Consider the following 115,343-nt stretch of genomic DNA (forward strand, 5'->3'; position numbering starts at 1 on the left):
CAGTCGGTAGAGCAGTTGGCTTTTAACCAATTGGTCGAAGGTTCGAATCCTTCACGACCCACCACTTTTTTGAATCGTGGTTAAAGAATTTAAACGTAATACTAGATGGGTCGTTAGATCAGCGGGTCTTGAAACATAGACAGTTGGCTTTTGCTCCAGTAAGCGATAAAGCTTATAAAACCAGAATGGGTCGTTAGTTCAGTCGGTCTTGAAACGTAGACAGTTGGCTTTTGCTCCAGTAAGCGATAAAGCTTATAAAACCAGATGGGTCGTTAGCTCAGCGGGTCTTGAAACATAGACAGTTGGCTTTTGTTCCAGTAAGTGATGAAGCTTATAAAACCAGAATGGGTCGTTAGCTCAGTCGGTAGAGCAGTTGGCTTTTAACCAATTGGTCGAAGGTTCGAATCCTTCACGACCCACCACTTTTTTAAATCGTGGTTAAAGAATTTAAAGGTTGTATCAGATGGGTCATTAGCTCAGCGGGTCTTGAAACATAGACAGTTTGCTTTTTCTCCAGTAAGCGATAAAGCTTATAAAACCAGAATGGGTCGTTAGCTCAGTCGGTCTTGAAACATAGACAGTTGGCTTTTGCTCCAGTAAGCGATAAAGCTTATAAAACTAAAATGGGTCGTTAGCTCAGTCGGTCTTGAAACATAGACAGTTGGCTTTTGATCCAGTAAGCGATAAAGCTTATAAAACTAAAATGGGTCGTTAGCTCAGTCGGTCTTGAAACATAGACAGTTGGCTTTTGATCCAGTAAGCGATAAAGCTTATAAAACCAGAATGGGTCGTTAGCTCAGTCGGTAGAGCAGTTGGCTTTTAACCAATTGGTCGAAGGTTCGAATCCTTCACGACCCACCACTTCTTGATATCCCTTCTTCAATATTCATGAAATACCTACTTAATAGTTTAAAATAAAATCAGACCTGTTCTGCGTCAGCTAATATTTTAAAATACATATAATTTGTATTATTCAACGTTTAATTTATACCTAAAAATCCAAATGGGTCGTTAGCTCAGTGGTTTTGGTTTACTGTTATTTGGATTTAAATCAACAACTGCATTTGGCTTTTTATCCATTGATCTAAGATTTTTATTTTAGTCTCTTCATCGTTTTGCAACGTGTATCTTCACTGACCTAGGCAGTTTGCCTCCACTGGTATTTTCTCCTTAATGGCAGGCATTCACTTTTGCTTGTCTACTTTTGTCTCATAGACTTATTGCTAATGTTACTTGATTGTTAATTCAACGATATTGCATAGGATTAGAATAAAATCAACAAGGGAGAAAATAATGAAACAAGCAAAATTAAGTTTGTATATTGCAAGCGCGTTATTGGTTATGAGTGGGGGAGCTCAAGCTGAAACCGATATGACATTTGGTGGGTATATTAAAGCTGATGTGATGTTCAGTGATTATGGCAATGGGGCGCCAGAGTCGGGAGCACTTTCACGTCAATTTTATGTACCTGGTACGATTTATGGCACAGAAGGAAATGGCGAACAGGTAGTCGATTTTCATGCGAGAGAGTCTCGTTTTAACTTTAAAACGGTTACTGATGTAGATGGTCATAAATTAACTGGTTTTATTGAGTTAGATTTTATGACCCATACCGACGGTAATGAACGTGTGTCGAACAGTTATTCGCCTAGAATACGACATGCATTTGTGAGCTATGATGAGTGGACAGTTGGCCAAACTTGGACAACGTTTCAAAACCCTGGTGCATTACCCGAAAATTTAGATTTTGTCGGTGCAGCAGATGGAACGCCTTTTGTGAGGCAATCGCTGATCCGTTATAGCAGTGGAAATTGGCAGTTTGCAGTTGAAAATCCAGAAACGACAGTCACTCCGTTTGGCGGCGGGGCTCGTATTACCAGTGGTAGTGGCGTCGTCCCTGATGTTATTGGACGTTATAATTTCAGCACGTCTAATGGCTCATCATTTTCAGCAGCAGCCATCCTTAGGCAGCTCAATGTTGAGCAAGTCATAGGTGGAACTACTTATGATTCGTCTGAGATGGGATATGGTGTCAGTTTTGCCGGTGTGATACCCGTCGGAAAAGATGATTTTAGATTTACTGCAACATACGGTGAAGGGCTAGGCCGATATATGGCGTTAAATTATGTCAATGCAGGTGTGATTGATGCCGACGGTGATATTCAGGCGATTAAGTCATTTGGGGGATTTGTCTCTTATCGTCATTGGTGGAATGATCAATGGCGGTCAAGTGTGACTTTCTCTGGTTTTTCAGCTGACAACGATGTTGCGTTGACCGGTGAAGCGGTGAACAAGTCAGCCTATTCAGCTTACGTTAATTTGTTGTACTCTCCCTCTAAACCCGTCACTTTTGGTGTGGAATTTATGCATGCACTTAATGAGCTTGAAAATGGCTTTGAAGGTGACTTAAATCGAATCATTTTCTCAGCTAAATACGTTTTGTAGATACTGTAATAAAGCAAAAGGCAACCTAGTTGCCTTTTGCTTATCGTATGGGTTCTAGTTTAGTAAGTTGTTCTGACGAACATAAGCTTCAAAATCAGTGCAACCACCAATTGGCTTCTCGTCAATAAAGATTTGCGGCACAGTTTCTACTGTTTTACCTACACTTTTTGACAGGTCAGCTTTAGTAATTCCTTCCGCATGAATATCAACGTATTTAAACTTAAAGTCTTCTCTTTGAGCTGCAAGTTTTTCAGACAGTTCAACAGCACGAACACAATATGGGCAGCCTGGACGGCCAAAAATAACTACAAACATGGTAACTCCTGTTTAGTGATATGAGCATTTTATACCACATGAGCTTTTTAATTCATAATCCGTAGCAATTAATTTTGTTTAACTCATGTCGATTTTATATTTGCCTTGATAGTCAAAAAAGGACTCAATTAAATCCCAGCGCTGTTTATTTTTTTTTAGCAATAATAGGTCTGGTTTTCTAAAACGGGCTTTATCGGCTAATACATCGTTGGCATGATTATATTGTGGATGTACTAAGCCTGGGGTGCGAGTGTGATTTAACACAAACACAGCATAAAATGCGCGGCGTTGCGCTGGCGTGGAAAATTGAAATACTTGCTTGAAGTCGTTACCTTCAATGTCAATGTATTGAATAACTAGCTTTTCATCTTGGCAAAGTAACAACATCTCTTGGCATTTAAATAAATGATGATGTTGGGCGTTTAATACTTGTTTGAGGCGTTTGTCAGGGTCAATCAATGTTGACTGACAAGTTTGGCAAATACGCGCAGCTATGTCATTGTCAGCGCCGCAGTCAGGGCAAGATTTTGAACGAAAGCGAAAGTCACATTGTACTGCGTCATCAATCAGTCCTTGGCAGCGTCTTCCAAAGTGTTCGATGATGTCGCCATCTGCATCAACGAGCCCCCAAAATGTATTGGCAAAGTGACAAACCGGGCAATGCACTTGTACCGGGACTGATTTGCTATTGGGCTTAGCTTGGCCTACTTCGGGGTAAAATAAATCATAACCATTGGCAGCATAATCGATAATGAGGCAATCAGCTTTGTTATTAGCTAATCGCAAGCCACGCCCCACCATTTGTTGGAATAAACTTATTGATGCGGTGGGCCTAAGAATCGCTATCAGGTCAATATGTGGGGCATCAAACCCCGTTGTGAGTACTGCAACATTGACTATAAATTTAAGTTGCTTGTGTTTAAATCGTTCAATAATGTCATCACGCTCTGCATGGGGGGTATTTGCGGTGATGAGTGCTGCATCGTCATCCATTAGTGCCATGATTTCATCAGCATGACGCACGGTTGCTGCAAAAATAAGTACTCCTTGGCGTTGTTGGGCTAACTGTTTTACTTGCTTAATAATGGCGGTGGTGGCTCGTCCCTGGTAGTTCAGTAAGTTGTCAATTTCTGTTGGCGGATATTCATGGGTTTCTGGTGCTGTTAAGCGACTAAAATCGTATTGAGCGCTGAGACCATCAAAGACGATTGGTTGTGTTAAATACCCTTTTTTTATCAATGGCCGCATTGGTAACTCAAAAATGCATTTTTCAAATACTGGTTTATCTGTGTTACCGACTTTACCGTGATAATGGTGTCGGTATATCCATCCTAGCCCCAATCGATAAGGTGTTGCTGTTAGCCCCAATAGTTTTATTTGTGGGTTTGTTGTTCGTAAATGAGTGAGGATCTGTTGATACTGACTGCTTGTATCTGTGCTGACTCGGTGGCATTCATCAATAATGACTAGAGAGAATGCTTGGTTAAATTGTTCCAGTGCTCGGGACGCCGACTGGACACTGGCAACAACCGTTTTGCCATTGGCTTTTTTTTGTTTAAGACCTGCGGAATAAATATTGGCATCTTGTGTCAATAAGCCTACTTTTTCAGCATTTTGTGCAACTAACTCTTTTACATGAGTGAGCACTAATACATTACCATTTGCGATCCTTGCTAGTTCAGCGATGACAATGCTCTTTCCTGCGCCTGTTGGTAAAACTAATACCGCAGATAAGCTACTTTGCTTAAAGTGCGTGACAGCGGCATCTACAGCTTGCTGTTGATATTCTCGCAACTGGATTGTCGTTGTTGTTTGGGCTTGGTCTTTCAAAATGAGTATTAAGCTTAAATTGAGTTGTTAATTGAGAAACAAAGAGCTTAAGAGGATAAAGCCGACTTGGCAATCTTTAACCACGTGACGGTTGAAAATGCCGTTTGCTTTGACGAGTAAATCACTTTTATTTTTCTAGGGTTAGTGTAGATTTATGATTAGTGTTCAAGCGTAATTATTATAATAACAATAACTTCTCAAGGGGGCTTTATGCGCTATGTATTAGCATTCACATTGTTGATAATGAGTCATGTTGTTATGGCAGAGCAGGGGCTAGTTGTTGAAATATCAATTGAAGAAAGTGCAAAGCATTCACTGGATGTGACAGCCTCAATGTCAAAAATTTTAATGGGATTAAACGAAACCGTATCGGTGGATGTTGAAGGTGATTATGGTGTCACTATCGTTTCTAAACAGCTGCAAGGTAAGAGAGTGAATTTACTTGTGAGTTTGCACGATCAATCCAATGGCGCCCCACAACTTATCGGTGATAAAACGTTGAAATTAACTGTAGGTCGTTCAAGCCATTACAAGTTAACGTCTAATGATCATGTATATCGAGTCAATGTTGATACTCGTTATGGTGAATTAGAGACAGATAACGCAGAAAAGTGATGGAGAATGATTATCTTTGAGGGCTATTTGTCCGAGTTAATCATGGGTCACGCTATATTTAGCGTTTTTACGGCGTTATCGACTTTTATAGCAATAACAACATTTCAATATCGTGAGTTATGTAGCTGACTCGAGGCCGGTTTGTAACAACATGCCGTTAGCATAAGTCAGATCTTAAATTAACCTCAACTCTGGATAATAGATGTATTGATAACGATATAAATCAATAGATTGACTAAAATCCACTGTCAAGCTTGTGATTTGTTTTGCTAACAAGGCGAATTAACGCGTCAATAGCTAGCCTATTGCAAGTTAATTCAACGCAGTGAGGAAGGCAAAGGACTGCTTGAAAGGCGTTTGTTATCCAGAGCTGAGGTTAAATTAGGCTGTCGCGAGATAAAAAAGGCCCCTCATTGAGGGGCCAAGAGAGAAATTGGTCAAGATTTCTCAGGGTGGAATGGTTATTCGGTTTTGTTTAAACGCGTTTCAATAAGGCTGTCAATAACGGCTGGATCTGCCAGTGTTGAAGAGTCCCCTAAATTAGTCACTTCGTTTGCGGCTATTTTACGTAAGAAACGACGCATGATTTTTCCAGAGCGTGTTTTAGGTAGACCACTTGCCCATTGAATTAAATCTGGAGTCGCCAATGCGCCAATTTCTTTTCGTACCCATTGGCGTAACTCTTGACGAAGTTCTTCAGTTGGCTCTATACCACGAGTCAAGGTCACGTAAGCATAGATACCTTGGCCTTTAATATCATGTGGGTAGCCTACAACAGCGGCCTCAGCAACTAGCTCATGGGCAACTAACGCGCTTTCGACTTCTGCAGTACCTAGGCGGTGGCCCGACACGTTAATGACGTCATCAACACGACCAGTAATCCAGTAATAACCGTCTTCGTCACGACGTGCGCCATCACCTGTAAAGTACATTCCGCGGAACGTTTTAAAGTAGGTTAGGGCGAATCTGTCATGGTCTCCGTATACTGTGCGCATTTGGCCTGGCCATGAGTCAAGAATCACTAGGTTACCTTCTGTTGCGCCTTCAACAATATTGCCCATATTGTCCACTAGCGCTGGTTGAACGCCAAAAAATGGTCGAGTAGCTGAGCCAGGTTTCGTGTCTGTTGCGCCAGGCAGCGGACTAATTAAAATACCGCCGGTTTCGGTTTGCCACCATGTGTCGACGATAGGGCAATTTTCATGACCGATCACCTCATGGTACCAACGCCAAGCTTCTGGGTTAATGGGTTCGCCAACTGAACCCATTATGCGTAATGAGTCACCTTTATAATTGCTAAATTGTTCTTTACCTTCAGCCATTAATGCACGGATTAACGTCGGTGCAGTGTATAAAATATTCACTTTATGGCGGTCAATCATTTCACCAAGGCGCGCAGGAGTTGGGTGGTTGGGTACGCCTTCATGAATTAGCACGGTCGCAGCGTTGGCAAGCGGGCCATAGACCATATAAGAGTGGCCGGTAATCCATCCTACATCGGCAGTACACCAGTAGACTTCATCTGCCTTGTAATCAAATACATATTCGTGTGTCATTGAGGCATAAACCATGTAACCGCCAGTGGTGTGTAATACACCTTTGGGATTACCTGTTGAGCCTGAGGTATACAGTAAAAATAGTGGATCTTCTGCGTTCATTTCAACGGGGGTGCAATACTCTGATGCTACTTCCATTAATGAATGCCACCACACATCGCGACCTTCAACCCAGTCAATGTCGCCACCGGTACGTTTTAATACAATGACTTTTTCGACACAATCGACATCAGGGTGTGAAAGTGCTTCATCAATGCTGCGTTTTAGTGGAATTTTACGCCCGCCGCGTACACCTTCGTCTGCTGTAATTAACACTCTTGATTTACCATCAATGACACGTGAGGCAATAGAATCAGGAGAGAATCCGCCAAACACGACAGAATGAATGGCACCGATACGAGCACAGGCTAACATTGCAACAGCTGCTTCTGGCACCATAGGCATGTAGATAGTGACGACATCACCTTTACCAACACCTTGACTGCGAAGGGCATTGGCAAATTTACAGACGTCGGCATGCAATTGAGCATACGTGATTTTACGCTGCTCATTGGCGTTATCGCCTTCCCAAATAATCGCTATTTTGTCTGCGTGTACTTCAAGATGGCGGTCTAGACAATTGGCTGACGCATTCAGCGTGCCGTCATAAAACCAGTTAATCGATAAATTGTGATCATCAAATGAGGTCTTTTTGATCTTAGTATAAGGTTTAATCCAATCGATACGTTTGCCGTGTTCTCTCCAAAAACCTTCTGGATTAACGATGGACTCCTGGTACATTTTCTTATATTGATCATTATTAACCAGTGCGTTATCTGCAATGTCACTAGGAACTTTGTAAAGAGACTGCGAGCTCATAGGGGCTTCCCTTTCTAAAAATGGCGTGGGTAAAGTATCATCTGCAACTGACTACTAACACTATTAGACCTTGGTCTAGTTTTAAAATGTCCTTTATATTTAGTCTGTTGCACGTGTTACAGTGCTAAGGTTTAGGGGCGAATTATGAGCAAATAACGCCGTTTTACCTTGTTTGGCTTGTTTTATGCTAATTGCACGAGATGTTGATTGAAATAAAATGGCTTGTTAATCGCCTTACTTTTATCGCCCAGATAATAATAAAATGATAGCGGATGTCTGATGAATTTAACTCTTATCGTTGCCGTAATTGCGGTGTGTTATGTGTCGTTGCTGTTTATTCTAGCATGGGGCGCAGAGCGCTGGTTTAGTAAAATAAGCCAAAAAATTCAGGTGTGGATTTACGGCCTTAGCCTTGCTGTATATTGTTCATCGTGGAGTTTTTTAGGTACCGTTGGCCAGTCAGCCCAAGATTTATGGTCATTTTTACCCATTTTTATCGGCCCTATTTTAATATTTACCCTTGGTTTTGGCATGCTACGTAAAATGGTGGTGGTGTCTAAAGCGCAAAATATCACCTCAGTGGCCGATTTTATTGCCGCCCGTTATGGTAAATCACAATTACTCGCCGCAATTGTCACGCTCATCGCACTGTTTGGCATTATGCCGTATATCGCGTTGCAACTTAAAGCAATGGTATTCAGTCTTAATTTGTTTCAACCTGACGACAATCCTCTCAGCCCTGTTGTGGTGCCGTTGTTGATCACCTTGTTGTTGGCCGTTTTTGCCATTTTATTCGGTACTCGAAAATTAGATGCTACAGAGCATAACCCGGGGATGATGGTTGCGATTGCATTTGAGTCTTTAGTGAAATTGGCAGCCTTTATTATTGTTGGAGGGGTGATAAGTTTTGGTTTTTTTGATGGCTTTGGCGATATTTGGCGACAAGCATCGGCAAAAGGATTGATTGAGAGCAGCCACTTGCGTCTTGAATCATTTTTGCCTGAGTTATTTGTTGGTATGGCAGCATTTTTATGCATGCCACGCCAGTTTCACGTGATGGTGGTTGAATGCGGCGGAGAACATATTTTACAAAAGTCCCGCTGGATTTTTCCTATTTATTTGGTTTTGTTTGGGCTATTTGTCGCACCATTGGCCTTGGCTGGTAAGGTTTTATTGGGAGATGCGGTTGCGGCAGACACTTATGTTATTAATTTGCCTCTCGCCCTTGAACATCCTTTTTTAGCCGTCATAGCCCTGCTGGGAACGCTCTCAGCCGCGACGGGGATGGTCATTGTGGCCGTAGTGACTATCAGTGTTATGGTCAGTAATGAGTGGTTAGTGCCATTTTTGTTACGCACAGGGCAAATTAGAGAAAAGAATTTTAGTCAGTTTTCACAGTTGTTACTCAATGTGCGTCGTCTTGCCATTGTGCTGATTTTGGGTTTGGGATACTTAAGTTATCTTACTTTAGTTGACAGTGATTCGTTGTCGCATCTGGGCATGTTGTCATTTGGCGCGTTTTCTCAACTTGCCCCTGCGTTGGTTGGGGGGCTGTACTGGAAACATGGCAATAGAGCAGGGGTTTATTTCGGGCTTGCCGTTGGTTTTGGGTTGTGGTGTTTTATTTTATTACAGAGTGCAATTAGCTCACATTTGCTTGATGGTGAGCTCAATTTACTCAATTCGATTACCCCAGATGTCAGTGATACTTTGGTTGCGCTGGTGGCAAATGTTATTTGTTACATATTGGGATCTATTTGGTTTCGAGCCGGCGTAGCTGAACGTATTCAAGCCAGTCATTTTGTTAAGCCATGGTCGTTAAAGCAAGATGCAAATAAGCGCCAAGGCCCAATATCTCAACAAGATTTGTTGATTTTGGCGAGTCGATTTGTCAGTCCCACCCGTGCCTATGAAAGTTTTAGCCGTTTTTCACCTGATGCGGTAAAAACGGACAGCTGGTATAAAGCTGCGCCAGAAGAGTTGATTGCACATACCGAGCACATGCTATCTGGTGTGTTAGGGGCTTCGAGTGCGTCTCTTGTAATGGACTCTGTTCTGCAAGGACGCGATTTAGCATTAGATGAAGTGTTTAGTTTGGTTGATGAAGCATCATCTAAAATCATGCTAAGTCAGGACATGTTGCGCGGCGCAATTGAACATGCCTATGAAGGAATGAGCGTGGTCGATAAAGACCTGAATTTAGTTGCATGGAATTATCGATATGCTGATTTATACCAATATCCAGACGGATTTTTACAGCAAGGCATGCCAATTGCTGATGTGATCCGCTTCAATGCGTCACGTGGATTTTGTGGTAAAGGTGATATAGAAGAGCAAGTTGCGGTGAGAGTGCAACACATGCGTAACGGTACTCCCCATACTTCTGAGCGAGAACGCCGTGACGGAAAAGTGATTAAAATTCAGGGTAATCCTATGCCCGATGGCGGTTTTGTGATGACATTTACTGACATTACCCAATACCGATTACAAGAAAAAGCTTTGCTTGAGGCAAATGAAACCCTGGAGAGCCGAGTTCAAGAACGTACTTACGAATTGGCGATGCTCAACAGCGAATTACTTGAAGCCAAAGCGCAAGAAGAGCTTGCTAATGCATCTAAAACCCGTTTTTTAGCGGCGGTAGGGCACGATTTAATGCAACCCCTTAATGCCGCGAGGTTGTTTACCGCCTCTTTATCACAATATCCTAACTTGGATCTTGAGGCACAGACGACGTTAACCCACGTAAATAGTTCTTTAAAAACAGCAGGTGAACTACTCACTGACTTACTTGATATTTCAAAGCTTGATTCTGGCTTGGTTGATGTTAATCGGCGTGATTTTGCGATCTCAGAAATTATTAACGGACTGTCTGTTGAGTTTGATGCAATGGCTGCAGATAACCAAATTTCATTTTCGATGGTGCCATGCTCAGCCACAGTAAACTCTGATCCCTCTTTATTGAGGCGTATTTTACAAAACTTTTTAACCAATGCTTATCGTTATGCCCGTGGGGGCAGGGTGTTATTGGGATGTCGCCATCGTGGTGATTTTATCGAAATTCAAGTACTTGATACTGGGTGCGGTATTGATGAACACGAAACCCAAGAAATATTTAAAGAATTTAAACGCTTAAATCATCCAAGTAGTCGTAATGTGAGTGGTTTGGGGCTTGGCTTAGCCATTGCTGATAGGATCAGCAAAGTGCTCGACCATCCTATTCAAGTCCGCTCATCACTTGGTGAAGGTTCCATGTTTTCTATTGTTGTGCCGTTAGGGCAAACGGTGAGTCAAGTCGTGACAAAACCTATCCCGTCATTAATGCAGCCTTTAGCAGGCGTTAAAGTACTATGTATTGACAACGAAGAGGCGATTTTAGCGGGGCTGGATTCCCTTTTAAGCCGCTGGCAATGCGAGGTGATTTGTGCAACTGATATTGCGGATGCGCGAATCAAGTTAGGCCTTAAAGGTGTCGCTCCAGACATTATTTTGGCCGACTACCATTTAGATGACGATCAAAATGGCGTTGATGCCATGGATGATATTCGTTCACGTTATGGTGCGCATGTCCCCGGTATTTTAATTACCGCTAATACCAATAAAGACCTTGTTGATGATATTGAACGACGTGGGTATCACTATATGGCAAAAATGGTTAAACCTGCTGCATTACGGGCATTAATCTCAAGTTTAGTTAAAAAATAATTGTCGAAATAGGAGCTGAAATAACATGATAAAAGCTTATGGTGACAGCGTGTCGGGCAACTGCTACAAAGTGCAATTGGTGCTTAATCTCCTGAAGATTGAGCATCAATGGATAGAAATGAGCATCATCGATGGTGATACACAGACCGCGGCTTATTTAGCTAAAAACCCGACAGGAAAAATACCGCTAATAGAACTTGATGATGGCCGCATGTTATCTGAATCAAATGCCATTATGGGCTATCTTGCGGCTAATTCTGTGCTTATTCCTGACGATGACTTTTGTATAGCAAAAATGTATCAATGGCTGTTTTTTGAACAATACAGTCATGAGCCTTATATTGCCGTGGCCCGTTATATTCAACTGTATTTAGGTTTACCAGATGAACGTTTAGCCGAGTATCATTCTTTACATGCTAAAGGCTATAAAGCACTGAGTGTTATGGAGTCTACACTGTCACAGCAGCCGTTTTTGTGTGGCGATCAATTTACCTTAGCCGATATTGCGCTTTATGCTTATACCCATGTGGCGCATGAAGGTGGTTTTGATTTAAAAAATTATCCTTTTATTTTACAGTGGCTTGAAAGAGTAAGTTTGCAACCAGGTTATGTTTCTATGTTGTTATAAGGTTGTCCGTTTACTCAGGTGTATCTGTATAAAATCACTGAAACCATTAAATATTAACCGCCCCAAATATAACAAGGGAATGAAGATTTTACATCAACGTCATTAAAAGAGCGTAAGCGACTAATAGCATAATCGCGCCGACTAAAGCATCGACTACTCGTTGTATTTGAGGCTTTCCTAACAAGGGGGACAATTTGGCGGCACCAAAAGCAAGGCTGTAAAACCATAACACTGATGCTAAGACTGTGCCTATGGCAAAGGCCAGTTTTTCGTTACCGGCAAATGTGCCGCCGACACTGCCTAAAATCATCACGGTATCGAGGTAAACGTGGGGGTTTAATAAGGTAACGGCAAAGGTGGTACCGATAATTTTTTTACGGCTATTGGCAGTAGCAACATGTGTGGTAACAGTATATTGATTTGCGTATACACTTTTAAATGACATCAGAGCGTACACGACTAAAAAAGAGACGCCGCCCCAACCGATAAATAACATTAGCCATTCACTGCTGGCAATTAATTTCCCGCCACCAAAAATGCCAATACCTATCAATAAAACATCACATAGCATACAAATAGTGGCCGCTAAAAAATGATGATTGCGTTTTATGCCCTGGCTTAAAAGGTATGAGTTTTGTGCGCCGATAGGAATAATCATCCCTAAACCAAGGACCAGCCCTTGAAATAATGCCGAAGTTGTCATGAGGTTGTCAGTTACCTGTAATGTTAAGTATTGCTAAAGTAGCAGGGATATATTTATAAGTTAAATTAATAAACTTTCTATGGCATAAGAAAAATTAATGAAGCAGTGGCCTTTTCCCATTAGTATTAGAGTCAACATGGCCAAAAGGCAGGAGGTTGCAGTGAGTCAACTCGATTATAAATTATTGCACGCACTGAGTTGTGTGATTAAAGAGCAAAGCTTTGAACGTGCAGCAGATGTGTTGTGTTTATCGCAATCGGCAGTATCGCAACGGATTAAACAGTTAGAACAACAGTTTGCCCAGCCTGTTTTGATAAGAAGCCAGCCGATCCAGGCTACCGATTTAGGCAAGCAGTTATTAAAACATTATTACCAGGTCGTGCAGCTAGAGGCCGATTTACTCCCCAGCGCTATGCCGCATTCGCCTCAAATTCCTTTAACCTTACACATTGCCAGCAATGCAGATACTTTAGCGACTTGGCTTATACCGGCTATAGCACCAGTGGTTAAGTCACATTTAGTCGAGGTCAACCTACTGATTGATGGTGAGGAACATACCATTAATCGATTGAAAGATGGACAAGCCTTTGGGGCAATTTCATTGCAGTCAACAGCCATAAAGGGCTGCCAACTTACTCGATTAGGCAATGTAGACTATCTGCTTGTGGCATCCCCAGCCTTTAGCCGCCATTATTTTTCCGACGGAATTAGTGCCCAAAGTCTTAAAAAGGCACCCGGTATTGCCTTTGATCATAAGGACAACATGCACACTAGGTACATACAGCAGCATTTTGGTTTAAGCCAGGGTGAATACCCATTACATACCGTGCGCTCATCTGAAGCTTTTGTGACTATGGCGAAACATGGTGCGGCGTATTGTTTAGTGCCTAGGACGCAAATTATATCAGAGTTGGCATCTGGTGAATTAGTACACATCTGCAAACAACATATCATTACTGAAACGCTTTACTGGCACCATTGGATATTACTTAAAGGTGTCTATAAAGCTGTTTCAGACGCCATTATAGCCCATGCTCAATCAGTATTAGATTAGGCCAATGGGCTGTTATGGACTATCCGTGGCTTATCATGGTGTTGTCGCTTTGCGAAGAGGCGATAGTGTCCGCAACCATTAACATTGCAGAGGTTAACTGGGTTAACTGTTGTGCGCTAATAGTGTAAGGCGGCATGATGTAGATATAACGGCTAAAAGGCCTGACCCACACACCTAATTCAACAAAGGCTTTTTGTAAGGCAGAAGTGTTTACTGGAGAATGCATTTCAATGATGCCGACACTGCCAAGTACTCGAACATCTTTGACTTGTTTTGACTTGATTGCAGCCGGTAAGGTCTGTAACAGGTGCGTTTCAATATCTTTGACTTGTTGTAACCAATCGCCAGTGAGTAATAAATCTAAGCTGGCGGTTGCTGCTGCACAGGCCAAAGGGTTACCCATAAACGTTGGGCCATGCATAAACACGCCTGCAGGTGAGTCGCTAATACCATTGGCTACTTCATCACTGCACAGGGTTGCGGCTAAACTAATGTAACCGCCAGTCAGCGCCTTACCCACACATAAAATATCAGCCTCAATATTGGCATGCTCATAAGCGAAGAGGGTGCCAGTACGACCAAATCCAGTCGCAATTTCATCTAATATCAATAGCACATTGTATTGGTCGCAAAGTTGGCGCAGTTTGACTAAATAAGCTGGCGAGTAAAAACGCATGGCACCAGCACCTTGCATGATGGGTTCAATAATCACCGCGGCAATATTGTGGTGATGTTGGCTAAATGCATTTTCTAAAGCAGTGATATCTGTCTGATTGAGCGGTTCATCAAATTTTGATGTGGGGGCGGGGATAAACACTTGTTTAGTGACATTATTGCCAAACATAGTGTGCATGCCGCCGTCTGGGTCACACACGCTCATAGCGGCAAAAGTATCGCCGTGGTAACCACTTTTTACCGTCATAATCCGCTGTTTCTGTGGTTTATTGCGTCCTTGCCAATACTGCAACGCCATTTTTAGGGCCACCTCAACGGCAATCGATCCTGAGTCGGCTAAAAATACTTTGGTTAAATTGGCGCTGGTCATTTGCACTAAGCGTTTTGAAACCTCAATGGCTGGCTGGTGGGTAATACCACCAAACATCACATGGCTCAGTTGGGTTAACTGCTTTTGCATGGCCGTTAAAATGGTCGGATGACTGTAACCATGAACACATGACCACCAAGAACTGGTGCCATCGACCAACACTTTTCCATTATCTAACGTCAGTTCACACCCCTGGGCAGAAACCACACCATACACAGGCAGGGCCTGGGTCATAGAGGTGTAAGGGTGCCAAATATGCTGTGCATCAAATGCATAATCGATAGGGGCATTTGTGTTTAAAAGTGCCATAATTATAGTTGCTCTTTTTTTGACCGCTTGTAAAGCGTGAAATAGTCGCTGCGTTGACAGTTTACGGGCTCAGGGTATCCTAGCCAACAGAAAATCAAAATAAAGGAAAGATCCATGTCGTTAGCTGAAATTCGTCACGATTGGCAAAAAGCAGAAATCGAAGCGTTGTTTGCATTGCCGATGAATGATTTATTGTTTAAAGCCCACAGTATTCATCGTGAAACGTTTGATCCTAACGAAGTACAGATCAGTCGTCTTTTATCGATTAAAACCGGCGCATGCCCAGAAGATTGTAAATATTGTCCGCAAAGCGCGCGTTATGACACCGGGCTTGAGAAAGAACGTTTACTTGAAATTGAAAAAGTATTAACAGAGGCCAAAAGTGCCAAAGCTGCTGGCGCATCGCGTTTTTGCATGGGGGCCGCTTGGCGCAACCCGCGCGATAAAGACATGCCGTATTTAACCCAAATGGTCAAAGATGTGCGTGCTTTAGGCATGGAGACCTGCATGACATTAGGGATGTTGTCATCTGAGCAAGCAGAGCAACTCGCTGATGCAGGCTTAGACTATTACAACCACAACCTAGATACCTCGCCTGAATACTATGGCGATGTCATTACCACCCGCACTTATCAAAACCGTTTAGATACATTATCAAACGTTCGTGCCTCTGGCATGAAAGTCTGTTCTGGTGGGATTGTCGGTATGGGCGAAAAAGCCACAGACCGCGCCGGTTTACTGCAACAGTTAGCCAATTTAGAGCATCACCCAGATTCAGTGCCTATCAACATGTTAGTGAAAGTGGCAGGCACACCGTTTGAAAAGTTAGATGATCTCGACCCACTTGAATTTGTGCGCACCATTGCGGTTGCGCGTATTTTAATGCCTAAGTCGCGGGTGCGTTTATCTGCGGGGCGTGAAAACATGAGCGATGAATTGCAATCTATGTGTTTCTTTGCAGGTGCTAATTCGATTTTCTACGGCTGTAAGCTACTGACGACGCCAAATCCTGAAGAAAATGATGACATGAGCCTGTTCCGTCGTTTGGGCTTACATCCAGAGCAAGGACCTCAAGCTAATATTGAGTCCGACAGTGCATTACTTGCCAAAGCGAGCGCCAAGCAAGATAAGTCGACCAAGCAGTTTTACGATGCTGCGGCACTGTAATTAGTTATGGCAACATCAGAGCCGTCAGTAACGGATAACCATCCTCTCGCTCAGCGGATAAAAACTACCCTTGAGCAATTACACACGACGGGTCTTTTACGTCAAAGGCGGGTTAACGGGCTTGTATCGCCAAGCAAGGTTATTGATTTTAGCCACAATGATTACTTAGGGTTATCTCAAGAACCGGCCTTAGCTCAAGCCCTTTTCCAAGGGGCGCAAGCCTACGGCGTAGGCAGTAGAGCATCGCCGTTAGTCAGTGGTTACAGTATTGCACATCAACAGCTTGAACAGCGCTTGTGTGAATTAACAGGCCATGAAGCGTGTATGCTATTCAGTTCTGGCTTTAGCGCCAATAGCGCGCTAATGAAAACCTTATTTAATGCGACTGACACAGTGATTGCAGACAAACTCGTCCATGCGTCAGTAATTGATGGCTTAAAAGACAGCCAATGCAAAATTAGCCGTTTTTTACATAATGATCTTACCAGTGCCGCGCGTATTATTGAGCGCCATCCTGGCTGTGCTGTGGTCACTGAAAGTGTGTTTAGTATGGATGGCGATACCGCCCCCATCACTGAGCTGGCACGTTTATGTCGCGAGCATCAATGTTGGTTGATTGTTGATGATGCCCACGGCTTTGGTGTGTTACCAAACGGGTTTGTTAATGCAGACAAGGTCGATATTCAAGTTGTCACCTTTGGCAAAGCATTAGGTTGCCAAGGCGCGGCGATTTTAGCTTCCCAAGACGTGATTGATTTTTTAGTGGCGACAACGCGGGAATACATATACTCAACTGCGTTATCTCCTGCTAATGCTCATTTGGCGTTAGCAGCGATTAATTGGCAGCATTCGCATCCGCAACTGTTAACCCAGCTGCTGGCCAATATCGCGTTGTTTAGGCAGGTCGCAACACAACATCAATTAACGCTAACCGAATCGAAAACGGCGATTCAACCCATCATGATTGGTGATAATCAACGTGTAATGGATATTGCTAAGCAGTTAACTCAACAAGGTTTTTTGGTGGGTGCAATACGCTCACCTACAGTGCCTAAGGGGCAAGCTCGCTTGCGGATCACCCTCAATGCTCAGCATCAGGCTGACGATATTCGCGCTCTGGTTGCTGCGGTTGCATCATTGCTGAATAATTCGGGCACAAACACATCAGTAGCTTTACAGACATTGTAATGACATCAATTTGGATCAATGAGAAACCTCATGACGTTAGATAATCCACTGGCCAATAAGTTTTCATGTGCTGCAAGCCATTACAAACAGCATGATGTATTGCAACGTTTAAGTGCTCATCAGTTATTACAACACGCAAATTTATACGGCACCTTATTAGACGTAGGGGCTGGGCCAGGCACCGATTTTGGTGCGTTTAACGCTGTTAATCAGGTTGTTGCTGTCGATATCGCTCAGGGTATGCTTACTGAGTTAACGCAACAATTTACAGATTATTTGCCATTGTGCACTGATGCCCAAGCTTTAGGGTTACAGACTGCATCAGTTGACAGTATTTATTCTAATTTAGCATTACAGTGGTGCCCCCAATTGCCTCAAGCATTTTGCGAATTTCAGCGCGTGTTACGCCCTAATGGCGAGTGTCACGTGAGTATTGTGGCAGATGGCAGTTTAGCGGAACTGAAAACACTCGGTTTTCATGTCAATCAATTTCATTCTGTTTCGGCGTTAAAACAAGCATTTATGTCATCTCAACTCCAGGGTGATACATGGGAAAGTATTGATATCAAACTTGAAAGCATTCAAGTGTATTTTGATGATTTACGAAGCTTGCTGTATTCCATTAAAGGGGTTGGGGCGTCATTTGCTCAGCATCAGCATAACTCAAACCGGCCGTTGCTAAAAAAGCAGCAATGGCAACAACGAGTTGAATTAGCCAACACGCTGCGCACAGAAAAAGGCATTCCCTTAACGTATCAAATCGCGTTTATCCGCGCTAAACGGGGCTAACACTATGTTGTATTTTGTCACTGGAACCGACACTGATAGCGGTAAAACCTTAATATCCTCAGCATTATTGGCGAAAGCACAAGGGCAAAAATGCGGTTTTAAACCTATTGCCTCAGGTTGTGAGATGAGTGAAAGTGGGTTGCGCAACAGTGATGCATTGATGTTAATGGCGCAATCGAACATGGGCTTAGCTTATCAAAACGTCAACCCTATTAGTTTTCAGCCGGCAATTGCGCCTCATATTGCAGCCTCGCAGGTTCATATCGCGTTAAGCGCACAAGGGGTGCTTGATGCAATGTTCCATCCGGCAATGGTCAATGCCGATTTTGCTTTAATTGAAGGTGCTGGTGGTTGGCGTTTACCGTTAGGCAATGGCGAGTATTTATCTGATACGGTTAAGTTATTGCAAGCAAAGCTTCAGCAGTATACCTCTTCTAAAAGCCTGGGCTATGATGAAACGAAAAGGGCTAATTACAATGGGACAATTGACGTTATTCTTGTTGTTGGGATGAAACTGGGGTGCTTAAATCATGCGTTGTTAACGCAAGAAGCGCTACTAGCCGATGGTTTGAGTATTGCAGGTTGGGTGGCCAATCAGGTTGATGCCGACATGGCCTTTATTGAAGACAATTTGCAAAGTTTACAACAGATGATGCAAGCGCCTTTTTTAGGCTATGTGCCGCATCTTGCCAATCCAAGTGCTGAAAATGCGGCAGCTTATGTGCAATTACCATAGTTATCATCATTAACCAATTAAAACTCAACCGGCTGAAGGCTTAGGTTGAGTTTTATGGTTTGTTGATTAGAAAAATTATCCGGAGATAGGCATCACTCGGTTACGTCCGAGGCGCTTTGCCTCGTACAAGAGCTTGTCTGTAGCTTCAATGAGTTGCCCCACATTTTGTTTAGGTTTCCACTCTGCCACACCAAATGATGCAGTAATAGAATCAATGACTTTATCACTGCGACGATCTTTAACACTGAGTTTTTCCAGTGCTCTTCGGATCCCTTCAGCCAGTTGCCGTGCGACACGTAATTGGCTATTAGGAACAATAATGGCAAATTCTTCGCCTCCAAAACGATATAGCTTTATGCCATCACGACAGGCTTCTTGAATGCGTTTAGCAACGGTTTTTAATACTAAGTCCCCTAGCTGGTGGCCAAAAGTGTCGTTGAAGTTTTTAAAGTGATCAATATCAATTAAAATCAGGCAAGTGCCCGCAGGCGATAAGTCAATTTGTGCATCAATATCATCATTAAAAGCACGTCGGTTTAGCACATTGGTTAGCGCATCAAATAACATGTCTTTTTCAGACTCAGCCAATTTCGATTTTAAGGTATCAATTTCAGACTGGGCTTTTTGTAATTGCTCGGTAAAGCTAACGGTGCTTGAACGAATACTGGTTGATTCTTTTACAATACTTCTAACAACACCGATGACTTGTTCAAGTGAAAATCCTTTAGTTTCTAATTCACTTAATTTTTTAAAGTCTTTGTCTATTTGCGCCTGAAACGTTTCTGTGTCTAAGTTGGTATCTCGTAACGACTGTGACAACTCGCAAACCATTGCATCAAGGTTTTTTCGCATTTCGCGCACATCTAGCTCGACAGGATCGGCCACATGTTTTCGGTATAACAATTCACTGGTAACCGGAGAGCATGTTTGATTTTGTTTTATTGCGGTATCAAGTTCTTGATTTAATGCTGGGTTTTGCTCTCCGACATAGGCATACCATAAGGCATAATTAGTCGGAGTTGTGGGTATTTTGTACTTAAGCATTAACGGTACCGCTTTTTTTAAGTTAGCAGCAGCGGTTTGTAATAAAGTGTTAGACATTAAGTACCTCAAGAATAGGACGATAAAAAAACATTAAGGCGATTAATAATGATAGAAATTATTGTAGGACATTATCATTTTCCCGATCACAAAAAAAGCATCCTAAGATGCTTAATGCTAAGATAATTTGGGTGGTTAGAAGGCGTAAGATACGGCAAACATCGGGCCGGTAAAGCTGTAACTAATATTATGGTCGAAAGTTCTTAATTGATTGTTGTTCATTTTACGTTGCTTTTCTATCGTGATATCAACATCGTAATAATTATAAGCCAATTTTAACGACCAGTTGTCGCAGATTTTTGTTTCGACACCTAAGCGGATATCAATTAATGATCCATCAACATCGTCATAATTGATGGCAAAATATTGCCCGTGAGCCGAAAAATTCCAACCATGGTAAAACTCATAAGCGGCATAAATGCCGAGATTAGGTAATGGGGCAGTAAAGGTATCATCAACGACTTCTGGGGTGGCAACCACATTGTTACATAAGCTGGTCAGAGAGGAGTCGGGTATGCAAGTGCCTATCGTGCCTTTAAATACGGTTTCAACAAACATGGTGTGCACACCAAGAGAGAAACCAACGGCATAATTGGTACCTTGCCAAACATCGTATCCATAACCAATACGTAAAATGTCGATATTTAATTCGGTATTGAGTTTAGCACCCACTTCAATTAGGTAATCTTTTCCGTCGATGTCTTCTAAAATGAAATCTTGGCTTACCGCATTATTATCGGCTTTACGGTCGAGTGACTTCCAGTCGATGAAGATATTATGACGTTGATTAAAAGCGTAAGTCAGTTCGAAATAGGGGAGATATTGTTCATCAGCGAGTAAAAATTCATCTTCAAAATCAATAGGAAACAAGCCTCCCGTTTTGGGGCTTGTTACTGCGATATTGGAATCTGAGTTAGCATAAAACACGCCGATATCGAGGGCGAATTTGTCTGTGACTGACGATGGATTGCTATTATGGTGACTCGCTGCGAAGGCAGTTTGAGTGCTAAATAGCATCACGACAATATAAAAAAGCTGCCTAATCATTGAAACTCCGCATTTATTATTATTTATAGTGTTACAAGATATGCGTCTTCATATGATGCTGTTGTCGTATTTGAGATTGAGTATATTGAGCGTCGAGTATAATTAACACGGGTTGTTAACAACGTCGATTAACACGTTCAAGCAAAAAACAAGACAAACTGTTCAGCAAGCACATTAGCAGTTTGTAACTAAATGTGAAGTATTTGTATGTAAAAGTTGCGCAAAATCAAGTTTTCGCCGTTAGTTTGAACTTAATGGCTTAGAATTAACATTTTTCAGCTGCAAAGCTGATGTCGTAAAGAGAGTAGAGCCGTGGGTAGACGTATGGGGGGATAACTTTTTTTTAAAAATACCATAAAGTAGAGCGGTAAAAGCACTCTACTTTATGTGGTATGTTGCTAAGATGTTAATTTTTTATGCGTCCGAAATTTAGGTTATTCAGACTCATCGGTGTCAGTACTATCATCTTCAACATCATCAAATTCGATTTCCACTTTGGTACTCGCGGGAGTATGAATTGTGCCGACAACGGCGTAAAAAGGTTTCCCTTTTGCTAAGCGGCAATACTTAGCCCAAAGTAATTCCATTGCCGTGGTGGCTGGCAATATACCTTGAGCAACTTTAACAAATTGGTCTTCGTCAACATTGCACGGCAGTTGGCTACCGTCAGCTAAATTTTTCATTGCCTGGCCATGTTGTTCAAGCAAGTCCGCTTCCTTGCTGGTAAAATCACCACAGCGCTTAAAACCTTTTGGAAAGTTAGCGTCATCATAGAAGCGTTTAGTTGAGCGAAAACTGTCATTTGAGCCATTGGCGTGAGATTCAATACCTTGTGTCGCATTGACAAATGATTGCTGAGACATAACAAATACCTTCTAGATTATGAGATATAAAGATTTTCAATTGGAGTATTGGCTAGTATTATCTTTTTTTAAATCAAAATATTTTGTCCTTTATGGTAAAGAATTTTTATGGATACAGATTTATTAAAAACGTTTTTAGAAGTTTCGCGAACACGTCACTTTGGTAAAGCGGCTGAAAATCTTTACTTAACTCGCAGCGCTGTGAGTTTTAGAATTAAGCAACTGGAAGGCATTCTAGGGATCGAGCTGTTTGAACGTTTACGTAATAATATCCAACCCACTCCTGCGGGAGAACGAATGCTTGGCCATGCCGAAGCAGTATTAAATGCTTGGGAAAGGGCAAAGCAAGATATTATTTTAAATCAGAAACACAGCATTCAATTAACTGTGTCTGCCGGACATAACATTTGGGATGCTTATCTACAACCACTGTTACAGCCATTGCACCATGGGCTTGAAGGCGTGTCATTGCGAACAGATGTGTTGTCGGGCTCCGTGATGACACGCCAACTAATAGAGCGTAGTTTAGACATCGCCATCACTTTTGACCCGCCTAAATTGGATGAGCTTGAGTTGGTTAAGCTGGCACAAATTAATTTAGTATTGGTGACAAAACAACCGGCAATAACGCTTGAGCAAGCAACGACAATTCCTTACATTAAAGTCGATTGGGGCACAGCATTTAACATTACTCATGCACAAGATTACACTATGCTGCCATTGCCGATTCTGCATACCAGCTCGGCTAGAATGGCATTAGATTTTGTGCTTAATAATGGGGGCTGTGCATTTTTACCAGAAGTGCTAATCAAACCCTACTTAGCGAATTCGACGTTATTTGTTGTCGAAGATGCCCGTTGTATTACCCGTAATGTATACGGTGCTTACTGGGTAGATAATGAAAGGCTTGCCTATATTCAACAAGCGATAAGCATATTGTCTGGCCCTAGCACATTAACCGATGACGTAAAATGAAGATAAATCTCCCTTGTTATAGCCGAGCTGAGTAACATACAACATCACGCCACGGTTTTATATCAGGGGGATAAGTACAATCGCCCAAGTGATTGCACACAATGCTAAGCTGATAAACACTGCTGCTGACGCAATGTCTTTTGCCTGACCACTTAACGGGTGTATTTCATCACCGACACGGTCGACAACGGCTTCTATCGCAGAATTAAGCAGTTCAACAATTAGCACTATTAATAGTGTCATAACCATTAAAATACGTTCAGTTGTGCTGACATCCACAATAAGGGCAATTGGTAGCATGATTATTGCTAATATGGCTTCTTGTCTGAATGCCGCTTCATTTTGCCATGCGGATTTTAAGCCTTTTATTGAAAACCCAGTTGCTCTAAATACGCGTTTAAGGCCATGATTATTTGCTGGTTTCATTTGTTATGTCTTTTTCTGCACTATGGCTCGATTGTAACATTCATGCTCATCACTGCCAGTTGTTTTAGTTAAATATGCATAATTAATGGTGTTGTACTAGGCTTTGTTTTTGATGAAATCCAGCCACATTGCAAGGATCGCTTATGTTTCGTGCCGCTAATTTGATGATTTTTATCCTATGCACCATAACCTGTACATCTAGTTATAGTGACGTTTTACCTAAACCCAAGATTCAGCTTGCCAGTCATTTTGATGCAAACCTTGAGGTGAGCGATTATCTTGTAAGTGAAAAACTTGACGGCGTAAGAGGCTACTGGACAGGAAAACAAATGTTAACTCGTAGTGGCCGCTTAGTGAGCCTGCCAACCTCTTTCACACAAGGTTTTCCAGATTATCCTATCGATGGCGAGCTATGGTTGGGGCGGGGGCAATTTGAACAAATATCCGCTTTAGTTAGGCGCCAGCAAACCTTGGCGCAAGAATGGCAAACCGTCCGGTTTATGATGTTTGATTTGCCAGAGCATCCCGGCACCTTTGAGCAAAGGTATCAGGCGATGCAACAATTGGCGCAAAGTGTGGATTCGTTTCATCTGCAAGTGATACCTCAATTACAGTTTGCTGATAATAGCGCACTTTTTACTGAGCTTGATAATGTCGTGGCAGCGGGCGGTGAAGGGTTAATGTTGCATTATCGACAAGCTGTTTATACTGTCGGGCGTAGTCAGTTTATTTTAAAACTTAAACCCAAATACGATGCCGAGGCAGTTGTGATTGGCCACACTGCGGGTAAAGGTAAATACACTGGAATGCTTGGGGCGCTGACGGTAAAAACACCTCAAGGCGTGGTATTTAATATTGGCAGTGGTTTTACAGATAAACAAAGGCAGCATCCTCCTGCAATTGGAACCATCATTACTTATCAATATTTAGGTTTCACTCAAAAGGGCACGCCTCGGTTTGCGACATTTTTACGACAACGTCCAGCCCAATAGCAATAAGATAGCCAATGAGAAATCGCTTGTATTGATATACATTACAATTCTTTTTTATGATGAACAGAGGTAGGTTGTTTAATGAACCCTAAACAGAAGTTAGCTCAGGTATCGTCGGTGTTATTTGTGTGCATGGGCAATATATGCCGCTCGCCAACCGCTGAAGCGGTATTTAGAAAACAAGCTCAATTACAGGGGTTATCGTTACGAATTGATTCTGCTGGTACGATTGCCTACCACCAAGGCAACCAGCCAGATAGCCGCAGTATGGCCGCTGGGTATCTGCGTGGTTTAGATTTATCGGCGATAAGGGCCAGACAAGTGACTGAAGATGATTTTACCGAGTTTGATTTGATCCTTGCCGCGGATAACGCAAATTTAAGTGACTTATACGCTCGTTGTCCTGTGCAATATCGGCATAAACTGGATTTAATTTTAGCATTTGCCAAAAACGATCATGGCGTGCGCGAAGTCCCAGATCCTTATTACGGCGGTCAAGATGGATTTGAGTTGGTGATTGATTTACTTGAAAACAGTTTGACTGAGTTAGCAAGGCAAATAGCAGATGCAAAACAGGGGTAAACACTTACCCCTGTGTTAATTGTGCTACAACAGGCAATAAACGGTTAATCGTTATACCTTTTTCCCGAACGTTTTAATTTTTCTTGCTCAATTTTTTGTTGTTTGAGCGCTTCTTTTTCTGCTAACACACGTGCGACTTCGATTTTTTCAGCTTCAGCCATTTCAGGTGTTTCTAAACTTAACAATCCAATGCGACCAGAGCGGTAATCGTGTAGCAACAACTCTGAAACTTTGTGGTAATCAATACGTCCGCCAGGACGAAGTGCTCCGCGAGAACCTGCAATGGCTTCTAGCAATTCGATATCAGAACCAGGTAGTGAACTCAGTTTATAACGCTCACAGATAGCCTCAGGGTAAGCCTGTAAAAAGTATTCTGCTGCAAACATGGCAACATCTTCGTATTCCATGGCGGTGTCTTTTATTGCACCGGTAACGGCAAGACGATAACTGCTGGCTTCGTTATCGACCTTTGGCCATAAAATGCCTGGAGTGTCAGAAAGTACAATGCCGTTGCGTAAATTAATGCGTTGTTGAGTTTTGGTGACCGCAGGTTCGTTGCCGGTTTTGGCGATTGTACGTCCCGCCAAGGTATTGATGATGGTGGATTTTCCTACGTTAGGAATACCCATAATCATGGTGCGAATGTCTTTTTCAATGACATCACGATGGGGCACCAATTTACGACAAATATCGGGAATACTTTTTACCATACCCGGTTGCAAGGTGGTTATTGCTGAGGCCTTAACACCTTGTTCACGTTCAAGGTATTCGATCCAACGCTCTGTAACGGCTGGGTCGGCTAAATCCGATTTATTAAGCAATTTAATGCAAGGTTTGTCACCACGAAGTTGTGACACCATCGGGTTTTCACTGCTGTAGGGAATGCGCGCATCGAGCACTTCAATAACAAGATCCACTTGAGGCATTGCCTCTTCGATCTCTTTACGTGCTTTGTGCATGTGTCCTGGATACCACTGAATTGCCATGATGTTGCCTTATAACCGAATGCTAAAACGAAGAAATATAAAAGCGCTATTGTACCTTGTTAGCTTACTAAAAGCATAAAAAAAGCGCCCTAAGGCGCTTAGTCACTACGATAATGGGTTTAAATAACCCCTAATTCGCGTAGTCTTTCCATTAGGTAGCTGTCGGCTGTATAACGCTCTGACAGCACGACATCAGGATTTGGGTGTAAAAATAAGGGCAATGAAATTCTAGATTTCGTTTTGTCTAACCCTTCTGGATTGATCACACGATGAGAAGTCGATGGGAAATAGCCCCCAGACGCCTCTTGAAGCATATCACCGATATTAATAATGATGCTGCCAAAATCACTTGGTACATCAATCCATTCGCCGGTTTTGGCTTTAACTTGTAAACCAGGTTCATTTGCTGCAGGTAACAAGGTGATTAAGTTAATATCTTCGTGAGCGGCTGCGCGGATGGCGCCCATCTCTTCATCGCCTTTCATTGGGGGGTAGTGCAAAATACGCAATAATGTTTTTTGACTTTCGGCAATCATATCGGGTAGCGGAATTGAAAACTTAGCAGCAACCTCTGGCGGTGTGTATTGTTCAATCCAACCCAATAATTCTGATGCTAATGCATTGGCATTTTCATAGTAGGCAAGGATGTTTTTTCTGAGCGAGTCAGGAATACGGCCCCAAGGATACACATGATAATATTCTTTGATATCTTTTACTGTGTTGCCCTTGGCTGTTTCTGACACTGAAGATGGAAAGAAACCATCGTGGGTTTCTGGTTTAAACAAGTAGTCATGTTTTTGTTCAGACTGAAAAAACGCGTACCATTCTTGGTAAATTTCTTCGACAAGTTGTTTTTGTATTGGGTGATTAGATAATACTCCAAATCCCGTTTCTCGCAGAGACTCTACAAAACGCTCGGCACTGTCAGGTGCTAAATAATCAATTGTTTTAAGTTTCATTATATATTTCTTATTAGTGTGTTGACCCACGCTAATGGTAACCTTAGTCTCACTTTGTCGCAATTCTTTGCGTGTTTTCACACAGTTTTGGTTGAACTGATACTTAAAAACACGCGTACTTATTGTCAATGGGCAATCATCTGTGAGAGCAACCAATGAATAACTTAACCGAATTTGAAAAATACGTGATTGAACAAAAGGGCACAGAGCGTCCTTTTAGTGGTAAATTCGTCGATCATAATGCTCGTGGCGTTTATTGTTGTAAAAAATGTGGCGCGGCCCTATACAAAAGCGAAGATAAATTTAATGCACATTGTGGCTGGCCGGCATTTGATGATGAAATTGCTGGTGCTGTAGCACGATCAATTGATGCTGATGGGCGCCGTGTTGAAATTACCTGTCAGCAATGTGGCGGGCATTTAGGTCATGTATTTGAAGGTGAGATGCTGACAGATAAAAACGTTCGCCATTGTGTTAACTCTGTGTCTATGGTGTTTAAACCCGTGGATGAGCTAAACCAAGTTGCTAGTCAGACCCGCACCCAGAAAGCGACTTTTGGTGCAGGTTGCTTTTGGTGTGTCGAAGCTATTTTTGCACAACTTGAAGGCGTGTTGAGTGTTAAGTCAGGTTATTGTGGTGGCGAGGCTAAGGATGCAAATTATGATGCAGTTTGCTCAGGTCGTACTGGTCATGCTGAAGTGGTCCACATTGAATTTGACCCGGCAGTGATAGATTTTGAGACATTATTAACGGTGTTATTTGAAAGCCATGATCCAACAACACTAAACCAGCAAGGTAATGATAAAGGCCCGCAATATCGCTCGGTCATATTTGCCCACAACAGTGATCAGGTTGATTTAGCCAATGCCTACATTAATCGGCTAACTGAACAAGGTGTTTGGCAACACCCTATCGTGACTCAGATCTGTGCTTTTGATACTTTTTATCCAGCTGAAAATTATCACGATGACTATTTTGCTAAACATGGTGAACAACCGTATTGCCAGTTAGTGGTGAAACCTAAATTTGATAAAGTGATGAGCAAATTTGCGGATAAACGCAAAAAAGACTAATCCAGAATGGGAGGGAGGTTGACAATCAACCTCCTTTTTTATTGTGTTGAATTAACCTTTTAAACGGCCTTGATAACCTAGCTGACCTTGACACAAGCTTGTTATGGGGCAATAACGCTGACAGTGACAGTGTTGGCTATAGTGATGTTATGCTAGGCATAATCCATTTGGCCGTCAGTATTGAACTGGTGTCAGGTATTTGGGTATAACCAATTAACTCTAGCCCAATAAAAAAGCCATGCTTAGCATGGCTTTTTGGGTTAAGAGATGATGGCCTCACTTGCGGTATTAATTACCAGGGCGCGCCATATCAGATGATGCACTATTACCCACAGCCACTTTAGGTGCGCTGGTTTCTGCCTGTGCTTCATAAGCTCGACCTTGTGGTACGGCTTGTTGTTCACGTACTTCAACGGTTGGCTTAGTCATCGCTGAAGACACCATTGAGCCAAAACGACTGCCTTTTACTGGCGCTTTTGCTGTAACTTCTGCGGGTGTAACAACCACTTCGGTTTTTGTTTCAGTGGCCACGTCGGTTTTAGCTTGACGCACAATCGCAGCAGGTTTTGCCATTGGCGCTGAAGCATTAGATGTCAAGGCTTTGTCGCGAGTGGTACTTGCAACAGTGTTAACCTGTTGAGTTGCTATTTCAGTTTTTTCAGCGACTTCAGGTTTAACCGTTTCAGTTTTAACTGCTTCCGGTTCAACGGCTTCAGGTTTTACAAGAGCAGCACTGACGGCTTCTGCCGTTGTGGCTGAAACAGGGGCAGCAACCTCGACTTGTTCAGCTTTTGACTCTTCCGCTTTGGCAGTATCTACGCTAGTGTGTGTATCGCTTGCAACAGTCTGTGTGGTTTGAGTGTCAACCACCGCCTCAAGGTTAGGTGTATCAACAGCTGCAGGCGTCACACTTGGTGTGTCGACTGATGTTGCTACGACGGGTGTATCAGCTGCCGGCTTTTCTGCTGTTTCAACGTTTGCAGCAACTGTGTCACTGGCTTGCGTTGCTGCGATTTTGTCTTGAGATTGTTCGGCATCTAATTGCTTTTCTAACTCATCGACAGGAGTAAATACAGCCTGCTGTGCAGTATCGCTGTCATCGCGACGACGACGTTGGCCTGCGGCTCTAAGATGACGTGGACTGCGGCGACTACGACGTTGTCCATCGCGGCCTTCTGTCTTGCTATCTTCAGAACCGTCAGCATCTTTGTTGTCAGTTACCGCTTCATTTGACACGCTGTTAGCTTCAACATTGGTTTGATTACCTGAGTCTTCAGCAACGTTGTTATCAGTAACAGCGATTGATTGAGCACTATCAGCAACAGCTTGTTTAACGTCTTCGCTCACCACTTCTTTTACTGAAGGTTGCACTGTTTCAGCTGCGGCTTCTTCAGGCTTGTCAGTCACAACATTGGTGTCGTTTTTAGCTTGTGCGTCTGATGACTCACTTCTTTCTTTACGCGGTTGACGACGGCTGCGAGGTGCTTTTGCATCGGCTTTATTCTCGCTTGCTTTAGGCTCAGAGGCTTTAGCATCTGTGGCTAGGTTAGCGTCTGCCACTTTGTCGTTAGCAGTCTCTGCCACTTTTGCTACTACTTCTTCGTTTTGTTCGTTTTCAATGCGAACTTTACGGCGCATATTACGGCGTTGACGACGCTCACGTGCAGCTTCTTGCTTAGGTGATTTCTCTGTATTGCTTTGAGCCGTTACAGATTTGTTGTCGTTTGATTGCGCTTGTGGCTTGTCGACTTTCTCGTTGCGTTGTTTATTTTTTGCGTTATCGTCTTGCGCATTATTTTTGCTATTACGATCATTGCGCTTGTTACGAGTACGCGGTTCTGCGGCCTCTTTGGGTTTATCGCTGTCATTGCGCTGACGACGGTTGTCGTTACGGCTAGTATTGCGATTACCATTTTCGTTGCGATTGTCATTACGACGTGGGCGACGATTATTCGTTTGCGCAGTATCTTTTGCAGGAGTGGCAGCTTTTGTTTCTTTGTTTTCGTCATCGTTAGTTGAAAACAGTGCGCTAATTGCAGACACAATACGGCTGAAGAAACCTTGTTGAGGTGCAGACGAGGTTGCCGGTGCATGTTGAGCTGGGGCTGTTGCCTCTGCTGTGGCTGCTTTTTGTGGTGCTGCAAAGCCTTTTAAAGCTGGTTCTGCAGAGGCTGCTCGTTCAAGTTTACGAGGCTCATACAACTGCGATGCTGGTTTTTCAACACGTTTGTAGCTAGATTCACTGACTTCATCATCACTTTTACGACGAACGACACGGTAGTCTGGCGTTTGCATGTGCGCATCAGGGATGACATACACTTCAACTTCATGACGCTCTTCAGTAATGCGGATGGCTTTACGTTTTTCGTTTAATAAAAATGCCGCTACATCAACCGGTACAATCGCTTCGATTTGGGTGGTGTTTTCTTTAATGGCTTCTTCTTCCATTAAACGTAATATCGATAGTGCGAGTGACTCAGTGCTACGAATAGTACCTTGGCCATGACAACGTGGGCACAAATGTGCTGCAGATTCTTCTAGAGAAGGGCGTAAACGTTGGCGTGACATTTCCATTAAACCAAATCGAGAAATACGGCCTAATTGAACACGTGCACGGTCATGATGTACGGCATCACGTAAGCGATTTTCAACTTCACGTTGATGACGTACTGGCGTCATGTCAATAAAGTCGATAACCACTAAACCGCCTAAATCGCGAAGACGTAATTGACGCGCAATTTCATCAGCAGCTTCTAGGTTAGTATTGAGGGCGGTTTCTTCAATGTCACCGCCTTTTGTGGCGCGTGCCGAGTTGATATCAATTGATGTTAGCGCTTCAGTTGGGTCAATAACAATTGAACCACCAGAAGGTAAGCGTACTTCACGTTGGAATGCAGATTCAATTTGCGATTCTATTTGGAAGTGAGTAAATAAGGGTACTTCCGACTCGTACAGTTTTACACGCTCAACAAAATCAGGGCGCACTAAGCCAATGTGCAGTTTCGCTTCTTCATAAATACGTGGATGGTCGATAAGAATTTCACCTACATCACGACGTAAGTAGTCTCGAATTGCACGGACAATGACGTTACTTTCTTGATGAATTAAGAATGGCGCAGCTTTGCTTTGAGCGGCTTCTTGAATGGCATCCCAGTGGTGTTGAAGAACTTTTAAGTCCCATTTTAATTCGGTTGATTCTTTACCTACACCCGCAGTACGCACGATTAAGCCCATGCCGTTTGGCACTTCAAGCTCTGACATTGCTTCTTTTAATTCTGTACGTTCATCGCCTTCAATACGACGAGAAATACCGCCAGCACGAGGGTTATTTGGCATCAGTACAAGGTAAGAACCGGCTAAACTAATAAAGGTTGTCAGTGCAGCCCCTTTGTTGCCGCGCTCTTCTTTATCAATTTGTACTATGACTTCTTGGCCTTCTTGCACCACTTCTTTGATGTTAGGACGACCTTGGAAAGAATAACCTTTCGGGAAGTATTCGCGGGCAATTTCTTTGAGCGGTAAGAAACCATGGCGATCGGCGCCATAATCCACAAACGCGGCTTCGAGTGAAGGTTCTACGCGGGTAATTTTACCTTTGTAAATATTTGATTTTTTTTGTTCGTGACCAGGACTTTCAATGTCTAGATCATACAGTTGTTGCCCGTCTACAAGGGCAACACGCAACTCTTCTGATTGAGTTGCATTAATTAACATACGTTTCATGATGACGTGATTCTTCTAAATGAGGTCATCAAACAACACGATTTTCTGCATTACGGGCCTGAATTAATCGGTATAACCTCACGGTTAGTTTCAGGCAATTAGGTGCTCATCACTGTAAAACGCAGTCGCTGCGTGTCGCATCCTATTTATGGCTTATTTTCTAATGTTTACAAAAACAAGGAATTCGTTGACTAACAACCAACCCCATAAATTATGGTAATTTAATCCGTTAATGCCCAAGTCGAATCGGTTTGTTTGATAACAAGCTAAAATTTTGTTCGAATTTGGGGGCGATTTACTGCAGCTAAATTGAAATATTAACTGAATACTTACGGTTTAATTGTCGAAACGTTTTTTGTCGTTTTTTATTTATATACAATTTGCAAATCAATGACTTGCTACCGATAAAGCTCATTTTCTTAATTGCAGTTCTTTCGCATTTGGTGAAAGTTGTGAACACTTTATCCACTGTTTACTCTCAACCTGAGCGCAAATATAGCAACAAACACTATTTTCATCAATCAAAAGCCCATAATCTTTCGTGTATTTATTTCAAGTCGGCCATGGTCATAGCCAATCATTTGCAAGATAAGGTACACTATTGCGGTTACTACTATATGGCGCATCATGAATACTGAAATTACCCCCCAAGTTGAATACGTGACTATCGATGACGATAATGTTGAACAACGAATCGATAATTTTCTACTGACTAAATTAAAAGGCGTACCTAAAAGCATGATCTATCGGATTGTGCGAAAGGGTGAAGTGCGCGTGAACAAAAAGCGCATCAAGCCTGAATATAAATTACAACACGGTGACATCGTTCGAGTTCCACCTGTGCGCGTAGCCGAAAAAGATAATCGTACAGCACCGTCGGCGAATTTATCTCGAGTATCACAGCTTGAGGACCGAATTATCCACGAAGATAATCATTTAATCGTGATGAACAAACCCGCGGGTATTGCCGTGCATGGTGGTAGTGGGGTGGATTATGGTGTCATTGAGGGATTACGCTCACTGCGACCACAACAAAAGTTTTTAGAGTTGGTTCATCGTTTAGATAAAGACACCTCAGGTGTGTTACTGGTTGCTAAAAAGCGCAGTGCGTTAAAGCATTTGCACGAGCAGTTGCGCAGTAAAACCATGCAAAAAGATTATTTGGCATTAGTGCGTGGCGAATGGCAGGCAAGTGACAAGGTGGTTAAAGCCCCATTGTTAAAAATCACCTTAAAATCTGGCGAACGAATTGTACGCGTCAATAAAGAAGGTAAAGAGTCAGAAACGCGCTATAAAATTATGCAACGGTATCAGGGTTGTACATTAGTTAAAGCCAGTCCTGTCACCGGGCGTACCCATCAAATTCGTGTACATTGTCAATATGCTGGCCATGCGATCGCATGCGATGATAAATACAGTGAGCAGCAATTTGACGACAGTATGCGAGCCCTCGGGTTAGACCGTTTGTTTTTACACGCTGCGGAACTTAAATTTACCCATCCTGAAAACAACGAAATCATGCAGGTCAAAGCGCCACTGGACGAAGTATTACTCAATACATTGGAAAAGCTTAAACGCACTTAAGCAAGGTTGTTGCTGTGTTAAATCAATAAAGTAAGGCATAACGTGAAGAGTCAAGACAGAGCATTTGATTTAGTCATTTTTGATTGGGATGGTACCTTGATGGACACTGTGGGTAAGATAGTGTCTTGCATGCAAAGCGTAGCGCAAGAGCTGGCGTTAACTGTACCGACTGAACAACAAGTGAGAGATGTGATTGGATTGTCTTTGCCTACCATCATGCCGATTTTGTTTAGCGAGCATCAAAATCACCAACAGATTATTGATTGCTATCGTCGCCATCATTTTGCGAGCGATTACCCAACGCCGTTATTTGATGGCGTTGAAGTCTTGATTAAACAGTTGCATGAAGCTGGTTATCAACTGGCTATCGCTACAGGTAAAGCGCGGGAAGGCTTAGACAGAGTGCTCGAGCTAACGGGTCTTGGGCAGTACTTTCATGCATCGCGTTGTGCCAGCGACTCGCAAAGTAAGCCGCATCCAGAAATGCTTCATGCTTTGTTAAGTCATTTTGCGGTGAGTGCCGATAAGGCGATAATGATTGGTGATTCTGTCCATGATTTAACCATGGCCAACAATGCTAATATGGCCAGCATTGGGGTAAGTTATGGTGCCCATGATGAGGCTCGGCTTAAAGGGCTTGCTCCTTTGGCCATTGTGAATACTCCTGCTGCAATCCGTCAATATTTATAATACGCAACGCTATAAAACGATGGGCTTGTAGACGATTGTGTACAAACCCTTCATTTTATAGCCTGCTTTTATCATCAATGTTGACTCAGTACATCCATACCCTGTTGTTCTAATAGCTCAATAAGCTTAATCAATGGCAACCCAATTAATGTATTGGGATCATCTCCTTCTAATTTGCTAAATAGGGCAATTCCGAGTCCTTCGCTTTTAAAACTGCCGGCACACCATAATGGTTGTTCTGTTTCGACGTAATAACGGATCTGTGCGTGTGTTAATGTTTTAAAATGAACGGTAAAAGGTTCGATGCACGATAACATCTGCTGAGTTGTGTTGTGGTAGACGGCAAGCCCGGTATAAAAGGTGATGGCTTGTCCTGATGCCGCAGAAAGCTGTGCGATAGCATTATCTATGGTATGAGGTTTACCAATAATCTGGCCATTAATAACCGCCACTTGATCTGAACCTATCACCAATTGTGGTTTATCGGTTTTTGATGCCAGTTGCGCTCCAGCGAGGGCTTTTTGTTCTGCTAAGCGTTGGACTAATGCTGGTGCGGTTTCATTTTGCAGAGGTGTTTCGTCTATATCTGGACTAACACAATCAAATGGCAACATGAGTTTTTGCAGTAAGTGTTGACGAAACGGCGAGGTTGATGCGAGTACAAGTTTGAAATTCATCGATTAATTGCCAGTAATTTTTAGTTGGTCATCATTTATCTGTGAGTTTACTGTATTCATTGGGTCAAATGGAGTATTTTTCACCGAGTAATGCTTGTGTGAGAGGGCTTGGTTCGGTAAAATTTGGCAACTTTCAAATTCAATGCCAGATAAAAGAATACCTAATTAGTCAGTGTTAGGTGAGGTTACCGTATTTTTACGGAAATTTTCTTTGACTCTAGCGTTTTCAAACTATAATATGCGCGCCTTATGCAAACAGTAAAGATACCGGTTTCAATTGATCCTATACGCGCTGCCTCTAGTGGTCTTCGTTATGAAGGTTACGTACCAGGTAAGCAACTAAAGCGATTAAGCGAGTTATGTACCGGCGACTGTTCCGACGTAGTTGTGTCGTTGGAATGTGGCGTCGACTTACAGGGGATAGTCTACCTTCGCGGGAAGGCTGTGACGGAGCTCACTCTGCTATGTCAACGTTGCATGACACAATATACTACTGAGGTTACGGTCGACTTTTGTTTTAGTCCTTGTCGGACTGAGGCAGAAATCGATGAGCTCCCGGATGCGTATGACCCAATTGAGTGTAATGAGATTGGTGAAATACGTCTGCATCAATTGATTGAAGATGAATTGATAGTCGCTATGCCTATCATCCCAATGCATGAAGACACTGATTGTAATTTGGGATCGAAAGATATAGTTGTAGGCGAGATCGAACCCGCTCATGAGGAGCGTCCAAATCCGTTTGCAGTGTTAGAAAAACTGAAGAGCAAGTAATCTAGGAGACAGGTCAAATGGCTGTACAACAGAATAAAAAATCACGTTCAAAGCGCGGCATGCGTCGTTCACATGATTCATTGGGCACTGCTCAATTATCAGTAGACGCAACTAGCGGTGAATTACATCTACGTCACAACGTGACTGCTGATGGTTTCTACCGCGGTAAAAAGGTAATCAACAAGTAATTTGTTGATTATCTGATGACAAATCTGACGCTTGCGTTAGATGCGATGGGGGGCGATCACGGTCCCCACGTGACAGTGCCTGCAGCGATGCAGGCATTGAAATTTCATACAAACCTAAAAATTATTTTGGTTGGTAATCAAACCGAAATTCAACAGTATTTACCCTCAGCACCTTCTGCCGATTTAGACCGCATCGAAATCATTCATACCACTGAAGTTGTCACCATGTGTGATAGGCCCGTTCATGCTTTGCGTTCACGTAAAAATAGCTCAATGAGAGTTGCGCTTGAATTAGTACGTGACGGAAAAGCGGCCGCTTGCGTTAGTGCGGGTAACACGGGTGCGTTGATGGCCATGGCTAAAGTGTTATTAAAAACCTTACCTGGTATTGATAGGCCAGCATTAGTGTCTTGTTTACCTGCAGTGACAGGTAAGCCGGTTTATTTGCTGGACTTAGGCGCAAATGTGTCTTGTGATTCAGAAGCGTTATTTCAATTTGCCATTATGGGCTCAGTATTATGTGAGGCAGTCCATAAAAAAGCCCGCCCTAAAGTGGCATTATTAAACGTGGGTATTGAAGAAGTAAAAGGTAACGACCAAGTCCAACAAGCTGGGCAATTATTACAGCACACTGACCAAGTCAATTACATCGGCTTTGTCGAAGGCGATGAAATCTATACCGGTAACGTAGATGTCATAGTTTGTGACGGTTTTGTGGGTAATATTACCCTTAAAGCCTCAGAAGGTATTGCCAAGCTCTTAGTACATCAATTAAAGCGTGGTTTAAAAGACGGCTTTTTTGTACGTTTACTCTCCAAACTCATCGCTCCACACATACAAGCAGTACTCAGCAAGATGAACCCCGACCACTATAATGGTGCAAGTCTGATAGGATTGCGCGGAATAGTAGTAAAGAGTCATGGTAACGCTGATGAAGCTGCATTTTTACAAGCATTAAATTTAGCAGCAACAGAAGCAAAACGTCGTCTTCCTGAAATGATTAAAGATCGTTTGGAGTCGATTCTTTTAGACATCAATAGCTGATCTCATATATGCACACAAAAATTCTCGGAACAGGCAGCTATCTGCCTGTGCAAGTACGCAGCAATCAAGATCTCGAAAAAATGGTTGAAACCAGTGACCAATGGATTGTTGATAGAACCGGTATTTCTGAGCGGCGCATTGCTGCAACAGATGAGTCGGTGTCAACAATGGGCTATCAGGCTGCATTAAAAGCGCTTGAAATGGCCGGCATTGAAGCCAGCGAGCTCGATATGATTGTTTGCGGTACAACCAGTGCAACGAATGCATTCCCCGCAGCAGCCTGCGAAATTCAAGCTCTACTCGGTGTGAGTAATATTCCTGCGTTTGATATTGCCGCTGCCTGCTCAGGCTTTGTCTATGCCTTATCAGTTGCAGACCAATTTGTTAAAACCGGTGCAGCCAAAAAAGTATTGGTCATCGGTGCTGATGTGCTGTCACGTCTATGTGATCCAAGCGACCGTACAACAGTAATTTTGTTTGGTGACGGTGCAGGCGCTGCAGTAATAGGTGCCAGCGATACCCCAGGTATTATTGCGACTCATATTTATGCCGATGGCAGCCAAGGTGATTTACTTAAATGCGCTTTTCCTCCGCGCTCAGGTGAAAGCTCTGAAGCCGTCAGCTTTATGACCATGAAGGGCAATGACGTATTTAAAGTGGCGGTGACTCAATTATCTAATGTGGTCACTGAAACACTAAGGTTAAATAATGTCGATAAGTCTGAAATTGATTGGTTAGTGCCGCATCAAGCCAACTTCCGCATTATTAATGCTACCGCGAAAAAACTCAGCATGAGTTTAGATAAAGTGGTGCTTACCCTTGCCAAGCATGGTAATACCTCTGCCGCGTCAGTGCCTATTGCGCTCGATGAAGCGGTGCGTGATGGCCGCATTCAACGAGGCCAATTGTTATTACTCGAAGCCTTTGGTGGTGGTTTTGCCTGGGGCAGTGCATTAATTCGTTTTTAATTTTTACAATATTTATACAGGTAAGCGTTTATGGAAAATGTTGCTTTTGTATTTCCTGGTCAAGGTTCTCAGGCCGTAGGAATGTTAGCTGAACTGGCACAATCTCATGAAATTATTGGCCAAACTTTTGCCGAGGCGAGTGAGGCTTTAGGCTACGATTTATGGGATCTGGTGGCAAATGGGCCTGCCGAAACCTTAAACGAAACAGATAAAACCCAGCCAGCACTGCTTGCAGCAAGTGTGGCTATTTGGCGTGCTTATCAAGCGTCTAACAAACCAATGCCTTCATTACTCGCAGGCCACAGCCTAGGCGAATATTCGGCATTAGTATGTGCGGGTGTGATTGAGTTTACTGATGCGGTTAAATTAGTTGAACTACGTGGTAAATTAATGCAACAAGCGGTACCGGCAGGCTCAGGCGCGATGTTTGCTATTATTGGTCTTGATGATGATGCCATAGCCAAAGCCTGTGCAGAATCAGCACAAGGGGATGTTGTCAGTCCGGTTAATTACAACAGTCCTGGGCAGGTTGTGATAGCAGGCGAGAAAGCGGCTGTTGAACGTGCCGCTGCTGCATGTAAAGCCGCTGGCGCTAAAATGGCTGTTGCCTTGCCTGTTAGCGTGCCATCTCATTGCGCTTTAATGAAACCCGCTGCCGATGAATTAGCCAAAGCATTAGTTAACGTTACTTTTTCTGCACCAAACATTAATGTGGTTAATAACGTTGATGTGGCAATGCCAACAGATGCCGATGCAATTAAAGATGCATTAGTGCGTCAATTATATTGCCCAGTGCGTTGGAGTGAGACAGTTGAGTTTATGGCGACACAAGGTGTTACAAATTTAGTTGAGTGTGGTCCTGGTAAAGTGTTAACCGGTTTAACTAAAAGAATTAATAAATCGATATCCGCTCAAGCGGTAAATGATGTTGCTTCATTTGCAGCATTAACCGAATAAAGGAGTTTTTATGAGCTTTAACATCAGTCTAGACGGCAAGGTAGCACTCGTTACCGGCGCCAGTCGTGGCATTGGCCGTGCAATTGCTGAGTCGCTACAACAAGCGGGAGCGCTTGTGATTGGTACCGCAACAAGCGAAAAGGGTGCGGCAGCAATTCAACAATACCTAGGTGACAAAGGCTTTGGGATGGTGTTAAATGTCACTGATACTCAGTCTGTTACAGATTTATATAGCCAGATCAAAGAAAAGGCTGGCGATGTAGATATACTTGTGAACAATGCTGGTATCACTCGCGACAATTTATTGATGCGTATGAAAGACGATGAATGGCAAGATATTATTGACACTAATCTGACGTCATTATTTAAATTGTCTAAACCTGTAATGCGATCTATGATGAAAAAACGTTTCGGACGTATTATCAGTATCGGTTCAGTAGTAGGTACAATGGGCAATGCTGGTCAAGTAAATTACTCGGCAGCAAAAGCTGGTTTGATAGGATTTACAAAATCTCTTGCAAGAGAGGTTGCATCTCGTCAAATAACAGTGAATGCTATTGCACCTGGATTTATTCAGACAGACATGACAGATGAGCTGACACCTGAGCAGCAACAAGCTATTATGTCGCAAGTTCCGATGGAACGTTTAGGGCAAGCACAAGAAATTGCCAATGCAGTATTGTTTTTGGCCTCAGATTCAGCCGCTTACATCACAGGTGAGACATTGCATGTGAATGGCGGTATGTACATGGTTTAAGGGCGATAGGTAGGAAACTACCTTCATTTGAGTCAGTGTTAGTGACAATTCAATGTTAATTTTTGTGGTTAGACCACAAAATCTAAGCTTGCATTGTTATCTAATTCGAATAAACTACTCGCAATCTTACGCAAGTGCGTAATTTGAATAGGAAAGAAAACTAATGAGCAACATCGAAGAACGTGTAAAGAAAATCATCATCGAGCAACTTGGCGTTAAAGAAGAAGACGTTAAATCAGCTGCTTCTTTTGTAGACGATTTAGGCGCAGATTCTCTAGACACTGTTGAATTGGTTATGGCTCTAGAAGAAGAGTTTGATACCGAGATCCCTGACGAAGAAGCTGAAAAGATCACTACTGTTCAAGCAGCGATCGATTACGTTTCTAAGAATCAGTAATCAAGAATTCACAAAAACAGGCGGCATTTATGCCGCCTGTTTTTGTTTAAAGCATTTGTAAACGCTCGTTCCATTTAATTGCATGACAACACTCCTCCTGATCCTGCTTACGTTATATCGCAATAATGGCATCGTAGCTGACTGTATTAAAAGGTGAATAGCATGTCTAAACGTCGTGTCGTCATCACAGGCCTTGGCCTTGTGACTCCTGTAGGTAATGATGTCGAGTCTTCTTGGAATGCCTTATTGGCAGGTAAGAGCGGTATTGCCCCTATTACTAAGTTTGATGCCAGTGAATTTGGGACTCGCTTTAGTGGTTCGGTAAAAGATTTTGACATCGAACAATATTTATCAAAAAAAGATGCCCGTAAAATGGACTTATTTATCCAATACGGTATGGCAGCGGGCATTCAAGCCTTAACAGATTCTGGCTTAGATATGAGCCAAGAGAACCCCGCTAGAGTCGGAACCGCAATTGGTGCGGGTATGGGCGGTATGTGGTTAATTGAGCAAGGCCATTCAGCGTTACTGAATGGTGGGCCGCGTAAAGTATCACCATTTTTTGTACCGAGCACGATTATTAACATGATTGCCGGACATTTATCGATTATGTATGGCATGACAGGTCCTAATTTTGCGGTGACAACAGCCTGTACCACAGGCGTGCACAATATTGGTTTTGCTGCTCGTACAATTGCTTACGGTGATGCAGATGTCATGGTGGCCGGTGGTGCAGAAGATGTGACCTGTCCGTTAGGCGTTGCAGGTTTTAGTGCTGCAAAAGCATTGTCGACACGAAATGATGATCCAACAGCCGCAAGCCGTCCTTGGGACAAAGACCGCGACGGATTTGTTATTGGTGATGGTGCGGGTGTGATTGTGATGGAAGAATATGAGCATGCCAAAGCCCGTGGTGCTAAAATTTATGGTGAGCTCGTTGGTTTTGGCATGAGTGGTGACGCATTTCACATGACATCACCACCAAGCGATGGTGCGGGTGCCGCTGCAGCGATGCTTAACGCCATCAATGATGCACAAATTCAAAAAGAGCAAGTGGGTTACATTAACGCTCACGGCACCTCAACCCATGCGGGCGATAAAGCAGAAGCCGCTGCAGTTAAAGCCGTGTTTGGGCCTCATGCTTATGATTTGTTAGTCAGCTCAACTAAATCAATGACAGGCCATTTGCTTGGCGCCGCGGGTGCTATTGAAGCCATTATTACTTTGCTTGCACTGCGCGACCAACATGTGCCGCCAACGATTAACCTAGATAACCCAGATGAAGGTTGCGACTTAGATTTTGTTGCTCACACTTCACGTCGTCATCAGTTTGATTATGCCTTATGTAATTCATTTGGTTTTGGTGGTACAAACGGTTCGTTATTGTTTAAAAAAGTAGTTTAATATTGTTCACTATAAAAAGCGCCTAGTGCGCTTTTTTTGTATTGGTACAAGGTGTATCGTTGGAACATCATCGAATGACTTGGAGGCTTTATGGCCGGTAAAGATAGACAGCTTACATTACGTTTTTTAGCCGAACCTGCAGATGTTAATTTTGGCGGTAAGGTGCACGGTGGTGCGGTAATGAAATGGATCGATTTGGCCGCTTATGCCGCAGCAGCAGGCTGGAGCGGTAAATATTGTATTACTGTTTATGCTGGCGGTATTCGTTTTGTTAAACCCATTCATGTGGGCAATATTGTCGAGGTTACAGGTAAAGTCATTTATACCGGCACAACGTCAATGCATATCGCAATAGATGTAAAAGCTGGCGATCCTAAAGAATCTGAACGCCATTTGACGACACATTGTATTGTGATCATGGTTGCTGTGGACGATGAGGGCAAACCTGCATCAGTACCAGAGTGGATCCCAACAACTGCTGATGATATTCGCTTACGCGATAGTGCATTAAGGTTAATGGATATGCGCAAACGTATTGGTGCTGAAATGGAAGCACACGTAAAACCTTCTGTAGAATAAAATAAGGAAAAATCATGGCCAAGGTCGCATTTATTGGTTTAGGTGTAATGGGATACCCGATGGCCGGGCACTTAGTTAAGCATGGCCATGAGGTCACTGTTTATAATCGTACTGGTACTAAATCCGCTCAATGGGTTGAACAATTTGGTGGTCAATCTGCTTTAACACCAAAAGATGCCGCTCAAGGTCAAGATATTGTGTTTACCTGTGTAGGTAATGATGATGATTTGCGCCAAGTGGTATTAGGCGAGCACGGTGTGGTGCATGGCATGCATTCAGGTGCAACCTTGGTTGACCATACTACGGCTTCTGCAGATGTCGCCCGTGACATTGCCGCGTATTTAGCCCCATTAAATATTGCATTTCTCGACGCACCTGTGTCGGGTGGTCAAGCGGGTGCCGAAAATGGTGTGTTAACCGTGATGATGGGTGGCGAGCAGGCTCATTTTGATGCTGTTAAACCTGTTATAGCAGCTTACAGTCGCTGTGCTGAGTTGTTAGGGCCTGTGGGGGCGGGGCAGTTAACCAAAATGGTCAATCAGATCTGTATCGCTGGTGTGGTTCAAGGATTAGCGGAAGGGCTTCACTTTGCTAAAAGTGCTGGTTTAGACGGTTTGAAAGTGATTGAGGTGATTAGTAAAGGCGCTGCACAAAGTTGGCAAATGGAAAATCGTTATCAAACCATGTGGCAAGGTAAGTATGACTTTGGTTTTGCAATCGATTGGATGCGTAAAGATTTAGGCATTGCATTAGATGAGGCTCGTCGCAATGGCAGTCATCTGCCGGTCGCCGCTTTGGTTGATCAATTTTATTCAGAAGTGCAAGCCATGAAAGGTAACCGTTGGGATACCTCGAGTTTACTTGCGCGATTAGAAAAAACACGCAGTTAATGCGTCATTAATAAAAAAAGCCCCCTAATAGTTGGACACCAATTATTGGGGGGCTTTTTTATAGGTGATTAAATTTCAATATCAACGGAAAACCATCGAGTTACATGATGTAGCGCACATATTGAAACAACTAACACTGCTATTATTTGTTCATCTAAATTAATTTTGCTTAAACTGAATAGGTTAACTTTTAGGTTGTGTATCAATTTGAATGGTTGTGGATTTCACATTTAAATGATTGCCAATGTAAATAGTTTATTAATGGTTGAGTAAAGTGTCGTGCTTCGGTGTAGGACCCGCATCAGATAAAAAAGAATGCGGGCATACACTAAATTGGAGGAATGAATAATGAGCAACAAACTAGTAAGTGCACTGTTTGCGGCAGGTTTTGCGGTAATGATGATGTCTTCTACATCATTTGCAGCAGATGAAACCCTCGCAGAGTTTCACGTAGAAATGGGTGGCTGTGAAAATTGCCATGCTAATGAAGAGCCATCTGCAGATGGCGCATACGAATTTGAACAATGTCAAAGTTGCCATGGTTCACTAGCAGAAATGGATGATAACCATAAGCCGCATGATGGCGTGTTAACATGCGCTGACTGCCACTCACCCCATGAAGCAAAAGTGGGTGAAAAACCAACTTGCGACACATGCCATGATGATGGTCGTGTAGCAAAATAAGTTGCTCATCTTTGTGAAAATACCGACATTATTGTCGGTATTTTTGTTTTTAACCATTCACTCAACGCAAGAGGTATACCTCTTTTTAGGTATTTAATTTCTTTTGTTTTCAAGTAGATGCGCACTTTAACTGTGCTGCCTTGCACTTATGTTGCGCAATTGTAATGTAGTTTTAGCGTCTAAATTTTCGATTTATTCATTAAATCAGTAAGTTAATTTTTTGGCACAGCTTTCGCAGTATTCATTTCATGAAATGATTAACACGAAAGGGTCAATGTATGTCAACAATCCAATCTAGTTGTGCTTATTGTGGTGTAGGATGCGGCGTTAGTGTGTCCTCAACTCAAGCTGATTGGGATCATACTGACGTGTCTTCATTAACCTTAGTTGGCGATAATCAACATCCTGCTAATCATGGTCATTTATGCGCAAAAGGCGAGCGGCTGCTCGACAGCTTAGTTCAGCCCAATGTATTACGTTATCCTGTTTTGCGCTCAGGTAAACCGATTAATTGGGACGAAGCCAGCTCGTTTATTGCAGATAAATTTGCACAAACTATTGCCCAGCACGGTCCTAATTCTGTTGCCTTGTATCTTTCTGGGCAATTACTTACCGAAGATTATTATGTCGCGAATAAATTTGCTAAAGGCTATCTGAAAACGGCGAATGTCGACACTAACTCGCGTCTATGTATGTCATCGGCAGTGAGTGCGATGCAACGTGCTTTTGGTGAAGATGTCGTGCCAGGTTGTTATGACGATATTGAACAAGCCGAGGTCATCGTTTTAATCGGCGCCAATACTGCCTGGACTCACCCGGTATTATTTCAACGCATGTTAGCTGCAAAAAGAGCCAACAACACAAAAATCGTGGTGGTCGATCCTGTGGCAACCGCAACAGCAAAACAAGCGGATATGCATATCGCTATTACGCCTGGCGCTGATTTAGCGTTGTTTCATGGTTTATTAGGCTATCTGGCGCACAATAACCATGTCGATAAGGACTATATTGCCGCTCATACAGAAGGTTTTGTTGAAACTGTCGTCCATGCTAAGCAGTTAAGTGAAGATATAAATCAGCTGGCTAAGCAAGTGGGGGTTTCTGCAACAACACTCAATCAATTTTACCAACTATTTATACAGCATAAACATGTGCTTACAGCATCATGTCAGGGCGTTAATCAGTCTGTTATTGGCACAGACACAACGAATGCCATCATTAATTGTCATTTAGCCTTAGGTCATGTGGGTAAAACAGGGAGTGGATTTTTTTCCTTAACAGGTCAGCCAAATGCGATGGGGGGCCGTGAAGTGGGTGGCTTAGCCACTCAGCTTGCTTGCCATATGGGATTTGCCGATGGCGAGCGTGAGCTGTTAGCAAACTTTTGGTGTGTTGATTCGGTTGCGGATAAAAAAGGGCTTGCTGCGGTCGATATGTTTGATGCTGTTGCCGACGGACGAATAAAAGCCATTTGGATAATGGGCACCAATCCTGTGGTGTCGTTGCCAAACAGTAGTAAAGTTGCCAAAGCTCTGGCTGATTGCCCCTTTGTGGTGGTGTCAGAAATCACCCCAGATTCAGATACCGCAAAACTTGCTGATGTTTTATTGCCTGCACAAGGCTGGTCGGAAAAATGTGGCACAGTAACCAATAGTGAACGGACCATCACTCGTCAGCGCGGTTTTATCGCCGCGAAGGGGCAAAGTAAAGCCGATTGGTGGGCGATAAGCCAGGTGGCACAAAAAATGGGATTTGCTGGTTTTGATTTTGCTAACAGTGCCAGTGTGTTTCGTGAGTTTGCTGCGTTATCGGCAAAGGTGAAGCAGGCTTTTCCGCATAAAGTATTTGATTTGAGTGGCTTACAACATTTAAGCGACAGCGAGTACGACCATCTCGCCCCGACTCAGTGGCCCATTGCAACTGCTGAGCAAATTGGCCAGCGAGGAGGGCGGCAGTTTACCCGTGGGGTGTTTGCAACGCCAACAGGTAAGGCGCAGTTTATCAGGCCCGCATTGGCAAAAACAAATGAAGCCTCATCACCCCACGTTCAGGTCATCGTGAACAGTGGTCGCAGTCGAGATCAATGGCATACCATGACGCGTACAGGCCATATTGCCAGTTTACGTGCGAGCATTCCTGAGCCAGTGATTCGCTTACACCCCAACATGCTTGCCACCTTTTCGGTGTCTGATGGTGATCTTGTTACCCTTGAGTCAGATGTTCACACTGCAGCAAGCCCCGTTGCACTTGCCCGTGTGGTAACCGATCCTGATTTACTACCGCACATGGCATTTATGTCGATGCATTGGTCGAAGCAATTTTCGTTAGGCATGGGGGTAAACCAGTTCCTTGATAACCGAGTTGATCCTGTGTCGTTACAACCAGGATTTAAATTTCAAACGGCAGTCATTAAGCCTATTCATTTGGCGTTGCAAGGTGTTGTGTTTGGCCATCACGATCCTGCGGCTCAAGGGTTATGTTGGCAAGTTGCGCAAACATTAACAAGCGGGATCTGTCATCACATTGGTTTTCGGTCCGCACAGGATGGCTTTGCGTTTCAGGCCTCTGCTCATTCGCTTTTATGGTCTGCTAACGTTAATGGCCAGCGAGTTCATGTGCAATGCAACATGGAAAAAGGCATCGCCATTGCCATTAAAATATTGTCTAGCGCGAGGGTAGATCTGGCGCTAGAGCCAATGAATGCGTTTATTGGTCAGTCAGTCGATAAGTCATTTATAAAAAAGCTACATCAGCAAATTAATGCCGGCAATAGTCCATTGATTTGTGCTTGTACTGGTGTGACAGATGCACAAATTGCCGACGAGATGAATGCACAATTTGATCAACAAAGTTTTCATGATGGCAAGCAACATGTGCAGTTTGATAAAGCATTAGATGCCATGCAATCAAGCCTTGGTTGTGGTCGTCAATGCGGCAGTTGCCATAGTGAAGTTACCCAATGTGCGCAACAACATTGGCAGCAAGCGTTAACCTATATCGATGCAGAATACTCAACAGAAGAGGATGTCGCCTAATGCAAACGCTAAATGAATTTATTCAAGGTGTTAATTTAACTCATGCAGGTCATGATGCTGCCTTGCAAGCTGGTGAGGTCGCGATTGTCGGTGCGGGGTGTGGCCAATTAGAGTTAATGACCATCAAAGCTGCTCGTATTGTGGCTCAGGCTGACGCTCTTGTGTTTGACAGTCTTGTCAGTAGTGACATTTTAACCTTGGTGTCATCAGCTTGTCAGCGTCATTTTGTTGGTAAGCGTTGTGGTCAACCCAGCACAAAACAAGAGGATATCAACCAGTTATTGTTAACCTTGGCGCAGCAAGGTTTAAAAGTTGTACGTTTAAAAGGTGGTGATCCGCATATTTTTGGCCGTGGTTCAGAAGAGGCGCTTTATCTTGCCCAGCATGGTATCCGTTCACAGTTTATTGCCGGTGTTACCGCGGCGTTAGGGTGTGCGTCCAGTACTGGAATTCCGCTTACTTTTAGAGGTATGGCCCGCAGTGTCACTTTGATTACCGGCACAAAAATGTCTAATGCTGATAGTGCCGTTGCACCGGCACAATGGCAAGCATTGTTAGCAGCTCAGTCGACATTGGTGTTTTATATGGGTAAGGAGCAAGCAAATCGTATTGCTCTTGGCTTACTTGACGCGCAATGCGCGGCAGATTTACCTGTCGCATTTGTTACCAATGGTGGCAGACCAAACCAAATTGTGACTTATGCCACCGTCATGACCATGTCTGATGCCGCCTTAACAATTAAAGACTCTGGACCGACATTGATTATCATTGGGGAAGTGGTTGGCGTTGGACAGCAATTGGCCTCTTTGCTCGCCGATATCGATATTGCTGCAACTATGCCTCATAACCAATATGAGGCTCTGTATGCCTAATATCGGTGAGTTAACGTTGGCGCCAGCACAGGAGTTTGACTTTAGGCTGTTAATCAAAGCTTTAGGCAAGGGCGAAAAGGGCTCGCGTTCGTTAACATTTGCAGAGGCTCGCCTACTTCTTGAAGGGTTTGCATCAGGACACGCGACTCGTGTGCAAATGGCTAGCGCAATGATGTTAATGCGAGTTCGTGGTGAAACCCTTGAGGAGGTCGCAGGCATGGTCTCAGGTTTACGCCGCAGTGTAGCAAAAGGCTGGCAATCATTAACAGTCGACATTGATTGGCCAGTTTATGCCGGTAAACGTGAGCAGCTTCCTTGGTTATTACTGGTGGCAAAATTGCTTGCCAGCCAGGGCGTTCGAGTGATGTTGCACGGTGATAGTAAAGCCTTACCTCACCGTCGCCATGTTGAGTCATGTATTGCTGCATTAAATATTCGTTGTTGTTCTACACCGCAAAGTGCTCAAGAGGCATTGAATGTTGACCACATAGTGTATGTGTGTGCCGGTGACTTAGCCCCTGTGCTAGATGAGTGCCGTCAATTGCACCAAGAACTTGGTTTGCGCAGCTTAATTCAAACGGCGGCAAGGTGCATTAATCCCTGTAATGCGCCGTTAAGTTTGCGCAGTTACTTTCATCCCGGTCTAGATAATTTGCATCAGCAATTATGCGAAACCTTATTGGCAAACGGTGATTATCCAGCAGGGCATGTTGCTATTTTTAAAGGTTTACAAGGCGAGACAGAGTTTAATCCTCGCGTGGCTACAAACGTGACGGTTGTCGGCAACCCACTTGGATATGTTGAGGTGTCAAGTTTTACTTTACCGACATTATTAGAAGGCTTTTCTGGTGCAAAAGTTGGCCAGGCTGAACTCTCTAGTGAGATCCTTGCGCTGTTATGGCGCGAACCGCAGCCATTTTTATCAACAGAGCTGAATCGGCTTATGTCACGCACCATGATTGAGCAAGCCCTTAGTAGCGTCAATGCCACTTTAGCAGCGGTACTACTGTTACTGGATCAACATGCCAAAATGGCCACCAATGTAGCGCAAGCACTGAATGTAGAGCGAGCGATTCAACTAGGCCAAGAATGTTGGCAACATCGTTTTTGTACATCAAATCATCCATTAGTCCGTTGGCACAATAAGGAGAGGTTATGCGTAGTTTAATTTTTTGCGACCCAAGTTTTGCAGCTGTGCCAGTGGTTGATTGTGACATAGTGCAATATCAGGCTTGTTTAGCCGCATTTGGTCATGTCAGTGTATTAACCTCTATTAGTCAGGTTGAACAACGCTTACATCAGCAGCAGTTTGACACCTTGCTAGTGTTAACCGACCGATTACATTGTCATATTCAGGGGTTAATTCAACGGACATTATCGAGTAAACCTATGGTGATTATTGTGAACGCTAAAACATGGGAGCAGAGTGTGTTATCACAATTACTTGATTGTGGCCGAATCACTTTTATCCCCGATATGTTAACGGTTAATCGCTTAACGAGTGTGATCAGCTTGGCTCAAATTCGCTTTAATGCAGCCAGCAAAACCCTTGCAGAATTTAAAAAGTTAGACGATGAAATTCGCAGTATTAAATTACTCAGTCAGGCCAAACTTATCGTGATGCAGCAAGGTTTTGATGAAGCGAAAGCCCACCAAATTATTCAACAACAAGCTATGCAAAAAGGCGTGTCCTTAGCACAAATGTCAGCGCAAATTATTGCTGTAATGAGCCAGTCTAAACAGCCTGCTCAGGCTAATAATGTGTGTTGAGCCGTAACGGTGCGCCTCATCTTGGTGCGCCTGTGCCTAAGTTGAGCAAGGGGTGATGATAATACAAAAGCTTTTTAGATTTAAATAGATGTATATCAAATAGTTATGGTTTTAATTTTGTTGGCATAGAGTCTGCAACAACATATAACACTGAACAAAATTAACGGTGTTAAACCGTTAGGTTTGAAGCAGTAAAAATTAAAAATTCGGGATGGTAACTGGCAATGGCGCCCACTCTTTAAATGGAGTTGGCGCCTTTTTGTTTTTTTACGGTCTGTGGCATGAAGGAGTAGGATATGACAATCTCAAAACCCACATTAGTGGTGGTCGGTAATGGCATGGTAGGTCATCACTTTATTGAGCAGCTATGTAGTTTAGGGCTTAATAAAACGTATGACGTGCACGTATTTGGTGAAGAGCCTCGTCCTGCTTATGACCGAGTGCAATTGTCTAAATACTTTGAAACAGGTAGTGCTGACCCCTTGATGCTAACCAGTGCACAGGATTATCAAGATTGGGGAATTACACTTCATTTAAACACGCCTATCACTGCAATTGATATTGCAGCCAAAACGGTGACCAGTGCCCAAGGTGAGTGTTACAGCTACAGCCGTTTAGTATTGGCAACGGGCTCGTTTCCCTTTGTGCCGCCGATACAAGGCAATGATCGTTCTCAATGTTTAGTTTACCGTACCATTGAAGATCTTGAAGCCATTCAACTTGCGGCCAAAAACAGCCAAGTGGGAGTGGTCGTCGGTGGTGGTTTATTAGGGTTAGAAGCCGCCAATGCCATGATGCAATTGGGGGTTAAAACCCATGTGGTTGAATTTGCGCCACAACTGATGCCTGTTCAGTTAAATGACAAAGCAGGTGAATTACTTTGCAGTAAAATTGAGCAACTTGGGGTGAGTGTTCACACTTCAAAAGCGACCACTGCCATTATTGATGGCGAATCAGCGCTTCACCGTATGACCTTTAAAGATGAGTCTTATCTTGAAACGGACATGATTGTTTTTTCGGCGGGTATTCGGCCACAAGACACGTTAGCTCGTGTGTCTAACATTCGTATTGGTGAGCGTGGCGGTATTGAAATTAATGATGATTGTTTAACATCTGCGCCCGATGTTTATGCCATTGGTGAATGTGCACTGTGGCAACAAAAAATATTTGGCTTAGTCGCACCTGGTTATCAAATGGCGCGAGTTGCTGCATCTCATATTGCCTCTTTATCGTCAAACGTGCCCAGCCTATCATTTACTGGTGCAGATATGAGTACCAAGCTTAAGCTTTTAGGCGTCGATGTGGCAGCAATTGGTGCCAGCAGGGGCTTTGATAATGCCCAATTTGTCGAGTTATCTGATAACCAAGCGGGTATATATAAAAAACTATGGCTTGATGACAGCGGCAAGTTTTTAAAGGGTGCTGTGCTTATCGGTGACAATGGCGACTATAGCCGTTTGCTTGATATGTATTTGTCACAAGATGAAATACAGGGCTCTGCTGTTGAGTTGTTACTTGCTGGTGCAGAGAACGAAGCGGATTTAAAAGACACTTCTATTGTGTGTTCGTGTCATCAGGTCACCAAAGGTGACATTGTCGCGGCCGTCACCGCAGGCAACCATAAAATGGCCGAGATCAAGTCATGCACTCGTGCAGCTTCTGGTTGTGGTGGTTGTGCTCCCTTGGTACAAAAAATCATTGATCAAACTTTGCAAGCCGCTGGGTTGGACTTTAATGCGGGTATTTGTGCGCATTTTGACCATGACAGACAAGCCCTTTATCACATTTGCCAAGTTGAAGGCATTAGTGACTTTACAACCTTAATCACTCAGCATGGTAAACCGTCTGCAAATGGTCTTCATTATGGCTGTGATATCTGTAAACCCGCGGCGGCCTCTATTTTTGCTAGCTTAAAAAACCAATATGTACTTAATCAAGACAATGGTCATGTGCAACTGCAAGACACCAATGACGCGTACTTAGGCAATATTCAAAAAGACGGTACTTACTCGATTGTACCTCGTGTCGCTGGCGGTGAAATTACGCCTACCAAATTGATTGCGATGGGGCAAATTGCCCAAGAATATGACCTTTATACCAAAATTACAGGCGGACAGCGTATTGATATGTTTGGCGCGAAGTTGTCGCAACTACCTGAAATTTGGAAAAAACTCATCGATGCAGGTTTTGAGACCGGTCATGCTTATGGCAAGTCTTTACGCACGGTTAAATCTTGTGTGGGCAGTACCTGGTGTCGTTATGGGGTGCAAGACTCTGTGGGTTTTGCCATCGATTTAGAAAACCGCTACAAAGGCTTACGCAGTCCGCATAAATTAAAATTTGCCGTTTCTGGCTGTACCCGCGAGTGTGCCGAAGCGCAAAGTAAAGACATTGGCGTCATTGCAACAGATAAAGGTTGGAACTTATATGTTGCCGGTAATGGCGGCATGCGACCTCGTCATGGCGACTTATTTGCCACCGACCTATCGACAGATGAGTTGTATCAATACATCGATCGCATTTTAATGTTTTACGTTAAAACCGCAGACAAGCTACAGCGGACTTCAACCTGGATGGAGTCGTTAGACGGTGGTCTAGCATACTTAAAATCTGTGGTGATTGATGATGCACTTGGCATTAATGCCGCACTAGAGCAGCAAATGAACCACATCGTGGCCACCTATCAATGTGAGTGGAAAACCAGCCTAGAAAAACCAGAATTTTTGGCACGATTTAATGAATTTGTGAATCCAAATGAGGCACCTATGTCAGATGCCAACGCATATCAGCGTGTGCGTGAACAGCGCTTCCCTAACATAAAAGATGCAGGGGCGGGCACCATTGCGATTAAAGATATCACTGAGCAACAAACAACTGCAGATGAGGTAGTAGCATGAGTTGGATAAATGTATGTGAAGAAACACGTTTACCAATAGGCACTGGGGTGGCTGCTTGGGTCGCGGGTAAAGCGGTGGCAATTTTTAATTTAGGTCAAGATGGTTTATATGCGATTGATAATGTCGATCCTGCTACCGGTGTTAGTGTGTTAGCCCGGGGGTTAATTTGTGAAATGGACGGTGAGTTGTGTGTCGCATCGCCATTATATAAACAACACTATCGATTAAAAACAGGTGTGTGCATTGAGGATACAAGCTTGATTGCCAGTCCTTTTGATATTAAAACCGAGCAGGGACAAGTCCTTGTATTAGCTAAGGTATAAGGAATATCACTATGAGTGCAGAAAAATTTAATCTGTTTTCATTTAGCGGCAAAATGAAAATTATGCATTTAAGCTGGATGGCTTTTTTTATCACTTTTGTCGTGTGGTTTAACGCCGCCCCGTTAGTGAGTGTGATTGCCGACAGTTTAGGCCTGACCACAGCACAAATTAAAACCCTATTGATTCTCAACGTGGCGCTAACCATTCCTGCTCGGATTATTATCGGCATGGTGACTGATAAATATGGCCCGCGGATCACCTATTCTGCTTTGTTGGGCATATGTTCTATTCCGTGTTTTATGTTCGCGGTTGCTGACAGCTTTGAACAATTAGCATTAGCGCGTTTTTTGATTGGCTTTATTGGTGCTGGTTTTGTGATTGGTATACGTATGGTCAGTGAATGGTTTCCGGCAAAAGAGTTAGGCACTGCTGAGGGCATTTACGGTGGTTGGGGTAACTTTGGCTCAGCTGCAGCAGCCTTTACCTTGCCTGCCGTCGCACTGGCATTTGGTGGTGCTGATGGCTGGCGCTATGCGATTGGTATTACGGGCTTAATGAGCTTGTTGTTTGCATTTGTGTATTATTTTAATGTCACCGACACACCAAAAGGCTCAACCTACTTTAAGCCAAAAAAAGGCGGCGGATTAGAAGTCACCAGCAAAAATGATTTGATTTTACTGCTGGTCATGAAAGTGCCAATGTATGCCACATTAGCCTTACTCGCCTGGAAGCTTTCGCCAGCGGGCGTCAGTATGTTTACCCAAGATGTGACAAATTTGATTTATGCAGGCTTGGTTGTTGTTTTTTTAGTCGACCTGTACCAAACCTATCAGGTCAATAAGCATTTGTTTTCTGTTGAAGTACCTGAGTTTGAACGTTATGAGTTCAAGCAGGTGGCCGTGTTAAACGTGTTGTATTTTACAACCTTTGGTTCAGAACTGGCGGTTGTGTCTATGTTGCCATTGTTTTTTGCCGAAACCTTTGCATTAGGTATGGCGCAAGCGGGTATGGTGGCCTCAAGTTACGCCTTCATGAATTTAATGTCTCGTCCTGGCGGTGGTTGGTTAAGTGACAAGTTTGGGCGTAAAACCACGTTATTAATTTTAACGGCAGGCTTGGCGATAGGGTATTTGTCTGTTGCGCAAATAGACTCAAGTTGGTCATTACCCCTTGCTGTCGTTGTTGTGATGGCATGTTCTTTCTTTGTTCAGGGCGGTGAAGGCGCCGTGTTTGCTGCTGTACCACTGATTAAACGTCGTTTAACAGGCCAAATAGCGGGCATGACAGGGGCTTATGGTAACGTTGGCGCGGTATTTTTCTTGACCGTATATTCGATGGTGTCTACGCAAACTTTCTTCTATGTTATTGCTGTGAGTGCAGTGTTTGGTTTTGTGACTTTATTTTTTATGAATGAACCTAAAGGTCATATTGCCGAAGTTAATGAAGATGGCGAAGTGACGTTAATTAGCGTGAGTTAACTAGAGGGCCTGTTGAACTTTTCTGGTTGAATTTTACTCGAGTTAAAAACCTGTCAATCGAGGCGAATGGATTGTTGCCTTGTAAAAATGGCCAACAATTTGCAGTAAAAACAACGTTGAAAGATTAACAGGCGCTTGCATTTATAACAGGAAATCTATGCCAGCTAAGTTGGATACACAGTTAAACCCGATAGTCGACGATGCATTGCCATTTGCTGCCAGTTTGCAATTGGCTGTTGGGCAAGCGTCAGACAAAGGGCATAAATCGCAAAATGAAGATGCGATAGGGATCCGTATTCCAAGTGGCGTGGCATTGATGACCAAAGGGATTGTGAGTGTTATCAGTGATGGTGTCAGTACGGCAGAGGGAGGAGCACAAGCTTCGGCTATTAGTGTGAGTAATTTTTTGGCTGATTATTATTCCACTCCAGAAAGTTGGAGCGTACAAACCTCAAGTGCCAAAGTGTTGTCGGCATTAAATCGCTGGTTATATGGTTTAGGTCAAGACTATCGCGATGCACGGCGAGGTTTTGTGTGTACCTTCAGCGCGTTGGTGTTTAAATCGTGTACCGTGCACATGTTACACGTGGGGGACTCACGTATTTATCGTTTTCGTCGTGGAGAGTTAACGCAATTAACCTATGACCACAGCACAAAAATCAATGCCTCACATCAGTATCTTACTCGCGCTTTAGGCATGGATGTGAAATTAGATGTCGATTATAAAGCCTTAACCCTTGAGCAAGATGATCTGTATTTACTGACCACTGACGGTATTCATGATCAATTTACTGAGTATGAATTGCTGAAAAAAATAACGCATTTTTACCAGCAGCATTCACAATTAAATGATGACTTATGTGAGCAGTTTTGTCAGTTACTCATAAAAAAAGCGCTTGCACTAGGCAGCAAAGACAATTTGAGTGCTCAATTATTGTGTGTCACTCAGTTACCCAAACAAGCAATAGATGATGTGTATCACAGTTTGTCTCAGCGACCATTTCCACCGCCGATGAGTGTCGCAATGAAACTTGATGGGTATCAAGTGACTCATATTATTCATCAATCGCAGCGCAGCCAGGTTTATCGAGTAGTTAACGAGCAAGGGCAAGCTTTTTGTATGAAAACCCCGTCAGTAAACTACATCGACGATGCGGCATACATAGAACGATTTATGCTAGAAAGTTGGATTGGGCAACGCATTAACAGTGCTCATGTTGTTAAAGTGGTTGAGCAACATAAAATAAAATCAGCATTGTATTACCTAACTGAATTTTTATCGGGAATGAGCCTTGCTCAATGGTTAAGCCAGCATAAAAAAGCCCCCGTTGAAGATGTGTTACAACTGGTAAAGCAAATTGAATTAGGCATTAGAGCATTTCATCGGCGTGAGACACTGCACCAAGATCTTAAACCAGACAATATTTTTATTACTCGCGAAGGCGTGGTGAAAATTATCGATTTTGGTTCTTGTTATATTAAAGGGGTGGCAGAAATTAGCAGTCCGTTAACCCGGGATAATATTTTAGGCACGGCGGATTACACCGCACCTGAAGTCATTTTGGGGTATCAAGCAGACAGTCGAGCTGATTTGTTTTCATTAGCAGTCATCGCCTATGAAATGTTGGCAGGTGAATTGCCTTTTAAAGGCAAGCTTGCAAAATGCAATACTCGACAAGCTTTTTCGCGTTTAGAGTATGTAAATGTTCATCACCTCAACCCTATGGTACCGACTTGGATAGACCAAGCACTTAAAAAAGCGTTGTCCATAGAACCCAATCTGCGCCAGGCTGATACCTGTGAGCTTATTCACCAATTAACGACCGCAAGTGCTAAGCAAGGCCCACAGCATTTTGTTCCCCTTATTAGCCGTAACCCGGTGAGGTTTTGGCAAATCACTTCAATCGTGTTGTTTTTAGCATTAATGACAAGCTTATTGATGTAATCGCGAAGGGTCTGTTGCTCTTTGCTGGGTGCATGTTGTTCCAGTTAAAAACCTGTCAACCAAGACGTTGGATGATACCTAATCGCCTAAGCAAACTCTTTATTTACAAAGTGGATTCAGTCAAGAGGAAAACGTTGTTAGCCAAGCGCTACGGGCAGCGTTTGTTATCCACTTTTACTGCGTTCTCGACTTTCTATGCACAATAACAACACCTCAACGTCTCTGCAGCGCAGTTGTAGATAGCAGTTGTATATGTGAGCAATGGCCAAGCATTTGCTGCAAAAACAAGCTTGAAAGATCAACAAGCACTAAAATGATCTACTATTAATACCATTGCGCGTGAGTAAATGATCTCTTCGCGAGAATTTAACAGGAAACAAGCATTACTGCATAGCGACACCTTATCAAAAACCGCTAAACGCATTCAAAGTGGTCACTTATGCATGCGCAATGGTATAGGTTATTAGTTTGTATTAATACTAAAGTGTTGGTTTGTTGTGGCCATTGCTCTTTTGGCTTATTTGCACCAGTAGCGTAGATTGATAATATTGACGTGTTTTATTATTGATTGGCATTGAAGTCGTTTAGTTAGTTCACATGGAGTGTTTGGGATGTTTAAAGTTGTAAATTGGATGATTGTTTCACGATCTCAATTACTAGTTGATTTACTTGATTGCCGTTGGCCTCAGGAGTTTTTAGTTAAGTTAACTAAAGCCCAACCAAACAATATGGCCAAAATGCTCATTGAAGATCCTATTTCTATCGTATTTTTTGACTTGTCGACGATTGATATTCAACAGGCATACCAATTACAACGCCTTATAGAACGTGAATATTGCGCCATTCATACTGTGTTTATTAATTTTCCTAAGCAGCTTGATACCCGCTTTCTTATTCACCCTGCGACTACTCTAGGGGTGTTTTACGCTGAAACCAGTTTGACCGATATTAGCCTTGGATTGAATGACATCATGAAAGGGCGCAGCGTCATGCCGCCAGAGCTATTAGATTCGATGATGAATGATGATAACGAGGCTGAAAGTGATCAACTCACTATTCGTGAACGCGAAGTGTTACATGCGTTACTGTCTGGTAGTACCAATCTTGATATTGCCAATCAATTGTTTGTGAGTGAATCGACGATTAAAACTCATTTGTACCGAGCATTTAGAAAGATAGGCGTTTCCAGTAGAGGCCAAGCGATTGCTTGGGCACAAACTCATATGCACGAGGTTAGAGTATAAATCGGCTAATGTTTGCAGGTATTGACAAAAATGGGTATCAGTTGATACCCATTTTTGTGTCTGTTTGCCGTGGTTATTCAATAAACCACGGCGAATTAACCTAACGTTAATTCAACCACAGTGCCGTTTTACTGGTGTCGCTAATGGTTAATGAAACAGTGTCGGCTTCTGCTTCACAAATCGGTAATTGCCCTTGCATAAGCTCGTCACGTCTAAACCAATGTAGATTGAGTTTTTGTCCTAGGTTGTAGCTTTGCAGTTGTTGTTCAAACTGCGCATTCACCTGTAAATTATCTGCGGCAATCAGTAAATCTCCCGCGCTTAATCCCGCTTGATGTGCAGGGCTGTTTTGGCTAACCGTTAACACTTTTAACCCCAAGGATTCAGGTTTTGTTTTTGCACCAAAGGCAATTTTATAGCCTTTAGCCTCTCCACCACCTAGATCATTGGCTCCTTCACTTGATCGCACAGTCATGTTTACGCCGACCTGTTCAAGTAAGCTGCTTAATGGCAAGTCTTGGGTGTTGTCTAAATAAGCAAAAATATCATCGCAGGGGCGATTTAGCAGGTTTTCAACAATCTGTTGGTGACTCATGTTATGAGTGCCAATGTCTTGCAGGCCATATTGTTGCCATAACGCGCGCATCACGTCATCAAGGCTGTGCTTGCCCTGGGTTTCTATACGTATGGTTAAGTCTAGGTACAAGGCAAACAGTGCACCTTTGGTGTAATAGCTGACAATGGCATTCGCGGCATTTTCATCTTGTTTATAAAACTTAGTCCAAGCATTAAAACTTGACTGTTTTAAGGTTTGTTTAAAGCGCCCCTCGCCGCGATACACACGCGTCATGATTTGGCTCAGCAGAGTTAAATAGCCTTTTTCATCAATACATTTTGACTTAAAGGTAATTAAATCATCGTAGTACGAGGTAATCCCCTCATAAGCCCATAACTGCTCCGTGTACGACTCTTTTGATAAATCAAATGGGGTAAACTCGGCTGGTTTAATGCGTTTGACGTTCCATGAATGGAAGTATTCGTGGCTGCAAAGTGACAAATAGGTGCGATAGCCTTTATCAACCGGCGCATCGAGCGACAATGGGAGGTCAGTGCGCGAACACATTAACGCCGTTGAGGCTTTGTGTTCTAACCCGCCAAAACCGTTATCTAAAACCGTGGTCATAAACACATAACGCTCAAACGGTGCTGGTGTGCCAAATAAGTTAATTTGATATTCGCAAATGGCGGTTAAATCCTTAGCCAGGCGAGCCATATTGGCGCGGTGTTTACCACTGAGTACGATGTCATGTGGCACGCCTGCGGCGTAAAATGTTTCAATGCTCAGCTCGCCCATTTCAACGGGATGATCGATTAAGTCGTCGTAGTTTGGGGCGTTAAAATCGCCAAAGCCAAATGGCTCACCTGCGGTTCTGTGCATGCTGGTGGCTAATGTCCAGTGGCTTAACTCGGCTAAAGCGGGTTTGGCAATGGTCACTTGGTGCGGTTGTGACTCAAGCCCTTTGGCGGCTAAAAACACGCTACTGCCATTAAAGAAACCGTGGTTGGTATCAAGGTGGGCGGTACGTACCGATAAATCCCAGGCATATATTTGATAGCATAATACGACATGGCTACCCTGGTTATTTAGCTGCCAGGTTTGCTTGTCCAGTTGGGTGACCGTTAACGCTTGCTGATTTTCTTTGGCGTCGATTTCGATAATGTTTTTCGCAAAGTCACGGATCATGTAGCTGCCAGGTAACCAAGCCGGTAAATAAAAAATGTGTGATGGTGAGGCTTGGGTAACGGTGAGGGTGACTTCAAATAAGTGGGCTTTAGGATCGATCGCATGGATATGATAATGCATAAAGAATTCCAAATAGTAGGGACGTAGCAATCAAAAGGATTGAGCTATAATCGACAATGCTGCCAAAAATGACTCAGTTAAGCAAACGAATCCCATTTTCTGCAAAAGATAGCTGATTAATTGCGTTTTTTCTGGAGTCGGAGATCAAAGGCTTGATACTATATCATTCACAAAATGCTGTTATTCATTAAGGATCCTAAAATGGCCGAAGAAACCATATTCAGTAAAATCATTCGTCGTGAAATTCCAGCCGATATCTTATATCAAGATGAACTTGTCACTGCATTTCGTGATATTGCTCCACAAGCGCCAACGCACATACTGATTATTCCTAACCATTTAATTGCGACGGCAAATGATGTCAAAGCATCAGATGAAAAAGCATTAGGCCGTATGATGACTGTTGCGGCTAAATTAGCTGATGAAGCAGGCATTGCAGACGATGGTTATCGGTTAATTATGAATTGCAATAAACACGGCGGCCAAGAGGTTTACCATATTCATTTGCACCTTGTAGGCGGTAAGCCTTTAGGCCCTATGTTGAGCCGCGACTCATGAAAATAAACAGTGATTTTTTCCCATTAACTGAAGTGGCCACTCGTTTTGTTAACCAATTAGCTCAGTGTCGCCGCCTAGGGTTAAGTGTTAAAGAAGCCAGTGAGCATCACGTACTCATTGAGCTGCCTTACAGCCAAAATATTATTGGTTACCCCGACACGGGGGTGATCCATGGCGGGGTGATTACCACCCTAATAGACACGGCTTGTGGCACTGCGGTGGTTTGTGCCATTTTAAAAAAATATCAATCGCTTGAGTTATCACCCACATTAGATTTACGAGTCGATTACATGAAGCCTGCTGAGCCGCACAAGCCGGTCTATGCCTTTGCCGAGTGTTATCGGTTATCGTCAAGTGTCGCCTTTACCCGTGCGATTGCTTATCAAGACAGTATCGACGAGCCTATTGCCCATGCCGTTGGCTCGTTTATGCGTATTAGCCCTGAAATGGTTGGCGAAGCGTTTCGTCAGGCGTTAATGGGAAACTTGCCGGAGAGTCAGCATGACTGAGCAAACAACCCCAGTAGCATCAAGTGAGTTGGATGTTCAAGATGTGGTAAAACGTGCCATTGAGTTAAATGACTACAGTTATTTACTCGAAAAAGTGCCGTATTCACAATTTATAGGCATGTCGGTTGCCCGTTTTGGCGACGAGATGGTGTTTAAGTTGCCAGCAAAAGATGACAATATCGGTAATCCGATTTTGCCGGCAATTCATGGCGGCGTGATTGCTGGTTTTATGGAAATGTCGGCCATTGTGCAATTAATGGTGTTCATGCAAGCCAAAAAGGTGCCTAAAATCGTCGATTTTTCAATTGACTATTTACGTGCTGGGTTACATCAAGACAGCTTTGCAGAATGTAAAATTACTCGCCAGGGGCGTCGTGTGGCCAATGTCAGTATCAATTGCTGGCAAACAAATCGTAAGCAATTAATTGCCACCGCGAGGGCGCATTTTTTGTTAGATTAATAACCCAATACCGCCAGTAACATTTAAGGAAAGATTATGAAACTTGCATCACTTTTTGTACTCGCATCAGCATTGTTACTCGGTGCTTGCGCCCACAATACTGCGGGTATTGCCGTTGACTCTAACGGACAGGTAAGGGTAGACAGCTCATCATTTGCAAGTGACATTAATGTAACGGATATTAGCTCAATGATGGTGGCTGACTTAGTTAAAGCGTCGGCGCTCATTCAGAGTAAATCGAGCTCAGACTTACGGGTACAATACAAATTTACCTGGTTTGACGCCAACGGCGACACCATTGAAGATGAAGCTACAAGTTGGAAGTCGGTTAAATTACATGGCATGCAACAACGGCAAGTCAGCGCGGTTGCACCAAATACTCAAGCCACTGGTTTTGAAATATACGTGCGCGAAACCTATTCTCATTAAGATTTTGTCGCCCTTTTAGACGATGCGTTATATGGCTCATTTGCAAGTACTCGCTCATTAATAAAGCCCAGGTGTTGGCAAAATGAGTTTTGTGTTATCAAATTGTATGACGGATCGTGTAATCATTTTTTAGATAGTTTATACTCGTGGCCGCCAAGGGGTGTTCAGCAATACTGAACTGAGATGTCTTAAGACGAACCCTTAGAACCTGATCCGGCTTATACCGGCGTAGGAATGGGCCACACTATCTATAAGTGCACCTCTTATTCGCTACTCTTGCCGGATCTCAAAATCACTATTTGAGGTCCTATGTTCACGAAAAAATCTATCGGGTTATCCCACTCGCCAATTGCTTTAGCGGTTATCGCAGCATTCAGTTCACCTATCGTTATGGCTAAAACTGCAGATGTTGAGCGCGTGACGCCAGAATATGAAAAAATGGAAGTCATCGTTGTTAACGCTGACTTTAGTAATATCAGCCTAGATAAAATGCCATCAAGCGTTACGGTAATTGATGCACAGCAATTAGAAGATGAAGGTGCACAGCATTTTGAAGATGTGCTGAACTCCATCGCTAACTTTAACTGGTCTGGTGGTAGTTCACGGCCTAAATATTTCCAAATTCGTGGTGTTGGTGAACAAGAGCAATACCAGGGTGCACCCAATTCATCAGTTGGTTTTGTGGTCGATGATATTGACTTGTCAGGGCTTGGCATGGTGTCGAGCATGTATGACATGCAGCAAGTTGAAGTGCTGCGTGGACCACAAGGGACCCAATATGGCGCTAATGCATTAGCTGGGTTAATTTACCTAAAAAGTAATGACCCAACCGAGTCATTTGAGCACGGCGCCAAAGTGAGTGTAGGTGACGATGATTTGCGTACTTTTTCTGGCTTTAGTTCAGGGCCATTAAATGACTCAGGTAAATTACTGTACCGGGTGTCTGTAGAGCAACATAATCAAAATGGTTACCGTGATAATTTATACTTAAACCGCGACGACACCAACGAGCGTGACGAGCTAAGCGCTCGCGCTAAATTACGTTGGTATGCCACAGACGACTTGCAAATTGATTTGACCTTATTACATGCCAATTTTGATAACGGCTATGACGCCTGGACACTCGACAATAACACCAGTAATACCTTAACGGATAAACCCGGCATGGATGCACAAGAAACCACAGGTGCAGGGCTTAAATTTATTTACACTGGTGCAAGCGCATTTGACTTTACCTCGCTCTCATCTATTGCCAAAACCGATCACCGCCACGCGTATGATGGTGACTGGGCAAATCCAGATTACTGGGCAAGCAAACAATGCACCGCCTATGACGATGATTACAATGTTATCGGCAGCGAACCCTGTGTGTACGACTACATCTGGGATAAAAAAGGCGATAGGCAAACGCTCACCCAGGAGTTTCGTTTATCGTCTAAAGAGGCGGGGCGAATTTTTGCAGGCAGCACAGATTGGTTAGTGGGCGTATACACCATGAACCTCAACGAAGATAACGACTTATATTCTGAATACAACACATGGCCTGATGAAGTGTTGCAATCTAGCTACGAAGCCACCAATTATGCGGTGTTTGCTCAATTAGACACTCACCTTGGCCAAGATTATTTATTGTCTAGCGGTTTACGTATAGAGCGTCGTGACAGCGAGTACCGCGACAGTAATAATGATAATTTTGACCCGTCAGAAAACATGTGGGGCGGTCATATTGCACTTTCTAAAGCCATTAGTCGCAACCATAACGCATACGCTCGCATAGCCCGCGGCTATAAAGCGGGTGGCTTTAACATGACGTTGCCCACTGAATTAGCCAACAAAAAAGAGTTTGATACCGAGATTTTATATAACTATGAAATGGGTATGAAATCCACATGGTTAGATGGCAAGGTTGACTCTACCTTAGCAATATTCTTTATGGACCGCGACGATCAGCAGGTTGCTGCGTCTTTACAAGATCCCGACAACCCTCAACGATTTGTGCTATTTACCGAAAATGCCGGTAGTTCGCAAAATTACGGCGCAGAGTTAGATGCTAAATGGTACTTAACCGAAAACATCGAGTTTTATGGTAGCGTCGGTTGGCTTGAGACTGAATATGGCCAATATGAATACAGTGACAAGTACGGCTCGATTATTGACTTGTCTGGTCGTGATCTTGCCCATTCACCTCAATTTACCTACAGTGCCGGTATGACTTATGTCGCCGATTCGGGCTGGTTTGCTAATATTAATGCCAGTGGCAAAAGCGATTTTTATTACTCAGACAGCAACGAGTCAACATCAGACGCTTACACCATTTATAACGCACGCCTAGGTTATGAAACCGCAACCTGGTCTGCCTATTTATGGGGCCGTAATTTATTTGATAAAGAATACGGTGTGCGCGGTTTCTATTTTGGCAATGAGCCAGATTTAGATTGGGCCGACAAACAGTACATTCGCTATGGCGATCCACGTCAAGTGGGTGTGACATTCGACTATAAATTTATGTAACGACTCTCAACTCGGATAATAAAGGCAACGACACACTTAGTTGCCTTGCTAAATCCTAATATTCATCCGAGTTGATGCTGTTAATGCTACTGGCAAAAGGCAGTTAAGATTTGCCCTTTTACCAGAACACATTAACAGCACCATAGATTATGGCATCCTAGGTGCTGCAACTTTTAAGGATATTCGTAATGAAATTAACGGCAGAAATCAGTATGTATCCACTACACGAAAACTATCTTGATCCCATTAAGTGGTTTATTGATCGTGTTGACCGTTATGACAATATTGAACGTGTTACCAATGCCATGGCCACACAAGTGTGTGGCGAGTACAGCGATGTGATGTCAATGTTAGCCACCGAAATGCAAGCCGCACATGAAAAGTGGGGCAAAGCCGTATTTGTGTGTAAGTTTATTGGCGGCGAACTTAACCTAAGCCATAGCGAATAACCGCCATGAATGAAGTGATGTTAGCCATTCAACAAGCGTTTACCGAGGCGTCGGTGATGACATTTTGGGAAGCTATCGCGGTCATGCTTGCGCTGGCTTACCTAATTTTGGCAATGCGCACTAATATTTGGTGTTGGTCGGCTGCTTTTTTAAGCACCGCAATTTATACCATATTGTTTTGGAATGTATCGCTACTCATGGAGTCGGTACTCAATATTTATTATATGGGGATGGCCGTTTATGGTTATTGGTTGTGGCTGCAGGTACCGCCGGAGCAGCAATCGCAGCAACATGACGTCAGCTCTCAGCTGAGTATCACCAGTTGGACATGGCATACCCACGCCATTTTGATTACTGTCACTGCGTTGGTGTCAGTTGCGGTGGGTTACGCTATGGCAACTTACACTTCTGCAGCCTTTCCCTATATTGATGCGGCAACCACCTGTTTTGCGGTTGTGACCACCTATTTAGTGGCAAAAAAAGTGCTCGAGAATTGGCTGTATTGGGTGATCATTGACTTGGTTTCCATTTACCTTTACTTCCAAAAAGGGCTTATGTTGACCTCTGGGTTGTTTATTTTATACGTGGCAATGGCGGTGGCTGGTTATCTAATGTGGCGTAAAAAATATCAACATAATGTTGTAGATCAAGATAAGATTTCTCAGCAAATAATTAGTGTATAATCGCCACATTATCATACTGTTAATGCGGTAAAACTATGTCTTCACCCTTTCTCAATTTGCCCTTATCGTTAACTAATGCGTTGCAGCAGGCTATGCCTGCTGCACTGTATCAAACCTTATTAACACAATGCACCGCAGTTACCTTATTAAATCAGGGATTAAGTAATCAAAATTACCTATTGTCTTGCGTTGCTGGGGATAAAGTTCTTAGGGTTAACCATCATAATGATTGGTGCGATAGGGCGCTTGAGGTTGAGTGTTGGCGCTGTGCAATAGCAGCCAATATAGCGCCTAAGCTCGAATGGGTAAGTCAAGACAAACAATTTTATCTAAGTGATTTTATTGACCAACCACAAGGCGAGTGGGGCCTGCTTGCATCAATGTTTGGTCACTTAACCGCTCGGTCACCTTTAGCAGCAACACATATCAATGCAGATAAAGTCTCTTTGTTAGTGCATTTGTTTACCTCACTGAGTCAGTTACCCGTGCCGTCTAAAACTATTACTATAACCGAGCAGTGGCAGCAATATGCCAAGCAATTGCATGGTTTAAGTCATCAACAACATTCGGCGAGCTGGCAACAAGGTTGGCAAACATTGCAAAATATGAATGTTCGTATTAGGCATTGGTTATCACAATTAGAGTCGTGTGTGCTTTTACCTATTTTTTGTCATCGCGATTTGAGCCCGCATAACCTACTATTGCATACTCAACCCCATTGCGAAGGTGATGCACAAGCTAAACTGTATTGTATTGATTACGAATATGCTGTTGCAAGTCACCCATTATTTGATTTGGCCAGTGCAATAGCGACTCATCAACTAACGCAGCAACAAGTCGATACATTAACTCACAAGGTGATTGTGCAATATTGCCAAAGCGCGAGTCTAACAGATGTGGCGGCCGCAAAAGCGGCAATGCCTGCCGCGATTAACTGTTTTTGGTTATTTTCAGCTATGTGGGCATTGCTTATGGCCGCGACAGCGCCAGATGAGGACACATTAACCATGTCTAAATACATTAAGTTTTACAATCAATACTTGGCTTTGATCCATTAATCGACGTATAGATAAGTTCACTTAATTTTGAGGGATCAATCGTGACCAAAAAACTGCTGTTATTACTGTGCTGTACCATTTTCTTTGTTGGTTGTTCAACCAAGGTGAGTTATTTTTTTCTTGATTGGGCCATAGAGTGGGAAGTTGAAGAATACGTTGATTTAAACCGTGATCAGCAAAACAAGTTTGATCAAGTGGTTGAACGGTTTTTAGTATGGCATCGGCAGGAAGAGCTACCCCGTTATCGTGACCAGTTGAGCCTATTATCAACCCAGGCCAATGACTTTTCATTAACGCCTGAATTGTGGCAACAACAAGTGACTATGGCCAAAGCGCACTGGTATCGTATTTTTAACTTTGTCATGCCAGATCTGTTGCCCATTATTGCCAGTTTTGATGATAAGCAAGTACAACAAGTGTTAGCTCAATTAAAAAAAGAACAAAAAGAGCTCATTGAAGAATACGCCGGTAAAGACCAAGCTGAGTTAATAAAAGACTCAGATAAACGCATCGAAAAACAATTAACAGAATGGACTGGCAGTGTGAGCGATGCGCAAAAACACATCATTCATCAAGCAAACACAGAGCGGCTAGCCACATTGGATATGTGGCTTGAATATCGTCATGAATGGTTAAGGCAATTTGAGCAAGCCTTGTTACGCCGACACGAGGCCGATTACTTCTCGGCACAAATGACCCGTTTGCTTACCGCGCCAGATGAGCTCAAATCGTCAATTTACCGAGACAATGTTGACATAAATACCCACAAATTTGGCGTAATGTTAATTGCCTTAAACCAAACCTTTAGTGATAAACAGCGTAAACATTTTAATGATAAATTAACTCAATTAGTCAACGACTTAACTGAGCTGCATTTAGATAAATAACCTTACAAGTACAGCTTGTTCTATATTAAGCTGTGTAAATTGAAACTTTTTGCCGCCAGAGCAGGTCTTTTTATTGACTACACATTGAGGACTTATTATTTATGCAAAGGTTAATCCGGTTATATCAAACATTTTTACAAGGGCTTACACATTCAGAAGGCCTTGCTGCTTTAGCGTTAAGGCTTTATCTGGCGCCGGTATTAATGCAAGCCGGATATAATAAGTTGTCTCATTTTGACGACACAGCTGCCTGGTTTGGTAACCCAGATTGGGGCTTGGGCTTACCTATGCCTGAGCTGATGACGGCATTGGCCGCTGGCACCGAGCTGTTTGGTGGGGCACTATTATTAATTGGTCTTGCGACAAGATTAGTGGCTTTACCTATGATGATCACCATGCTGGTGGCTGCGTTTGCGGTGCATTTACCTAATGGATGGCTTGCTATTGCAGACGCCAGCTCATGGCTTGCTAACGAAAACGTGATGGCATCTGCAGAAAAGTTAGCCGCGGCAAAATCTATATTACAACAACATGGTAATTACGAATGGTTGACCAGCTCAGGCAATTTTGTGATTTTAAATAACGGTATCGAATTTGCCATAACTTACTTATTTATGTTGCTAGCATTACTGGTGATTGGCGGTGGTCGCTATACCAGTGTTGACTATTTTATTAGCCGTCGCTTATTAAAGTAGTGTTGTTCACTCGGTAGATGAAACCCATTTAATTAATCCCACCAAATTGGTGGGATTTTTGTTAATATCATCTGCAAAATATTTCTTGAAAGGATTGCATCTTGGACGCTAAACAACTGTTATTGACTCGCCAATCAACACCCCGTCTTGTGGCCCCAGCGCCTAACGATGAACAATTGACCTTTTTACTCGACGCCGCAGCCAGAGTACCCGATCATGGTGCCTTAACACCGTGGGAATTTATTATTGCCGTTGACGATGGCCTAGCTAAGTTAGCTGACATTTTTGTTGCAGCGGCAAAAGCACAAGGAGCCGATGACGCCATGATAACCAAGGCCGGCAACATGCCGTATCGTGCTCCCATGGTCATAACCGTTGTTGCCAAAACACAACAGCATGACAAAGTGCCAGCCATAGAACAGCATATCGCAGCCGGTTGCGCCACTATGGCCATGCAACAAGCCGCATTTGCAATAGGGTTAGGTGCAGTTTGGCGCAGTGGTGATTTCGCCTTCAACGCCGATGTCAATAACGCATTAGGGTTAGCCGCAGACGATCAAATTGTGGGCTTTTTATATGTCGGCACCCCAGCTGTCGTCGCACCCATAAAACCGCTTAAAAGTGGCCAACAATTTGCGCGTTATTTGTAAGCAATGTAAGGTCATTACCGCTCGACGTTAGGAGCCTTGGCCATCTTCATGTTGATGGCCTGCGGCCAATAACGTCGTGGCGCTTCGTCTCGGTTCAAACAGCATCTTAACTGGCTATAAATGTCGAGTAGATATCCTGTTGCGGCTAGGTCTCCCACTTTTACGCAGTTATAAATCCTTTGTGTAAAAAAGCCAGTCTTGGTCTCGTTATGTCATCACCAAAATTCTCGCTTTTATCCCAAGAACAAACTTAGTTTATTGAATTGGTTTATTTTTGTTCGAAAGTCATCTTTACATAAAAAGACCCAATCGTTCTCGGTTATTAAAATTCTCGGTTTTACCTAGCCAAAAGGGTGATTGATTCATGAAGGGTAAACTGATAAGTTGCTAAAATTATTAATAATTAAAGTCGTATGGATGTAGGGTTTTGTTGAACACCTCAGGATGTTTATCTGGATTCTCGCTAATACGCTTTATACATCCTAGGGACGTGGTTGTGCTAATTCGAGCGATAAATAGTCAAAGAAAATTAAAACCTTACTTTTACTCGCAGTCTGCAAAGATTGGTGGCGTTGGTTGTCTGGTTGGGTTTTCGGTTGCATACCCATTGTTCTTTGTCATAGCTTCAAGCTTTGGGGTTCAGTCAGATGTACCAATTCGTAGCTATGATGGTGGTACAGTATTGATGATGTTCACTGTGTGTTTATTAGTTCTTTGCTTTTTTTATATGTATTTTGTGCTCTATTTGCTTTCATTTTCTATGGCATAAAATTCAAAAAAGGACATATCGATAAGCAAGAACTTATCAATATCGCTTTTAAAGGCATCTATCCAAAGCGATGGCAGCGCGGACTTTAATTCGGATGTATAACAATGCCATATGGGACGCAAAATGCTTGGCAGCGCTCCTTCGTCGCAAAGTATAGCCAAGCATTATCGCGCCCCATATGGCGGCGTTGGCAACGGAAATTATGCGTAAGAATCTAATTAAGTCGATCATTTCAGGTTCAATTTTAGGAATAGCCATTGGGCTATCAAGTATTAATACTTCTATTGTAGGCTTAATTTTTTCTCTTTTTCTTTGTGCCTTATTTGGTTTATTTACTGTTCTTCATTTTACTAATAAAGCTAATCTTTATTCCTTGGTAGTCACTGTGACATCCAGTTTTTATATCTGCTTTAGTTACGGTATTGATGATGGTTTAATTTATACAGCAGGTGTTGCTATAGTTTATTGCATTATTTCTGTGCAGTTAATTCAAGCTGGTATAAATGCATCTAGTAAACTACTTAATAAAGAGGCTGAATAACATGGCCACCCATTCAAGCTGGCTAAATATTCAACACTGAACTAGGCTTTATTTACCCTTTCCAAATGGTACTTGAAGATGGCCAGACCAAGACAGACAATCGTTAGCCTGGAAGATACGCCTGCTCTTGTAAATAGAAAGTTATCACTGCTGTTCTCGTGTGGTGCGTAAGGCATTTCTTGTGCGGAATTGATAATTCAACAGGTGAGAACTTTGAGCATCGACGCGAGTGGGTCGATTCACGCATTCTTGAATTAGCGACCATCTTTGCTATTGATATTTGTGCTTATGCATTCTTTGTAATGAACAGGGAGTAACCACTTGCATGTGGTGTTAAAAGTCGATGCTGACAAAGCGAAGCAGTGGTCAGATAAAGAAGTGCTCATTCAATGGCACAAGGGCTTTAAAGGTACGTTACTCACGCACAAGTACCTTAAAGAGGAAGACCTTAACTCATTTGAGCTACAAACGGTTAATGAGTGCATTACCGAATACCGTAAACGCTTAATTGATATCAGTTGGTTTATGCGCTCACTCAGTGAGCCCATCGCCAGAATGGCCAACAAAGAAGATAAGTGCACTGGTCGTTTCTATTCGCTGCCATCCATGGCGCTCACCCTTCGGGCCAGCTAAAGCTGTTCAAATTGATTCCCAATAAATTTGTGGGAAGGCAGGTTTAAATCCCAGGCACTACTCGATGAAGCTGCAGTATTAGCCTGTATGGCCTATGTAGATTACTCTTTATTTAATAGAAAGTCCTATCCGCGCCAAGATGGCCACAACCCCTGAAACCTCAGATTACACCAGTATTCAGCGCCGAATAAATTCAGCGATAAAAGGCGAGCAACCACGAGAGCTGTTACCGTTTGTGGGAAATGAAAGACTCAATATTCCTAACGGACTCATGTTCAGCGTAAAAGATTACATTGTACTGGTTGAAGATACCGGTCGAATTATTCGAGAAGATAAGCGTGGTGCCATTAGCTCAAGCAGTCAGGACATACTGAATAGGCTAAACATCCCCGCAGAGAATTGGCTTAAAATCACTACAGAGTTTGGTGCATTATTTAAAGGTGCAGTCGGAGCATTACCTGCCTTAACTGAATACTGTGAGCATTTAGAGCGAAAACGACGACAAGGCGCGGCAAATTGTCAGCGTTGGCTGTGCGCGTAAGTCATCATCCCCAATCAAATTACAATTCTTCTTATGCTTGATAGCTATCAATGTTCTCTGCTGTGCTAAATTTCTTAGATGACACATAAATCACTCATTTAACGATAATATTTTAGTCATATCGATAAAAATTGATGAGCTGAGCACATCGTTCGTAACCCACGCCAAAGCCATGAAAACGAGTTATGTTATTTGTTCAAGAAATGGGTGGCTTAATTTTCAACAAAAGGGCATGTTAAGTAATAATCTAAAAACGACTAAACGATTGCATCAAAATATAAGCTCAGATATGGTTTATTCATTAATCAACATGAGTTAAAACGAGTGTTTCTACAGGCTCGTTAGCTGGTAAATCATAAACATGGATATTAGGGTCACCTAAGCACAAAGGATGCGTAAAATGAGCAAAGTGATTAAGTCAACACATGCGACCATACAAAATGGTGCGGCAAAATCAGATGGGAAGCTAACTCTTTCAGAGACGCATATCAGCTTCGAGCCATACAATAAACAACTTGGTCTCGGCCCATACTGCTATGAGCGCTCTCAAATCTTGAGTGTTAAAAAGTCTAAGGCGAAGGGGGCGGGGATCTTACCTTTGTCTTCTGACGCTATTGAGATTCAATACAAAGATAACCAAAGCCAAACGTTTATTTTGGCAAGTAAGGATGAGTGGTTGGCTCTATTGAGCGTAGCCAGCTAACAAGCGTATCAAGTCGCTACCCTGAAAAGCGGGGCGCTGGGACATAAAATACGCGTTGATTAGTTTTGGTGCTTCGCCAAGTTTAAACCAATCGCCGCTACGATTTGCTGCCCCTGATGCGGGCGTTGGTATGTATGTATAAATAATGGGTGGCAAATATTTCCTTGTTATGCGCTCCAATAAGGTGTCATTGTTGGTAAAATCAAGTGCAGGCGATGTAGCTTAAATAGTATTTGTCATACTGATGATGGTGATAAGTCATTGCTTCATTAGCTATATCATTCACGGTCATGCTCGCTTCTCTTTTTAATAAGCATCTGGTTAGACGTTCAACTCACCTAATTACGCGACTTATCCTTTTAAGAAACGTTGTTCATCAAACACCGTTTTGTTCTTCAGCATGAAATAGACTCAGCGACCAAGCTTATGGGCCAGTGCAGACAATTATTCTTTTTTGTAATCGATTAAGGTAGTTACGTGCTTTTTAATATAATGGTTGGTCAGGTCTCCTTTAAGATTTTTCTGGATAGATGAAAGGGGCAGTGTTCAGTTGCACTGGCTCAGACTTATGTTTGGCGCTTAATACGCTGCCTGTACTGGCTTGGGGTCATCCCGTACCATTTAATGTAGCTTCGGGTGAAAGCACTTTGGTTACTGTAGCCAAGTAATGCAGATATGTCGTTTAAACTGTAGTGGGTGCTGTGTAAATATTGATTTGCATGATGCAGTTTAATGGCTTCAAGTGTGTCACTAAATGATATAGAAGCGTGTTTTAAGCGTCGACGAAATGTTGCAGTGGAGTACCCCATAGCCTTCGCAATTGTACTCAAGTTAGTGGTGCTACTGGCCAAATATAACGGCAAGATTGCCTCTAATTGTGCTTTTAAAGAGGGTTCAGGCTTGCGCTCTATCATCAGGTTTGGTGCTTCAACCTGCACATCTTTTATGTTGACCTTGAGAATATCACTGCTAAATACTAAGCGTATGGAATCTGAACCAAATGCCACGGGGCAGCCAAAAAACTCGATGTGTTTCTTTTGTAACTTGGCATCATGTTCTTCTCGGGTAAAGTAACAACCTCGTATGGGAAATCTACCAACCATTAAGTTTCTGATTATCGATACGCAACTGGCGAGCAAGTAATTTTGAAATTGTTGCCTATGTATTAATTGCGGCATTTCAACGTGAAAAATCAGCTCTAATAGCGCCGAACTCGTTCTCACTTCAATATGTAAACCAGAGGTAATGATGTCGAAATAGTTAAGTATTCGATGCAGGGCTTCGCCAAAGGTGTTACATCCTTCTAAAAGCATAAATACCGGCCCGAGTGTATCAATTGACTGTCTCGCCGCGAGCTCAAAGGCAATTTCAGGGTAATTAAATTGGTTTGCTGCTTCTTCTAACAAACGGATGAATTTGTCGAATGCGATTAATTTGTTTTTTTGTGTGACGTCCTCAACGGGCAGTTCAACTGCTTGACAAAGCGCAGTGAGATCACCTCCATGTAACTGAACTAATTTAGGAAACTCGTGCAGAAAGCTGTTTAACAAATACGGACTGTTATGAAGTTTACGCATACTTTACTCACTAAGCTGTCGTGCATGTGGCTAACACGATGAGTGAACACAAATGGTAAAAGTGTGAACACAAATGGTAAATATAGCAGGTTATTTATTGTTAGTCTTACTGTCACTCGACTTATTAACCACTTGTTAACATTGAGGGCAGCCTAATGACGGAAACCAAACATGTATTATGCGCAACCTGTGATATCTCTTGCCAACTTGTTGCCACAAGAAAAGCGGGCGAGGCTAACTTTAAGTTAACTGGAGACTACGACAATCCTATGGCTCCGGGGGCTATTTGTGCAAAAGGCAGTTTGGCACAGACAACGTTTGAGCATCCTAACCGTCTGCTTAAGCCCCTTAAACGTGTAGGCCAAAGAGGTGAAGGTAAATGGCAAGAAGTGAGCTGGGACCAAGCGCTTGATGAGATAGCGGATAAACTGAAAAAAGTGATTGCACAATATGGCCCAGAAGCCTTTGTGGTAACCAGTGGCCCTTGGAATAGTTCAACCGAATCGGGCATGACACGAAGGTTTATGAACTTGTTGGGTACACCTAATTATCTTTCTCCTGTTGCACTTTGCCTTGGTAATACCGCCGCGGTCAACAGGCTCACCTATGGTTGGATGCCGCTTCCTGATTTTGAAAACACTCAGTGTGTGGTGGTTATGGGCCATAATACCAACAGCCAAAGTTGGGTATGGGAATACATTAGGCTGAAATTGGCAGAAAAACGCGGTGCAAAATTGATTGTTTTTGATCCCAGACTCAGTGCTCAAGCACAAAGGGCTGATATTCATTTGCCCGTGAAACCCGGCACAGATGTGGCAATGTGCATGGGGTGGATTAACGTGATTATTTCTGAAAAGCTTTACGATAAACAATTTGTTGAACAGTGGTGCATCGGCTTTGATGCACTAGAAAAAAGAGTGAAGCAAGATTTTTCACTGGAGACTGTTTCGCAAATCACTGGAGTCTCTGTCGCGCTTATTCGCGAGTCCGCACGCATGTATGCTCAAGCAAATGGTGCCATTATTCCTTGGTCACCTATTACTGATCAACATGTCAGTAGCACTTCTGCCATTCGTGCGATTTCAATATTGCGAGCGATTACAGGCAATCTTGATAAACCAGGCGGTGAAATGTTGATGGGGTCACATTCTGACGTGATCCCAGAATCTCAGCTTGAGCTCACAGAGCTATTGCCAGAAGCACAAAAGAAAAAGCAGTTAGGGTATGACAAGCATCCGGTGTTTACATTTAAGGCTGCTGATTTACTCAAACAATACAGTGAAAAAGTTTTTGGCGAGGCGTACCCAAACTTGGTAAAAGGCACGCATATGGCTGTACCATCGCCAACGTTTAGTGCAATGGCCTACGGCGACCCGTACCCGGTAAAAGCATTTTTTGCGATCGCCAATAACGCCTTGATGGGATATGGCAACCAACATTTAATAAAAAAAGCGATGCTCAACCAAGATATAAACGTGTGTTTTGAGCAATTTATGACGCCGACAGCCAATTTATGTGACTACGTATTACCTGGCGACTCGTGGATGGAGCGCCCTAATTTGATGGATACCTACAACTGGGCCACGATGATGATGACCTCTAATCAATTGTATAAGCCGCCAGGAGAGTGCCGTAATGTCTATGATTTTTGGCATGGTTTGGCGCATAGAATGGGCTTGGGTGAGTATTTCCCTTGGCAGTCGATTAATGAGTTATTTGATTACCGATTAACCCCGATGGGGATGGATTTTGAGTCGTTCAAAAACAAGTATAAGCTCAAACTTGAGGGCTATAAATACTATCGCTATCGTGACACAGGCTTTGCAACACCCAGTGGCAAAGTAGAGCTTTATTCGTCGGTTTTAGAAACACTAGGATGCGATCCTTTGCCTTACTACCGAAATATTGAGGTGTGTGATGAGTACCCACTGAAACTGTTTGTTGGGCTGCGTGAGCCACAGTTTTTTCAATCTGGGCAGCGTCATAATCGAGTGCTAAGAAGGCGAAATAAGTTTCCTAGAACATTTATGCACCCTAATGATGCCAAAAAGTATGGGCTAAAAGAAAATGACTGGGCAACCATTGAAACAATTGTGGGTAAAATCCACATGTTAGTGACCTTTAGAGACGAATTTCCCGAAGGTCTGATCCGTGTGCCCCATGGCTGGTGGCTGCCAGAAGAAAAGGATCTTGGCGCATTTGAGCATAACGATGCCATTATTATCCCTGATTCCGATGATTATCTCGACAAGGAGCAGGGCATTCCGCATCTCAAAGGTGTCCCCTGCAAGATTTACTTACGTAAAGATAAGCGTGAATACATTAATCTGGAGGGCGTGCAATGAAGCAGAGGTTGAATGTCTTTAAGGCTGAGATGATGATGAAAGTGGCTGGTTTTATTTGCCAAAATCACACAAACCCCGTCATGAATAGGATTGCTAAAACGCTAGGCTGGTTTAACAGAAAAAGATATGGGGCTCATGCCCTAGACTTTCTGGTCAGCGAGGATTCAATTGACCTGATAAGTGACGATAAATATGAGTAAAAGTGTTATCTCGTTGACTCATTACATGGCCATATATCGTTTGATTTGATCTTAAAAAATGCTGACCAGCAAAAATCGCCCTTTGTTCCCATGCCTGTGTTTTTTATGTTCAGTTGCAGAACGTAACGAAACTCAGGCAAATCAGGCTAAGCCGTGTACTCATCAGCATAATGGGCTTGTTGACATCGTTGTGCTTATGAAAACGGGTTAAAGACCATACCAATGAGTTAATGGTATAAGAGTCGGATTGGTATAATACCAATTCGACTAACTATCTGATCACTCAGCGGGAATTCTGTGCCTTCTAGGCAAGTAATAGTATTGTAGGCATAGTTGCTCTCGACAACTGCTCCTGCGTTGTTCTACCTCCTGCGTCCATGCAGTCGTACGTCAAAATGCTATTAAGCAGCATAGAGGGCATAGAAACCCGCCTTGCAGGAGAGACTCAGACTGTCCAGTTCTTTGTTGCATTGCCTTAAAAGGGAATAACCATTATTTCAACAATGCGCCTCAAACTGAACAATCTGAGTCGCTCTGATTGACCACATAATTAGTGGAATTGGTATTAAACCTGAATGCTTTGTTGCAAGCTATTCGTAAAACTCAAGTGGAATAAGGTTTTGGTAAATATAATAACCTAGTGGGCCCATTAATAAACTGAGCATTGACCAGACGATTCGTTGGGAGTTTTTGATGTGTGCTTTTGAGGTAAAAGCGCGATAGCAAAAGTGAATATGCAACATCAATAATGCGATAAGCATAAAGACTAAGGTAATATCCATATTGTTCATGTCATGTTCCTTTGCATGCTAGCAATGACGTTAATTAAGCGTACAGGTCAATTTTGCAGAATAAACAACCATTGTTACGTGTTTACATCTCTTCTTCATCCTATCGGTATAATTTACTGTAAAACTAAACAGAATAATAGTCAGTAAATCATTAAATATTCATAATTTTTTCATTTTTACACAAAGGTATGATTTTTACATTTTGTTGTTGCGATTGTTTGAGCTGCATCATACTTCTTTCGGGTAACCACAATGAGTACTTATGCATGACGGCTTGAAATAGCGAACTGTTGACTAAAAGAGTTAACCAGCGATAGACATGGGGGTAGGGTAAAGCGTTAAACCAAACGGGTTCGACATTCGCAAACTGACGAATAAACGGAAAAATTGCAAAATCCGCCATGGTTGGGCTATCTGCACATAAAAATGCTTGTTGGGCTAATTTATCTTCTAATAATTGCAAAAATATTTCTGCCTGTTGGCGATACCAATTTTGGCTCTGTTCGGGAAACCTATCTGCGTATTTGTATTTATCTAACCAGGGTTTAAAGTCATTGTCATTGGCATTTATCCAGATCATCGTTTGTGGTTTTGACAGCCAATCGAGCAGTGTTTGGTATGCATCGGGTGTTAGCCAGGGAGAACTCAGGTCTGGGTATTGAGCCAATGAAAACTGCATTATTTCAATACTTTCAGCAATCACCTGTTGCTCAGAGGTGATTAACACTGGCACGGTTCCTTTTGCTGATACATTGAGCATCTCTTGCGGTTTATTTTTAAGTTCAATCTCACGCACGGTAGGGTTTAACTGGCTTAAGTGCAAACCAATACGGGCACGCATGGCATAGGGGCATCGACGAAACGTGTACAAAATTGCTGAATTCATAAAGCTGACTTCTTTTGGGCGTGTTGAAATACTGACTAAAACCTTGAGGTAACAGAGTATGTGGTTACACAGTCTAAAGCTAATTTGAGTAGAAATCGAATTTATGAGTGTGTTTTCACTATGATTTGGGTATACTTTCGGCCGTTTTTTTGACTTAGCGCATGGTGCGCAGTCTTTATATATGCACTGGAAATTAAGTTCCAGCCAGCGGAGTTGTAATAGTATGCAAGACATTAATGTAGACCCAACATCCCCAGTTCAAGTCGTTGTATGTGCCCTTTATAAGTTTGTTGCTTTGCCTCATTTTGAGTCTATTCGTCAGCCGTTATTGGCTGTAATGGAGCAAAACGAGGTGAAAGGCACATTGTTACTGGCACAAGAAGGTATTAACGGTACCGTTGCCAGCTCACAGCAGGGGATCGATAACCTACTTAGTTGGTTAGACCAGCAACCGGGCCTGGATAATATTGTGACTAAGCTGTCTTTTGACGATGAAATGCCGTTTTATCGCACCAAAGTAAAGCTGAAAAAAGAAATTGTGACCATGGGCGTTGAAGGAATTGACCCGCGTAAAGTGGTGGGGACATACGTTAAGCCTAAAGACTGGAATGCACTGATTTCAGATCCTGATGTGGTCTTGGTTGATACCCGTAACGATTACGAAGTGAAAATCGGCACCTTTAAAAATGCGGTTAACCCCGTTACCGAAACCTTTCGTGAGTTTCCTCAGTACGTAAAACAAAATCTTGATCCTGCTAAACATAAAAAAGTGGCAATGTTTTGTACGGGTGGTATTCGCTGTGAAAAATCAACCGCATACCTAAAAGAACAGGGCTTTGAAGAGGTGTATCACCTTGAAGGCGGTATTTTAAAGTATCTTGAAGAAGTAGACCAAGAGCAAAGCATGTGGGAAGGCGAGTGTTTTGTGTTTGATAATCGCGTAGCCGTTAATCACAGCCTAGAAAAAGGCCAATACGATCAATGTAATGCTTGCCGTATGCCGATAACCGAAGAAGAAAAGCTGACCGAAGCGTATGTACAAGGTGTGAGTTGTCCGCATTGTATTGACAAAATTCCTGCTGAGCAGCGCCAACGTTTTATTGAGCGTGAACGCCAAGTGCAACTGGCTAAACAACGTGGTGAAGCGCATATCGGCAGCGATGTAAACCAAGTGATTGAAGCGCGCCGTAAGCAAAAAGAAGCGCTGCGTAAAGCGCAAGAAGCGTCAACGAGTAAATAGATTTAGTTTACCTTGCTAACGCGTTAATGTTATCAGCCCAGTGCACACTGGGCTGAGTTAAAAACGCAAACTGATGCCTAATAACGCCAGCTTTTTTTGCTCCTGGGCTAAATCTCGGCAAAGCAAATGATTTTGTAAACGTTGATCATCAACTAGTGATACCGTCACGGTTTGCTCATCTACTGTAATGGTAATCGGTTCAATACTGTTACTTATTCTCCCCAAGTTCATCACCATTGCCAGTCTAAAAATCACTAACAAACGTATCAATAGCGTTTGTTCGTCGTCGTTGAGTTCATTAATTGCGTCAATATTGATCCGCTTGCGTTGGTTTGCGACCAACAGTGCCAGCAAGTGTTGTTGTAATTGGTTAAATCCAGGTAAATCACTGTTTTGAATAATATAGCCGCCATGCCTTTGGTGAGCACGAGAATTAATTTGAATACCGATTTCATGCAGCATTGCGGCGTCGTGCAGTAGCCATTGATAGTGGCTAATGTTCCACTGAGTGGCCACTTGTGAAAATAAGTGGTCGATGGTGGATGTTACATTGGCAGCCTGAACAGGGTCGATATGATAAAGTTGTGCCAGGCTGCTCACTGTGCGTTGTTTAACCCCGTCAAGTTGCTCTATTTGCGACAGTTCATAGAGCACGCCCTCACGTAATGCACCCTGGGCGACTTGCATTTCTTTGATGGATAATCGCTTAAAAAAGCTTATCAAAATGCTCAGACCAGGTGCCAATAGTGGGATTCGTTTAGGGTCGAGATTGTCGAGCTTAATATTATTGGTATGACCCACATCGATAAGATAGTGCTTTAAGGTTTTTAAATTTTCCAAGGTTAAGATGTTTCCCGAACCTGTTAAGCACTGTAAGGCTTCTGATATGGCCTTAACTGTGCCAGAACTGCCTAATACCAGTTGCCATGAAGCTTTAAAATAGGCATTGCTGAGTTGAGAAAACTGCTTGTCAGCGGCACTTTGAGCCGCTTTAAAATTGTCTTTGCTTAGGGTGCCGTCGTCAAAAAAGCGTTGTTGATAACTCACACAACCACATTTTAAACTGGCTAAATGAGAGGTTGATGCCGCTTGACCAACAATGACTTCTGTTGAACCACCGCCAATATCAATAACAAGGTTTTGTTCAGTTAAGGTTTGGCTGTGCATAATGCCATTGTATATTAAGCGTGCTTCTTCGTGCCCTGAAACTATCTCGATAGGATAAGGAATGATATTAAGCGCCGCTTTAATAAATTTATGCCGATTTGTTGCCACACGCAAAGTGTGGGTGGCCACCAACCTAACTCGGGTTTGTTCTAAATCTGAAAAGCGCTGACTAAACTCGGTTAAGCAAGCCAGACCACGATCGATAGCATCATCATCTAAGGTGCCGTCAGGCTGTAAACCCTTAGCTAATTGAACTTGACGTTTTTCTTTGTGCAGTATTTGAATGCTACCATGTTGCTCACGCGCAATAACCAAATGAAAGCTATTTGATCCCATATCAATGGCGACAAAATGTAATGATTGTTCAGGAGTGGTCACGTGATATTAAGCCTTTTTCTGTAAAGGTTGCTCAAGCCATTCAGGTTCAACGTCTGCTAAGTTATCAGCAACTTTCTGGCTAATGCGTTGCGCTTGTTTGATTTCATATTGGGTCAAATAATGATGAATAGCAATCTGGCTTCGCACTTTTCGTTTATTGCCTCTGGGTTTATAGTGGTTTTGTTGCAAAGGTTCAATAATGCGGGCCTTGGTATTGTCATTAAATTGGATGTGCAAAATATCAGTGATCATTTGTTTCAGTTCAATATCATAAATCGGTGTGCACACTTCAATACGTTCATCGAGGTTTCGTGTCATCCAATCTGAAGAACCGATATAGAGTTTTTCTGCGCCGTTGGCATAAAATTGCATAACGCGGGAATGCTCTAAAAAGCGGTCAACAATACTTAATACTTCAATGTTGTCGCTCATGCCTTTCACTTGTGGCAATAAACTGCACATACCGCGGATCAGCAGTTTTATTTTTACACCTGCTTGTGATGCCTCATAGAGCTTATTAACCATGTTATCGTCAACAAGGTTGTTAATTTTTAGCGTGATTGCGGCGGGTTTATTTTGCCTTGCTGCGCTGATTTCATCATCGATGAGCGTTAACCAACGCTGACGAGAGTTAAATGGCGACACAATAAGGTGTTCAAAGTTGTCTTTGTGGTAAGGGCGTTTTAATAGGTCAAATACCTGTTTTACTTCTTGGGTTATTTTTTGATCGGCAGTGAATAATGAGAAGTCTGTGTAAAAACGTGCAGTGCCTTCGTTAAAGTTACCAGAACCGATATGGGCATACAGTACCGTTTCATTGCCTTCTTTGCGGCTGATAAGGCAAAGCTTTGAGTGGACTTTTAAGCTAGGTATTCCATGATGCACTTTAACCCCCGCCTCGGTTAGGCGTACGGTCCAGTCGATATTGGATTGCTCATCAAAGCGCGCAAGCAGTTCGATAACGGCTGTGACACGTTTACCGTTTTTAACCGCATCGATTAACGATTGCATAATGTGACTATTTTTAGCAACACGGTATAAATTGATTTTTATTGCAGTGACTGCTGGATCATAGGCCGCTTGACGGACTAACTCTGTAAAATGTGAAAACTTATGATACGGATAATTCAATAAAATATCGTGCTCACCAATAGCTTCAAAACTGTTGGCGCCCGCGTTAAATTTTGCACTGCTCAATGCGGGGATTTTATCGTTTTGCAGCTTCTTTCGCCCAAGATTAGGGAAGTTAATAAAGTCTTTAAAGCTATGGTAGCGCCCACCAGGAATGAGGCATTCTGTGGAGCTTATGTTTAATTGTTTCTTTAACGTATTGAGCATATGCTCTGGCATTTCACGGTCAAATACTAGCCTAACTGGTTGTGCTCTTAAGCGTTTTTTCAGGCCGTTAGACATTTGTTCTAATTGGGTTTTGTCTAACTCAACTGAAATATCAAATTCAGCATCACGAGTCATTTTCATTGAAAACACTTCAAGTTCAGTATATTCAAAAAACGGCTTAAATAACTGGTCAATACAATGACGGATAATATTGTCCAGTAAAATGAGGTATTTAACCTTGGTTTTGTGTTGTGATGGCAGCTCAATAAAACGAGGGATGTTTGCTGTTGGAACTTCAACAAAGGCATATTGCTTGTCATCCCCTTGATGTAAGCACACACATAAATACGTGGCATCGTCGTTGATGTTTTTGATTAATTCACTGTGTTTTGTTAGCACAAAAGGAGCAATATGACGCATGAGGTTGTCATTAAAATATTTATGTAACCAATGCCGATGAAAGTCATTAAGCTGTAACTCATTGACTAAAAATATATTGCAACGCACCAGCTCTTTCATCAGCTCTAGGTAGATGGCATCAAAGCGTTCTTGTAAATCAATCACTTTTTGCTGGATCTGTTCTAATAATTCGCGGCTAGTGCAGGGCGTGTCAGACAAACTAGACAGTAGGGTTGCTCGGCGTACCGAGGCCACCCTGACTTTAAAAAATTCATCCATATTGCTAGAAAAAATACCCAAAAAGCGTACTCGTTCAATTAATGGCACATGTTTGTCATAGGCTTCTTGCAGCACTCGCTCATTAAAAGATAACCATGACAATTCTTTTGGGATAAATAGCGCATTCTTAGCAGGTGACATTGCTTGTCCTATCAACGTACTAGGCTGTAACAGATCCAGGTTCAGCCCCGTTTAAGTATTATCTCGTTTGAGACACATGTAAGTTACAGATCATGTTATGTGATTTTTATGACAGATTTATTTACAGGCATGAGCAAAGCTGCAATAAAACGCGTATAAATGGTTTAGCAAGTGCCATAAGTATGTTATTTTGAGCGCTTTTTTCGATTAGACGACTGAAGGTAAGCCAATGTTTATTGGATTTGATTATGGCAGTGCCAACTGTGCAGTAGGGGTAATGATTGACGGTGCGGTAACCTTACTGCCATTATCCGCCAATTCTGATTTTATGCCTTCAACCTTATATGCCATGGACCGCGAGCTCATTGCTGAAGCGGTGTACCAAGGATTACCAGAAAGCTTTAAAGCTGAATATTCTCACCTTCGCAGCTCGCAATTAATGCGTGCTAAGCAAATGCGCCACGAGCTAGATTTGCTGCCTAATGAGCAAGCTGTGTTTGTGGGGCAAGCGGCTATTGATGCATACCTTGAAATGCCCGAAGAGGGATTTTATGTCCGTTCGCCAAAATCATTTTTAGGCGCTAATGGTCTGCGCCCAGATCAAATAGGCTTGTTTGAAGACATTGTCACCTTAATGATGCAACACGTGAAAACCCTGACCGATAAGGCACTGCAGCAAAAGTCGTTGCCAGTGGCAACTCATGCGGTGATTGGCCGGCCGGTAAACTTTCAAGGCATAGGTGGTGAAGACAGTAACCAACAAGCTGAAACCATTTTACGTCTAGCGGCCTCGCGCGCAGGCTTTACTGAAGTGACATTTTTGTTTGAGCCATTAGCCGCAGGGATGGACTTTGAGTCAACCCTAGATAGCGATAATACGGTATTGGTGGTCGACGTTGGCGGCGGTACAACGGATTGTTCAGTAGTCACGATGGGACCTTCGCACAGTAACAATACCGATCGTACTCAAGATTGTTTAGGCCATTCTGGCCAACGTATTGGTGGCAACGATTTAGACATCGCGCTAGCGATGACAGGCTTAATGCCGAGTTTTGGCGCAGATAGCGTAATGACTAACGGTAAACCTATGCCAAGAGCGCCATTTTGGAATGCTGTGTCGGTGAACGACATTAGCGCCCAGCGCGATTTTGTCAGTTTAGCGTCGCGTAAATTGGTCGAGTCAATAATAAAAGAGGCGGAGCAGCCACAACTACTCAAACGCTTACAAACGGTGCAAAAAAATCAAATGAGTTACCAAGTGGTACGCCAGGCTGAAACGGCTAAAATCAGTTTGTCTGATGTTGACACAACTGAGTGTTCACTTGATTTTATTGAAAAAGACTTGTTTGTCACTCTCACTGCCGCTCAGTTTCAACAAGCGATTAGCGATCCATTAGCTAAAGTTGAAGCCTTAATGAAGCAAGCCATGCAAACGGCAATGACAGTTGCTCAACAACAAGATTGCGCGATGCCAAGCTGTCCTGATATTGTTTATGTAACTGGTGGTACGGCGCGTAGCCCTGCGATATACCAAAAAATTGCCAGTGTTTATCCATCTGCAAAAGTGGTGGTTGGCGATCACTTTGGTTCGGTGACAGCAGGGTTAACCCGTTGTGCACAAAATGCGTTTAACTAAAAGAGTCAATAATATGTCGACGACAAAAAACAAGTACAGTGCCATACAAAGTAAAAGGGTTTCGTTTATGGTGGCTGCGTGCCTTAGCGCGGGGTTACTAGCCGGTTGTGGTGACGATGTGGGCAAAGTCAGCTTAGGTTTGTTTACCACCAAAGATGTGATTATTGACGCAAAACACGATCCTAAAATACCTGGTGTGACTTGCCATATTAGCCGTATTGAGGCCAATTTGGATTTAGCTGACCCGTCTGATATGAGCATCAGTTGCCGTCAAACCGGCCCGATTAGCCAGGCCGATCTCGCCAGCATTGACATGGGTAAAAATGGTGAAGTGGTGTTTAAGGAGTCTTTGAGCATTTTATTTAAAAGCCTAAAAGTGCGTCGTATTTTTGATGCTGAAAATCAAACCTTATTATATTTGTCGTATTCAACCAAAGAAACCAATGGCAGCCATAAACATGCCTTGTCTACCGTGCCGCTATATGGCACTGCAGCTTGGCAAAAACCATTAACCACAAAATAAACGCATAATAAAAAAGGCAATCAAAATAGATTGCCTTTTTAATGATGAGCTGGCGGTTATACCCGTGCCGCACGTTTTAATATCCATAACCACACTACGGGTAATAGGGTGATATAGAAAAACATGGCAGTAGCGCCGATATCGCCCGACAACAAAGTGCTAAAAATAAACCTGACAATGCCCATCGGGTCCCACGGCATGTAATGCAGATTACCGTGTAATAACATGGTTGCTAATATTACAATGGTCACCGCTAACCATTGTTTGCTTGGCTCATAACTTTTAATCACAAATGCCGGAATAAACGCCACTAAACCTATCCCTACAACGTTTTGAGCTAAATGGGTGATGGTGGGGTAGCCACTTAGGTTAAACCACCAAAGTACATTGCCCGCAGCAGACTGTCCTATCGCTGCGATGCTTAACGCGAAATAAGTGACCCCAATACATAAGCTGAGTATGATTAATCGGATAAAGTTCATTTGTGTCCTTTTAAATGATTGATAAAAAGCTTATACCAATTCCACTAACTATCTGATCACTCAGCGGGAATTCTGTGCCTTCTAGGCAAGTAATAGTATTGTAGGCATAGTTGCTCTACGTCAAAATGCTATTAAGCAGCATAGAGGGCACAGAAACCCGCCTTGCAGGAGAGACTCAGACTGTCCATTTCTTTGTTGCATTGCCTTAAAAGGGAATAACCATTATTTCAACAATGCGCCTCAAACTGAACAATCTGAGTCGCTCTGATTGACCACATAATTAGTGGAATTGGTATTACTTATTTAACACGGCATTGTAACGTTCAAAAGCCGCATCAAGATCGGCAATTAAGTCATCGGTATCTTCTAATCCTATGTGTAATCGAATCAACGGTTTGCTGCTATCCCATTGGGTTGCTGTGCGGATATTATTAATGCCAAATACGCCTAAAATTAAGCTTTCAAAGCCGCCCCATGAAAAACCCATTTTAAAATGTGCCATGTTTTCAACAAATGCGGTAACAGAGGCTAAGTCACCTTGTTTTAATACAAAAGAAAATAGACCATTGCCACTCGTAAAGTCGCGTTTAAAGAACTCGTGGCCTGGGCAGGTTTCAAACGCTGGGTGGCGAACGTGATCAACTTCTGGGCGGCTTGCTAACCAGTTTGCCACAATAAGGGCATTTTTATTATGTTGCGCCATACGCACACCTAAAGTACGTAAACCTCGGGCTGCTAAATATACGTCGTCTGGTGAGGTGGTTTGCCCCATTAAATAACTGTTTTCGCGCAGTTGTTCCCAGCATTTTTCATTGGCGGTTGCGGTGCCCATCATGACATCTGAATGGCCAACAATGTACTTGGTTGCGGCTTGAATCGATACATCAACACCCATGTCAAATGGGCGCGAGTTAATCGGTGATGCCCAGGTATTATCGAGCATGACAATCATGTCGTGCTCGTGAGCGATGCGGCTTAACGTTGGTACATCTTGCACTTCCATGGTGATGGAACCAGGAGATTCTAAAAACAGCACCTTGGTATTGGGGCGAATCAGTTCTCGAATGCCTTCACCTATCATTGGGTCGTAGTAGGTGGTTTCGATACCAAATCCGGCGAGCATTTTATTACATAAATCGCGCGTGGGTTCATAGGCTGTGTCGACCATGAGTAAATGGTCGCCACTTTTTAAAAACGATAATAATGCACTACTGATTGCCCCTGCGCCTGATGGGTATAACGCCGTGCCCACACCGCCTTCAAGTTCACTGATGGCTTGTTGAAATGAAAAGTGGGTTGGGGTGCCGCGGCGGCCGTAAAACATTTCGCCGTTGGTTTTGTTTTTAATCGCAAACCGCATGTCATCCATGGTGTCGAATACCACGGTAGAGGCTCTAAATACGGGGGGATTAATCACACCTTTGGTGAATTTTTTCTCGCGGCCGACACTGACAATTTGGGTGGCGAGTTTGTCGTTTTTGCTCATGTGTTCACTTCCATATTCAGCCGTTTAGCGCTGACTTTGCATATCAAAAAATAAAATCTGGGTGTCATCCTAGCACCTACAAGCGTAAATAAAAGCGCCTAAGTGCTGTGGTTGACTATTTTTCATCAATTAAAGGCAGTGTCAGACAGATTTCGACACCTTCGATGTTATCTTCTAAAAGGTTAGTGGCTTTAATTTTGCCATGATGAAAATCGGTCACTAGGCGAGCAATATATAAGCCTAGCCCTAAGTGGGGTTTACCATTAACACCTTGTGGACGAATAGACACCATGGACTCAAAAATTTGGCTGTCCATGTCTTTAGGCAGTAAAGGGCCAATATTACTGACCTTTAAAATGGCTTGCTTGTGAAGTTGTGTCAGGCTAACCGTAATAGCGCTGCCTTTATCGCTGAACTCAATGGCGTTATTAATCAGTTTATCCATTAGTTGGGCGATGTATTCGGGCACGCCCTGACATGGCATGGCTTTGTCTTCAATGTGCACATTAAAGGACTGCTCTGGGTAGGTTATTTGGTATCCCTGCATGCAGCCGCTAATGACTTTTTTAAGCGAAAACCGACAGCTTTCTGCTTGGGTTAAGCTGGCTTCTAATCGTGTTGCTTCACTCAAATTATTTAAGATTAGGTGCAGACGATTAACGCCTTCTTGAGCGCGATTAACGTATTTTTGCGATGGCTCGTCAAGTTGCTGTAAGCCTAAATGTTCAAGCGAGCTGCGCACAACCGCGACTGGGGTGCGTAACTCGTGAGACAAGCGTGAAGACATGTTTTCTAGGTAATGAGTGTATTGCCCTAAACGACTGACAATACTTGAAAAACTGCGTGATAAGTCGCCAATTTCATCCCGATTTTTAGACGCCACAATTTGTTGGCGAACCCGGCCCTGACTGTCGATGGCCAATTCGGCTTGGTCGCGCAAACGGCGGATACGGCTCGAGATGCTCGAGGCAAAAATAAACAGCGCCAGTGTGCCCATGCTCATAATGGTTAAAATCACGTTGAACAGCTTTTCGAGCGCGCGGTTACGTAAACTGCGAATACCATGGGTGGTTTCTTCGGCAATCACTACTCCCATCACTTTATCGTCAATCCAAATGGGGCTGGCTGCGGCCAATACAACGGCTTTATTGTCTGGGGTTAAGCGCCAGGTGGAACCTTGCTTGCCGCTTAAGGCTTTTTCTATGTGGCTGCCAGTCAGTTCGGTTGAGTCTTGCAAAGAGTCAATAAAATCTTGTGGGGGCCGGGTGAGTATTTTGTAGTACATGGGTAATAAATATTGTTGCTGAAAACGTTGCCAAAATGAATTGGGTTGACTCACATTCAAGTCGTCAGCCCAGGTATTGGACGAGGTGCGAATATCGCCCGACTTAGCTAACACGCGGCCATGATTATCGACCACCCAAATGCGTGAGCTGTTGTGGCTCATGCCTTTAATAATGCTTTCGATTTCAGGCGAGGGCACTAATACCGTGCCTAAACTGGCAACGGAGTCGGTGGCTGAGGTGCCAATCACATTAACCAATTGACGATTATTGGTATCGTTAACGTTATGAATGGCAAATCCCAATTTGCTGCCCACCATGGTGAGTGGCAGCCTAAACTCGATATTATACCCCTGATCTGTTTTGAGCCACTGTCCCTGTATACGCGATTCAGGCTCAACAGGTGTCGATTGAGTGGGGTCGGCGGGCAGTTCAAATGCACTTAACCAACCGCTTTTGGTATTGGCAATAATATAACGCCTAAATTGACCATCTGGCGACTGGGTGGCCATCACTAAATGATCGTTTCTGTCGACCCGTAAACTTTTACGGCTACGAAACACCACTTGTGGATCGTTTACCTCGAAATAGCCATATAAGTAACCGCCATATTTACCCACCATGTGGGTGAAGCTGATATTGGTGGGTTCGGATTCATTACGTCGATAAATGAGATGGTTATCGGCATAATTTAACGTGCGGTGTTGGTATAGGTCCCAGTCAGCTAATTTGCCGTCTAATTGAATTGGGCCAGCAATGGGATAGGCGTATAAATCGCGACCTTTTTCTACCTGATTTAAAAAACTGGCCTGATTATCAAACAGTTTTGGCCGCTCGTGTAATGCAGTGGCTAATGCTTGGGTGGTGCCCTCAAGGGTTTTTTCTTGACCATGACGCAGGTATTTTTCCATCTCCCATACGTACTCGTACCCAAGCCAAGGCAGGCAGAGTAAAAATAATGACAAGATAACGACTTTGGCTCGCAGCCCTAACGGTAAATACATAAATTAAATATTGTCCCAGCGGTAGCCCATGCCATAAACCGTGTCGATACAATCAAATTCATTATCGATGGCAATAAACTTTTTACGAATGCGTTTTACGTGGGAGGTAATGGTACTGTCGTCGACGTAGATTTTGGCTTCTTGCATTAAATCTTGACGGCTGCGCACATGCCCCGGGTGTTTGGCCATCGCATGGACCATCCAAAACTCAGTAACGGTAAGCTCAATAGGCTGGCTTTTCCAGTACACCTGAATACGGTTGCCGTCGATGGTTAAATGGCCGCGATCGAGTAGATTGTCTTCAATTGGGCTTGAGCCAATCAGCTCTGAGCGGCGAAACAATGCGGCAATCCGTGCGAGTAAATGCGGAAAACTCACATCTTTAGTTAAATAATCATCTGCGCCTAAACGCAAGCCGCAAACCGTGTCGAAATCACTGTCACGGGCGGTTAAAAAGATAATCGGCAAGCTGCTCGACATGGCCCGAAGAGCTTGGCACAGGGTAAATCCACCGTCTATTTCATGTTCAAGACCAATATCAATAATGGCTAAGTCGGGCAGGCGTGCATTAAAGGCCAACATCGCAGCTGGGCGATTCGGATAAGCTTGGACACTGTAACCTTGTTGTTGCAGTACATCTTTGTAGTTTTCGCGGATAGCCGCTTCGTCTTCAACAATGGCAATTCGTTTCATGGTATGACTTCAATTCATCGGGATATAAATGGATACCCTGCTGACTATACAGGATTTTATCCACCAAAAAAGCCGTCACAGCCAATTGCCATATTGTTGCCACATTTGATCGCAACATTGCCATTTTTGCTCCCCAATAAAGCCATTTATATTTTGTTTAATAACGGCATAAAGTTATTTGGTTGCACGTTAACTCAATGACTTTCACTTTACACATTATTGCTAAAAGGGACTCATTATGAAAAAGCAACTTATCGCCGCCACTGTTATTAGCGCAATCTTATTACCACACACCGCATGGGCAACTGCCGTTGAGCCACAACATGAACGTGAACATACTGAAGAGTTGGTTGGTTTAAGCTCGGGGATATTACTTGGTGCCGTTATTGCTGGTCCTGTTGGCGCAATCATTGGCGCCTTTACAGGCACTATGATAGGGAAATCTGTAGGCGATGAAGCTGAGATTGCTAATAAAAATCAACAGTTAGTAAAGCAAGAGCACGCATTGGTTGAAACCCAGCAGCAACTCATTGCCATGGATCTGCAACAACAAGAGTTAGTGCAGGTGTCTGAGAAGTATTATGAGTTACAAACGAACCTTGCTGAACTCAATGCCAATCAACAACAAACGCTTAATGAACTCACCATAGGCATGAATGTGCAATTTAAAACTGGTTCAAGCCAAATAGAGCCTTTATTTAAGCAGCAATTAGACAATGTGGCGTACATGATGACCTTATCGCCAGAATTGACAATAGATTTAACCGGTTATGCTGACCGCCGTGGGGATGACCAATATAACCAGGCGTTGTCGGAGCAACGCTTGGCTGAGGTGATCAAATACCTTGTCTTGCAGGGGATAGACAGCCAGCGTCTACAAGGTAGAGCTTACGGTGCCTCATCGCCCCTGCATACTGAGCAAAACCATGAGAATGACTTTTTCGATCGTAGGGTGACGCTGACATTAATGACTCCTGGTGCAGCGCTAGCATCAAACTAATTTATTGTAATTATTATATTTTTTAAATTGACTCTATTACCCAATGTCTAGGGGCTGCGGGTAATGGGGTAAGGAGCTGTTATGTATTGGTTAGGTCGAGAGTCAGGTTTAGTGATGCAATTAGGTTATTACAAATGGGTTATAAGCCTGTTGTTGGTAATTTTCACCGCGACAGTACAAGCGTCACCGTCGGGTGCAACAGACGATGACATTACTCAAGGTACGTTGGTTTACTTTGCTAAAGATCAAGTAATACAAGCGTTAGCGATGGACACGCAAGTGAGTATGGATGTGTCTGGCTTACTTAATCGTGTCACGGTTAAGCAAGTGTTTATTAATGATTCAGACCAGTGGCTTAATGGTCGTTATGTGTTTCCGTTACCTGAAAATGCCGCGGTAGATAGTATGCAACTGCGTATTGGTGACAAGATAATTGCAGGGCAAATTCAACCTAAAAAGCAAGCAGAGCAGACGTTTGAAACGGCGAAAAAACAGGGTAAGCAAGCCAGTTTATTACAACAGCAGCGCCGCAATATTTTTACCTCTGAAGTGGCCAACTTAGGCCCACATGATAAATTAGTGGTGGAGTTAAGTTACCAGCAAACGGTTGAGTTTAATGATGGCCTGTTTAGTCTGCGCTTTCCCATGGCTATTACTCCGCGTTATCACCCTGAGCAAAGCAGTGACAAAGATAAACAAGCGTTGGAGGTGGCGTATATCGATCCGACTATTATCCCCAATCAACTGAGTGAAATCAGCAGTGCTCAAGGGATTAAGGTCAGCATGAAAGTGAATATCGATGCGGGCTTTGCTCTCAATTCACTTGACAGTTTATATCACCCCATTAAGCAAAGTGTGAATGGCCAGCGGTACACCGTAAGCTTTGACGGTAAGCAAATCGCCGACCGCGACTTTGTATTGCAATGGCAGGCAGATGTAGGCGCATTGCCACAAGCGGCGACCTTTTATCAAACCGGTAAAACCCATAGTGTAGCGGGTCATTCAGATGACAATATCGCCACCAACGCGGTTGATCAAAGCGTGTACTCATTAGTGATGTTAATGCCGCCTAGTGTTGAAGTGAGCGAGCAGCATTTAATTGGCCGTGAGTTGATTTTAGTGATTGATACCTCAGGCTCTATGTCTGGCCAATCGATTGTGCAAGCCAAGCAAGCATTGCAATTTGCCATTGCCGGGCTTCGTGATATCGACACGTTTAATATTATTGAATTTAACCAACATACAAGCATGTTATCGCCAGTGCCATTAACTGCCACCAGTCGTAACCTGGGCTTAGCGAATCGTTATATTGCCTCACTTGAGGCAAATGGTGGCACCGAAATGGCGCCAGCGATCACCGCCGCTTTGGTTGATACCCTTCAACCAGATGCAGTTAATGTGCGTGGTGAGTCTATGTTACGCCAGGTGATATTTATGACCGATGGCGCGGTAGGCAATGAGCAACAATTGTATCAATTAATTAGCGATCAACTAGGCGATAGCAGATTATTTACGGTAGGGATTGGCTCTGCGCCTAATTCAGACTTTATGCGCCGAGCCGCGACCATGGGCCGTGGCACTTTTACCTATATCGGTAAACAAACAGAGGTGAAACAAAAGATAACGCAGTTGCTGACTAAAATAGAGCAACCTGTACTGACCAATATTGGCTTGTACTATCTCGATGGCAGTGTGCCTGATTACTGGCCATCAACCATTAGTGATTTATACCAAAACGAGCCGTTATGGGTCAGCATTAAATCGCCTAGCCAGCTGTTACAACCTATCATAGTGTCTGGCAATATTAATGGTCAGTATTGGCAGCAACAACTTGATTTTACTGATAACCAACCCGCTAGAGGCATCGATTTATTGTGGGCAAATGCGCAAATTACTGCACTGGAGCTATATAAAAATGCGGCGAGTGGTCCAAGAGTCAATAAACAAGTTGAAGCATTAGGCATGCAATACCATTTGGTCACCAGCCAAACCAGTTTAGTTGCCGTTGATGTGACTCCCGTAAACCCAATGAGCGACACCACCATTGATGCCAAAGTGCAATCGCATTTACCCCATGGCTTGCAGGTGGGCAATCAGGCACAAGTGTTACCACAAACCGCAACGTCAAGTCGCTTGTGGTTATTGATTGGATTTAGCTTACTGGGCTTGGGTATCTTGCACTATTTATGGTTACGCCAACGTTTACCTGGGCAAGTATTGGTGCTTGAAACCAATGCCTAAGGAGCGAAGTAATGAAGCCATCTAATACCACAACCCATTTATGGATTATGGCACTGATAATATTGCTGGGCCTTGGGCTCATTGTTCAAGGAGGATATATGCAAGCTAAAGCCCATTTTGCTCAGTTTTTAATTGAGCGCGCTTTTGAACAAACGCTGGTGGATAATCAGCCTCACAAGCCTTGGTCGTGGGCCGATACGCACCCGGTCGCCAAAATGCGTTTGTTGCAACACAATGCCCAAGGCACACAAGCATTAGGCCCCGATTTATATGTATTGGCTGGCGCATCGGGTCGTAATTTAGCCTTTGGGCCGAGCTTGATGTTAGCTGGTGCAGGTGTCGGCGAGCAGGGGAATACGATTATTGCAGGACACCGCGACAGCCATTTTATGCGCTTGCAATACGTTAATGTTGGCGACATGATTGAGCTATACAGTGCTACAGGAGAGTTACAGGTATATCAAATCACTGCCACGCAAGTGGTGCATGAAACGGCAACCGAGGTGCTCGATCAAACCGAAAACAGCCAACTCACCTTAATTACCTGCTATCCATTTGATCAGCTTAGTGGTAATGCCGAATACCGATATATCGTTGAGGCCAAGCCCATGGTGTAACAGCCAATCCGTATCTTTTATGGCAAGCGTTAAAGGACTTGTAACGGGTTGCATGACTGCAAAGGATAACCACTATTCATCTAGCCATGCGTGTTATTTAAGTTCCTGTAAACTTTTACTCAGTCATCATTTACTCAGTCATGACTGATTTAACCCACAATAGTAAAAGGTTCAAAACAAAAAACGCCCGATACGTTCGGGCGCTTTAATCAGATTAGGGCTTGTTGATTTTTGCTGGCCCTTACTGTCTTGTTGCTTATGTTTAGGTCATGGCCAAAAATTAATGCAACAATAACCTTAAAACATTAGCAGGCCCTAGTGAATATTAATTTTACTGATGTCAGTTTCATCATGAACTTGGCGCTGCAGTAAAATGTGTGCCCTAGAGGAAACACTAAAAACAGGCGCGTCTGCAATTTTAAAATAATAAATAGCGTGTGAGTCACCAGTTAGCAGGTCCAGTTTCTCAATATGCAACTTCTCTTGGCTTATTGGAACGTAATACAGTGCCCCCTGTTTAACTTGCCACATCCCGATATTAGTATTGGCTTCGACGCCTAAAAAATCTAGCTGTTGAGTACGTAAGTTATAACGAGCAAAGTCTTGGCTGTTGTTTTGGGTAAAATAGACTAAATCATCTACGACATCAAAACTGGTGGCCGCTAATGGCAGATTTATGCTGCTTTGAGCGCCACTCATTACGTCAATAATCACTAGTTCGTCAGTGTTAGTGTGACTTAAAATGGCTAGTTCATGGTTATTCAACCAGCGTATTTGATGAACCTGATTAATATTAATTGTTTGCACATTATCATTTGCAAAAGAATAAACCCAAATTGCATTTAAGGTGGCGATGGCTAGTTTTGAGTCGTCTGGCGACCATTGTAATGGCTTAATTTGCAAATCTTGTTTTGGTAATGGAATTCTTTTTACATCGCCACTAGCATGGTTGAGCCATATTTCGTCACGACCAGTTCGGTTACTAAAAAACACAAACTGCTCTGAATGATGAGAATAAGTGGGCATGTATTCATCTTTTGATGACGGAGCAATGAGTGTCTCTTTACCTTCAGAATTGAGATTAACTAAATTTTCCCGAGTTAATCCATGGCTAACAAATACATTACCACTGTTAATACTGGTTAACTGAGTAATATTGGTTAAATCAGACATGAGTTCTGTATGTTTATTCCCCGCGTTGTCGGTGATAAATAATTTACCAGCAGATAGCCACATCAAATCGCCGTTGTCGAGGTACTGCACTGCAGAAATATTGATACCCGGCATAACTATTGTGTGTTGAGTGACTAAGGTTGATGCATCTAAAAAGTGTAAGTGAGTTTGATTATTAAGGGTGTTGCGACTTAATAACGCAATTTGTTGTCCATTAGGGGAAAACTGCACGCTAATAAAACGTAATCGCTCATCTGTAAAAGCAACGCTCATCGTTGGTGAAGGGTGTTGTTTGTGTAAATCGAGCTCAAAGGTTGTTAAGCCTTGCCCTTCAGTGGCTGTGACAATTTGTATTTTTGTATTTGTTTTCCAACGTTGATTCACCACATTTGCGATGCCGCAAGCGTATTGTTTAAGTTGTTCAGTAGTCTGTAGTCGGTAGATATTTAATTGGCATTTACGCAGCCCTAATGCTTCATTTTTACGTAAAAAAACACTCATTAAGTCAACGTTAGGAGATAATTTGGGATGCCTTATTGTATCGGATGTATGGTAAATATTACGCTGCTTATCACTGTCTAAGTGCCGTGCAACAACATTAAATACAGTCTCTTTTTTATTGATATACACTAACCAATCTCGTGTTGAGCTTGCATCAAACTCAGCGCCTGGGTCATAGGTGACTGTTTCACTTTCAACATTTTTTAATCGTGGTTCTGCCTTTGACAATAAAGGCGACGATTGAAACATTAATAATCCAAACGTGATGACAGACAACAGCAATAGTGAAAGTTGTAATGCTCTTGATTGATATTTATGGGCTGTTATCGATGTTGGTTTTTCATCGTTTATAGGATTTTTTGTTTGTAAATTAACTGGATTACTAACAGGGTCTTTTACAGCTTGATTAACCTCAAGAGATGACGCAGTAGTAAGGCTATTGAGTGTCGGCGCTATGCTGGTTGTATCTGTTTGAGGTATTGCATTTATGGTGTCTAAAGCTATCACGGCTACAGATAAGCGATAACCAGCCCGAGGTAAAGTTTGGATATATTCCTTTTCGGGATCTAATTGTGCAATGACTGCGCGTAGTTGAGATACCGCACGATTAATGGCATTGTCACTGACAATTCTATTTTGCCAAACATGGGTGATTAACTCTTCTCTGTTTACAATTCTGTGTTGGTTTGTACAAAAATAGTACAGAAGCTGGAATGATTGGGGCTTTAGTTGAACAATTTGTTCAGTGTTTAATGCTAAGGTCTGTGTTGCAAAATCTAATGTTAATGCACTTATTTTATAGTTTTTATGTGTGAGTAGCATATCCAATCCGTTGCTATTTTTTAATATCAATCCGTTGAGAAATAGAACAATATCAGCAATAAATCACTTTTTGCTCATTTCATCACTCGAAAAGTTTGTTAATCTTGTTACATCAACAATAGATAAACAAAATAATCGAACTGTTCCATCTTTATTGTTGTACCTGGATTTTTTAAGCGAGCCTTGTGCTCGCTTTTTTTTATTACCACTTAACAACATCAGTTTGCGCGATAATACTAAATTTATAACAAAAGTCACCTAATATCACATCACAATCACTAACAAATCACCAACAAATCACTTGTCAATTGTTGTTTGTTACATGTCATTAACAGATGCTCTGCACTAACCAATCATTACCGATTGGAACAAAAACAATTAAAATAGAAACGGCTTTTAGGGAGCAGTGATTAGATGAAAAAAACACAAATGGTGCTAGCGATTAATGCAGCATTACTGGGTGTCTCGGTTGTGTCTTCAGGCATAGTTTTTGCTGCAGATACAGAAGAAGGTGCCAACAAAGTGGAGCGTATTGCGGTAACGGGTTCTCGTATTAAACGTACCGATTTAGAAACGGCGCAACCACTATTAAATATCAGCCGTGATGATATTGACCGTTCAGGTTTAAGCAGTTTATCTAATTTATTAAAAGAAATAGCCACCAATGGTGCGTCTCTGGGTTTACAAACTAACAATGGTAATACTGGCGGTTCAGCTACTGTTAGCTTACGTAACTGTGGTTCTGCCAGAACATTAGTGTTAATCAATGGCCGTCGTTGGATCCCTCAACTTGGTGGCAACGTTGACGTTTCAACGATTCCTTTAGCCGCAGTAGAGCGCATTGAAGTACTTAAAGATGGTGCTTCAACTATTTATGGTACAGATGCAATTTGTGGTGTTGTAAACGTTATTACACGTAATGATTTTGAAGGCGCTGAATTTTCAGGCTCAATGGGTGGATATGAGCAAGGTGATGGCGAGCAAGAAACCGCGTCGATCACTTTTGGCAGTGCAGGAGAGAAAACCTCACTATTAATGAACGTTGCTTATACTAAGCAAGAATCAATTTTAGGTGGTGATCGCGATATTTCATCTGTTCCTATTTACAACTTACCCGCTAACATTTCTGGCTCTGGTGGTCGTGCAAGTCCAACAACCCCATACGGTCAATACACTGCAACGGTAGACGGTGTAAAAGGTTCGTACACATTAGATCAATCGAAAACAGGTTGTGTTGCTAATCAAGAGTGTACAAGTGTTGGTGACTTTAAGTTATATGATCGCTTAACTGACGGTTATAACTTTGCGCCAGTAAACTACATTCAGCAACCTTCTGAAACGACGAGTTTATACTTACAAGTAGCCCATCAACTAAATGATTCGATTACCGCTAAATCAGATGTGATGTATTCACAAAGAACTTCTGAAGCGCAATTAGCGGCTCAACCAATGGGCGGATTAGCAATCTCTAAAGATTCGGTTTATAACCCATTTAATCAAGACATCACAGGTGGTTCGTTCCGTCCTATCGTGGCTCCACGTTCATTTGCTGCCGACGTTGATACCTGGCGCGTCAGTGGTAGTCTTGAAGGTGATTTTGAATTAGCAAAACGCTCATTCTATTGGGACGCATTTGCGGCTTTCTCTGAAACAAATTCGGTGTTCTTAAAAAATGGTTTCTTTGATTCTAACAAGGTAAAAGCAGCCTTAGGTGCGTCTAGTATTACCAATGGCGTAGCAACCTGTGACGGCAACGCAACATGTGTACCATTAAACATTTTTGGTGGACCAGATGGCGTTACTCAAGAAATGTTAGATTACATTTCAGTATCGCCACGTAATTTAGCATCGCAAACATTACATAACTACGGCGCTAGTATTGGGGGTGATGTTGTTGAATTACCAGCAGGGATGTTAGCGTTTGTTGCAGGTGTTGAATATCAACGCCATGCGGGTTACGACTCGCCTGATCCATTAACCGTTGCTGGCCAGGTATTAGGTGATAACGCTTCACAACCGACAGAAGGTAGTTTCTCGGTATCTGAAGCATTTGCTGAAACAGTCATTCCATTACTCGCTGATTTACCTTATGTTAAAAAAGTTGAGTTCAATGCCGCTGTGCGCGTGTCTGACTATTCAAACTTTGGTAATACAACCAACCCAAGTTTTAAGTTAACTTACGCGCCAGTTGATGACGTGATGTTCCGTGCAAGTATTAGTGATGGTTTCCGCGCGCCATCGTTAACAGAACTATACAGTGGCCAAAACGATGCTCGCCCTGCGGCGACAGATCCATGTGATATTAAATCGGTTGCTTATACCAGTTCAGCACAAACACGTGCTAATTGTTTAGCAGCGGGTGTGAGCACATCGTTTGAACAAAAAGATCCACAGTTCCGTTCAAAAATTGGTGGTAATCCAGATTTACAACCAGAAACATCAACATCAAAAATTGTTGGTGTTGTATACAACCCAAGCCAAATCGAAGGATTGGGGTTAACACTAGACTGGTTTAATGTACAAATTGAAAACTTGATTGGTACCAATACCGCTCAAACAATTGCTAACCGTTGTTATATTCAAGGGATCTCTCAATACTGTAGTTTGATTACCCGTGATATGACCGGCGCATTAAACAGTAACCCTGGTGAGATTTCTAACTTATTGGCATTGTCACAAAACTTTGTTGGTGGTTATGAAACCCAAGGATATGACTTAAATGTGACGTATAATTTCACCACATCAGTGGGCGATTGGCAGGTTAACTGGGACTCAACTTACGTTGATTATGCCGGTGACATAGGTCAGCCTGATCGTGGTGATGTAAACGTGGACGGTAATATTTCTGGCGGTAACAGCGTAGGCAAACTTACCCCTGGTGCGTCAGGCGGTGGTAGCGAGTTTAGATTGAAATCTAATCTAACCGTTGGCTGGAGTAATGATGAGTATTTTGCATCTGTTACCGCTCAGTTCTTATCTAAGCAGATTGAGAATTGTTCTAACGTGATTACAGTCGCAACCGGTGTGGGTCAACCTGAACTACGTGATTTATGTAGTAACCCTGACAATATGGCTATGAGCTATGCATTTACACCTGGTACAACCGAGGTGGTAGCAACTGAAGTCTCTGCACCTGAAAACAAATTGTCTCCAACAGTGTATTTTGATGCGCAAGCAGGTTGGAATACGTCATGGGACAGCACTGTATCAGTCGGCATACGTAACTTGTTTGATAAAGAGCCTCCGATTGCTTACTCTGCGTTTGCTAACAGTTATGATCCTGCGTACCGTATTCCAGGTCGTTACTTATATGCATCGTTTAAACAACGTTTCTAATCATTAGCATTCTGTACAAAAAAGACCCTATTTAGGGTCTTTTTTTATCAGTATTATTTATCCCAATAGGGCGGGTTGCCATAATAATTGGAAAAGTAATCGATAAATGCTCTCACTTTGGGGGCTAACAACCGCGAGCTTGGGTAAACCGCCCAAATGGCAGCTTCGTCAATTAATGGGTAATCCTCAAGCACTTGCACCATTTCACCACGTTTTAAATGCTCGTAAGCTATCCATGTGGCACATTTTGCAATGCCCATTCCATTGGCACAGGCATCGCGCACTGCTTCTCCGTGGTCAATACGAATTGAGCCTTTTATTTTCATGCTTAAGGGGCCATCAGGTGTGCTAAATACCCAGTTTTCAAGCCCTGCTTGATTAATACATTGATGATGATGTAAATCTTGCGGGGTTTCGGGTTTGCCATATTGGGCAACATATTCAGCTGAGGCACACATTATGCGTTTATCAACGGCCAACTTTTTGGCAATTAAGCTTGAATCTTGTAATTGTGCGTTACGAATAGCCACATCAAAGCCACCTTCAACGAGGTCGACAATAGAATCGGTTAAGCGAATATCGATATACAGCGCAGGATATTGGGCGACAAATGCCTTAAACGCCGGCATTAAATGCATACGGCCAAAAGACGCCGGTGCCGTGATCCTTAATGTCCCCTGAGGCTGGGCATCGCCACTACCGACTGCCGCTCGGGCAACCACAACGCTTTGAATGATTTCTTCTGCATGGGGTAAAAAAGCCATGCCTTCTTCGGTTAATGAGACCTTGCGCGTGGTACGGTGAATTAGGCGCACCCCTAGGCTTTCTTCTAAGCGATTGATGTGCATGCTGGCAACCGGAGGCGACAAGCCTAATTCTTCTCCTGCTTGGCTGATGTTGTGGGTTGACGCGACTCGGACAAACAGTTTTAGGTGTTCAAAATTCATCTTATTAGCCTGTATTAAGATAACGTCATGGCATATTAGGCGTTTGCAACACAAGGCTGCGCATGATCTAGGGTGCTTTTTAGGTAATTTTTAAGCTTAAACCATGCAAAGGTGCCTGCCAACATATTCGCGATTGTGGCGCCAATGAGGGTGTAAAACATATCACCTGTTGCAGTGCCAATCGCAATGGCAGGAATATACAAAACAAACAGTCTTGCAAATGACACCATTAATGCTGTTTTTGGGGTGCCTAACGCATTTAATACCGATACCACCACCATGCATACTCCCAATGGCCCGTAACTGATGGGCATTATCCACAGTGCGGCGGTTAACCAATTATTTAATGGCGGCTCTAGGGGAATAAGTGTCAATATTAAATCTGTGCTCAAGGCAAATAACACTGCACTTATGGCGGTAAAACCAAGCAACAGTTTTGCCGCAGCGCTTAATAATGTGTCGATGGCATGATATTGCTGCGCACCAAAATACTGGCCAATCATAGGTGGCATCGACATGGTTAGCGCTAAAGTAAATACCAGTAAAAAACTTTCAATACGCGCCAATAAGCTCCAAAACGCAATAGCATCTGTGCCCAGTTTTGCAATGAACATCATGGCTAAAAATGCGCTAGCAGCGGGTAAAAATTGGTTGGTAATGGTCGCTGAGGTCATTTTTATCAGTTCTAAACAATAGTTAAGGGTGCCGACATGTCGCGATAATCTAATAAACCACCGTCTTGGTTTGAGATCAAACAGTACATAGATGGTGGCAATACCATAACCCAGGGTTGAGGCAATGGCGGCCCCTTTGATGCCCATATCAAAATAGAAAATCAGCAAAGGATCGAATATTAGGTTGATAATGCTGGCTGTGACAAACATCAAACCAGTGGTTTTGGTGTCGCCATGGGCTCGGTAAACACTGGTGAGTAGGTAAAGTACCGCCACGCTTAAGGCGCTAAATAACCAATATGGCCAGTAAGTGATAAATAAATTAACTAACAGAACATAATGCGGGTTATCGGCATTGGGGTGGATAAATACTCGCAATATCTGCGTGTCGAGTTGCCATAAAAGTAAACAAACCAATGACATCAATATGATGCCACCGTTAACCGATAACGTGGCAATCGCGCGGGCTTTGTACAGGGTTTGAGCGCCAATTGCCTGAGACATAATTGCTGTTGCGCCTACGCCAATACCCACCTGAATACCAATTAACAATGTTTGAAAGGGTAATGTCATGCCGTGCACGGCAAGTTGGTTAACGCCTAATAAACCGATAAAAACGGAATCAACTAATTGCACCGACATGATGGCAAACAAACCAATGCATACAGGCAGTGTTTTATTGATAAGGCTACGAAGAGGCGAAGATACCGCAAGCATATACTTTTCCGTGCAAATATGAGGGATAAATTAGCGGGTTACGCCATCGTACACATGGCTTAATCTCGGCTGAAAAAGGAAATATGTTGTAAAGTCAGGGCTCACATAAGCAATGTGAGCCCTAAAGTGGTTTAGTTAATATCAATAACCACTTTACCAATGACCTTGCCGCTAGCTAAATGTTGATGTGCGGCAGTCACTTGCTCTAGGCTAAAGCGCTGTTCATCAACAACAGGCACTAATGCGCCAGCTTCAACAATCTTAGCCAGTTCAGCTAAAATGTTGCCATGTACTTCACGGCCTATGTTGTGCATCATTGGGATTAACATAAAGACCACATGCAATGATAAGCCTTTCATGTGTACCATTGATAAATCTAATTCAATGAACGATAAGGTTGTGGCGATTTGACCGTTTAGTTTAGCGGCTTCAATAGAATTGGTGAGGTTTGCACCGCCAACAGTATCTAAAATAATGTCAAAGCCAGCACCGTCAGTGTGTTTGGTAACGTAATCGGCAACCGTTTCTGTTTTAAAGTTAATGGCTTTTGCGCCTAACTGTTCAATTAACGCTGCTTGAGACCCATCTGCACCGGTTGCAAAAACTTCAGCACCAAAATGTTTTGCAAGTTGTACCGCAACGTGGCCCACACCACCGGCGCCACCATGCACAAGTACGCTTTTACCTTCAGTAATGCCTGCGCGAGTTAAGCCCTCGTATGCGGTAATCCCCACCAATGGTAATGCTGCGGCTTCACGCATAGAGAGGTTTTTAGGCTTGTGGGCAATAAGCTTAGCGTCAGCTAACATGTACTGAGCAAGTGTGCCTGGTAAATCACCTAAACCGCCTGCACAGCCATAAATTTCATCGCCAACGCTAAAACCAGTCACACCTTCACCGACCGCTTCAATGGTACCCGCAAAGTCCATGCCTAATACTGCAGGGGCTTTAGGCGAGAAAGGCAATGCTTCGCCCATTTCACGGATCATCATGTCAATGGTATTAACACTGGTTGCTGCTAGGCGAACCAAAACATTACCGGCGCTTACTGTTGGCTTAAGAATGTCTGCCGACTCGAAAACATCTGCAGCACCAAATTCGCGAATAATCATAGCTTTCATTGTGTAAAACCTCGTTGTGTTTGTGTGAGGCTAGTATAGGCGCTTGAGTGTTAATGATAATGGCCTTTGCACAACAATGTGTTTTAAGTTTTTATTAATAATCGGTATTGTTTTGAATGAAAAATAGCCAAATTAAGTTGGGATTATTAATAAGAAATTAGCTTAAGAACATTTAATACCATGTATTATTAATAATTAGTTAAAACTATTTATGCTGTAACGACAATTATCAAATGAAAGAGTCCTTGTTAATCTGATTAACGAAATGTACACATTTGCTCATCGCCAAGAAGTAATAACGAATAAATAACAAGGAACAATCCAATGAAATATCAAGGTTATACAACATTTAAAGCAAGCCAAGAGGGCGCTATTTTAACGGTTACATTTGATTTTGGGACTGTTAATGTACAAGGCCAAGAGATGCTAGCGGATTTAAATGGCTTAGCCATGTGACTTGAACGTGATCGCGACGTTAAAGTGGTAGTGTTTCAATCTGCCAACCCTGAGATTTGGGTTGCGCACTACGACACTAATCTTTTAAAAGACATGTCAACAGAAGCTGTGTCTCGTGAAGATGTAAAGCTACTTGATTTACAGGTTGTGCTAGAACGAATTAGTAAGTTACCACAGGCGACCATTGCTAAATTAGAAGGTTTTGCGCGTGGCGGCGGGCATGAGTTTGCTTTAGCGTGTGACATGCGTTTTGCTGCTCGCGGTAAATATAAGTTTATGCAAATGGAAGTAGGCATGGGCATTTTACCTTGTGGTGGCGGAGCATCACGTATGGCACGTCAAACTGGGTTAGGCCGTGCATTAGAAATTATTTTAAGTGCACGTGACTTTACAGCCGATGAAGCTGAAGCGTACGGCACCATTAATAAAGCATTAGACCCAGACGAAATTGGTCCTTATGTTGATGCCTTAGCGCAGCGCATTGCTCAATTTCCTGCTGAATCAATTAATGCCTGTAAACAAGCGGTATACGAATCTATCGACAAGCCTATTGAAGAAGCATTAAAAGCCGAAGCCTATTGGTTGTATCAAGCAACCAGCAAAACGCCTGCCATTAAACGTTTTACCATTGCCGATGAGCAAGGGCTGGAGCACGACATCGACAATCAGCGTCATTGGAATGAGCTCGTGATGAAAGTGCAAGAAATCAACTAACCTTTATCGCGTGCCATGATCAACGCTGATGCAGTTTGTCGGCGTTGCTCACCCTCTCAATGAAACGAGACGATACCACTATGAAAAAAATTATTTTAGTCACAGGTGCCACCGACGGTATTGGCTTAGCCACAGCCAAAATGTTGGTTGCAGAAGGGCATCACGTCCTTATTCACGGGCGTAATGCCCAAAAACTGAGTCAGGTTGAGGCCGAGCTAAACGCCATACCAGGTGCCGGCGACATACAAAGCTACCGCGCTGATTTATCGAGCCTACATGAAACGGCAGCATTGGCTGATGCCATAAGTGCTCAGCACAATACGCTTGATGTGATTATCAATAACGCCGGTGTATACAAAGTGGGGCAAATTACCAGTGTTGATAATTTAGATGTGCGTTTTGTGGTCAATGCCATTGCGCCTTACTTATTAACGCAGCGATTAATGCCATTACTAGGCAATACTGGCCGAGTGGTTAACTTGTCTTCTGCAGCGCAAGCTAGCGTTAATTTAGCCGCCTTAGCCAGCGCAAATGCAGGACCAGCTGATGGCGCGGTTTATGCGCAAAGCAAACTGGCTATCACTATGTGGTCAGTGCATTTAGCAACAACATTACAACATAGTGGACCGGCTTTTATTGCCGTTAACCCTGCGTCATTTTTGGGCAGTAAATTAGTTAAAGAAGCCTACGGCATGGCTGGTGCTGATTTAAATATTGGCGCGGATATTTTATGTCGTGCGGCACTGTCTGATGAATTTGCACATGCATCAGGGCGTTATTTTGATAATGACCAGAGACAATTTACTGCGCCCCATGCCGATGCATTAAATCCGGTTAAAAATCAACAGTTAGTGGCGGCAATTGAATCAATTATTGCCCAAGTCAATTTAGGATAAAGAGGTTGTTATGTTAGGTGAAAACCATTGTTTAGTGCTCGAGTTTCCAACATTTGTTAAAAAAATTAACGAGCTAAGTGCCAGTGACAGTCAATTTGCGGCTGATGCAAACCAGTATCACGCGCTTGATCAAGAAATCCGCACATTAGAGCTTGCTGGTGCGCCGATTAACGACGATGCGATGCATCAGCTAAAACATAAACGATCAGTTTTAAAAGATTCGTTATACCAACGTATTCATCAAGGCCATTAACATTTATGCGTGTTTGCTGCTTATTGTGTTAGGCAATGAGCAGTGTCACTGCAACCTAATGTCGAGCCGCACTGTTACCAGTAAAGCAGCCATTATGGATTTTTTTAGGAAGCACCATGAAAAAGATATTGATCAACTTTGCCCATCCAGCCAAGGGGCGTTCTAACATTAATTCACAACTTAGGGCGGCAGTCGAAAATCTTGACGGTGTGACTATTAATGATTTGTACGCCAATTATCCTGATTTTTTAATTGATGTCGCTCGAGAACAAACGCTGTGCGAAAGTCATGATGTGATTATCTTTCAGCACCCTTTTTATTGGTATTCAACACCGGCAATAGTGAAAGAGTGGTTAGATTTAGTGCTAGAGCACGGTTGGGCCTATGGCAAAACCGGCACGGCATTAAAGGGGAAGTGGTTTTTTCAGGCAATCACGGCAGGTGGTGATGCAACAACATACCATGCACAAGGGGCCAACCAGTTTACGCTTGGCGAGTTAACCTCACCTATGCGTGCCACCGCTCATTTGTGTTTAATGGACTGGTTACCGCCATTTGCTGTAATGGGCGTGCATCGTGGATTACCTCTCGCGCAAGTCACGAACCACGCTGAAGATTATCGACGTGTGGTTATGGCGATTCGTGATGATTTATTCAATAAAGACAAGGCTCAACAAAACGAATTTTTAAATTCACATTTAGATGAGACTATTTTAAGGCCATAAAAATGGAATACTTTTTACTGCAGTTATTTATTTTCCTCGCCGCGTCAGCTATTGCCGTCCCTGTGGCTAAGCGTTTAGGCCTAGGTTCGGTGCTCGGTTACCTTATTGCTGGGATGATCATTGGTCCGTTTGGGATTTCACTGATTGGTGATGTTGAAGAGGTCATGCATTTAACTGAATTTGGTGTTGTGATGATGCTATTTTTAGTGGGCTTAGAGTTAAGGCCTTCTATGCTATGGCAAATGCGTACACCCATTTTAGGCATGGGCGGGATGCAAGTGGTGTTGTCGAGTATTGTCATGGCGGCCATCGCATTGTGGGCTTTACCCTGGCAACAAGCTCTTGCTGTTGGGTTGATTTTGTCATTATCTTCAACTGCCATTGTGCTACAAACGCTTAAAGAAAAAGCGTTAATGAATACCGCGCCTGGGCGTTCGGTATTTTCGGTGTTGTTGTTTCAAGATTTAGCCGTTATCCCTATGTTGGCATTTATGCCATTGCTGGCAACACTAGCCCTAGGGGAGGGTGATCATCATGGTTCAGTATTGTTTGATATTAATACCTTGCCAGCTTATTTGCAGGTGATTGCCACCGTGCTAGCCGTGGTATCAATTTTAGTGCTAGGCCGTTATGGCAGTAGACCGATTTTTAGGGCCATTGCAGCAACAGGGGTAAGAGAGATTTTTGTCGCGGCGGCATTAGCGCTGGTGGTTGGGATTTCATTATTAATGAATGTTGTAGGCTTGTCGCCTGCATTAGGCACATTTTTGGCTGGCGTGGTGTTAGCAGACAGTGAATACCGTCATGAGCTTGAAAGCGATATTGAACCCTTTAAAGGGTTATTGCTTGGGGTGTTTTTTATTTCAATTGGCGCCAGTCTTAATTTCACGTTAATTGGCGATAACCTGGCGCTCATTGCTGGCTTGACCGCAGGCTTAATTGTGATTAAGTGGCTGATATTAATCGTGGTGGGTAAGTTATTTAAGGTGGTTAAAAAAGACAGGGCATTATTTGCCGTTGCTTTAGCACAAGGTGGTGAATTTGCCTTTGTGTTATTTCAATTTGCCAAGGTTAATGGTGTGCTGGGCGCCGATACTGTCGAGCCGTTAATCTCTGCGGTAGCCATATCAATGTTTTTAACCCCATTAATGTTTATGGCCTATGAAAAACGTGCCATATCCAAAGATGAAACCCAAATAAATGCGCGTGAAGCTGACATCATCAGCCACAGTGGTCATGAGGTTATTTTGGCCGGTTTTGGGCGTTTAGGTACTGATTTAGGCAGGTTTTTAATTTCTGCAGGCGTTAAACCTGTGATAATTGACCATGACGCAACCAACGTTGATGTGCTGCGCAAGCTTGGCTATGAAGTGTATTATGGTGACATTACCCGTTTAGACTTGCTTGAAGCAGCTGGTGCCAAAGAAGCTAAATTATTAGTGATAACCATTGGTGATATTACTAAGTCCACCATGTTGATCGAATTGGTTAAAAAGCACTATCCACACCTTAAGATAGTGGTAAATGCGCATGACCGTCATGCCTGTTTTAAATTGATGGAATTGAACATTGATCATATTCGCCGTGAAACCTTTGGCAGTGCTTTGGCGTTAGGCCAAGATGCGTTGCAACAATTAGGTGTTGACCCTTATGAAGCTTACCGTTTAGCGCGGATTTTCCGTAAAAAAGATGGCGAGATGATGCCAGAGCTGTACCAATGGCATTGCGAAGAAGAGCATTATATTTCTCATTATCAGCAAAAGCATGCAGAGTTAGAAACCTTAATGACGCGCGACTTATTGGCTGACAATGATGAGCTAGACAAAGCCTGGACTGCTAAAAATCCGGCATTATGAATTACCCATAAAAAACGCCTAGACTTTAAGGTGCTAGGCGGTTTTTTAATGGTTTGAGTTTGACTATTATGCGCGCATTGATTTTTCACCGCGAGCTAAGCCAACGACACCCGAGCGAGAAATTTCGATCACTTTAGTGCTGTCACCAAGAGAGTGAATAAAGGCGTCAATTTTTTCGCTAGTGCCGACCATCTGAATGGTATATAAATTAGCTGTCACATCGACAATCTGGCCTCTAAAAATATCAGCCGTTCGCTTCACTTCTTCGCGCTGATCACCTTGTGCTTTAACCTTCACTAGCGCGATTTCGCGTTCAATATGGGCCGACTCTGTGATATTGGCTACTTTTAAAATGTCGATTAACTTGTGCAGTTGTTTTTCAATTTGTTCTAATACCGACTCATCTGCAATAACCGTAATGTTGAGTCTTGACAGCGTAGTGTCTTCGGTCGGTGCTACCGTTAAACTTTCAATGTTATAACCGCGCTGTGAAAACAGACCAACAACTCGTGACAATGCGCCTGGTTGGTTTTCAAGTAATACAGAAATAATACGACGCATTAGCTTTTCTCCGTTTTGCTTAACCACATTTCGTTCATTGCACCGCCGCGGATCAGCATTGGGTAAACGTGTTCGGTTTCATCTACGCTAATATCCACAAAGACAAGTTTGTCTTTCATGGCTAATGCTTCTGCCAGTTTAGACTCAAGTTCGTCAGGGTGAGTGATGTTCATACCAACATGGCCATAAGCTTCGGCAATTTTGGCAAAATTAGGCACTGAGTCCATGTAAGATTGTGAATGGCGGCCAGAGTAAATCATGTCTTGCCATTGCTTAACCATTCCAAGAAAACGATTGTTTAAGTTAATAATTTTAACTGGCGTGTCATATTGTAAAGCCGTTGATAGCTCTTGAATGTTCATCTGAATCGAACCGTCACCCGTGACACAAACCACGGTTTCATCAGGAAATGCCATCTTAACACCCATGGCCGCTGGTAAACCAAATCCCATGGTGCCCAGTCCACCAGAGTTAATCCAGCGACGCGGTTTATCAAATGGGTAGTACAGTGCGGCAAACATTTGGTGCTGGCCAACGTCAGAGGCAACATAGGCATCACCATTAGTTAGCTTATGCAAGGTTTCAATGACTTGCTGTGGTTTAATGCGGTTGCTTGTGCGGTCAAACTCTAAACTTTTACGTGAACGCCAGATGTCAATTTCACGCCACCATGTTGATAACGCCTCATTATCATTTGTCTCGTTAGTTTCATCTAACAGTTCTAACATGCTGTCTAGAATGTTGTCTGCAGAACCTACAATCGGGATATCGACACGAACGGTTTTTGAAATAGATGAAGGATCGATATCGATGTGTAAAATTGTCGCGTTAGGGCAGTATTTTTCTACATTATTGGTGGTTCGGTCGTCAAAACGAACCCCAATACCAAAAATTAAATCGGTATTGTGCATGGCCATGTTGGCTTCGTAACAGCCGTGCATACCAAGCATACCTAAACTTTGCTTGTGCGAACCCGGAAATGCGCCAAGGCCCATAAGTGTACTAATTACCGGAATATTCAACCGTTCGGCAAGTTTAAGAATTTGTGCATCACAACCTGATATAACAGCCCCGCCACCTACATACAACACAGGTTTTTTGGCTGCTAATAAGGCTTGCAAACCTCGACGAATTTGGCCTTTATGGCCTGTTGTGGTGGGGTTGTATGAGCGCATTTTAACGCTGTCAGGATACACATAGTCGTGAAGAATATCTGGACTTAAACAATCTTTAGGGATGTCGATAACCACGGGGCCAGGGCGGCCTGTTGATGCAATAAAAAAGGCTTTTTTGACAATTTCAGGGATGTCTTTTGCGTCTTTCACTAAAAAGCTGTGTTTAACCACAGGGCGAGAGATACCAATCATGTCACATTCTTGGAATGCGTCATTACCAATTAGGTTACTTGGTACCTGGCCTGATAATACAACTAATGGTATTGAATCCATGTAGGCTGTGGCAATACCGGTAATGGCGTTAGTTGCCCCCGGGCCAGATGTCACTAGCACAACACCGACCTTACCCGTTGCACGTGCGTAACCGTCAGCCATGTGAACGGCTGCTTGTTCGTGACGAACAAGAATATGTTCAACGCCTGCTATTTTATGAAGAGAATCATAGATGTCTAAAACAGAACCACCGGGATAACCGAAGATGTGGCTAACGCCCTCGTCGATTAAAGATCGTACGATCATGCTCGCACCAGAAAGCTTTTCCATGAAATGAGTCCTTTTTAAGTTACCGTATGGTAAACAGTATCTTGTTATACAACGACGGTAATCGCTTTAAAAATAAGTTTGAAGGGTAATTCAAACTCGACAATTGAAACTAACAGTAGTTAATTTCAACGACTTGTTCATTAAGTGACTCCGTGAATCACTTGAGTACATAGTATGTAAATTAAAATTTACTTCAACCCTTTTAGTTAAATATATTTCCAGCTTGAATTTAATTCATGGTTGTGATTTGTTGCGGGTGTTGAATGATGGCGTTAAGCAAAGAGCGGTTTAATAACCAATAACAACATTAAGGCCATCAACTAGGATGGCCTTAATGGTAAATTGACGATGCATGTAACGCACAATATTAGGTTAACTGCCCATTGAATAAGATTATGTTTAACTTCTAGGGCCTGTTGATCTTTGCTGGTTGAATTTTGTTCGAGTTAAAAACGTGTTAATCGAGGCGAATGGATTGTAGCCTAGTCACCTAAGCAACTCTTTATTTGTAAAGCATCGTTTAACAAAGAGTAAAACGTTTTTAGCCGAACCCTGTGGGCAGCGTTTGTTGGTCATTTTTACTGCGTTATCGACTTTTTATGTAGAATAACTACACCTCAAAGCCTCCGCCGCGCACTTGTATATGAGTAATGGCCAACAATTCGCTGCAAAAACAACCTTGAAATGTCAACAGGCCCTGGCTAAACGGCTTTGTAAAAATTGACACACACCAACAAGAAACACCGCCCCTAGCATTAATGCCGAAAAGGGCAGTGCACTTCCGTCATAAAAAAAGGCCAGTAATGGCCCTGCAGCAGCGCCAAAACCAAAACGTAATGTGCCTATAACAGCTGTTGCCGTGCCAGTTTCTTGCTTAAATTTTAAGAGAACAATGGCATCAGCATTAACCGACATAATCCCAAGCGATCCCATTAATGGGATTAACATGAGCACAGTATAGTGATAACTCAAATCAAGCAGGTTCACCATTAACAGACCAACCGCCGAAATTAACCCAAATACTGTCGCCACATGTAGCATACGTTTTGAACCATATCGGCTCACAATACGTGAATTGACAATATTAGCTAACATGAGCGCACCCACATTGGTGCTAAATAAAATAGCGAATAATGATTTATCTAAATTAAACACTTCCATGTACACAAAGGGCGATGCTGTTAAGTAGCAAAAAAACGCAAATGAGGTCAAAACGCCACTTGTGATGTTGAATTTTACGCCATCTCTTGAAAACACTGTGTAGTAAGCGCGTAAAAACGACTGTTGACTTCGGCTGTTGTTATCTTTATCGCTGGGCATTTTTAATTTAAACAGCACCAGTGCCAACAAGGTAATGGCATAACAACTTTGACTTAAAAAGATTAAGTGCCAGTCGCCCAATTCCATAATAAGGCTACCTAATGTTGGAGCAAGTAAGGGGGCCAACATCATGATTAAGCTGACATAAGACATGCCTTTAGCGGTGTTATCGCCGTACACTTCTTTAATATATCCGGGAACCACAACGGTCGCGGCCGCACCAATAAAGGCTTGAGCAAACCGCAACAGTAAAAATTGTTCAATACTGATGCTTAATGCAATCAGTAAGCTGATGACGGTAAAACCTGATAATCCAAAAATCACTAATGGCCGTCTACCGATTTTGTCTGCTAATGGCCCAAACGTGAGCATGCCTACTGCATAACCGGCTAAATAAATGCTTAATGATTGCTGCACTGTGGTGATGTCGGCATCAAACCCCAAGGCCAAAACTGACATGGCAGGCAAATACATGTCGATGGCTAAAGGCGTGATCGCTACAATCGCTGCCAACATTGGGATCAACATTGCCAAATGAGGAATGCTTGTTACGTTAGGGGATGATGTTGATTTGATTGGCGATACCACAAAAACCTCTGGGAGAAGATAAACCTAAAACGCATTGTACGCAAAAGAGGCAACAGTCTAGCATGCAATGGTGCTGTTTGAGTTGGCTTTTTGTAAGCAAATTTAGGGCTTGCTGTTCTTTGCTAGGTGTATGTTGTTGAAGTTAAAACGTGTCAATTGAAGCAAATGAATTGATGCCTAGTCAACTTCGCAACTCGTTATTCGTAGTGGGTTATTCACTTAGAGTAAGACGTTTTTAGCCGAATCTTTTAAGCAGCGTTTGTTGGCCATTTTTACAGCGTTATCAACTTTTTGTGCAGCATGACGATACTTCAACGTGTCTGTCTTGTCGCTCATATTTAATTAATGGCCAACAATTGGCTGCAAAACATCCTTGAATGATGAACAGACCCTCGTTAGGGGAGCGATTTTTGCGCTTTATTGCGGCCTTTTTGCGCAATATACCCACCGTAAGATTGGGTGCTGAGGCATAAAATGAGCTGGGTTTTACATTGCGACGTGATTTCATCATACCTCTACATAAGAGATATATTTAACCTGAATTCGGGATAAGGGATGAACTTATACTATTTAAAATCAACATGTTACCCATTGTCACTTTCAAGCTTGTCATTTGTTCTGCTAACAAGGCGAATTGACGCGTCAATAGCTAGCCTATTGTAAGTCGATTCAACGCAGTGAGCAGGGCAAAGGACTATTTGAAAGGCATTTATTATCCCGAGCTCAGGTTATTTACCATTGTTAACAAAAATTTACCTGTTTTGTTCGATTGATTATGTCGTAATTAATTTGAAATAAAACTATGATAAGTATCAAAGTAATTGCGGTGGAGTCGTTGTGATTTTAAGTCGATTGTATGCGTTTATGCCTGGTTTAGAAACCTTTGCCCGATATGAAAAAAGTTGGCTTAAAGACGATGTAACCGCTGCGTTATCGGTTGCTGCCGTTGCGTTACCCGTTGCCATTGCCTATGCACAACTTACAGGGGTTAATGCCGCTGTTGGCTTGTATTCTTGTGTACTCCCTATGCTGGTTTATGCCTTGTTTGGAACATCAAGACAGCTTATTGTTGGCCCAGATGCGGCAACCTGTGCCGTTATTGCTGCGGTGGTGACGCCATTAGCTGCTGGCGATAGCCTAATGCATTGGCAATTAGTGATGACCATGACGGTGATGACGGGTTTTTGGTGTTTAATTGCCAGCCGATTTAAATTAGGCGTGTTAGCAGACTTTTTGTCTAAACCGATTTTAATGGGGCTATTAAACGGTGTTGCTATTACGATTATTGTTGGACAATTCTCAAAGATTTTTGGCTTTACCTTTGATGAAAAGTACTTATTAGAACGTTTAGGTGGTGCGCCTAGTTACCTTTCTCAAACCCATATTCCTACGTTTTTAATGGCCATTCTTACGGTCATTGTTTATTTTGTCATGAAACGGATTAAACCCGCCTGGCCAGCGTCTATGTTTGCCATTGCTGTGGGTGCATTGTTGGTGTGGTTATTCAAGCTCACTGAGTATGATATCGCTGTAATTGGTTCCGTTGCCGGCGGCCTCCCTTCATTTCAAACGCCTGCATTTAATATAGGTATTGCTCGAGAGTTAGTGATGCCAGCACTGAACTTAGCGATGGTCAGCTTTGTTAGCATGATGCTTACTGCACGCAGTTTTGCTGCCAAAAATGGTTATGATATTGATGCAGATAAAGAGTTTAAAGCTTTAGGATTAGCCAATATTGCCTCTGCCTTGTCACAAGGATTTGCCGTAAGTGGTGCAGACTCTCGTACAGCCGTTAACGACGCAAATGGCGGTAAAACCCAGTTAGTGTCTGTGATTGCGGCAGTATTAATTGCCATTGTGGCGGTGTTTTTAACGGCACCGCTTGAATACATTCCAAGTGCTGCATTGGGCGTTGTGTTGGTTATTGCCTCAGTACACCTTATCGATTTTAAAGCCATTTGGGTATTACGCCTGCGTGATCGTCAAGCATTTTACTTAGCCTTAACCACATTATTTGCGGTGCTATTTATTGGGGTTATCCCAGGGATTACGTTAGCGGTATTATTGGGGCTTTTTCAGTTTTTACGAACCGTTATGCGCCCGACAGATCAAGTGCTAGGGCTGGACTCTAAAGGCATTATTCGCAGCATAGACGGAAGCGATAAAGCAACTGCAGTACCTGGAGTATTTATTTATCGTTTTAATTCACCACTCACTTACTTTAACTCAACCTACTTTAAACGCAGATTACTTGAACGTTTTGCAAGGCAAAATCAGCTTGAACCCGTTGATTGTGTGATGATTGATGCTGTGCCGTGTTTTACCCATTTAGATCTTTCTGTGATGGCAATGCTCACTGATATTGAGGCGCTTTTGCGTAAACGAGGTGTGAGCTTGGTGTTAGCTGGCAGAAAACGACAACTGCTCAGTTGGTTTGAACAAACCGATATGGTCTCTGGTGAAGAGGGAATTGTCATCAGATCGGATTTATATTTAGCATTGAAGTTACACCAAAGCCATTTAGCCGCAACCACAGAGTTGACAGATGATAGCCCAGAGAAGGCTGAAGAAAATCAGTCGGTACTGGCCCATAGTCAACTATAAGGCTAAGTGTAAGGTGCTGTTTTTAAATGAATTAAAATTTGTTGTTTAGTGTGGTTTTATTCTATAAAATCGCCCTAAATAACTGAGGTATGGCAATCATACCTTGTAACGACGCCCCCTCGAAAATCAGGCTCTTAACCTCTTTTATGAGTCCTTGAGTAAAGTATAAAGCGTAGTCTTTCTGTTGGATGTAGCATGTATGGTTTCGCAAGTAAGTGAAGCAATGCTGGATGTGATCGCAGATGCGTTAGTCGATAAAGGATACATTCTTTTATCTGACATCATTCCTGATTATGTAAGCTTAGCCTTGCTTGAAAAAATGCAAGCAGAGCAAGATATTAATTTTAAAAAAGCCGCTATTGGTCGAGGTATTGAACAGCAAATCAATACCGAAATTCGCTCGGATAAAATTAGCTGGTTAGATAATCAAGATCATACTGATCGTGAGTATTTATCTATTATGGAACAGTTAAAAGAAGGGTTAAATCGCCGCTTGTTTATGGGGTTATTTGACTTTGAGAGCCATTATGCTGTGTATGAGCCTGGTGCGTTTTATAAAAAACATGTCGATGCCTTGCACGGTAGCCAAAATCGTATTTTATCGACGGTGTTTTTTTTAAATCCAGAATGGCAAGAAAGTGATGGCGGCGAATTAGTTATTTATGATGAGCTTGATCAAACCTTAGACATAGTAACCCCACAAATTGGCACACTAGTATTGTTTTTAAGTGAACGCTTTCCTCACGAAGTTCGCCCAACATTTAAAACACGTAATAGTATTGCGGGTTGGTTTCGGGTTAGCAATGCCAACCACGGTTTTTAAACCTAACGCTTAGCATTACCAACGGCACAGATAACATACGCTATCATTGCAATGGTTATCTGTGTCTATTTGTTTTTGCCACTCTTTTCCCTTTTATCTTCGTCTGTATTTTATTGTCAATACATTGATACTTTTCAATTTAGCCACGATTGATATACGATGTGCTCATGTGTAATTTATACAAGGTAAATAAGACAATGTTTAAACCCGCAACGTGGATTTTTGCATCGGTATGTGTGTGTATTAGCGCTACAGCTTGTGCAGAAGATGCAGCAGAAAAAGCCTTTACCGACGAATTAATTGAGTGCGCCGCATACTACCAAATTAGCTCCGAAGCCATTGGCGCAATGAATGCGCCGCAAATGAAGGCGGTAGGGGAGCGTTTAACTGCTTCTGCGCGTGATACCATTACTCTTGCCGGAAAGTACCGTAGTCCAGAGCAAGTCGACAAAGATCTGATTAGTGCAAAACAAAAACAAATTGAAAAATTAGCGGGATCCAATAACTTAGGTGGATTAATGGCGCAATATAAAGATTCGTGTAAAGCGCTTGTTGATGACCCACAAAAACGCTTAGATTATTGGACCATGGCCACCATGTAATGAGTCTTTTTTATCATGTATTTGTGCCGTTTACTTTGTTATCCATAGGCCTTGTGGTGTTTGTATAAGGTGTCCTGTTTCGGCAACTTCTATGGCTTTTTGGGCGGCTAGTTTGGCCACGGTTTCAATTTTTATATGGTTACGCTGCGCAATCGCTTGATAATGTGCTTTGCGTTTAGCGTTAACCGACAATACCAAGGCTTGCACTTCTTGTGTATCAATCACTATGCCTAAATAGCCATTCGTTTGTTCGCCTACCCATCCCGACGATTTGGCCTGTTGCAATGTTAAAGCCCAGGCATTTGAACACCATAATAAGCTGGTGACACAAAGTAGTGTCACTATTTTTGATAATGATTTCATTGAGTTTCCAGCCTAAAATAATTCGTCATTTTCAATCAAGGTGTCCAGTTCTTTATCGACTTTTATTTTGATTTCATGTTCTATTTTGACATTGAGATTGATA

At 42.9% G+C, this 115,343-nt stretch carries 95 protein-coding genes, 2 tRNA genes, 2 pseudogenes and 1 riboswitch (1 of these 100 running past the window's edge); of the genes and pseudogenes, 67 read left to right on the top strand and 32 right to left on the bottom strand.

Features of this window, described 5'->3' with window-relative positions:
- The first annotated feature begins 346 nt into the window (after window positions 1–346).
- The 3 genes from L2703_RS10080 (at window position 347) to L2703_RS10090 (ending at window position 2,445) form a co-directional block, all read left to right on the top strand.
- Window positions 347–422, top strand: a tRNA-Lys gene (locus L2703_RS10080).
- Window positions 423–785: 363 nt separating this feature from the next.
- Window positions 786–861 (top strand) — tRNA-Lys (locus tag L2703_RS10085).
- Between the two features lie 432 nt (window positions 862–1,293).
- Window positions 1,294–2,445, top strand: coding sequence for a DcaP family trimeric outer membrane transporter (locus tag L2703_RS10090; protein ID WP_248970967.1), 1,152 nt, complete (start codon window positions 1,294–1,296; stop codon window positions 2,443–2,445).
- Between the two features lie 54 nt (window positions 2,446–2,499).
- On the opposite strand, the gene L2703_RS10095 is transcribed toward L2703_RS10090, so the two are convergent.
- Together L2703_RS10095 and radD are read right to left on the bottom strand one after the other, a co-directional pair.
- Window positions 2,500–2,760, bottom strand: a complete 261-nt coding sequence (locus tag L2703_RS10095; protein WP_248970968.1) for a GrxA family glutaredoxin — start codon at window positions 2,758–2,760, stop codon at window positions 2,500–2,502.
- 78 nt (window positions 2,761–2,838) lie between these two features.
- Window positions 2,839–4,590: a DNA repair helicase RadD gene (gene radD, locus L2703_RS10100; protein ID WP_248970969.1), complete on the bottom strand. Its 1,752-nt coding sequence runs from the start codon at window positions 4,588–4,590 to the stop codon at window positions 2,839–2,841.
- 210 nt (window positions 4,591–4,800) lie between these two features.
- On the opposite strand from radD, the gene L2703_RS10105 reads away from it, so the two are divergent.
- The gene (locus L2703_RS10105) at window positions 4,801–5,205 is read left to right on the top strand and encodes a hypothetical protein (protein ID WP_248970970.1); all 405 of its coding nucleotides are present in this window, start codon (window positions 4,801–4,803) and stop codon (window positions 5,203–5,205) included.
- Between the two features lie 461 nt (window positions 5,206–5,666).
- Here L2703_RS10105 and acs read toward each other — a convergent pair whose 3' ends face one another.
- Window positions 5,667–7,619: an acetate--CoA ligase gene (acs, locus tag L2703_RS10110; protein WP_248970971.1), complete on the bottom strand. Its 1,953-nt coding sequence runs from the start codon at window positions 7,617–7,619 to the stop codon at window positions 5,667–5,669.
- 279 nt (window positions 7,620–7,898) lie between these two features.
- Between acs and L2703_RS10115 the strand changes: the two genes are divergently transcribed.
- Both L2703_RS10115 and L2703_RS10120 read left to right on the top strand, forming a co-directional pair.
- The gene (locus tag L2703_RS10115) at window positions 7,899–11,321 is read left to right on the top strand and encodes a hybrid sensor histidine kinase/response regulator (RefSeq protein ID WP_248970972.1); all 3,423 of its coding nucleotides are present in this window, start codon (window positions 7,899–7,901) and stop codon (window positions 11,319–11,321) included.
- A 28-nt stretch (window positions 11,322–11,349) separates the two neighbouring features.
- The gene (locus L2703_RS10120; RefSeq protein ID WP_248971060.1) at window positions 11,350–11,949 is read left to right on the top strand and encodes a glutathione S-transferase family protein; all 600 of its coding nucleotides are present in this window, start codon (window positions 11,350–11,352) and stop codon (window positions 11,947–11,949) included.
- An 88-nt stretch (window positions 11,950–12,037) separates the two neighbouring features.
- Here L2703_RS10120 and L2703_RS10125 read toward each other — a convergent pair whose 3' ends face one another.
- Window positions 12,038–12,652 carry a LysE/ArgO family amino acid transporter gene (locus tag L2703_RS10125; RefSeq protein ID WP_248970973.1) on the bottom strand — a complete coding sequence of 205 codons (615 nt, stop codon included), beginning with the start codon at window positions 12,650–12,652 and terminating at the stop codon, window positions 12,038–12,040.
- Between the two features lie 160 nt (window positions 12,653–12,812).
- Between L2703_RS10125 and L2703_RS10130 the strand changes: the two genes are divergently transcribed.
- Window positions 12,813–13,706, top strand: a complete 894-nt coding sequence (locus L2703_RS10130) for a LysR family transcriptional regulator ArgP (protein ID WP_248970974.1) — start codon at window positions 12,813–12,815, stop codon at window positions 13,704–13,706.
- A gap of 19 nt (window positions 13,707–13,725) precedes the next feature.
- Here L2703_RS10130 and bioA read toward each other — a convergent pair whose 3' ends face one another.
- The gene (bioA, locus tag L2703_RS10135; RefSeq protein ID WP_248970975.1) at window positions 13,726–15,060 is read right to left on the bottom strand and encodes an adenosylmethionine--8-amino-7-oxononanoate transaminase; all 1,335 of its coding nucleotides are present in this window, start codon (window positions 15,058–15,060) and stop codon (window positions 13,726–13,728) included.
- A gap of 114 nt (window positions 15,061–15,174) precedes the next feature.
- On the opposite strand from bioA, the gene bioB reads away from it, so the two are divergent.
- From bioB to bioD, 4 genes are read left to right on the top strand one after another with little or no spacing between them, the layout of a single operon-like run.
- Entirely contained in the window at window positions 15,175–16,227 is a 1,053-nt protein-coding gene (gene bioB / locus L2703_RS10140; RefSeq protein WP_248970976.1) for a biotin synthase BioB, read from the top strand.
- Between the two features lie 6 nt (window positions 16,228–16,233).
- On the top strand, window positions 16,234–17,415 hold the full coding sequence (locus L2703_RS10145) for an aminotransferase class I/II-fold pyridoxal phosphate-dependent enzyme (protein WP_248970977.1): 1,182 nt from the start codon (window positions 16,234–16,236) through the stop codon (window positions 17,413–17,415).
- 30 nt (window positions 17,416–17,445) lie between these two features.
- On the top strand, window positions 17,446–18,204 hold the full coding sequence (locus L2703_RS10150) for a methyltransferase domain-containing protein (RefSeq protein WP_248970978.1): 759 nt from the start codon (window positions 17,446–17,448) through the stop codon (window positions 18,202–18,204).
- Between the two features lie 7 nt (window positions 18,205–18,211).
- Entirely contained in the window at window positions 18,212–18,940 is a 729-nt protein-coding gene (gene bioD / locus L2703_RS10155; protein WP_248971061.1) for a dethiobiotin synthase, read from the top strand.
- 75 nt (window positions 18,941–19,015) lie between these two features.
- Here bioD and L2703_RS10160 read toward each other — a convergent pair whose 3' ends face one another.
- From L2703_RS10160 to L2703_RS10170, 3 genes are all read right to left on the bottom strand, one after another.
- A complete protein-coding gene (locus tag L2703_RS10160) occupies window positions 19,016–20,041 on the bottom strand; it encodes a GGDEF domain-containing protein (RefSeq protein WP_248970979.1) in 1,026 nt (341 codons plus the stop codon).
- Between the two features lie 135 nt (window positions 20,042–20,176).
- Window positions 20,177–21,088 (bottom strand): DUF481 domain-containing protein, encoded by a 912-nt coding sequence (locus L2703_RS10165; protein WP_248970980.1) that lies wholly within the window; start codon window positions 21,086–21,088, stop codon window positions 20,177–20,179.
- Window positions 21,089–21,522: 434 nt separating this feature from the next.
- A complete protein-coding gene (locus tag L2703_RS10170) occupies window positions 21,523–21,951 on the bottom strand; it encodes a MaoP family protein (protein WP_248970981.1) in 429 nt (142 codons plus the stop codon).
- 108 nt (window positions 21,952–22,059) lie between these two features.
- On the opposite strand from L2703_RS10170, the gene hdfR reads away from it, so the two are divergent.
- Entirely contained in the window at window positions 22,060–22,926 is an 867-nt protein-coding gene (gene hdfR, locus L2703_RS10175; RefSeq protein WP_248970982.1) for an HTH-type transcriptional regulator HdfR, read from the top strand.
- A 57-nt stretch (window positions 22,927–22,983) separates the two neighbouring features.
- Here hdfR and L2703_RS10180 read toward each other — a convergent pair whose 3' ends face one another.
- Window positions 22,984–23,352 carry a diacylglycerol kinase gene (locus tag L2703_RS10180; protein WP_248970983.1) on the bottom strand — a complete coding sequence of 123 codons (369 nt, stop codon included), beginning with the start codon at window positions 23,350–23,352 and terminating at the stop codon, window positions 22,984–22,986.
- A gap of 143 nt (window positions 23,353–23,495) precedes the next feature.
- Here L2703_RS10180 and L2703_RS10185 point away from each other — a divergent pair, with 143 nt between their 5' ends.
- Both L2703_RS10185 and L2703_RS10190 read left to right on the top strand, forming a co-directional pair.
- A complete protein-coding gene (locus tag L2703_RS10185; RefSeq protein WP_248970984.1) occupies window positions 23,496–24,344 on the top strand; it encodes a DNA ligase in 849 nt (282 codons plus the stop codon).
- Window positions 24,345–24,425: 81 nt separating this feature from the next.
- On the top strand, window positions 24,426–24,926 hold the full coding sequence (locus L2703_RS10190; protein WP_248970985.1) for a low molecular weight protein-tyrosine-phosphatase: 501 nt from the start codon (window positions 24,426–24,428) through the stop codon (window positions 24,924–24,926).
- Window positions 24,927–24,970: 44 nt separating this feature from the next.
- Here the strand turns inward: L2703_RS10190 and ylqF are convergent, their stop codons facing one another.
- Together ylqF and L2703_RS10200 are read right to left on the bottom strand one after the other, a co-directional pair.
- Window positions 24,971–25,912 carry a ribosome biogenesis GTPase YlqF gene (ylqF, locus tag L2703_RS10195; protein ID WP_248970986.1) on the bottom strand — a complete coding sequence of 314 codons (942 nt, stop codon included), beginning with the start codon at window positions 25,910–25,912 and terminating at the stop codon, window positions 24,971–24,973.
- Window positions 25,913–26,031: 119 nt separating this feature from the next.
- Window positions 26,032–26,871, bottom strand: a complete 840-nt coding sequence (locus tag L2703_RS10200) for an isopenicillin N synthase family dioxygenase (RefSeq protein WP_248970987.1) — start codon at window positions 26,869–26,871, stop codon at window positions 26,032–26,034.
- 155 nt (window positions 26,872–27,026) lie between these two features.
- Here L2703_RS10200 and L2703_RS10205 point away from each other — a divergent pair, with 155 nt between their 5' ends.
- A complete protein-coding gene (locus L2703_RS10205; RefSeq protein ID WP_248970988.1) occupies window positions 27,027–27,944 on the top strand; it encodes a bifunctional methionine sulfoxide reductase B/A protein in 918 nt (305 codons plus the stop codon).
- A 288-nt stretch (window positions 27,945–28,232) separates the two neighbouring features.
- Here the strand turns inward: L2703_RS10205 and rne are convergent, their stop codons facing one another.
- Window positions 28,233–31,667, bottom strand: a complete 3,435-nt coding sequence (rne, locus tag L2703_RS10210; RefSeq protein ID WP_248970989.1) for a ribonuclease E — start codon at window positions 31,665–31,667, stop codon at window positions 28,233–28,235.
- A gap of 627 nt (window positions 31,668–32,294) precedes the next feature.
- Between rne and rluC the strand changes: the two genes are divergently transcribed.
- Both rluC and L2703_RS10220 read left to right on the top strand, forming a co-directional pair.
- Entirely contained in the window at window positions 32,295–33,251 is a 957-nt protein-coding gene (gene rluC, locus L2703_RS10215; protein WP_248970990.1) for a 23S rRNA pseudouridine(955/2504/2580) synthase RluC, read from the top strand.
- Between the two features lie 42 nt (window positions 33,252–33,293).
- Complete coding sequence (locus L2703_RS10220) at window positions 33,294–33,941, top strand: HAD family hydrolase (protein WP_248970991.1); 648 nt, start codon at window positions 33,294–33,296, stop codon at window positions 33,939–33,941.
- 74 nt (window positions 33,942–34,015) lie between these two features.
- On the opposite strand, the gene L2703_RS10225 is transcribed toward L2703_RS10220, so the two are convergent.
- Entirely contained in the window at window positions 34,016–34,618 is a 603-nt protein-coding gene (locus tag L2703_RS10225) for a Maf family protein (RefSeq protein ID WP_248970992.1), read from the bottom strand.
- Window positions 34,619–34,867: 249 nt separating this feature from the next.
- On the opposite strand from L2703_RS10225, the gene yceD reads away from it, so the two are divergent.
- The 20 genes from yceD to L2703_RS10325 all read left to right on the top strand — a co-directional run bounded on the left by yceD (window position 34,868) and on the right by L2703_RS10325 (window position 56,824).
- On the top strand, window positions 34,868–35,392 hold the full coding sequence (yceD, locus tag L2703_RS10230) for a 23S rRNA accumulation protein YceD (RefSeq protein ID WP_248970993.1): 525 nt from the start codon (window positions 34,868–34,870) through the stop codon (window positions 35,390–35,392).
- Window positions 35,393–35,409: 17 nt separating this feature from the next.
- A complete protein-coding gene (rpmF, locus tag L2703_RS10235) occupies window positions 35,410–35,580 on the top strand; it encodes a 50S ribosomal protein L32 (protein ID WP_248970994.1) in 171 nt (56 codons plus the stop codon).
- Between the two features lie 15 nt (window positions 35,581–35,595).
- Window positions 35,596–36,624: a phosphate acyltransferase PlsX gene (gene plsX / locus L2703_RS10240; RefSeq protein ID WP_248970995.1), complete on the top strand. Its 1,029-nt coding sequence runs from the start codon at window positions 35,596–35,598 to the stop codon at window positions 36,622–36,624.
- Window positions 36,625–36,632: 8 nt separating this feature from the next.
- Entirely contained in the window at window positions 36,633–37,592 is a 960-nt protein-coding gene (locus tag L2703_RS10245; RefSeq protein WP_248970996.1) for a beta-ketoacyl-ACP synthase III, read from the top strand.
- A gap of 30 nt (window positions 37,593–37,622) precedes the next feature.
- Window positions 37,623–38,549, top strand: a complete 927-nt coding sequence (gene fabD, locus L2703_RS10250; RefSeq protein ID WP_248970997.1) for an ACP S-malonyltransferase — start codon at window positions 37,623–37,625, stop codon at window positions 38,547–38,549.
- Between the two features lie 10 nt (window positions 38,550–38,559).
- Window positions 38,560–39,306, top strand: coding sequence for a 3-oxoacyl-ACP reductase FabG (gene fabG, locus L2703_RS10255; RefSeq protein ID WP_248970998.1), 747 nt, complete (start codon window positions 38,560–38,562; stop codon window positions 39,304–39,306).
- A 163-nt stretch (window positions 39,307–39,469) separates the two neighbouring features.
- Complete coding sequence (acpP, locus tag L2703_RS10260) at window positions 39,470–39,703, top strand: acyl carrier protein (RefSeq protein WP_011496723.1); 234 nt, start codon at window positions 39,470–39,472, stop codon at window positions 39,701–39,703.
- A 162-nt stretch (window positions 39,704–39,865) separates the two neighbouring features.
- A complete protein-coding gene (fabF, locus tag L2703_RS10265) occupies window positions 39,866–41,107 on the top strand; it encodes a beta-ketoacyl-ACP synthase II (RefSeq protein WP_248970999.1) in 1,242 nt (413 codons plus the stop codon).
- 90 nt (window positions 41,108–41,197) lie between these two features.
- Complete coding sequence (locus L2703_RS10270) at window positions 41,198–41,686, top strand: acyl-CoA thioesterase (RefSeq protein WP_248971000.1); 489 nt, start codon at window positions 41,198–41,200, stop codon at window positions 41,684–41,686.
- A gap of 14 nt (window positions 41,687–41,700) precedes the next feature.
- Complete coding sequence (locus tag L2703_RS10275) at window positions 41,701–42,576, top strand: NAD(P)-dependent oxidoreductase (protein ID WP_248971001.1); 876 nt, start codon at window positions 41,701–41,703, stop codon at window positions 42,574–42,576.
- 348 nt (window positions 42,577–42,924) lie between these two features.
- Window positions 42,925–43,260: a tetraheme c-type cytochrome CctA gene (gene cctA / locus L2703_RS10280; protein ID WP_248971002.1), complete on the top strand. Its 336-nt coding sequence runs from the start codon at window positions 42,925–42,927 to the stop codon at window positions 43,258–43,260.
- Between the two features lie 278 nt (window positions 43,261–43,538).
- The gene (locus tag L2703_RS10285; RefSeq protein WP_248971003.1) at window positions 43,539–46,295 is read left to right on the top strand and encodes a nitrate reductase; all 2,757 of its coding nucleotides are present in this window, start codon (window positions 43,539–43,541) and stop codon (window positions 46,293–46,295) included.
- Window positions 46,295–47,167 (top strand): uroporphyrinogen-III C-methyltransferase, encoded by an 873-nt coding sequence (gene cobA, locus L2703_RS10290; RefSeq protein ID WP_248971004.1) that lies wholly within the window; start codon window positions 46,295–46,297, stop codon window positions 47,165–47,167. Before L2703_RS10285 ends, cobA begins: the two co-directional genes overlap by 1 nt.
- Window positions 47,160–48,335: a glycosyl transferase gene (locus L2703_RS10295; protein ID WP_248971005.1), complete on the top strand. Its 1,176-nt coding sequence runs from the start codon at window positions 47,160–47,162 to the stop codon at window positions 48,333–48,335. The genes cobA and L2703_RS10295 overlap by 8 nt, the downstream gene beginning before the upstream one ends.
- On the top strand, window positions 48,323–48,937 hold the full coding sequence (locus L2703_RS10300) for an ANTAR domain-containing response regulator (protein ID WP_248971006.1): 615 nt from the start codon (window positions 48,323–48,325) through the stop codon (window positions 48,935–48,937). Before L2703_RS10295 ends, L2703_RS10300 begins: the two co-directional genes overlap by 13 nt.
- A gap of 296 nt (window positions 48,938–49,233) precedes the next feature.
- Window positions 49,234–51,834, top strand: coding sequence for a nitrite reductase large subunit NirB (gene nirB, locus L2703_RS10305; protein ID WP_248971007.1), 2,601 nt, complete (start codon window positions 49,234–49,236; stop codon window positions 51,832–51,834).
- On the top strand, window positions 51,831–52,157 hold the full coding sequence (gene nirD / locus L2703_RS10310) for a nitrite reductase small subunit NirD (protein ID WP_248971008.1): 327 nt from the start codon (window positions 51,831–51,833) through the stop codon (window positions 52,155–52,157). The genes nirB and nirD overlap by 4 nt, the downstream gene beginning before the upstream one ends.
- Before the next feature lie 11 nt (window positions 52,158–52,168).
- A complete protein-coding gene (locus L2703_RS10315; protein ID WP_248971009.1) occupies window positions 52,169–53,635 on the top strand; it encodes a NarK family nitrate/nitrite MFS transporter in 1,467 nt (488 codons plus the stop codon).
- A gap of 157 nt (window positions 53,636–53,792) precedes the next feature.
- The gene (locus L2703_RS10320; protein WP_248971010.1) at window positions 53,793–55,580 is read left to right on the top strand and encodes a bifunctional protein-serine/threonine kinase/phosphatase; all 1,788 of its coding nucleotides are present in this window, start codon (window positions 53,793–53,795) and stop codon (window positions 55,578–55,580) included.
- A 611-nt stretch (window positions 55,581–56,191) separates the two neighbouring features.
- Entirely contained in the window at window positions 56,192–56,824 is a 633-nt protein-coding gene (locus L2703_RS10325; RefSeq protein ID WP_248971011.1) for a LuxR C-terminal-related transcriptional regulator, read from the top strand.
- Window positions 56,825–56,930: 106 nt separating this feature from the next.
- Here the strand turns inward: L2703_RS10325 and L2703_RS10330 are convergent, their stop codons facing one another.
- Window positions 56,931–58,688 (bottom strand): M61 family metallopeptidase, encoded by a 1,758-nt coding sequence (locus tag L2703_RS10330; protein ID WP_248971012.1) that lies wholly within the window; start codon window positions 58,686–58,688, stop codon window positions 56,931–56,933.
- A gap of 201 nt (window positions 58,689–58,889) precedes the next feature.
- On the opposite strand from L2703_RS10330, the gene hinT reads away from it, so the two are divergent.
- The 14 genes and pseudogenes from hinT (at window position 58,890) to L2703_RS10400 (ending at window position 70,764) form a co-directional block, all read left to right on the top strand.
- Entirely contained in the window at window positions 58,890–59,246 is a 357-nt protein-coding gene (hinT, locus tag L2703_RS10335; RefSeq protein ID WP_248971013.1) for a purine nucleoside phosphoramidase, read from the top strand.
- Window positions 59,243–59,755 (top strand): PaaI family thioesterase, encoded by a 513-nt coding sequence (locus L2703_RS10340; protein ID WP_248971014.1) that lies wholly within the window; start codon window positions 59,243–59,245, stop codon window positions 59,753–59,755. Before hinT ends, L2703_RS10340 begins: the two co-directional genes overlap by 4 nt.
- Complete coding sequence (locus L2703_RS10345; RefSeq protein WP_248971015.1) at window positions 59,748–60,215, top strand: PaaI family thioesterase; 468 nt, start codon at window positions 59,748–59,750, stop codon at window positions 60,213–60,215. Before L2703_RS10340 ends, L2703_RS10345 begins: the two co-directional genes overlap by 8 nt.
- 36 nt (window positions 60,216–60,251) lie before the next feature.
- Entirely contained in the window at window positions 60,252–60,644 is a 393-nt protein-coding gene (locus L2703_RS10350) for a YcfL family putative periplasmic lipoprotein (RefSeq protein ID WP_248971016.1), read from the top strand.
- A 146-nt stretch (window positions 60,645–60,790) separates the two neighbouring features.
- A riboswitch (TPP riboswitch) is annotated at window positions 60,791–60,896 on the top strand.
- A 57-nt stretch (window positions 60,897–60,953) separates the two neighbouring features.
- Window positions 60,954–63,155: a TonB-dependent receptor gene (locus L2703_RS10355; RefSeq protein ID WP_248971017.1), complete on the top strand. Its 2,202-nt coding sequence runs from the start codon at window positions 60,954–60,956 to the stop codon at window positions 63,153–63,155.
- A gap of 188 nt (window positions 63,156–63,343) precedes the next feature.
- Window positions 63,344–63,604 carry a YkoF family thiamine/hydroxymethylpyrimidine-binding protein gene (locus L2703_RS10360; protein WP_248971018.1) on the top strand — a complete coding sequence of 87 codons (261 nt, stop codon included), beginning with the start codon at window positions 63,344–63,346 and terminating at the stop codon, window positions 63,602–63,604.
- A gap of 5 nt (window positions 63,605–63,609) precedes the next feature.
- Window positions 63,610–64,287: a nicotinamide riboside transporter PnuC gene (gene pnuC / locus L2703_RS10365; protein ID WP_248971019.1), complete on the top strand. Its 678-nt coding sequence runs from the start codon at window positions 63,610–63,612 to the stop codon at window positions 64,285–64,287.
- Between the two features lie 35 nt (window positions 64,288–64,322).
- Window positions 64,323–65,345, top strand: a complete 1,023-nt coding sequence (locus tag L2703_RS10370; protein ID WP_248971020.1) for a phosphotransferase — start codon at window positions 64,323–64,325, stop codon at window positions 65,343–65,345.
- 41 nt (window positions 65,346–65,386) lie between these two features.
- Complete coding sequence (locus L2703_RS10375) at window positions 65,387–66,232, top strand: DUF6279 family lipoprotein (protein WP_248971021.1); 846 nt, start codon at window positions 65,387–65,389, stop codon at window positions 66,230–66,232.
- Window positions 66,233–66,333: 101 nt separating this feature from the next.
- Entirely contained in the window at window positions 66,334–66,927 is a 594-nt protein-coding gene (locus L2703_RS10380) for an HvfX family Cu-binding RiPP maturation protein (RefSeq protein ID WP_248971022.1), read from the top strand.
- 101 nt (window positions 66,928–67,028) lie between these two features.
- Window positions 67,029–67,577, top strand: coding sequence for an NAD(P)H nitroreductase (locus L2703_RS10385; protein ID WP_248971023.1), 549 nt, complete (start codon window positions 67,029–67,031; stop codon window positions 67,575–67,577).
- 947 nt (window positions 67,578–68,524) lie between these two features.
- Window positions 68,525–68,887, top strand: a complete 363-nt coding sequence (locus tag L2703_RS10390; protein WP_248971024.1) for a hypothetical protein — start codon at window positions 68,525–68,527, stop codon at window positions 68,885–68,887.
- 78 nt (window positions 68,888–68,965) lie between these two features.
- Window positions 68,966–70,061, top strand: a pseudogene (locus L2703_RS10395) (transposase).
- A gap of 400 nt (window positions 70,062–70,461) precedes the next feature.
- Window positions 70,462–70,764 (top strand): hypothetical protein, encoded by a 303-nt coding sequence (locus tag L2703_RS10400; RefSeq protein ID WP_248971025.1) that lies wholly within the window; start codon window positions 70,462–70,464, stop codon window positions 70,762–70,764.
- 566 nt (window positions 70,765–71,330) lie between these two features.
- Here the strand turns inward: L2703_RS10400 and L2703_RS10405 are convergent.
- Complete coding sequence (locus tag L2703_RS10405; RefSeq protein WP_248971026.1) at window positions 71,331–72,341, bottom strand: AraC family transcriptional regulator; 1,011 nt, start codon at window positions 72,339–72,341, stop codon at window positions 71,331–71,333.
- Window positions 72,342–72,496: 155 nt separating this feature from the next.
- Between L2703_RS10405 and L2703_RS10410 the strand changes: the two genes are divergently transcribed.
- Complete coding sequence (locus tag L2703_RS10410) at window positions 72,497–74,686, top strand: molybdopterin-containing oxidoreductase family protein (RefSeq protein WP_248971027.1); 2,190 nt, start codon at window positions 72,497–72,499, stop codon at window positions 74,684–74,686.
- 790 nt (window positions 74,687–75,476) lie between these two features.
- On the opposite strand, the gene L2703_RS10415 is transcribed toward L2703_RS10410, so the two are convergent.
- Together L2703_RS10415 and L2703_RS10420 are read right to left on the bottom strand one after the other, a co-directional pair.
- Window positions 75,477–75,677 (bottom strand): hypothetical protein, encoded by a 201-nt coding sequence (locus tag L2703_RS10415; protein WP_248971028.1) that lies wholly within the window; start codon window positions 75,675–75,677, stop codon window positions 75,477–75,479.
- A 151-nt stretch (window positions 75,678–75,828) separates the two neighbouring features.
- Window positions 75,829–76,563, bottom strand: coding sequence for a glutathione S-transferase (locus tag L2703_RS10420; RefSeq protein ID WP_248971029.1), 735 nt, complete (start codon window positions 76,561–76,563; stop codon window positions 75,829–75,831).
- A gap of 223 nt (window positions 76,564–76,786) precedes the next feature.
- Here L2703_RS10420 and trhO point away from each other — a divergent pair, with 223 nt between their 5' ends.
- A complete protein-coding gene (trhO, locus tag L2703_RS10425) occupies window positions 76,787–77,803 on the top strand; it encodes an oxygen-dependent tRNA uridine(34) hydroxylase TrhO (RefSeq protein ID WP_248971030.1) in 1,017 nt (338 codons plus the stop codon).
- Window positions 77,804–77,860: 57 nt separating this feature from the next.
- Here trhO and ppx read toward each other — a convergent pair whose 3' ends face one another.
- Window positions 77,861–79,348, bottom strand: coding sequence for an exopolyphosphatase (gene ppx / locus L2703_RS10430; protein WP_248971031.1), 1,488 nt, complete (start codon window positions 79,346–79,348; stop codon window positions 77,861–77,863).
- A gap of 6 nt (window positions 79,349–79,354) precedes the next feature.
- The gene (gene ppk1 / locus L2703_RS10435) at window positions 79,355–81,505 is read right to left on the bottom strand and encodes a polyphosphate kinase 1 (protein WP_248971032.1); all 2,151 of its coding nucleotides are present in this window, start codon (window positions 81,503–81,505) and stop codon (window positions 79,355–79,357) included.
- Window positions 81,506–81,734: 229 nt separating this feature from the next.
- On the opposite strand from ppk1, the gene yegD reads away from it, so the two are divergent.
- Both yegD and L2703_RS10445 read left to right on the top strand, forming a co-directional pair.
- Window positions 81,735–83,141, top strand: coding sequence for a molecular chaperone (gene yegD, locus L2703_RS10440; RefSeq protein WP_248971033.1), 1,407 nt, complete (start codon window positions 81,735–81,737; stop codon window positions 83,139–83,141).
- Window positions 83,142–83,208: 67 nt separating this feature from the next.
- Complete coding sequence (locus L2703_RS10445; protein ID WP_248971062.1) at window positions 83,209–83,664, top strand: CreA family protein; 456 nt, start codon at window positions 83,209–83,211, stop codon at window positions 83,662–83,664.
- A gap of 56 nt (window positions 83,665–83,720) precedes the next feature.
- Here L2703_RS10445 and L2703_RS10450 read toward each other — a convergent pair whose 3' ends face one another.
- From L2703_RS10450 to pdsR, 4 genes are all read right to left on the bottom strand, one after another.
- On the bottom strand, window positions 83,721–84,146 hold the full coding sequence (locus L2703_RS10450) for a hypothetical protein (RefSeq protein WP_248971034.1): 426 nt from the start codon (window positions 84,144–84,146) through the stop codon (window positions 83,721–83,723).
- 295 nt (window positions 84,147–84,441) lie between these two features.
- Window positions 84,442–85,632, bottom strand: a complete 1,191-nt coding sequence (locus L2703_RS10455) for a cystathionine beta-lyase (protein WP_248971035.1) — start codon at window positions 85,630–85,632, stop codon at window positions 84,442–84,444.
- A 115-nt stretch (window positions 85,633–85,747) separates the two neighbouring features.
- On the bottom strand, window positions 85,748–87,919 hold the full coding sequence (gene pdsS, locus L2703_RS10460; protein WP_248971036.1) for a proteobacterial dedicated sortase system histidine kinase: 2,172 nt from the start codon (window positions 87,917–87,919) through the stop codon (window positions 85,748–85,750).
- Between the two features lie 3 nt (window positions 87,920–87,922).
- Complete coding sequence (pdsR, locus tag L2703_RS10465; protein ID WP_248971037.1) at window positions 87,923–88,612, bottom strand: proteobacterial dedicated sortase system response regulator; 690 nt, start codon at window positions 88,610–88,612, stop codon at window positions 87,923–87,925.
- 238 nt (window positions 88,613–88,850) lie between these two features.
- Between pdsR and pdsO the strand changes: the two genes are divergently transcribed.
- From pdsO to L2703_RS10480, 3 genes are all read left to right on the top strand, one after another.
- Entirely contained in the window at window positions 88,851–89,612 is a 762-nt protein-coding gene (pdsO, locus tag L2703_RS10470; RefSeq protein WP_248971038.1) for a sortase-associated OmpA-like protein PdsO, read from the top strand.
- A gap of 81 nt (window positions 89,613–89,693) precedes the next feature.
- Window positions 89,694–91,853, top strand: coding sequence for a marine proteobacterial sortase target protein (locus tag L2703_RS10475; RefSeq protein WP_248971039.1), 2,160 nt, complete (start codon window positions 89,694–89,696; stop codon window positions 91,851–91,853).
- 11 nt (window positions 91,854–91,864) lie between these two features.
- Window positions 91,865–92,470, top strand: coding sequence for a class GN sortase (locus tag L2703_RS10480; RefSeq protein WP_248971040.1), 606 nt, complete (start codon window positions 91,865–91,867; stop codon window positions 92,468–92,470).
- Between the two features lie 315 nt (window positions 92,471–92,785).
- On the opposite strand, the gene L2703_RS10485 is transcribed toward L2703_RS10480, so the two are convergent.
- The gene (locus L2703_RS10485; protein ID WP_248971041.1) at window positions 92,786–94,966 is read right to left on the bottom strand and encodes a winged helix-turn-helix domain-containing protein; all 2,181 of its coding nucleotides are present in this window, start codon (window positions 94,964–94,966) and stop codon (window positions 92,786–92,788) included.
- Window positions 94,967–95,380: 414 nt separating this feature from the next.
- Here L2703_RS10485 and L2703_RS10490 point away from each other — a divergent pair, with 414 nt between their 5' ends.
- Window positions 95,381–98,302 carry a TonB-dependent receptor plug domain-containing protein gene (locus tag L2703_RS10490; RefSeq protein WP_248971042.1) on the top strand — a complete coding sequence of 974 codons (2,922 nt, stop codon included), beginning with the start codon at window positions 95,381–95,383 and terminating at the stop codon, window positions 98,300–98,302.
- Window positions 98,303–98,355: 53 nt separating this feature from the next.
- On the opposite strand, the gene L2703_RS10495 is transcribed toward L2703_RS10490, so the two are convergent.
- The 3 genes from L2703_RS10495 to L2703_RS10505 form a co-directional block, all read right to left on the bottom strand.
- On the bottom strand, window positions 98,356–99,249 hold the full coding sequence (locus tag L2703_RS10495) for a LysR family transcriptional regulator (RefSeq protein ID WP_238104333.1): 894 nt from the start codon (window positions 99,247–99,249) through the stop codon (window positions 98,356–98,358).
- A gap of 35 nt (window positions 99,250–99,284) precedes the next feature.
- Window positions 99,285–100,640: an MATE family efflux transporter gene (locus tag L2703_RS10500; RefSeq protein WP_248971043.1), complete on the bottom strand. Its 1,356-nt coding sequence runs from the start codon at window positions 100,638–100,640 to the stop codon at window positions 99,285–99,287.
- A 131-nt stretch (window positions 100,641–100,771) separates the two neighbouring features.
- Window positions 100,772–101,761, bottom strand: coding sequence for a zinc-dependent alcohol dehydrogenase family protein (locus L2703_RS10505; RefSeq protein WP_248971044.1), 990 nt, complete (start codon window positions 101,759–101,761; stop codon window positions 100,772–100,774).
- Between the two features lie 324 nt (window positions 101,762–102,085).
- On the opposite strand from L2703_RS10505, the pseudogene L2703_RS10510 reads away from it, so the two are divergent.
- The 5 genes and pseudogenes from L2703_RS10510 to L2703_RS10530 all read left to right on the top strand — a co-directional run bounded on the left by L2703_RS10510 (window position 102,086) and on the right by L2703_RS10530 (window position 106,661).
- Window positions 102,086–102,931 (top strand): annotated as a pseudogene (locus L2703_RS10510) (enoyl-CoA hydratase/isomerase family protein).
- A gap of 80 nt (window positions 102,932–103,011) precedes the next feature.
- Window positions 103,012–103,827: an SDR family NAD(P)-dependent oxidoreductase gene (locus L2703_RS10515; RefSeq protein ID WP_248971046.1), complete on the top strand. Its 816-nt coding sequence runs from the start codon at window positions 103,012–103,014 to the stop codon at window positions 103,825–103,827.
- Between the two features lie 10 nt (window positions 103,828–103,837).
- A complete protein-coding gene (locus L2703_RS10520) occupies window positions 103,838–104,080 on the top strand; it encodes an HP1242/YdcH family protein (RefSeq protein WP_248971047.1) in 243 nt (80 codons plus the stop codon).
- A gap of 116 nt (window positions 104,081–104,196) precedes the next feature.
- Window positions 104,197–104,805, top strand: coding sequence for an NAD(P)H-dependent oxidoreductase (locus L2703_RS10525; protein ID WP_248971048.1), 609 nt, complete (start codon window positions 104,197–104,199; stop codon window positions 104,803–104,805).
- A 2-nt stretch (window positions 104,806–104,807) separates the two neighbouring features.
- Window positions 104,808–106,661, top strand: a complete 1,854-nt coding sequence (locus L2703_RS10530) for a monovalent cation:proton antiporter-2 (CPA2) family protein (protein ID WP_248971049.1) — start codon at window positions 104,808–104,810, stop codon at window positions 106,659–106,661.
- A 66-nt stretch (window positions 106,662–106,727) separates the two neighbouring features.
- Here the strand turns inward: L2703_RS10530 and ilvN are convergent, their stop codons facing one another.
- The 3 genes from ilvN to L2703_RS10545 form a co-directional block, all read right to left on the bottom strand.
- Entirely contained in the window at window positions 106,728–107,222 is a 495-nt protein-coding gene (ilvN, locus tag L2703_RS10535; RefSeq protein ID WP_248971050.1) for an acetolactate synthase small subunit, read from the bottom strand.
- Window positions 107,222–108,940 (bottom strand): acetolactate synthase 3 large subunit, encoded by a 1,719-nt coding sequence (locus L2703_RS10540; protein WP_248971051.1) that lies wholly within the window; start codon window positions 108,938–108,940, stop codon window positions 107,222–107,224. The genes ilvN and L2703_RS10540 overlap by 1 nt, the downstream gene beginning before the upstream one ends.
- A 687-nt stretch (window positions 108,941–109,627) precedes the next feature.
- Window positions 109,628–110,788, bottom strand: coding sequence for a multidrug effflux MFS transporter (locus L2703_RS10545; RefSeq protein WP_248971063.1), 1,161 nt, complete (start codon window positions 110,786–110,788; stop codon window positions 109,628–109,630).
- A gap of 924 nt (window positions 110,789–111,712) precedes the next feature.
- Between L2703_RS10545 and L2703_RS10550 the strand changes: the two genes are divergently transcribed.
- From L2703_RS10550 to L2703_RS10560, 3 genes are all read left to right on the top strand, one after another.
- Window positions 111,713–113,452, top strand: coding sequence for a SulP family inorganic anion transporter (locus tag L2703_RS10550; protein WP_248971064.1), 1,740 nt, complete (start codon window positions 111,713–111,715; stop codon window positions 113,450–113,452).
- A gap of 199 nt (window positions 113,453–113,651) precedes the next feature.
- A complete protein-coding gene (locus tag L2703_RS10555; protein WP_248971052.1) occupies window positions 113,652–114,275 on the top strand; it encodes a 2OG-Fe(II) oxygenase in 624 nt (207 codons plus the stop codon).
- Between the two features lie 197 nt (window positions 114,276–114,472).
- A complete protein-coding gene (locus L2703_RS10560; protein WP_248971053.1) occupies window positions 114,473–114,877 on the top strand; it encodes a hypothetical protein in 405 nt (134 codons plus the stop codon).
- 30 nt (window positions 114,878–114,907) lie between these two features.
- Here the strand turns inward: L2703_RS10560 and L2703_RS10565 are convergent, their stop codons facing one another.
- Both L2703_RS10565 and L2703_RS10570 read right to left on the bottom strand, forming a co-directional pair.
- Window positions 114,908–115,240, bottom strand: a complete 333-nt coding sequence (locus L2703_RS10565; RefSeq protein ID WP_248971054.1) for a YdbL family probable chaperone protein — start codon at window positions 115,238–115,240, stop codon at window positions 114,908–114,910.
- A 12-nt stretch (window positions 115,241–115,252) separates the two neighbouring features.
- On the bottom strand, window positions 115,253–115,343 hold the 3' portion of the coding sequence (locus L2703_RS10570; RefSeq protein ID WP_248971065.1) for a YnbE family lipoprotein. The gene runs 53 nt beyond the window's last position; the window shows 91 of its 144 coding nt (coding positions 54–144); the start codon falls outside the window, past its right edge — the gene reads right to left on this strand; its stop codon occupies window positions 115,253–115,255.

Origin of the sequence: Shewanella basaltis, from assembly GCF_023283885.1 — a bacterium.
Classification (GTDB): Bacteria; Pseudomonadota; Gammaproteobacteria; order Enterobacterales; family Shewanellaceae; genus Shewanella; species Shewanella basaltis.

Excerpts from the sequence above, each read along its gene's own strand:
- L2703_RS10090 (WP_248970967.1), top strand. The coding sequence starts at position 1,294 with ATGAAACAAGCAAAATTAAGTTTGTATATTGCAAGCGCGTTATTGGTT.
- L2703_RS10095 (WP_248970968.1), bottom strand. The coding sequence starts at position 2,760 with ATGTTTGTAGTTATTTTTGGCCGTCCAGGCTGCCCATATTGTGTTCGT.
- L2703_RS10105 (WP_248970970.1), top strand. The coding sequence starts at position 4,801 with ATGCGCTATGTATTAGCATTCACATTGTTGATAATGAGTCATGTTGTT.
- acs (WP_248970971.1), bottom strand. The coding sequence starts at position 7,619 with ATGAGCTCGCAGTCTCTTTACAAAGTTCCTAGTGACATTGCAGATAAC.
- L2703_RS10115 (WP_248970972.1), top strand. The coding sequence starts at position 7,899 with ATGAATTTAACTCTTATCGTTGCCGTAATTGCGGTGTGTTATGTGTCG.
- L2703_RS10125 (WP_248970973.1), bottom strand. The coding sequence starts at position 12,652 with ATGACAACTTCGGCATTATTTCAAGGGCTGGTCCTTGGTTTAGGGATG.
- bioA (WP_248970975.1), bottom strand. The coding sequence starts at position 15,060 with ATGGCACTTTTAAACACAAATGCCCCTATCGATTATGCATTTGATGCA.
- bioB (WP_248970976.1), top strand. The coding sequence starts at position 15,175 with ATGTCGTTAGCTGAAATTCGTCACGATTGGCAAAAAGCAGAAATCGAA.
- L2703_RS10145 (WP_248970977.1), top strand. The coding sequence starts at position 16,234 with ATGGCAACATCAGAGCCGTCAGTAACGGATAACCATCCTCTCGCTCAG.
- L2703_RS10150 (WP_248970978.1), top strand. The coding sequence starts at position 17,446 with ATGACGTTAGATAATCCACTGGCCAATAAGTTTTCATGTGCTGCAAGC.
- L2703_RS10160 (WP_248970979.1), bottom strand. The coding sequence starts at position 20,041 with ATGTCTAACACTTTATTACAAACCGCTGCTGCTAACTTAAAAAAAGCG.
- L2703_RS10165 (WP_248970980.1), bottom strand. The coding sequence starts at position 21,088 with ATGATTAGGCAGCTTTTTTATATTGTCGTGATGCTATTTAGCACTCAA.
- L2703_RS10170 (WP_248970981.1), bottom strand. The coding sequence starts at position 21,951 with ATGTCTCAGCAATCATTTGTCAATGCGACACAAGGTATTGAATCTCAC.
- hdfR (WP_248970982.1), top strand. The coding sequence starts at position 22,060 with ATGGATACAGATTTATTAAAAACGTTTTTAGAAGTTTCGCGAACACGT.
- L2703_RS10180 (WP_248970983.1), bottom strand. The coding sequence starts at position 23,352 with ATGAAACCAGCAAATAATCATGGCCTTAAACGCGTATTTAGAGCAACT.
- L2703_RS10185 (WP_248970984.1), top strand. The coding sequence starts at position 23,496 with ATGTTTCGTGCCGCTAATTTGATGATTTTTATCCTATGCACCATAACC.
- L2703_RS10190 (WP_248970985.1), top strand. The coding sequence starts at position 24,426 with ATGAACCCTAAACAGAAGTTAGCTCAGGTATCGTCGGTGTTATTTGTG.
- ylqF (WP_248970986.1), bottom strand. The coding sequence starts at position 25,912 with ATGGCAATTCAGTGGTATCCAGGACACATGCACAAAGCACGTAAAGAG.
- L2703_RS10200 (WP_248970987.1), bottom strand. The coding sequence starts at position 26,871 with ATGAAACTTAAAACAATTGATTATTTAGCACCTGACAGTGCCGAGCGT.
- L2703_RS10205 (WP_248970988.1), top strand. The coding sequence starts at position 27,027 with ATGAATAACTTAACCGAATTTGAAAAATACGTGATTGAACAAAAGGGC.
- rne (WP_248970989.1), bottom strand. The coding sequence starts at position 31,667 with ATGAAACGTATGTTAATTAATGCAACTCAATCAGAAGAGTTGCGTGTT.
- rluC (WP_248970990.1), top strand. The coding sequence starts at position 32,295 with ATGAATACTGAAATTACCCCCCAAGTTGAATACGTGACTATCGATGAC.
- L2703_RS10225 (WP_248970992.1), bottom strand. The coding sequence starts at position 34,618 with ATGAATTTCAAACTTGTACTCGCATCAACCTCGCCGTTTCGTCAACAC.
- yceD (WP_248970993.1), top strand. The coding sequence starts at position 34,868 with ATGCAAACAGTAAAGATACCGGTTTCAATTGATCCTATACGCGCTGCC.
- rpmF (WP_248970994.1), top strand. The coding sequence starts at position 35,410 with ATGGCTGTACAACAGAATAAAAAATCACGTTCAAAGCGCGGCATGCGT.
- plsX (WP_248970995.1), top strand. The coding sequence starts at position 35,596 with ATGACAAATCTGACGCTTGCGTTAGATGCGATGGGGGGCGATCACGGT.
- L2703_RS10245 (WP_248970996.1), top strand. The coding sequence starts at position 36,633 with ATGCACACAAAAATTCTCGGAACAGGCAGCTATCTGCCTGTGCAAGTA.
- fabD (WP_248970997.1), top strand. The coding sequence starts at position 37,623 with ATGGAAAATGTTGCTTTTGTATTTCCTGGTCAAGGTTCTCAGGCCGTA.
- fabG (WP_248970998.1), top strand. The coding sequence starts at position 38,560 with ATGAGCTTTAACATCAGTCTAGACGGCAAGGTAGCACTCGTTACCGGC.
- acpP (WP_011496723.1), top strand. The coding sequence starts at position 39,470 with ATGAGCAACATCGAAGAACGTGTAAAGAAAATCATCATCGAGCAACTT.
- fabF (WP_248970999.1), top strand. The coding sequence starts at position 39,866 with ATGTCTAAACGTCGTGTCGTCATCACAGGCCTTGGCCTTGTGACTCCT.
- L2703_RS10270 (WP_248971000.1), top strand. The coding sequence starts at position 41,198 with ATGGCCGGTAAAGATAGACAGCTTACATTACGTTTTTTAGCCGAACCT.
- L2703_RS10275 (WP_248971001.1), top strand. The coding sequence starts at position 41,701 with ATGGCCAAGGTCGCATTTATTGGTTTAGGTGTAATGGGATACCCGATG.
- cctA (WP_248971002.1), top strand. The coding sequence starts at position 42,925 with ATGAGCAACAAACTAGTAAGTGCACTGTTTGCGGCAGGTTTTGCGGTA.
- L2703_RS10285 (WP_248971003.1), top strand. The coding sequence starts at position 43,539 with ATGTCAACAATCCAATCTAGTTGTGCTTATTGTGGTGTAGGATGCGGC.
- cobA (WP_248971004.1), top strand. The coding sequence starts at position 46,295 with ATGCAAACGCTAAATGAATTTATTCAAGGTGTTAATTTAACTCATGCA.
- L2703_RS10295 (WP_248971005.1), top strand. The coding sequence starts at position 47,160 with ATGCCTAATATCGGTGAGTTAACGTTGGCGCCAGCACAGGAGTTTGAC.
- L2703_RS10300 (WP_248971006.1), top strand. The coding sequence starts at position 48,323 with ATGCGTAGTTTAATTTTTTGCGACCCAAGTTTTGCAGCTGTGCCAGTG.
- nirB (WP_248971007.1), top strand. The coding sequence starts at position 49,234 with ATGACAATCTCAAAACCCACATTAGTGGTGGTCGGTAATGGCATGGTA.
- nirD (WP_248971008.1), top strand. The coding sequence starts at position 51,831 with ATGAGTTGGATAAATGTATGTGAAGAAACACGTTTACCAATAGGCACT.
- L2703_RS10315 (WP_248971009.1), top strand. The coding sequence starts at position 52,169 with ATGAGTGCAGAAAAATTTAATCTGTTTTCATTTAGCGGCAAAATGAAA.
- L2703_RS10320 (WP_248971010.1), top strand. The coding sequence starts at position 53,793 with ATGCCAGCTAAGTTGGATACACAGTTAAACCCGATAGTCGACGATGCA.
- L2703_RS10325 (WP_248971011.1), top strand. The coding sequence starts at position 56,192 with ATGTTTAAAGTTGTAAATTGGATGATTGTTTCACGATCTCAATTACTA.
- L2703_RS10330 (WP_248971012.1), bottom strand. The coding sequence starts at position 58,688 with ATGCATTATCATATCCATGCGATCGATCCTAAAGCCCACTTATTTGAA.
- hinT (WP_248971013.1), top strand. The coding sequence starts at position 58,890 with ATGGCCGAAGAAACCATATTCAGTAAAATCATTCGTCGTGAAATTCCA.
- L2703_RS10340 (WP_248971014.1), top strand. The coding sequence starts at position 59,243 with ATGAAAATAAACAGTGATTTTTTCCCATTAACTGAAGTGGCCACTCGT.
- L2703_RS10345 (WP_248971015.1), top strand. The coding sequence starts at position 59,748 with ATGACTGAGCAAACAACCCCAGTAGCATCAAGTGAGTTGGATGTTCAA.
- L2703_RS10350 (WP_248971016.1), top strand. The coding sequence starts at position 60,252 with ATGAAACTTGCATCACTTTTTGTACTCGCATCAGCATTGTTACTCGGT.
- L2703_RS10355 (WP_248971017.1), top strand. The coding sequence starts at position 60,954 with ATGTTCACGAAAAAATCTATCGGGTTATCCCACTCGCCAATTGCTTTA.
- L2703_RS10360 (WP_248971018.1), top strand. The coding sequence starts at position 63,344 with ATGAAATTAACGGCAGAAATCAGTATGTATCCACTACACGAAAACTAT.
- pnuC (WP_248971019.1), top strand. The coding sequence starts at position 63,610 with ATGAATGAAGTGATGTTAGCCATTCAACAAGCGTTTACCGAGGCGTCG.
- L2703_RS10370 (WP_248971020.1), top strand. The coding sequence starts at position 64,323 with ATGTCTTCACCCTTTCTCAATTTGCCCTTATCGTTAACTAATGCGTTG.
- L2703_RS10380 (WP_248971022.1), top strand. The coding sequence starts at position 66,334 with ATGCAAAGGTTAATCCGGTTATATCAAACATTTTTACAAGGGCTTACA.
- L2703_RS10390 (WP_248971024.1), top strand. The coding sequence starts at position 68,525 with ATGGCGGCGTTGGCAACGGAAATTATGCGTAAGAATCTAATTAAGTCG.
- L2703_RS10400 (WP_248971025.1), top strand. The coding sequence starts at position 70,462 with ATGAGCAAAGTGATTAAGTCAACACATGCGACCATACAAAATGGTGCG.
- L2703_RS10405 (WP_248971026.1), bottom strand. The coding sequence starts at position 72,341 with ATGCGTAAACTTCATAACAGTCCGTATTTGTTAAACAGCTTTCTGCAC.
- L2703_RS10410 (WP_248971027.1), top strand. The coding sequence starts at position 72,497 with ATGACGGAAACCAAACATGTATTATGCGCAACCTGTGATATCTCTTGC.
- L2703_RS10415 (WP_248971028.1), bottom strand. The coding sequence starts at position 75,677 with ATGAACAATATGGATATTACCTTAGTCTTTATGCTTATCGCATTATTG.
- L2703_RS10420 (WP_248971029.1), bottom strand. The coding sequence starts at position 76,563 with ATGAATTCAGCAATTTTGTACACGTTTCGTCGATGCCCCTATGCCATG.
- trhO (WP_248971030.1), top strand. The coding sequence starts at position 76,787 with ATGCAAGACATTAATGTAGACCCAACATCCCCAGTTCAAGTCGTTGTA.
- ppk1 (WP_248971032.1), bottom strand. The coding sequence starts at position 81,505 with ATGTCACCTGCTAAGAATGCGCTATTTATCCCAAAAGAATTGTCATGG.
- yegD (WP_248971033.1), top strand. The coding sequence starts at position 81,735 with ATGTTTATTGGATTTGATTATGGCAGTGCCAACTGTGCAGTAGGGGTA.
- L2703_RS10445 (WP_248971062.1), top strand. The coding sequence starts at position 83,209 with ATGGTGGCTGCGTGCCTTAGCGCGGGGTTACTAGCCGGTTGTGGTGAC.
- L2703_RS10450 (WP_248971034.1), bottom strand. The coding sequence starts at position 84,146 with ATGAACTTTATCCGATTAATCATACTCAGCTTATGTATTGGGGTCACT.
- L2703_RS10455 (WP_248971035.1), bottom strand. The coding sequence starts at position 85,632 with ATGAGCAAAAACGACAAACTCGCCACCCAAATTGTCAGTGTCGGCCGC.
- pdsS (WP_248971036.1), bottom strand. The coding sequence starts at position 87,919 with ATGTATTTACCGTTAGGGCTGCGAGCCAAAGTCGTTATCTTGTCATTA.
- pdsR (WP_248971037.1), bottom strand. The coding sequence starts at position 88,612 with ATGAAACGAATTGCCATTGTTGAAGACGAAGCGGCTATCCGCGAAAAC.
- pdsO (WP_248971038.1), top strand. The coding sequence starts at position 88,851 with ATGAAAAAGCAACTTATCGCCGCCACTGTTATTAGCGCAATCTTATTA.
- L2703_RS10475 (WP_248971039.1), top strand. The coding sequence starts at position 89,694 with ATGTATTGGTTAGGTCGAGAGTCAGGTTTAGTGATGCAATTAGGTTAT.
- L2703_RS10480 (WP_248971040.1), top strand. The coding sequence starts at position 91,865 with ATGAAGCCATCTAATACCACAACCCATTTATGGATTATGGCACTGATA.
- L2703_RS10485 (WP_248971041.1), bottom strand. The coding sequence starts at position 94,966 with ATGCTACTCACACATAAAAACTATAAAATAAGTGCATTAACATTAGAT.
- L2703_RS10490 (WP_248971042.1), top strand. The coding sequence starts at position 95,381 with ATGAAAAAAACACAAATGGTGCTAGCGATTAATGCAGCATTACTGGGT.
- L2703_RS10495 (WP_238104333.1), bottom strand. The coding sequence starts at position 99,249 with ATGAATTTTGAACACCTAAAACTGTTTGTCCGAGTCGCGTCAACCCAC.
- L2703_RS10500 (WP_248971043.1), bottom strand. The coding sequence starts at position 100,640 with ATGCTTGCGGTATCTTCGCCTCTTCGTAGCCTTATCAATAAAACACTG.
- L2703_RS10505 (WP_248971044.1), bottom strand. The coding sequence starts at position 101,761 with ATGAAAGCTATGATTATTCGCGAATTTGGTGCTGCAGATGTTTTCGAG.
- L2703_RS10515 (WP_248971046.1), top strand. The coding sequence starts at position 103,012 with ATGAAAAAAATTATTTTAGTCACAGGTGCCACCGACGGTATTGGCTTA.
- L2703_RS10520 (WP_248971047.1), top strand. The coding sequence starts at position 103,838 with ATGTTAGGTGAAAACCATTGTTTAGTGCTCGAGTTTCCAACATTTGTT.
- L2703_RS10525 (WP_248971048.1), top strand. The coding sequence starts at position 104,197 with ATGAAAAAGATATTGATCAACTTTGCCCATCCAGCCAAGGGGCGTTCT.
- L2703_RS10530 (WP_248971049.1), top strand. The coding sequence starts at position 104,808 with ATGGAATACTTTTTACTGCAGTTATTTATTTTCCTCGCCGCGTCAGCT.
- ilvN (WP_248971050.1), bottom strand. The coding sequence starts at position 107,222 with ATGCGTCGTATTATTTCTGTATTACTTGAAAACCAACCAGGCGCATTG.
- L2703_RS10540 (WP_248971051.1), bottom strand. The coding sequence starts at position 108,940 with ATGGAAAAGCTTTCTGGTGCGAGCATGATCGTACGATCTTTAATCGAC.
- L2703_RS10545 (WP_248971063.1), bottom strand. The coding sequence starts at position 110,788 with ATGTTGATCCCAATGTTGGCAGCGATTGTAGCGATCACGCCTTTAGCC.
- L2703_RS10550 (WP_248971064.1), top strand. The coding sequence starts at position 111,713 with ATGCCTGGTTTAGAAACCTTTGCCCGATATGAAAAAAGTTGGCTTAAA.
- L2703_RS10555 (WP_248971052.1), top strand. The coding sequence starts at position 113,652 with ATGGTTTCGCAAGTAAGTGAAGCAATGCTGGATGTGATCGCAGATGCG.
- L2703_RS10560 (WP_248971053.1), top strand. The coding sequence starts at position 114,473 with ATGTTTAAACCCGCAACGTGGATTTTTGCATCGGTATGTGTGTGTATT.
- L2703_RS10565 (WP_248971054.1), bottom strand. The coding sequence starts at position 115,240 with ATGAAATCATTATCAAAAATAGTGACACTACTTTGTGTCACCAGCTTA.